Origin of the sequence: Nocardioides dongkuii (genome assembly GCF_014127485.1) — a bacterium.
GTDB classification, from domain to species: Bacteria; Actinomycetota; Actinomycetes; order Propionibacteriales; family Nocardioidaceae; genus Nocardioides; species Nocardioides dongkuii.
The window spans coordinates 1,181,475-1,294,243 of record NZ_CP059903.1 but is presented as its reverse complement, the minus strand read 5'-3'; the positions used below and the strand labels follow the sequence as shown (position 1 = coordinate 1,294,243).

Annotated in this window: 112 protein-coding genes and 2 tRNA genes (2 of these 114 cut by a window edge); 38 read left to right on the top strand and 76 right to left on the bottom strand. The window is 73.8% G+C overall.

Translation table 11 applies throughout. The annotated features are described in order from the left end of the window. The 8 genes from mutM to H4O22_RS06260 all read right to left on the bottom strand — a co-directional run. Positions 1–346 carry the beginning of a bifunctional DNA-formamidopyrimidine glycosylase/DNA-(apurinic or apyrimidinic site) lyase gene (gene mutM, locus H4O22_RS06295; protein WP_182526169.1) on the bottom strand. 581 nt of this gene lie to the left of the window's left edge, so the window shows 346 of its 927 coding nt (coding positions 1–346); its start codon is at positions 344–346; the stop codon falls past the left edge of the window. 7 nt (positions 347–353) lie between these two features. Continuing rightward, on the bottom strand, positions 354–1,208 hold the full coding sequence (rnc, locus tag H4O22_RS06290; protein ID WP_182526168.1) for a ribonuclease III: 855 nt from the start codon (positions 1,206–1,208) through the stop codon (positions 354–356). Continuing rightward, complete coding sequence (gene rpmF / locus H4O22_RS06285; protein ID WP_182526167.1) at positions 1,129–1,314, bottom strand: 50S ribosomal protein L32; 186 nt, start codon at positions 1,312–1,314, stop codon at positions 1,129–1,131. The genes rnc and rpmF overlap by 80 nt, the downstream gene beginning before the upstream one ends. A gap of 42 nt (positions 1,315–1,356) precedes the next feature. Beyond that, positions 1,357–1,878, bottom strand: coding sequence for a YceD family protein (locus H4O22_RS06280; protein ID WP_244963127.1), 522 nt, complete (start codon positions 1,876–1,878; stop codon positions 1,357–1,359). A 123-nt stretch (positions 1,879–2,001) separates the two neighbouring features. Next, the gene (gene coaD, locus H4O22_RS06275; RefSeq protein WP_182526166.1) at positions 2,002–2,502 is read right to left on the bottom strand and encodes a pantetheine-phosphate adenylyltransferase; all 501 of its coding nucleotides are present in this window, start codon (positions 2,500–2,502) and stop codon (positions 2,002–2,004) included. 5 nt (positions 2,503–2,507) lie between these two features. Continuing rightward, on the bottom strand, positions 2,508–3,098 hold the full coding sequence (rsmD, locus tag H4O22_RS06270) for a 16S rRNA (guanine(966)-N(2))-methyltransferase RsmD (protein ID WP_182526165.1): 591 nt from the start codon (positions 3,096–3,098) through the stop codon (positions 2,508–2,510). Next, positions 3,095–5,323, bottom strand: coding sequence for an ATP-dependent DNA helicase RecG (locus tag H4O22_RS06265; protein WP_182526164.1), 2,229 nt, complete (start codon positions 5,321–5,323; stop codon positions 3,095–3,097). The genes rsmD and H4O22_RS06265 overlap by 4 nt, the downstream gene beginning before the upstream one ends. Next, a complete protein-coding gene (locus tag H4O22_RS06260) occupies positions 5,320–6,987 on the bottom strand; it encodes a DAK2 domain-containing protein (RefSeq protein WP_182526163.1) in 1,668 nt (555 codons plus the stop codon). Before H4O22_RS06260 ends, H4O22_RS06265 begins: the two co-directional genes overlap by 4 nt. A 216-nt stretch (positions 6,988–7,203) precedes the next feature. Here H4O22_RS06260 and rpmB point away from each other — a divergent pair, with 216 nt between their 5' ends. Next, the gene (gene rpmB, locus H4O22_RS06255; RefSeq protein WP_011756723.1) at positions 7,204–7,389 is read left to right on the top strand and encodes a 50S ribosomal protein L28; all 186 of its coding nucleotides are present in this window, start codon (positions 7,204–7,206) and stop codon (positions 7,387–7,389) included. A 225-nt stretch (positions 7,390–7,614) separates the two neighbouring features. On the opposite strand, the gene H4O22_RS06250 is transcribed toward rpmB, so the two are convergent. Beyond that, positions 7,615–8,565, bottom strand: coding sequence for a thiamine-phosphate kinase (locus H4O22_RS06250; RefSeq protein ID WP_182526162.1), 951 nt, complete (start codon positions 8,563–8,565; stop codon positions 7,615–7,617). A gap of 149 nt (positions 8,566–8,714) precedes the next feature. Here H4O22_RS06250 and H4O22_RS06245 point away from each other — a divergent pair, with 149 nt between their 5' ends. Together H4O22_RS06245 and H4O22_RS06240 are read left to right on the top strand one after the other, a co-directional pair. Continuing rightward, a complete protein-coding gene (locus H4O22_RS06245) occupies positions 8,715–8,951 on the top strand; it encodes an Lrp/AsnC family transcriptional regulator (protein WP_090852901.1) in 237 nt (78 codons plus the stop codon). Between the two features lie 53 nt (positions 8,952–9,004). Next, positions 9,005–9,961, top strand: coding sequence for a D-alanine--D-alanine ligase family protein (locus H4O22_RS06240; protein ID WP_182526161.1), 957 nt, complete (start codon positions 9,005–9,007; stop codon positions 9,959–9,961). A 15-nt stretch (positions 9,962–9,976) separates the two neighbouring features. Here the strand turns inward: H4O22_RS06240 and H4O22_RS06235 are convergent, their stop codons facing one another. After that, entirely contained in the window at positions 9,977–11,074 is a 1,098-nt protein-coding gene (locus tag H4O22_RS06235; RefSeq protein WP_182526160.1) for a D-alanine--D-alanine ligase family protein, read from the bottom strand. Positions 11,075–11,085: 11 nt separating this feature from the next. Beyond that, on the bottom strand, positions 11,086–12,468 hold the full coding sequence (locus H4O22_RS06230; RefSeq protein ID WP_182526159.1) for a UDP-N-acetylmuramoyl-tripeptide--D-alanyl-D-alanine ligase: 1,383 nt from the start codon (positions 12,466–12,468) through the stop codon (positions 11,086–11,088). 24 nt (positions 12,469–12,492) lie between these two features. On the opposite strand from H4O22_RS06230, the gene H4O22_RS06225 reads away from it, so the two are divergent. Next, positions 12,493–13,557, top strand: a complete 1,065-nt coding sequence (locus tag H4O22_RS06225) for a trans-sulfuration enzyme family protein (protein WP_182526158.1) — start codon at positions 12,493–12,495, stop codon at positions 13,555–13,557. Between the two features lie 195 nt (positions 13,558–13,752). On the opposite strand, the gene H4O22_RS06220 is transcribed toward H4O22_RS06225, so the two are convergent. Next, on the bottom strand, positions 13,753–14,772 hold the full coding sequence (locus H4O22_RS06220) for an NAD(P)H-dependent glycerol-3-phosphate dehydrogenase (protein ID WP_220451304.1): 1,020 nt from the start codon (positions 14,770–14,772) through the stop codon (positions 13,753–13,755). Next, positions 14,769–15,539 carry a lysophospholipid acyltransferase family protein gene (locus H4O22_RS06215; protein WP_182526157.1) on the bottom strand — a complete coding sequence of 257 codons (771 nt, stop codon included), beginning with the start codon at positions 15,537–15,539 and terminating at the stop codon, positions 14,769–14,771. The genes H4O22_RS06220 and H4O22_RS06215 overlap by 4 nt, the downstream gene beginning before the upstream one ends. 99 nt (positions 15,540–15,638) lie before the next feature. Here H4O22_RS06215 and cofC point away from each other — a divergent pair, with 99 nt between their 5' ends. Continuing rightward, positions 15,639–16,271: a 2-phospho-L-lactate guanylyltransferase gene (cofC, locus tag H4O22_RS06210; protein WP_182526156.1), complete on the top strand. Its 633-nt coding sequence runs from the start codon at positions 15,639–15,641 to the stop codon at positions 16,269–16,271. A gap of 78 nt (positions 16,272–16,349) precedes the next feature. On the opposite strand, the gene H4O22_RS20860 is transcribed toward cofC, so the two are convergent. From H4O22_RS20860 to leuC, 3 genes are all read right to left on the bottom strand, one after another. After that, positions 16,350–17,102, bottom strand: coding sequence for an HU family DNA-binding protein (locus H4O22_RS20860; protein WP_182526155.1), 753 nt, complete (start codon positions 17,100–17,102; stop codon positions 16,350–16,352). A 118-nt stretch (positions 17,103–17,220) separates the two neighbouring features. Beyond that, a complete protein-coding gene (leuD, locus tag H4O22_RS06200) occupies positions 17,221–17,832 on the bottom strand; it encodes a 3-isopropylmalate dehydratase small subunit (RefSeq protein ID WP_182526154.1) in 612 nt (203 codons plus the stop codon). A 110-nt stretch (positions 17,833–17,942) separates the two neighbouring features. Then, the gene (leuC, locus tag H4O22_RS06195; RefSeq protein ID WP_182526153.1) at positions 17,943–19,352 is read right to left on the bottom strand and encodes a 3-isopropylmalate dehydratase large subunit; all 1,410 of its coding nucleotides are present in this window, start codon (positions 19,350–19,352) and stop codon (positions 17,943–17,945) included. 168 nt (positions 19,353–19,520) lie between these two features. Between leuC and H4O22_RS06190 the strand changes: the two genes are divergently transcribed. Then, on the top strand, positions 19,521–20,243 hold the full coding sequence (locus tag H4O22_RS06190) for an IclR family transcriptional regulator (protein WP_182526152.1): 723 nt from the start codon (positions 19,521–19,523) through the stop codon (positions 20,241–20,243). A gap of 118 nt (positions 20,244–20,361) precedes the next feature. On the opposite strand, the gene H4O22_RS06185 is transcribed toward H4O22_RS06190, so the two are convergent. After that, the gene (locus H4O22_RS06185) at positions 20,362–21,789 is read right to left on the bottom strand and encodes a hypothetical protein (RefSeq protein ID WP_182526151.1); all 1,428 of its coding nucleotides are present in this window, start codon (positions 21,787–21,789) and stop codon (positions 20,362–20,364) included. Positions 21,790–21,793: 4 nt separating this feature from the next. Beyond that, a complete protein-coding gene (locus H4O22_RS06180) occupies positions 21,794–22,192 on the bottom strand; it encodes a hypothetical protein (protein WP_182526150.1) in 399 nt (132 codons plus the stop codon). 50 nt (positions 22,193–22,242) lie between these two features. On the opposite strand from H4O22_RS06180, the gene H4O22_RS06175 reads away from it, so the two are divergent. After that, positions 22,243–22,899 carry a hypothetical protein gene (locus H4O22_RS06175; RefSeq protein ID WP_182526149.1) on the top strand — a complete coding sequence of 219 codons (657 nt, stop codon included), beginning with the start codon at positions 22,243–22,245 and terminating at the stop codon, positions 22,897–22,899. A gap of 19 nt (positions 22,900–22,918) precedes the next feature. Here the strand turns inward: H4O22_RS06175 and H4O22_RS06170 are convergent, their stop codons facing one another. Further along, entirely contained in the window at positions 22,919–23,398 is a 480-nt protein-coding gene (locus tag H4O22_RS06170) for a methylated-DNA--[protein]-cysteine S-methyltransferase (protein WP_182526148.1), read from the bottom strand. Between the two features lie 2 nt (positions 23,399–23,400). Continuing rightward, entirely contained in the window at positions 23,401–24,915 is a 1,515-nt protein-coding gene (locus tag H4O22_RS06165) for a DNA-3-methyladenine glycosylase 2 (RefSeq protein WP_182526147.1), read from the bottom strand. 127 nt (positions 24,916–25,042) lie between these two features. Here H4O22_RS06165 and H4O22_RS06160 point away from each other — a divergent pair, with 127 nt between their 5' ends. Both H4O22_RS06160 and H4O22_RS06155 read left to right on the top strand, forming a co-directional pair. Beyond that, positions 25,043–26,233, top strand: a complete 1,191-nt coding sequence (locus H4O22_RS06160; protein WP_182526146.1) for an LCP family protein — start codon at positions 25,043–25,045, stop codon at positions 26,231–26,233. Positions 26,234–26,643: 410 nt separating this feature from the next. Continuing rightward, entirely contained in the window at positions 26,644–26,928 is a 285-nt protein-coding gene (locus H4O22_RS06155) for a GIY-YIG nuclease family protein (protein WP_182526145.1), read from the top strand. Between the two features lie 167 nt (positions 26,929–27,095). Here H4O22_RS06155 and H4O22_RS06150 read toward each other — a convergent pair. From H4O22_RS06150 to H4O22_RS06130, 5 genes are all read right to left on the bottom strand, one after another. Next, positions 27,096–27,168: transfer RNA gene (locus H4O22_RS06150), tRNA-Glu, on the bottom strand. 93 nt (positions 27,169–27,261) lie between these two features. Further along, positions 27,262–27,333, bottom strand: a tRNA-Gln gene (locus H4O22_RS06145). 40 nt (positions 27,334–27,373) lie between these two features. Beyond that, the gene (locus H4O22_RS06140; protein ID WP_182526144.1) at positions 27,374–28,300 is read right to left on the bottom strand and encodes a CPBP family intramembrane glutamic endopeptidase; all 927 of its coding nucleotides are present in this window, start codon (positions 28,298–28,300) and stop codon (positions 27,374–27,376) included. 2 nt (positions 28,301–28,302) lie between these two features. After that, the gene (gene gltX, locus H4O22_RS06135) at positions 28,303–29,766 is read right to left on the bottom strand and encodes a glutamate--tRNA ligase (RefSeq protein WP_182526143.1); all 1,464 of its coding nucleotides are present in this window, start codon (positions 29,764–29,766) and stop codon (positions 28,303–28,305) included. Continuing rightward, a complete protein-coding gene (locus tag H4O22_RS06130) occupies positions 29,763–30,572 on the bottom strand; it encodes a fumarylacetoacetate hydrolase family protein (protein ID WP_182526142.1) in 810 nt (269 codons plus the stop codon). The genes gltX and H4O22_RS06130 overlap by 4 nt, the downstream gene beginning before the upstream one ends. A 32-nt stretch (positions 30,573–30,604) precedes the next feature. On the opposite strand from H4O22_RS06130, the gene H4O22_RS06125 reads away from it, so the two are divergent. The 5 genes from H4O22_RS06125 (at position 30,605) to H4O22_RS06105 (ending at position 34,790) form a co-directional block, all read left to right on the top strand. After that, positions 30,605–31,453, top strand: coding sequence for a 3-methyladenine DNA glycosylase (locus tag H4O22_RS06125; RefSeq protein WP_182526141.1), 849 nt, complete (start codon positions 30,605–30,607; stop codon positions 31,451–31,453). 10 nt (positions 31,454–31,463) lie between these two features. Next, complete coding sequence (locus tag H4O22_RS06120; protein ID WP_182526140.1) at positions 31,464–32,276, top strand: alpha/beta fold hydrolase; 813 nt, start codon at positions 31,464–31,466, stop codon at positions 32,274–32,276. 19 nt (positions 32,277–32,295) lie between these two features. Beyond that, entirely contained in the window at positions 32,296–33,471 is a 1,176-nt protein-coding gene (locus H4O22_RS06115; protein ID WP_220451303.1) for a PP2C family protein-serine/threonine phosphatase, read from the top strand. 162 nt (positions 33,472–33,633) lie between these two features. Continuing rightward, positions 33,634–34,191 (top strand): M23 family metallopeptidase, encoded by a 558-nt coding sequence (locus H4O22_RS06110; protein ID WP_182526139.1) that lies wholly within the window; start codon positions 33,634–33,636, stop codon positions 34,189–34,191. Next, positions 34,188–34,790 (top strand): pentapeptide repeat-containing protein, encoded by a 603-nt coding sequence (locus H4O22_RS06105; RefSeq protein WP_182526138.1) that lies wholly within the window; start codon positions 34,188–34,190, stop codon positions 34,788–34,790. The genes H4O22_RS06110 and H4O22_RS06105 overlap by 4 nt, the downstream gene beginning before the upstream one ends. Here the strand turns inward: H4O22_RS06105 and H4O22_RS06100 are convergent. Continuing rightward, positions 34,762–35,343, bottom strand: a complete 582-nt coding sequence (locus tag H4O22_RS06100) for a TetR/AcrR family transcriptional regulator C-terminal domain-containing protein (protein WP_182526137.1) — start codon at positions 35,341–35,343, stop codon at positions 34,762–34,764. The genes H4O22_RS06105 and H4O22_RS06100 overlap by 29 nt on opposite strands. A gap of 104 nt (positions 35,344–35,447) precedes the next feature. Here H4O22_RS06100 and H4O22_RS06095 point away from each other — a divergent pair, with 104 nt between their 5' ends. The 4 genes from H4O22_RS06095 to H4O22_RS06080 are packed head-to-tail and all read left to right on the top strand — an operon-like array spanning position 35,448 to position 38,009. After that, entirely contained in the window at positions 35,448–36,056 is a 609-nt protein-coding gene (locus tag H4O22_RS06095) for a biotin transporter BioY (RefSeq protein WP_182526136.1), read from the top strand. A gap of 2 nt (positions 36,057–36,058) precedes the next feature. Continuing rightward, positions 36,059–36,754, top strand: a complete 696-nt coding sequence (locus H4O22_RS06090) for an energy-coupling factor ABC transporter ATP-binding protein (RefSeq protein WP_182526135.1) — start codon at positions 36,059–36,061, stop codon at positions 36,752–36,754. Beyond that, positions 36,751–37,362 carry an energy-coupling factor transporter transmembrane component T family protein gene (locus H4O22_RS06085; protein WP_182526134.1) on the top strand — a complete coding sequence of 204 codons (612 nt, stop codon included), beginning with the start codon at positions 36,751–36,753 and terminating at the stop codon, positions 37,360–37,362. The genes H4O22_RS06090 and H4O22_RS06085 overlap by 4 nt, the downstream gene beginning before the upstream one ends. A gap of 41 nt (positions 37,363–37,403) precedes the next feature. Then, complete coding sequence (locus H4O22_RS06080; RefSeq protein WP_182526133.1) at positions 37,404–38,009, top strand: GNAT family N-acetyltransferase; 606 nt, start codon at positions 37,404–37,406, stop codon at positions 38,007–38,009. Between the two features lie 514 nt (positions 38,010–38,523). Here the strand turns inward: H4O22_RS06080 and H4O22_RS06075 are convergent. Genes H4O22_RS06075 through H4O22_RS06060 form a run of 4 tightly spaced genes read right to left on the bottom strand, consistent with a single transcriptional unit; the run spans position 38,524 to position 41,400 of the window. Next, positions 38,524–38,916, bottom strand: coding sequence for a VOC family protein (locus H4O22_RS06075; RefSeq protein ID WP_182526132.1), 393 nt, complete (start codon positions 38,914–38,916; stop codon positions 38,524–38,526). After that, entirely contained in the window at positions 38,906–39,421 is a 516-nt protein-coding gene (locus H4O22_RS06070; RefSeq protein WP_220451302.1) for a GNAT family N-acetyltransferase, read from the bottom strand. The genes H4O22_RS06075 and H4O22_RS06070 overlap by 11 nt, the downstream gene beginning before the upstream one ends. Beyond that, positions 39,415–40,815, bottom strand: coding sequence for an amidase (locus H4O22_RS06065; protein WP_182526131.1), 1,401 nt, complete (start codon positions 40,813–40,815; stop codon positions 39,415–39,417). Before H4O22_RS06065 ends, H4O22_RS06070 begins: the two co-directional genes overlap by 7 nt. 33 nt (positions 40,816–40,848) lie before the next feature. After that, positions 40,849–41,400 (bottom strand): NAD(P)H-dependent oxidoreductase, encoded by a 552-nt coding sequence (locus H4O22_RS06060; protein ID WP_182526130.1) that lies wholly within the window; start codon positions 41,398–41,400, stop codon positions 40,849–40,851. Positions 41,401–41,518: 118 nt separating this feature from the next. On the opposite strand from H4O22_RS06060, the gene H4O22_RS06055 reads away from it, so the two are divergent. Then, complete coding sequence (locus H4O22_RS06055) at positions 41,519–42,133, top strand: TetR/AcrR family transcriptional regulator (protein ID WP_182526129.1); 615 nt, start codon at positions 41,519–41,521, stop codon at positions 42,131–42,133. An 11-nt stretch (positions 42,134–42,144) separates the two neighbouring features. Here the strand turns inward: H4O22_RS06055 and cimA are convergent, their stop codons facing one another. From cimA to H4O22_RS06010, 9 genes are all read right to left on the bottom strand, one after another. Next, positions 42,145–43,737 carry a citramalate synthase gene (gene cimA / locus H4O22_RS06050; RefSeq protein WP_182526128.1) on the bottom strand — a complete coding sequence of 531 codons (1,593 nt, stop codon included), beginning with the start codon at positions 43,735–43,737 and terminating at the stop codon, positions 42,145–42,147. A 169-nt stretch (positions 43,738–43,906) separates the two neighbouring features. Further along, the gene (locus H4O22_RS06045; protein WP_182526127.1) at positions 43,907–45,517 is read right to left on the bottom strand and encodes a serine/threonine-protein kinase; all 1,611 of its coding nucleotides are present in this window, start codon (positions 45,515–45,517) and stop codon (positions 43,907–43,909) included. Between the two features lie 115 nt (positions 45,518–45,632). Beyond that, positions 45,633–46,688 carry an iron-siderophore ABC transporter substrate-binding protein gene (locus H4O22_RS06040; protein WP_182526126.1) on the bottom strand — a complete coding sequence of 352 codons (1,056 nt, stop codon included), beginning with the start codon at positions 46,686–46,688 and terminating at the stop codon, positions 45,633–45,635. Positions 46,689–46,865: 177 nt separating this feature from the next. Continuing rightward, entirely contained in the window at positions 46,866–47,738 is an 873-nt protein-coding gene (locus H4O22_RS06035) for an ABC transporter ATP-binding protein (protein WP_342356056.1), read from the bottom strand. Positions 47,739–47,763: 25 nt separating this feature from the next. Continuing rightward, positions 47,764–48,834: a FecCD family ABC transporter permease gene (locus H4O22_RS06030; RefSeq protein WP_220451301.1), complete on the bottom strand. Its 1,071-nt coding sequence runs from the start codon at positions 48,832–48,834 to the stop codon at positions 47,764–47,766. Then, a complete protein-coding gene (locus H4O22_RS06025; protein WP_244963126.1) occupies positions 48,831–49,901 on the bottom strand; it encodes a FecCD family ABC transporter permease in 1,071 nt (356 codons plus the stop codon). Before H4O22_RS06025 ends, H4O22_RS06030 begins: the two co-directional genes overlap by 4 nt. A 72-nt stretch (positions 49,902–49,973) precedes the next feature. After that, positions 49,974–51,047 carry a branched-chain amino acid aminotransferase gene (locus tag H4O22_RS06020; protein ID WP_182526125.1) on the bottom strand — a complete coding sequence of 358 codons (1,074 nt, stop codon included), beginning with the start codon at positions 51,045–51,047 and terminating at the stop codon, positions 49,974–49,976. Between the two features lie 52 nt (positions 51,048–51,099). Further along, positions 51,100–52,173 carry a 3-isopropylmalate dehydrogenase gene (locus H4O22_RS06015; protein WP_182526124.1) on the bottom strand — a complete coding sequence of 358 codons (1,074 nt, stop codon included), beginning with the start codon at positions 52,171–52,173 and terminating at the stop codon, positions 51,100–51,102. A 10-nt stretch (positions 52,174–52,183) separates the two neighbouring features. Further along, entirely contained in the window at positions 52,184–52,321 is a 138-nt protein-coding gene (locus tag H4O22_RS06010; protein ID WP_182526123.1) for a hypothetical protein, read from the bottom strand. Positions 52,322–52,701: 380 nt separating this feature from the next. Between H4O22_RS06010 and H4O22_RS06005 the strand changes: the two genes are divergently transcribed. Continuing rightward, on the top strand, positions 52,702–53,271 hold the full coding sequence (locus tag H4O22_RS06005) for an O-methyltransferase (protein WP_182526122.1): 570 nt from the start codon (positions 52,702–52,704) through the stop codon (positions 53,269–53,271). 111 nt (positions 53,272–53,382) lie between these two features. On the opposite strand, the gene H4O22_RS06000 is transcribed toward H4O22_RS06005, so the two are convergent. From H4O22_RS06000 to serA, 12 genes are all read right to left on the bottom strand, one after another. Further along, positions 53,383–54,159: a double zinc ribbon and FHA domain-containing protein gene (locus H4O22_RS06000; protein WP_244963125.1), complete on the bottom strand. Its 777-nt coding sequence runs from the start codon at positions 54,157–54,159 to the stop codon at positions 53,383–53,385. A gap of 10 nt (positions 54,160–54,169) precedes the next feature. After that, positions 54,170–55,447, bottom strand: coding sequence for a vWA domain-containing protein (locus H4O22_RS05995; RefSeq protein WP_182526121.1), 1,278 nt, complete (start codon positions 55,445–55,447; stop codon positions 54,170–54,172). Continuing rightward, positions 55,440–56,639 (bottom strand): PP2C family protein-serine/threonine phosphatase, encoded by a 1,200-nt coding sequence (locus H4O22_RS05990; RefSeq protein ID WP_182526120.1) that lies wholly within the window; start codon positions 56,637–56,639, stop codon positions 55,440–55,442. The genes H4O22_RS05995 and H4O22_RS05990 overlap by 8 nt, the downstream gene beginning before the upstream one ends. Continuing rightward, the gene (locus H4O22_RS05985) at positions 56,636–59,044 is read right to left on the bottom strand and encodes a serine/threonine-protein kinase (RefSeq protein ID WP_182526119.1); all 2,409 of its coding nucleotides are present in this window, start codon (positions 59,042–59,044) and stop codon (positions 56,636–56,638) included. The genes H4O22_RS05990 and H4O22_RS05985 overlap by 4 nt, the downstream gene beginning before the upstream one ends. Next, positions 59,041–60,156, bottom strand: coding sequence for a hypothetical protein (locus H4O22_RS05980; protein WP_182526118.1), 1,116 nt, complete (start codon positions 60,154–60,156; stop codon positions 59,041–59,043). The genes H4O22_RS05985 and H4O22_RS05980 overlap by 4 nt, the downstream gene beginning before the upstream one ends. A gap of 7 nt (positions 60,157–60,163) precedes the next feature. Then, complete coding sequence (locus H4O22_RS05975; protein WP_182526117.1) at positions 60,164–61,108, bottom strand: glutamate ABC transporter substrate-binding protein; 945 nt, start codon at positions 61,106–61,108, stop codon at positions 60,164–60,166. Then, on the bottom strand, positions 61,105–62,379 hold the full coding sequence (locus H4O22_RS05970; RefSeq protein ID WP_182526116.1) for a hypothetical protein: 1,275 nt from the start codon (positions 62,377–62,379) through the stop codon (positions 61,105–61,107). Before H4O22_RS05970 ends, H4O22_RS05975 begins: the two co-directional genes overlap by 4 nt. Next, positions 62,376–63,923: an AAA family ATPase gene (locus tag H4O22_RS05965; RefSeq protein WP_182526115.1), complete on the bottom strand. Its 1,548-nt coding sequence runs from the start codon at positions 63,921–63,923 to the stop codon at positions 62,376–62,378. Before H4O22_RS05965 ends, H4O22_RS05970 begins: the two co-directional genes overlap by 4 nt. Continuing rightward, on the bottom strand, positions 63,920–64,426 hold the full coding sequence (locus H4O22_RS05960) for a hypothetical protein (protein ID WP_182526114.1): 507 nt from the start codon (positions 64,424–64,426) through the stop codon (positions 63,920–63,922). The genes H4O22_RS05965 and H4O22_RS05960 overlap by 4 nt, the downstream gene beginning before the upstream one ends. A gap of 19 nt (positions 64,427–64,445) precedes the next feature. Beyond that, positions 64,446–65,687: a toxic anion resistance protein gene (locus tag H4O22_RS05955; protein WP_182526113.1), complete on the bottom strand. Its 1,242-nt coding sequence runs from the start codon at positions 65,685–65,687 to the stop codon at positions 64,446–64,448. A 33-nt stretch (positions 65,688–65,720) separates the two neighbouring features. Then, the gene (gene yczE, locus H4O22_RS05950; protein WP_182526112.1) at positions 65,721–66,383 is read right to left on the bottom strand and encodes a membrane protein YczE; all 663 of its coding nucleotides are present in this window, start codon (positions 66,381–66,383) and stop codon (positions 65,721–65,723) included. Between the two features lie 102 nt (positions 66,384–66,485). Then, on the bottom strand, positions 66,486–68,072 hold the full coding sequence (gene serA, locus H4O22_RS05945) for a phosphoglycerate dehydrogenase (protein WP_182526111.1): 1,587 nt from the start codon (positions 68,070–68,072) through the stop codon (positions 66,486–66,488). A gap of 744 nt (positions 68,073–68,816) precedes the next feature. On the opposite strand from serA, the gene H4O22_RS05940 reads away from it, so the two are divergent. Together H4O22_RS05940 and H4O22_RS05935 are read left to right on the top strand one after the other, a co-directional pair. Continuing rightward, complete coding sequence (locus H4O22_RS05940; RefSeq protein WP_182526110.1) at positions 68,817–69,341, top strand: GNAT family N-acetyltransferase; 525 nt, start codon at positions 68,817–68,819, stop codon at positions 69,339–69,341. Next, a complete protein-coding gene (locus tag H4O22_RS05935) occupies positions 69,338–69,685 on the top strand; it encodes a hypothetical protein (RefSeq protein ID WP_182526109.1) in 348 nt (115 codons plus the stop codon). The genes H4O22_RS05940 and H4O22_RS05935 overlap by 4 nt, the downstream gene beginning before the upstream one ends. Positions 69,686–69,701: 16 nt before the next feature. Here the strand turns inward: H4O22_RS05935 and H4O22_RS05930 are convergent, their stop codons facing one another. The 9 genes from H4O22_RS05930 to H4O22_RS05890 form a co-directional block, all read right to left on the bottom strand. Further along, positions 69,702–70,409, bottom strand: coding sequence for a DsbA family oxidoreductase (locus H4O22_RS05930; protein ID WP_182526108.1), 708 nt, complete (start codon positions 70,407–70,409; stop codon positions 69,702–69,704). A 47-nt stretch (positions 70,410–70,456) separates the two neighbouring features. Next, positions 70,457–70,933, bottom strand: a complete 477-nt coding sequence (locus tag H4O22_RS05925) for a GNAT family N-acetyltransferase (protein WP_244963124.1) — start codon at positions 70,931–70,933, stop codon at positions 70,457–70,459. A gap of 1 nt (position 70,934) precedes the next feature. Further along, a complete protein-coding gene (locus H4O22_RS05920) occupies positions 70,935–71,204 on the bottom strand; it encodes a hypothetical protein (protein WP_182526106.1) in 270 nt (89 codons plus the stop codon). Between the two features lie 84 nt (positions 71,205–71,288). Next, entirely contained in the window at positions 71,289–72,317 is a 1,029-nt protein-coding gene (ilvC, locus tag H4O22_RS05915) for a ketol-acid reductoisomerase (RefSeq protein WP_280530186.1), read from the bottom strand. A gap of 59 nt (positions 72,318–72,376) precedes the next feature. Continuing rightward, positions 72,377–72,916 (bottom strand): acetolactate synthase small subunit, encoded by a 540-nt coding sequence (ilvN, locus tag H4O22_RS05910; RefSeq protein ID WP_182526105.1) that lies wholly within the window; start codon positions 72,914–72,916, stop codon positions 72,377–72,379. Next, positions 72,913–74,685, bottom strand: coding sequence for an acetolactate synthase large subunit (locus H4O22_RS05905; protein WP_182526104.1), 1,773 nt, complete (start codon positions 74,683–74,685; stop codon positions 72,913–72,915). Before H4O22_RS05905 ends, ilvN begins: the two co-directional genes overlap by 4 nt. 223 nt (positions 74,686–74,908) lie before the next feature. After that, on the bottom strand, positions 74,909–75,607 hold the full coding sequence (locus tag H4O22_RS05900) for a VOC family protein (protein ID WP_182526103.1): 699 nt from the start codon (positions 75,605–75,607) through the stop codon (positions 74,909–74,911). Beyond that, entirely contained in the window at positions 75,604–76,020 is a 417-nt protein-coding gene (locus H4O22_RS05895; RefSeq protein WP_182526102.1) for a VOC family protein, read from the bottom strand. The genes H4O22_RS05900 and H4O22_RS05895 overlap by 4 nt, the downstream gene beginning before the upstream one ends. A 29-nt stretch (positions 76,021–76,049) precedes the next feature. Continuing rightward, positions 76,050–76,763, bottom strand: a complete 714-nt coding sequence (locus H4O22_RS05890) for a GNAT family N-acetyltransferase (protein WP_182526101.1) — start codon at positions 76,761–76,763, stop codon at positions 76,050–76,052. A gap of 38 nt (positions 76,764–76,801) precedes the next feature. Between H4O22_RS05890 and H4O22_RS05885 the strand changes: the two genes are divergently transcribed. Together H4O22_RS05885 and H4O22_RS05880 are read left to right on the top strand one after the other, a co-directional pair. Beyond that, entirely contained in the window at positions 76,802–77,404 is a 603-nt protein-coding gene (locus tag H4O22_RS05885; protein ID WP_220451299.1) for a sugar O-acetyltransferase, read from the top strand. Further along, positions 77,401–77,739, top strand: coding sequence for a UBP-type zinc finger domain-containing protein (locus tag H4O22_RS05880; RefSeq protein WP_182526100.1), 339 nt, complete (start codon positions 77,401–77,403; stop codon positions 77,737–77,739). Before H4O22_RS05885 ends, H4O22_RS05880 begins: the two co-directional genes overlap by 4 nt. A gap of 7 nt (positions 77,740–77,746) precedes the next feature. On the opposite strand, the gene H4O22_RS05875 is transcribed toward H4O22_RS05880, so the two are convergent. After that, positions 77,747–78,763: a S66 family peptidase gene (locus H4O22_RS05875; RefSeq protein ID WP_182526099.1), complete on the bottom strand. Its 1,017-nt coding sequence runs from the start codon at positions 78,761–78,763 to the stop codon at positions 77,747–77,749. Positions 78,764–78,767: 4 nt separating this feature from the next. Further along, the gene (locus tag H4O22_RS05870; protein WP_244963123.1) at positions 78,768–79,982 is read right to left on the bottom strand and encodes a kynureninase; all 1,215 of its coding nucleotides are present in this window, start codon (positions 79,980–79,982) and stop codon (positions 78,768–78,770) included. Between the two features lie 475 nt (positions 79,983–80,457). Between H4O22_RS05870 and H4O22_RS05865 the strand changes: the two genes are divergently transcribed. The 3 genes from H4O22_RS05865 to H4O22_RS05855 all read left to right on the top strand — a co-directional run bounded on the left by H4O22_RS05865 (position 80,458) and on the right by H4O22_RS05855 (position 83,003). Then, positions 80,458–81,750, top strand: a complete 1,293-nt coding sequence (locus tag H4O22_RS05865) for an HNH endonuclease (protein ID WP_182526097.1) — start codon at positions 80,458–80,460, stop codon at positions 81,748–81,750. A gap of 547 nt (positions 81,751–82,297) precedes the next feature. After that, positions 82,298–82,660 (top strand): YidH family protein, encoded by a 363-nt coding sequence (locus tag H4O22_RS05860; protein ID WP_182526096.1) that lies wholly within the window; start codon positions 82,298–82,300, stop codon positions 82,658–82,660. Between the two features lie 52 nt (positions 82,661–82,712). Beyond that, positions 82,713–83,003 (top strand): DUF202 domain-containing protein, encoded by a 291-nt coding sequence (locus H4O22_RS05855; protein ID WP_182526095.1) that lies wholly within the window; start codon positions 82,713–82,715, stop codon positions 83,001–83,003. 38 nt (positions 83,004–83,041) lie between these two features. On the opposite strand, the gene H4O22_RS05850 is transcribed toward H4O22_RS05855, so the two are convergent. The 3 genes from H4O22_RS05850 to ilvD are packed head-to-tail and all read right to left on the bottom strand — an operon-like array spanning position 83,042 to position 86,339. Beyond that, the gene (locus H4O22_RS05850) at positions 83,042–84,055 is read right to left on the bottom strand and encodes a hypothetical protein (RefSeq protein WP_182526094.1); all 1,014 of its coding nucleotides are present in this window, start codon (positions 84,053–84,055) and stop codon (positions 83,042–83,044) included. Positions 84,056–84,062: 7 nt separating this feature from the next. Continuing rightward, entirely contained in the window at positions 84,063–84,623 is a 561-nt protein-coding gene (locus tag H4O22_RS05845) for a pyridoxamine 5'-phosphate oxidase family protein (protein ID WP_182526093.1), read from the bottom strand. 15 nt (positions 84,624–84,638) lie between these two features. Then, on the bottom strand, positions 84,639–86,339 hold the full coding sequence (gene ilvD / locus H4O22_RS05840; RefSeq protein WP_182526092.1) for a dihydroxy-acid dehydratase: 1,701 nt from the start codon (positions 86,337–86,339) through the stop codon (positions 84,639–84,641). Between the two features lie 73 nt (positions 86,340–86,412). Between ilvD and H4O22_RS05835 the strand changes: the two genes are divergently transcribed. Then, positions 86,413–87,168: a beta-phosphoglucomutase family hydrolase gene (locus H4O22_RS05835; RefSeq protein WP_182526091.1), complete on the top strand. Its 756-nt coding sequence runs from the start codon at positions 86,413–86,415 to the stop codon at positions 87,166–87,168. Further along, positions 87,165–89,747: a glycoside hydrolase family 65 protein gene (locus tag H4O22_RS05830; protein ID WP_182526090.1), complete on the top strand. Its 2,583-nt coding sequence runs from the start codon at positions 87,165–87,167 to the stop codon at positions 89,745–89,747. The genes H4O22_RS05835 and H4O22_RS05830 overlap by 4 nt, the downstream gene beginning before the upstream one ends. A 28-nt stretch (positions 89,748–89,775) precedes the next feature. Here H4O22_RS05830 and H4O22_RS05825 read toward each other — a convergent pair whose 3' ends face one another. After that, positions 89,776–90,864 carry a WD40/YVTN/BNR-like repeat-containing protein gene (locus H4O22_RS05825; protein WP_182526089.1) on the bottom strand — a complete coding sequence of 363 codons (1,089 nt, stop codon included), beginning with the start codon at positions 90,862–90,864 and terminating at the stop codon, positions 89,776–89,778. A gap of 43 nt (positions 90,865–90,907) precedes the next feature. Between H4O22_RS05825 and H4O22_RS05820 the strand changes: the two genes are divergently transcribed. The 4 genes from H4O22_RS05820 (at position 90,908) to H4O22_RS05805 (ending at position 94,207) form a co-directional block, all read left to right on the top strand. After that, on the top strand, positions 90,908–91,777 hold the full coding sequence (locus H4O22_RS05820) for an EamA family transporter (RefSeq protein WP_193605139.1): 870 nt from the start codon (positions 90,908–90,910) through the stop codon (positions 91,775–91,777). 98 nt (positions 91,778–91,875) lie between these two features. Next, positions 91,876–92,097, top strand: coding sequence for a hypothetical protein (locus H4O22_RS05815; protein WP_182526088.1), 222 nt, complete (start codon positions 91,876–91,878; stop codon positions 92,095–92,097). Between the two features lie 36 nt (positions 92,098–92,133). Beyond that, entirely contained in the window at positions 92,134–93,048 is a 915-nt protein-coding gene (locus H4O22_RS20730; RefSeq protein WP_182526087.1) for an alpha/beta fold hydrolase, read from the top strand. A gap of 1 nt (position 93,049) precedes the next feature. Continuing rightward, a complete protein-coding gene (locus tag H4O22_RS05805; RefSeq protein ID WP_182526086.1) occupies positions 93,050–94,207 on the top strand; it encodes a PQQ-dependent sugar dehydrogenase in 1,158 nt (385 codons plus the stop codon). Here the strand turns inward: H4O22_RS05805 and H4O22_RS05800 are convergent. From H4O22_RS05800 to gatC, 8 genes are all read right to left on the bottom strand, one after another. Further along, complete coding sequence (locus H4O22_RS05800) at positions 94,197–95,009, bottom strand: ECF transporter S component (protein ID WP_182526085.1); 813 nt, start codon at positions 95,007–95,009, stop codon at positions 94,197–94,199. The genes H4O22_RS05805 and H4O22_RS05800 overlap by 11 nt on opposite strands. Next, positions 95,006–96,592: an ABC transporter ATP-binding protein gene (locus H4O22_RS05795; RefSeq protein WP_182526084.1), complete on the bottom strand. Its 1,587-nt coding sequence runs from the start codon at positions 96,590–96,592 to the stop codon at positions 95,006–95,008. Before H4O22_RS05795 ends, H4O22_RS05800 begins: the two co-directional genes overlap by 4 nt. Further along, complete coding sequence (locus H4O22_RS05790; protein ID WP_182526083.1) at positions 96,593–97,687, bottom strand: CbiQ family ECF transporter T component; 1,095 nt, start codon at positions 97,685–97,687, stop codon at positions 96,593–96,595. Then, positions 97,684–98,655 carry a hypothetical protein gene (locus H4O22_RS05785; protein ID WP_182526082.1) on the bottom strand — a complete coding sequence of 324 codons (972 nt, stop codon included), beginning with the start codon at positions 98,653–98,655 and terminating at the stop codon, positions 97,684–97,686. The genes H4O22_RS05790 and H4O22_RS05785 overlap by 4 nt, the downstream gene beginning before the upstream one ends. Before the next feature lie 2 nt (positions 98,656–98,657). Beyond that, entirely contained in the window at positions 98,658–100,277 is a 1,620-nt protein-coding gene (locus tag H4O22_RS05780) for a prenyltransferase/squalene oxidase repeat-containing protein (RefSeq protein WP_182526081.1), read from the bottom strand. 283 nt (positions 100,278–100,560) lie between these two features. Beyond that, entirely contained in the window at positions 100,561–102,054 is a 1,494-nt protein-coding gene (gene gatB / locus H4O22_RS05775) for an Asp-tRNA(Asn)/Glu-tRNA(Gln) amidotransferase subunit GatB (protein ID WP_182526080.1), read from the bottom strand. Next, complete coding sequence (gene gatA / locus H4O22_RS05770; protein WP_182526079.1) at positions 102,051–103,568, bottom strand: Asp-tRNA(Asn)/Glu-tRNA(Gln) amidotransferase subunit GatA; 1,518 nt, start codon at positions 103,566–103,568, stop codon at positions 102,051–102,053. Before gatA ends, gatB begins: the two co-directional genes overlap by 4 nt. Further along, complete coding sequence (gatC, locus tag H4O22_RS05765) at positions 103,565–103,909, bottom strand: Asp-tRNA(Asn)/Glu-tRNA(Gln) amidotransferase subunit GatC (protein ID WP_182526078.1); 345 nt, start codon at positions 103,907–103,909, stop codon at positions 103,565–103,567. The genes gatA and gatC overlap by 4 nt, the downstream gene beginning before the upstream one ends. Positions 103,910–104,095: 186 nt before the next feature. Between gatC and H4O22_RS05760 the strand changes: the two genes are divergently transcribed. Both H4O22_RS05760 and H4O22_RS05755 read left to right on the top strand, forming a co-directional pair. Continuing rightward, on the top strand, positions 104,096–104,614 hold the full coding sequence (locus tag H4O22_RS05760) for a SigE family RNA polymerase sigma factor (protein WP_182526077.1): 519 nt from the start codon (positions 104,096–104,098) through the stop codon (positions 104,612–104,614). Continuing rightward, positions 104,607–105,710: a PQQ-like beta-propeller repeat protein gene (locus tag H4O22_RS05755; protein ID WP_182526076.1), complete on the top strand. Its 1,104-nt coding sequence runs from the start codon at positions 104,607–104,609 to the stop codon at positions 105,708–105,710. The genes H4O22_RS05760 and H4O22_RS05755 overlap by 8 nt, the downstream gene beginning before the upstream one ends. A gap of 9 nt (positions 105,711–105,719) precedes the next feature. Here H4O22_RS05755 and ligA read toward each other — a convergent pair whose 3' ends face one another. Then, the gene (gene ligA / locus H4O22_RS05750; RefSeq protein WP_182526075.1) at positions 105,720–107,804 is read right to left on the bottom strand and encodes an NAD-dependent DNA ligase LigA; all 2,085 of its coding nucleotides are present in this window, start codon (positions 107,802–107,804) and stop codon (positions 105,720–105,722) included. A gap of 206 nt (positions 107,805–108,010) precedes the next feature. Here ligA and H4O22_RS05745 point away from each other — a divergent pair, with 206 nt between their 5' ends. The 3 genes from H4O22_RS05745 (at position 108,011) to H4O22_RS05735 (ending at position 112,005) form a co-directional block, all read left to right on the top strand. After that, entirely contained in the window at positions 108,011–109,600 is a 1,590-nt protein-coding gene (locus H4O22_RS05745; RefSeq protein ID WP_182526074.1) for an MFS transporter, read from the top strand. 165 nt (positions 109,601–109,765) lie between these two features. Continuing rightward, on the top strand, positions 109,766–110,353 hold the full coding sequence (locus H4O22_RS05740; RefSeq protein WP_182526073.1) for a TetR/AcrR family transcriptional regulator: 588 nt from the start codon (positions 109,766–109,768) through the stop codon (positions 110,351–110,353). 59 nt (positions 110,354–110,412) lie between these two features. Continuing rightward, on the top strand, positions 110,413–112,005 hold the full coding sequence (locus H4O22_RS05735) for an MFS transporter (RefSeq protein WP_182526072.1): 1,593 nt from the start codon (positions 110,413–110,415) through the stop codon (positions 112,003–112,005). 22 nt (positions 112,006–112,027) lie between these two features. Here the strand turns inward: H4O22_RS05735 and H4O22_RS05730 are convergent, their stop codons facing one another. Beyond that, a protein-coding gene (locus H4O22_RS05730) for a methionine synthase (protein WP_182526071.1) crosses the window boundary here: on the bottom strand, positions 112,028–112,769 show its 3' portion. 254 nt of this gene lie beyond the right edge of the window; only the last 742 of its 996 coding nucleotides appear in the window; its start codon lies off the right edge, out of view — the gene reads right to left on this strand; the stop codon is at positions 112,028–112,030.

Genomic DNA, 112,769 nt, shown 5'->3' with positions numbered 1-112,769 from the left:
GACGAGCCGTATCGAAGGGGCGCCCCTCGGCCGCGCCGTCGAGCGCCAGCCGGACGCGCAGGTGCCGCTCGTCGGGGGCATCGGGCGGCTGGACGAGGAACTGCCCGCTCATCCCGAGGTGCGCGAGCAGGGCGTCGCCGTTGTCGAGCGGCAGCCAGAGGTACTTGCCGCGGCGCCGGGCGCCGTCGATCCGGCGGCCGGTCAGCGCGGCCACGAAGCCGGCGGGGCCGCGCGGGTCGCGGCGTACCGGCCGCTCGTGGAGGACGTCGACGCGGGTGATCCGCGCGCCGAGGACGTGCCGCTCGAGGCCGGCGCGGACGACCTCGACCTCGGGCAGCTCGGGCATCGGCCGCTCAGTCGGTCGCGGTGGACGCCGCGGCGCCCTCGGCGGCGGCGGCCGCGGGGTCGACGGCGCCGTACGCCGCGGCGATCTCGCCGTACGCCGTCTCGGCGGCGGCCTGCTCGGCCTCCTTCTTCGACCGGCCGGCGCCGTTGCCGTAGAGCCGGTCGCCGACGCGCACCTGGGCGGCGAAGGTCTTCATGTGGTCGGGGCCGTCGTCCTCGATGACGTACTCGGGGACCCCGAGCGCGTGCTCGGCGGCCAGCTCCTGGAGGGAGGTCTTCCAGTCCAGGCCGGCACCCAGCGCCGACGCCGCCTCGATCAGCGGGTCGAAGAGCCGGTGCACGACGTCCGCCGAGGCCTCGAACCCGCCGCTGAGGTGCACGGCGCCGATCACGGCCTCGACGGTGTCGGAGAGGATCGAGGACTTCTGGCGACCACCCGTCGCCTCCTCGCCGCGCCCGAGCTTGACGTGCTCGCCGAGCCCGATCGCCCGGCCCACGCCGGCGAGCGCGCGGGCGTTGACGACCGCGGCGCGCAGCTTGGCCAGCCGTCCCTCGGAGAGGTCGGGGTGGGCGCGGTAGAGCTTCTCGGTGACGACCACGCCCAGCACCGAGTCACCCAGGAACTCCAGGCGCTCGTTGGTGGGCAGCCCGCCGTTCTCGTAGGCGTAGGACCGGTGCGTGAGGGCGCGCTCGAGCAGCTCGGCGTCCAGGACGGGATCGCCGAGCGCGCTGCGCAGCTCGGGGTAGGTGGTCAGCGGACCGGACCAGACGCTCTGCGGGTGCTCAGAGGACCTGACGACGGTCGGCGCGGGCGCCGTACTGGCCGCACGTGCTGCACGCGCGGTGCGGCAGGTGCTTGGCACCACAGGCGGGGTTCGCGCAGGTCACCAGCGTGGGGGCGACAGCCTTCCACGCCGAGCGCCGGTGACGGGTGTTGCTGCGCGACATCTTCCGCTTCGGGACAGCCACTGTTTTCTCCTTGGTCCGTGGCCGGGGGTCCGGCCTCGATCTCTAGTCGTCGTCGTTCTTCAGTGCGGCCAGTCCGGCCCACCGAGGGTCGATCGGCTCGTCGTGCGTGTGATCCGGGTCGTCCGCGAGCCGGGCCCCACACTCGGGGCACAACCCGGGACAGTCGTCCTGGCACAGCGGCTGGAACGGCAGTGCGAGCACCACCGCGTCCCGCAGCAGCGGCTCGAGGTCGAGCAGGTCGTCCTCCAGCTTGCTGACGTCGTCATCCTCCCGGTCGAGGTCCGCGTCACGTGAGTCGTCGTACACGAACAGCTCCTGGAACGTGACCTCCAACTCCTCGGAGATCGGTTCCAGGCACCGCGCGCACTCGCCCTCGAGCTCGGCTCGCGCCGTGCCCGTGACCAGGACCCCTTCCATGACCGCCTCGAGGCGCAGGTCCAGATCGACCGGCGCACCCTCGGGGACACGAAGGACCTCGATGCCCAGATCTGTCGGCGCCGGCACCGTGGGCGACACCTGGTGCTGGGACCCCGCGCGGCGGCCGAGCTCGCGGGTGTCGAGCACGAGCGGCGCTTTCGGGTCCAGGCTGGTCAGGGGTTCACTTCCGGGTCCGGGCACGAACAGATCGTCGGGAATGCTATCCGTCCGACGGACCCGCGACCAAACCAGCGGGCGGGGTACGCCGGCTCAGGCGTCCTGCGGGCGGGCCGCGACCTCGTCGAGGCGGGCCGTGAGCCGGGCCAGGACGAAGCCGGGCACGAACGCGGAGACGTCGCCGCCGAACGAGGCGACCTCCTTGACCAGGCTCGAGGCGAGGAAGGAGTACTCCGGGCTGGTCGGCACGAACACCGTCTCGACGTCGGTGAGCGAGGAGTTCATCTGCGCCATCTGCAGCTCGTAGTCGAAGTCGGAGACCGCGCGCAGGCCCTTCACGATCGCGTGGATGTCGTGCTCCTGGCAGAACGTCGTGAGCAGCCCGCTGAAGCCCGCGACCCGCACGTTCGGGAACCCGGCGCAGGCCTGCTCGAGCATGCCCATCCGCTCCTCGGCGGTGAACAGGCGGCGCTTGGAGGCGTTGACGCCGACCGCCACCACGACCTCGTCGAAGAGGTTCGCCGCGCGCTCGATGATGTCGAGGTGGCCGTGGGTGACGGGGTCGAAGGAACCGGGGCAGACGGCTCGTCGCACGTGGGTCACTCCTGGTCGTGGTCGGGGTCGTCGGGATCGGCGGCGTGACCGTACCAAAGCACCGTCTCGCCGTACTTGCGCCGTCGGTCGCCGCGCAGCCCCGGCGGCCAGGCGGGCTCCGGGCTGCGCACCGAGCGCTCGAGGACCACCAGCGCACCGGGCACCAGCCAGCCGTGGTCGACCAGGGCGCGGAGGTCGGCCTCGACCGCGGCGTCGTCGAGGGGGTACGGCGGGTCGCTGAAGACCACGTCGTACGGCGCCGCGGGCCGCCGCTGGAGCGTGCTCGCCACCGACGCCGTGACGACCTCGGCGCGGGGGAAGCCGAGCGACCGCGCGTTGGCGGTGATCAGGGCCGCGGTACGCCGGTCGGACTCGACCAGCGTCACCACCCCGGCCCCGCGCGACCAGGCCTCCAGGCCGACGGCGCCCGACCCGGCGTACAGGTCGAGGAAGCGCAGCCCGTGCAGCGAGCCGCACCACGACTCGACCGCGGAGAACAGCGCCTCGCGCACCCGGTCGCTGGTGGGACGGGTGCTCGCGCCACGCGGCGTGTCCAGGCGCCGACCGCCGGCCGTGCCGCCGATGATGCGCGTCACGACTTGTCCAGGAACTCGGAGCGCACCGACGCCTCCCAGCGGGAGACCTCGGCCTCCAGCTCGGGGAAGCCGACCAGGTCGGGGTCGGCGTCGAGGAGCCGGCCGGCCTCCTCGCGGGCGGCGACGATGGTCTTCTCGTCGCGCAGCACGCGCAGGCTCTGCAGGCTGGAGCGAAAGCCCGACTGCGACGCCCCCAGGACGTCGCCCTCGCGCCGCTGCTCGAGGTCGACCCGGCTCAGCTCGAAGCCGTCGGTCGTCGACGCGACGGCGTCGAGGCGGTCGCGGGCGGGGCTGCCGCCCTCGGCGCGGCTGACCAGCAGGCACAGGCCCGGGTGGCCGCCACGGCCCACCCGCCCGCGCAGCTGGTGGAGCTGGGAGACGCCGAACCGGTCGGCGTCGAGCAGCACCATCGCCGTGGCGTTGGCGACGTCGACGCCGACCTCGATGACGGTGGTGGAGACGAGCACGTCGATCTCCCCCGCGGCGAAGGCGCGCATGGTGCGGTCCTTCTCGTCGGGCGCCAGCCGGCCGTGCAGCACGGCGACGCGCAGGTCGGCCAGCGGACCCGTGGACAGCTCCGCCGCGACCTCCTCGACCGCGGCCAGCGGGGCCGGCCCGGTGGCGGGGGGACGCGCTGCGCCGTCCTCGTCGAGGTCGAGCTGGTCGCTCTCCCCCGCCTCCTGGACGTCGCCGCTGATCCGCGGGCACACGACGTACGCCTGGTGGCCGCGCTCGACCTCCTCGCGCACCCGCTGCCAGACCCGGCCCATCCACGAGGGGTGCTCGGCGAGCGGGACGACGTTGGTCTGGATCGGCGCGCGGCCGGCGGGGAGCTCGGTGAGGACCGAGGTCTCGAGGTCGCCGAAGACCGTCATCGCGACCGTCCGCGGGATCGGCGTCGCGGTCATCACCAGCACGTGCGGCGGCGACCCCGCCTTGTCGGTGAGCGCGGCGCGCTGCTCGACCCCGAACCGGTGCTGCTCGTCGACGACGACGAGGCCGAGGTCGGCGAACTGCACCGTGTCCTCGAGCAGGGCGTGGGTGCCGATGACGATGCCGGCCTCGCCGCTGCCGAGCCGGCTCATCGGCGCGGTGCGCTGGGTCTTGGTCATCGACCCGGTGAGCAGCTCGACGGAGGTGGCCTCGGCGGCGCCGCCGAGCATCCCGCCGCCGGCGAGGTCGCCGAGCATCGCGGTGATCGAGCGGTGGTGCTGCTGCGCGAGCACCTCGGTGGGCGCGAGCAGCGCGGCCTGCCCGCCGGAGTCGACGACCCGCAGCATCGCCCGCAGCGCCACCAGCGTCTTGCCGGACCCCACCTCGCCCTGGAGCAGCCGGTTCATCGGGTGCGGCTGCGCGAGGTCGGCCTCGATCTCGGCGCCGACCGTGCGCTGGCCCGCGGTGAGCTCGAACGGCAGCCGGGCGTCGAACGCCGCGAGCAGTCCCCCGCCGCCGGTGCGGGCGCGGGCGCCCTGGGCCTGCAGCGCGCGGCGCCGGCGGCCCAGCACCAGCTGGGTGACCAGGGCCTCCTCGAACCGGTAGCGCTTGCGCGCGGCTCCGACCTGGGCCTGGTCGTCGGGCGCGTGGATCCAGTTCAGCGCGGTCCGCGCCTCGATCAGCCCCTGCCGCTCGCGCACCTCGAGCGGGAGCAGCTCGGGGACGTCGTCGAGGACGGTGCGGGCGAAGGTCACCGCGCGCTGGAGGTCCCACGACTCCACCCCCTTGGTCAGCGGGTAGATCGGGAACAGCGCGCCCAGCCCGTCGGGGGCCTCGACGCCGTCCTCGTCGGCGCCGAAGAGGGTCATGCTGGGGTTCGTCAGCTGCCAGCTGCCCTGGAAGGAGCTGACCTGGCCGACGAAGACCCCCCGCCGACCCCGCGGGAGCCGCGAGGCGTGCCACTGCGCCGTGCCCTTGCTCTTGGCGAAGAACGACATCCGCAACGTCGGGCCGTCGGTGCTGAGCACCACGTCCAGGCGGTACGCCGTGTTCCCCGTGCGGCGGTCGCGGTAGGTGTTGAGGTCGCTCTTGACGACCTGGCCCACCACGGTCAGCAGCTGGCCGACCTCGAGGTCGTCGACCTTGGTCAGCTCGCCGGTCTCGAGGTAGCGCCGCGGGAAGTGGCGCAGCAGGTCGCCCACGGTCTCGATGCCGAGCCCCTTGACGACGAGGTCGCGCTTCTTGGTCTGGTCGCCGAAGACGGTCGCGATCGGCGAGTCGAGGGAGATCACTCGACCGAGACCAGGAGGGGGTAGCGCTCCTGGCCGCCGTCGTAGACCACGACGTCGACGGCGGGGTGGTGCCGCTCGACGTACCCGGCGACCCGGGTGGCGAGCGAGCCCTCCGCGTCGTCCGCGCCGGCCACCAGGGTGACCAGCTCGCCGCCGCCGCCCAGCAGCCGGTCGAGGACGTCGGTGGCCACGTCGTACAGGTCGGAGCCGACGACGACGAAGTCGCCCGCCAGGACCCCGAGGGCGTCGCCGGGCTCGCACGGCCCGGCCATCGTCATCGCCTGGCGGGCCGCGACGGTCACCGCACCGTGCCGGGCGTGCCGGGCGGTGGCGGTCATCTCGAGCACGTCCTGGTCGAACGCCCGGCCCGGCTCGTGGACGGCGATCGCGGCGAGGCCCTGCACCTGGGCCTGGGACGGGATCACCGCCACGCGCAGCCCGTCGTCGGCGTCGGCCTCGGCGGTGGACGCCGCGATGTGGGCGACCCGCACGGAGTCGGGGTCGTTGGGCAGCAGCACCACCTCGCAGGCGCCGCACGAGGTGATCGCCTCGAGGACCTGGCCGGTGGAGGGTCGGCGTCCGGGACCGCCCGGCACGACCACGGCGCCGGCCTCCTCGAAGAGCCGCGCGAGGCCGGGACCGGCGGAGACCGCGACGATCCGCCGACCGGAGCGGGCCTCGTCGGGCCGCGACCGGGCCTGGGCGACCTGCTCGGCGAAGTGGGTGACCCGCACCCGGTGGGGCCGGCCGGCCTCGATGCCAGCCTCGATCGCCGCCCCGACGTCGTCGACGTGCACGTGGACATTCCACAGGCCCTCGCCGCCCACGACGACGAGGGAGTCGCCCAGCGGCCCCAGCCGCTCGCGCAGCGCCGGCACCCGGTCGTCCTCGGCGTCGAGGAGGTACATCACCTCGTACGACGGCCCGTCGGGACGCAGCTCGTCGGCGCCCGCGCCCGTCGCCAGCGGCACCGGGATGGTGCGGGTGCCGATCGGGCTGGTCACCGGGACCGGGCGGCGCCCGGTGAGCACGGTCTCGGCCGCGTCGAGGACGACGCTGAACCCGCGCCCGCCGGCGTCCACGACCCCGGCGTCGGCCAGCATCCGCAGCTGCTCGGGGGTGCGTGCCAGCGCCTCCCGCGCCGCGGCCGCGGCCGCGGCGAACACGTCGCGCGCCCGGACCGAGGAGTCCTTGACGACCTCCATCGCGGCGTCGGACGCCGCCCGCGCGACGGTGAGCATCGTGCCCTCGACCGGAGTGCCGACCGCGGCGTAGCTGGCGTCGGTGGCCTGCTGCAGGGCCTCGGCCATCACCACCGCGTTGCGCTCGTCGGGCCGGGCGTGGGACAGCCGGCGGGCGATCGCGCCCAGCATCTCGCTGAGGATCACCCCGGAGTTGCCGCGTGCGCCGAGCAGCGCACCGCGGCTCAGGGCGGCCAGGGCCGCGACCAGGTCGGCGCCCGGGTCGCCGCCGCCGGTGGCGTCGCGGATCGCGTCGCGGGCCGCGGAGACGGTGAGGTACATGTTCGTGCCGGTGTCGCCGTCGGGCACCGGGTAGACGTTCAGCGCGTCGATCTCCTCGCGCGCGCCGGCCAGCGCGTCGACGGCGATGTCGACGAAGCGCAGCACGATCGGGAGCTGGACGCTCCCGCCGGGGACCTCCATCGCCGTCCTCTCCGTCGCTGTCGTCTGCTGGGGATCTGCTCGTCGCCTGCCGCCGGTCGTACCGACGTGGCAGAAGGGTAGTCTCGGCAGCCGACGTCGGGCGCCCTGCTCGATTCGCCGGGTCCCCGGACCGTCGGATACGCTGGTGCGGTTGCCCGCTGGTCGGGCCCCTCATTCCACACCAGTACACAAACCTCGATCCATCAGGAGTTCACGGTGGCTGCCGTCTGCGACATCTGCGCCAAGAAGCCGGGCTTCGGCAACAACCGGCCTTGGTCGCGCAAGATCACGAAGCGTCGCTTCGACCCCAACATCCAGCGCGTCCGCGCGACCGTCAACGGCACCCCGAAGCGCCTCAACGTGTGCACCGGCTGCCTGAAGGCGGGCAAGGTCACTCGCTGACCCCCGCGTGAGAGGAGGCCCCGACCGTCCGCGGTCGGGGCCTTCTCTTTTGTCCATCTCCGGGGACAGCGCTCGTACCTTTCGGCGATGACGACCCTCGGGCATCAGGGAGTCCGCTGACGCGTCCTCGGTCTCGGTACGCCCGTCGCGGCTTCGTTCCTCAGCCGCGGGGCTACTCGACCTGGCGCGTGGCTCCTCGTCCTCGCAGGCTCGAACGAGGCGCGCTCAGAAGTGCGTCCAGCCTGTGGGGCCGTCGTACGGCGCACCGTCGACGGTGACGCCCGCCCCCTCGGCGACGGTGCCGACCACGGCCCAGCCCTCCGGCACCGACCCGGCGTCCGGGAAGGTCGCGAGCAGGGCGTGGTCGTCGCCGCCGGTCAGCACGAACCCCAGCGGGTCCGCCCCGACCGCGGCGCCGACCGCCACCAGCGGCTCGGGGACCTCGAAGGCGTCGGTGCGCACGTCGATCGCGACGCCGGAGGCGGCCGCGAGGTGGCCCGCCTCGGACAGCAGGCCGTCGGAGACGTCGATCATCGACGTCGCGCCGGCCTCCGCAGCCACCCGCCCCGCGGCGTACGGCGGCTCCGGGCGCCGGTAGGCCTCGACGAGCACCCGCGGCGACCGGAACCCCCGGCCGAGCACGGCGAGCCCGCCGGCGGCCCAGCCCTGGCGGCCGGTGAGCGCGAGCACGTCGCCCGGCTCCGCCCCCGACCGGACGACCGGGGCCTGCGTGCACGACCCGAGGACGGTGACCGCGACCACGACCTGGTCGGCGCGGGTCAAGTCGCCGCCGACCACGCTGGCGCCGACCAGGCCGCACTCCTCCGCGAAGCCCGCGGCGAAGTCCAGCGCCCAGGCCACGGGGAGGTCCGCGGGCGCGGCGAGACCGACGGTGAGCGAGGTCGCCGTACCGCCCATGGCGTTGATGTCGGAGAGGTTCTGCGCGGCCGCCCGGTGCCCGACGTCGGCGGCCGAGGCCCAGTCCCGCCGGAAGTGCCGGCCCTCCACCATCAGGTCGGTGGAGACCACCACGTGGCCGGTGCGCACCCGCAGCACGGCCGCGTCGTCACCGGGGCCGAGGAGCACGTGCTCGCCCTGCGGGAACAGGCGGACGATCTCGTCGATCAGCGCGAACTCGCCGGCGTCGCCGAGGGTCGCGTCGGGGGGAAGGGCCATGGCCCCATCCCACCAGACGGGCGGGGGTGCGGGCACCTGCGCCGCCTATCGACAGCCGAGCCGGACCGGGTAGGTTGACTTCGCTCCGGGCTCGCCCTGGGCGGGTCCCCGTTCACCAGCCCCACCGAGCTCCACCGAGGGAGAACACGATGGTCGTCCAGGCGTACATCCTGATCCAGACCGATGTCGGCAAGGCCGCCGAGGTCGCGACCGCGATCGCCCAGGTGAAGGGCGTCACCCTCGCCGAGGACGTCACCGGCCCCTACGACGTCATCGTCCGCGCGGAGGCCCGCAACGTCGACGAGCTCGGCAAGCTGGTCGTCGCCAAGGTGCAGACCCTCGACGGCATCACCCGCACGCTGACCTGCCCCGTCGTCCACATCTGAGGTCGCTCCCGCGGGCCGTCGGCGCCGTCGGTGCCGTGTGGGACGCTCCTCCCATGACGACCGAGGAGCTCCCCGGACCGGTGGCCGTGATCGCCGGAGGCCTCAGCCACGAGCGTGACGTCTCCCTCGCCAGCGGCCGCAACCTGGTCCGCGAGCTGCAGGCGGCGGGCGTCGAGGCGCACGCCTACGACTTCGACCGCCAGTTGCTGCACGCGCTCGAGCGCGACAAGGTGGTCGCGGCCTTCCCCGTCCTGCACGGGCAGTTCGGCGAGGACGGCGAGATCCAGACGCTGCTGGAGCTGATCGACCTGCCGTACGTCGGGTCGCGCAGCCACGCCTGCCGGGTCGCGTGGGACAAGGGCACGGCCCGCGAGCTGCTGCACCGCGCCGGGATCCCGGTGCCGGCCGGGGTCGCCCTGTCGGCCACCACCTTCCGCGACATCGGGGCCACGGCGCTGATGGAGCACGTCATGCACCGGCTCGGCGCCCGCGTGGTGGTCAAGCCCGCCCGCGGCGGCAGCGCCCTCGGCGTGACCGGGGTCGACGGGCTGGGCGCCCTGCCGTCCGCCCTCGTCGAGACCTACGCCTACTGCGAGGACGCGATCGTCGAGCGGTTCCACGACGGCGTCGACGTCAGCGTCGTGTGCCTCGAGGGCCCCGACGGGCTGACCTCGCTGGCGCCGGTGGAGATCGAGTACGAGAAGGGCCACGAGTTCGACTTCAGCGCGCGCTACACCGCCGAGTTCGTCTCGCTGCTGACCCCCGACCTGCCCGACGAGCTCACGACCCGCCTCGGCGAGGTCGCCCGCGAGGCGCACCGCGTGCTGGGCCTCAGCGACCTGTCCCGCTCCGACTTCATCGTCTCCCCCGACGGCACCTTCGTGCTCCTCGAGACGGCGATCACGCCGGGCGTCACCGAGACCTCCGTGCTGCCCTACGCCTGCACCGCCAGCGGCACCTCGCTGGGCGCCGTCGGCCGCGCCCTGCTGGTGCGGGCGCTGCAGCGCTGAGCGCCCGGCCGCCGGTCAGCGCAGGCCGACGGGGCGCTCCAGGGCGAGCTGGATCAGCTCGTCGATGAGCGCGGGGTAGGACAGCCCGGAGGCCTCCCACAGCTTGGGGTACATCGAGATCGGCGTGAACCCGGGCATCGTGTTGATCTCGTTGACGACGACCTCGCCCTCGGGCGTCACGAAGACGTCGACGCGGGAGAGGCCCTCGGCGCCGATCGCCTCGAACGCCCGGACCGCCACCTCCCGCACCCGCTCCCCGACCTCGTCGGGCAGGTCGGCCGGGGCCTCGGTGCGGCTGTGGGAGCCGCTGAGGTACTTCTCGTCGAAGTCGTAGAACGCCGCGGCGTCGTGGTCGACCACGATCTCGCCGGCGACCGAAGCGCGCGGCGGCGCGCCGGCGCGCCCGCCGAGCACCGCGCACTCGATCTCCCGCCCCTCGATGCCCTGCTCCACGAGCACCTTCGGGTCGTGGAAGCGAGCCTCCTCGATGGCGTCGTCCAGCGCGCCCACGTCGTCGACCCGGGTCACGCCGAGGGAGGAGCCGGCGCGTGCCGGCTTCACGAACACCGGGAACTTCAGATCCATGACCCGGTCGACCACCTCGGCGCGGCGGTGCTCCCACTCCTGCGGCTGCACCACGACGTACGGGCCGACGGGGAGGCCGTGGGCGGCGAAGACCAGCTTCATGTACTGCTTGTCCATCCCGACCGCGGAGGCCAGCACGCCGGCGCCGACGTAGCGCATGCCGGCGAGCTCGAGCATGCCCTGGACCGTGCCGTCCTCGCCGAAGGGGCCGTGCAGCAGCGGGAAGACGACGTCGACCTCGCCCAGGTCCGTGAGACCGACGAGCTCCTTGCCGGACTCGGGGGTGACCTCGGCCAGGCCGCCGGACGTGAGCTCCCACCGGCTCGCGTCGTCCGACGCCAGCACCCACTGCCCGTCGCGGGTGATGCCGACCGGGACGACGTCGTACTTGTCCCGGTCGATGGCCTTCATCACGCCGGCCGCGGTGGCGGCGGAGACGCCGTGCTCGCCGGAGCGGCCGCCGAAGAGCAGGGCGACCCGGACCTTCCGACGCGGCGGGGTGGTCGGGTCGGGGGAAGCGTCGGCCATGATCCCCGATGCTACTGAATGGTGGCGGCGACCTCGTCGAGGCGCGCCCCTCGCGAGGCCTTGAGCAGCACGGCGTCCCCGGGACCGACGTGCTCGCGGAGCCAGTCGACCGCCGCGGCGTTGTCGGCGACGAACGTGGTCTCGGTCGTGCCGCACCCCTCGGCACCGCGCTCGATGCCGCGCGCCGGCTCGCCGACGACCAGCAGCCGGTCGACGCCCAGGCCCACGGCGTACGCCCCGATCCCGGCGTGCTCGTCCTCGCTGGTCCCGCCGAGCTCCCGCATCTCGCCGAGCACGGCGACCGTGCGGCGCACCGCGGGGTCGGCGCCGATGGCGGCGAGGGCGTCCAGCGCGGCCCGCATCGAGTCCGGGTTGGCGTTGTAGGAGTCGTTGAGGACGGTCACGCCGCTCGGCAGCTCGCGCAGCTCCATCCGCCACTGCGAGAGGGTCGTGACGCCGGAGAGCGCCTCCCCGACCTGCGCGGGGCTCATCCCGAGGACGAGGGCCGCGGCCGCCGCGGCGGCGGCGTTGAGGGCCTGGTGGGCGCCGACCAGCTGGAGGCTGACCGGGACGCGGTCCTGGGCGGTGGCGAGCACGAAGGACGGCCGGCCGAGCCGGTCCAGCCGCAGCTCCTCGACGCGGACGTCGGCCGGCTGGTCGCGGCCGAAGGTGACGACGCGTCCCGTGGCGCGCGCGGCCATGGCGGCGACCCGGGCGTCGTCGGCGTTGAGCACCGCCGTGCCGTCCTCGGCCAGCCCCTCGACCAGCTCACCCTTGGCGACGGCGATCGCGTCCTGCGAGCCGAACTCCCCCACGTGGGCCTGACCGACGTTGAGGACGACGCCGACGTCGGGCGGCACGAGCCGCGCCAGCTCGGCGATGTGGCCGCGCCCGCGGGCCCCGAGCTCGAGCACCAGGAACCGGGTGTCCGACTCGACCCCCAGCGCGGTCAGCGGCATCCCGAGCTCGTTGTTGAACGACCCGCGGGTCACCACGGTGGGACCGGCGTGGCCGAGCACGGCCCCGAGCAGGTCCTTGGTCGAGGTCTTGCCCTGGGAGCCGGTGATCCCGACCACGGACAGGTCGCCGACCCGGCGTACCTGCGCCACGACGTACGCCGCGAGCTGCTGGAGCGCGCGGCGCGGATCGTCGACCACCACGGTCGGGAGCGCCGTCGGGCGGCTGCCGAGCACCGCGACGGCGCCCTGCTCGGCGGCCTGGTCCGCATGGTCGTGCCCGTCGCTCTGCTCGCCGACGAACGCCACGAACAGGCTGCCCGGGGCGGCCTCGCGCCCGTCGATGACGACCGGTCCGGTGATGGCGACCCGGGCACCCTCGCCGGCCACCTCGCCGCTCACGACGGCGGCGACCTCCGCCAGGGTCAGGGGGATCATGGAGCCCGACCATAGTCTGTGACCATGTCCGACGCCCTCCAGCCCTCGACCGTCGCCGTCCACGCCGGCCGCCCGCCGCACCTGGCCGACGAGCCCCTGAACACCCCGATCACCATGGCCTCGACGTTCGTCGGCGGCGGCGAGCGGGAGTACGGCCGGTGGGGGAACCCGACGTGGCAGGCCTTCGAGTCCGCGCTGGGCGCGCTCGAGGGCGGCCGGGCGCTGGCCTTCTCCTCGGGGCTGGCTGCCGTCTCGGTGGTCCTCGACCTCGTCGGCAACGGCGCCAAGGTGGTGGCGCCCGCGCACTCCTACAACGGGACCATCGTGCAGCTCGGCGACCTCGAGGCCCGGGGGCGGATCACCACCGAGCTCGTCGACGTCACCGACACGGAGGCGTTCGTCGCGGCCTGCGACGACGCGGCGCTGGTCTGGCTGGAGTCGCCGACCAACCCGGCGCTCGAGGTCGCCGACGTCGAGACCATCGCGGCCGCCGCGCGGGAGGCCGGGGCGTACGTCGTGGTCGACAACACCTTCGCGACCCCGCTGCTGCAGAAGCCGCTGGAGCTCGGGGCCGACATCGTCCTGCACTCGGCGACCAAGTACCTCTCCGGTCACAGCGACGTGCTGATGGGGGCGCTGGTCACGGCGGACGACGACCTGTACGGCGTGCTGAAGGGCCGCCGCGACCTGCTCGGCGCGGTGCCCGGCACGTTCGAGGCCTGGCTCACCCTCCGCGGCATGCGCACCCTGCACCTGCGCGTGGAGCGGGCCCAGGCCAACGCGACCGAGCTCGCCGTACGCCTGGCGGACCACCCGGCGGTCGCCGAGGTCCGCTACCCCGGCTTCGGCGGCATCGTCTCGATCGTGCTCGCCGGGGGCGCCCTGGCCGCCGACCTGCTCACGCACAGCACCAGCCTGTGGGTCTACACGACCAGCCTCGGCGGCGTGGAGTCCACCTTCGAGCGCCGCCGCCGGTGGAAGTCCGAGCCGGCCACCATCCCCGACGCCCTGGTCCGCCTCTCCGTCGGCATCGAGGACGTCGAGGACCTCTGGGCCGACCTCCTCCAGGCCCTCGACGCCCTCCCCTGACCCCGCAAAGACGCCGAGTCGGCGCTTGTGTCCGGGTTCTCCCCAGACCGGCTGTGGAGAAAGCGGACACAAGCGCCGACTCGGCGTTCGGGGTCAGTCGGTCTCGACACGCTCACGCGACTTCGTACCTCAGTCGCGTCGCTCGCTCGACCTGATTGACCCCACGCGGCGGGCTCGTTCCTCGCCCGCCGGTGGTCAATCAGTCTCGGCCTTGGTGTCGCGGGCGATGAAGGCGTCCATCATCTCGTTGGCGGTGAGCCGGCCGGCGACGACGTCGTCGACGTGCTGGGCGATCGGGGCGTCGACTCCGGACTGCTCGGCGAGGGCGCGCAGCGAGGAGCAGGACTTCGCGCCCTCCGCGACCTGGCGGGTGCTCGCGAAGATGTCCTCGGTGGTCATCCCCTGGCCGAGCTTCTCGCCGAAGGTGCGGTTGCGGGAGAGCGGCGAGGAGCAGGTGGCGACCAGGTCGCCGAGGCCGGCGAGACCCATCAGGGTCAGCGGGTTGGCGCCGAGCCGCATCGCGAGCCGGGCGGTCTCCGCCAGGCCCCGGGTGATCACCGAGGCGGTCGTGTTGTCGCCGAAGCCGAGGCCGACGGCCATGCCGACCGCGAGGCCGACGACGTTCTTGTACGCCCCGCCGAGCTCGCACCCGAGCACGTCGACCGAGGTGTAGGGGCGGAACGCCGGCGAGTGGCAGCGGGCCTGGAGCATCTTCGCGACCTCCTCGTCCTCACACGCCACGACCGAGGCCGCCGGCTCGCGCCGGGCGATCTCCTTGGCCAGGTTGGGGCCGCTGATCACCGCGATCCGCTCCGGACCGGCGCCGGTGACCTCCGCGATCACCTCGCTCATCCGCTTCACCGTGCCGAGCTCGACGCCCTTCGCCAGCGAGACCATCACCGAGCTGTCGGGCAGGTACGGCGCCCACTCGGTGAGGTTGGCGCGCAGCGACTGGGACGGCACCGCGAGCACCACGACGTCCGCGCCGGCGAGCACCTTCTCGGCGTCGTGGCTAGCGCTCACGGTCGGCGGCAGCTCGACGCCGGGGAGGTACTCGACGTTCTCGTGCTGGTCGTTGATCGTCGCGCAGACCTCCTCGCGGCGGCCCCACATCACGACGTCGTTGCCGCCGTCGGCCAGCACGATCGAGAAGGCGGTCCCCCACGAGCCCGCGCCGAGGACGGCGACCTTGCCGGTGCTGGATATGGGGCTCATGCGGGGTCCTCCCCGGGCTCGTGACGATGCGGGTTGCCGATCTCTCGTGCACCGGCGCGGCGCATGTCGAAGCGCTCGGCGGGCGCGGTCGCGCCGCGGATCTCCTCGACCAGCCCGGTGACGGCATCCATGATCCGGTCGGTCGCCTGCTGCACGACCGCCGGGGTGGTCTCGACCTCCAGCAGGTCGCTGAGGTCGACGGGGTCGCCGACCTTCATCGTGATCCGCTTGCGCGGGAACAGGTCCGGCCGCTTCGCGTACGGCGCGAGCAGCTGCTGGGCACCCCACTGGCCGATCGGCACCACCGGGCACCCGGTCGCGAGCGCGATCCGCGCGGCGCCGGACTTGCCGACCATCGGCCAGCCGTCGGGGTCCCGCGTGATCGTGCCCTCGGGGTAGACCACGACGCACTCGCCGGCGCGCACCGCCGCGACCGCCGCGTCGTACGCCCCCACGGCGTTGGTGCTGCGCCGCTCGACGGGGATCTGGCCGGCCGACCTCAGGAACCAGCCCAGCACCCGGTTGCGGAACAGGCCGGACTTCGCGAGGTACCGCGGCACCCGGCCGTGGTCCCACACGATGTGCGCCGCGGTGAGCGGGTCGGCGTGGGAGACGTGGTTGAGCACCAGGACGCAGCCGCCCGTCGCCGGGATCTTCTCGCCGTCGATCCACTCGTGGGTGGTCGTGGCGAGCAGCACCGGCTTCACGAGGGGAACGGCGACGTGCCACGCCCAGCCACGTTGGTGCTGCAGCTTGCGAACCTTCACGTGCTCCCTCGTCCGTCCTGCGGCGCGCCATCGTGACGCACCCCACGTCGCCACGCAGGTTACTCGGTCGGCGCCGGGCGACCTGACAGGATCGACCCGATGTCCGCTCCCCCGCCCCCGACGCGTCGCTTCGCGATGCTCGTGCCCGTGAAGCCGCCGGCGCGCGGGAAGTCCCGCCTGGTCGGGCTGCCCGACGACGTACGCCGCGCGCTCGCCGCCGCCTTCGCCCTCGACACGGTCGCGGCGTGCCTCGCCGCGGAGCAGGTCGGCGCCGTCCTGGTCGCGACCGACGACGCGTCGTTCGCCGCCGACCTCGCGCCCCTGGGCTGCCCCGCCATCCCGGACGGCGTCGCGGGCGACCTCAACGCCAGCCTGCGGCTCGCCGCCGCGGAGGCCCGGCGCCGCTGGCCGGACCTGCGGCCGGCCGCCCTCTGCGCGGACCTCCCGGCCCTGCGCCCCGACGACCTCGACGCCGCCCTGCGCGCCGTCGGCGCGGCCCCGGCGTACGTCCCGGACGCGGCCGGCGTCGGCACCACCCTCTACACCGCCGCGTGGGAGGAGTTCGACCCGTGCTTCGGCCCCGGGTCGCGCGACGCCCACGACCTCCAGGCCCTCGAGGTCGGGCTGGACGCGGCCTCGCTGCGCCGGGACGTCGACGACGTCGCGGACCTGCGGGCGGCGCTCGCCCTCGGCGTCGGGGCCCGCACCCGCGCCCTCGCCCACCTGGTCTGAGCGCGCGGCCCGCGCCGTACCCGAACGGCGACGGGGCCGCCTCCCGGAGGAGGACGGCCCCGCCGACGGTCGCGGTGCTTAGGACTTCTTGGCCGCCGACTTCTTCGCCGGGGACTTCTTCGCCGCTGACTTCTTCGCCGGCGCCGTCGACTTCGACGCGGTCGACTTCGACGCGGTCGACTTCGATGCCGTGGACTTCGATGCCGTGGACTTCGACGTGCCCTTCTTGGCCGCGCTGCCCGAGGACGACTTCTTCGCCGCCGCCGACTTCGTGGTCGTCTTCTTCGCCGGCGTGGACTTCGCGGCCGTCTTCTTCGCCGGGGTCGACTTCGTGGCCGTCTTCTTCGCCGGCGTGGACTTCGCGGCCGTCTTCTTGGCCGCGGACGTGGACGCCGTCGACTTCGTGGCCGACTTCGCCGCCGACTTCGCTGCAGACTTCGCCGCCGACTTCGAAGGGGTCGACTTCGTCTCGGCGACGCCGGTCGCCTTCGCGGCGGCCATCGCCGGCGCGGTAGCGACCTTGGCCACCGCGACCGTCAGCTTGGGCAGCTTCTTGGCGCCGGACACGACGTTCTTGAGGTCCGCTCCCGGCTTGAACTTCGGGACGGCGGTCTTCTTGGCCTTGATCCGCTCACCGGTCTGCGGGTTGCGCACCCAGCGTGCCTCGCGGACCCGCTTCTCGAAGGAGCCGAAGCCGGTGATCGCGACCTTCTCCCCCTTGGCGACCTCGCGGGTGATGGTGTCGAGCACGGAGTCGAGCGCGTGGGACGCGGCCTTCCGGTTCCCCTCGTACCGCGCCGCCAACGCGTCGATGAGCTGAGTCTTGTTCACTGGATTCCCCTTCAGAGAACGCTGCGCCGAGCCCGTGCTCGGACATTCCCTGGGCACGCTAGGCACTCGTGGCGCGCGTCACAATCACCACGCCGCGCCCGGCGTCGGAATTCTCCGCTCAGCCGACGGGGCGGAGGGTCGTCGGCTTCCAGCGCGGGCGCTCGGCCTCGTACGCCGCGATGTCGTCGGCGTGGCCCAGGGTGATGCCGACGTCGTCGAGCCCCTCGAGCAGCCGCCACCGGGTGTAGTCGTCGATGTCGAAGGAGTCCACGATCTCGTCGGCGCCCTCACCGGCCCGCACCGTGCGCGACTCGAGGTCGACGGTCACGGCGGCACCGGGGTTCTCCTCGAGGTGGTCCCAGAGCCGCTGCACGACCTTCTCGTCGACCTGGGCGGCGAGCAGACCCGCCTTGCCGGAGTTGCCGCGGAAGATGTCGGCGAACCGGGAGGAGATGACCGCCTTGAACCCGTAGTTCTGCAGCGCCCAGACGGCGTGCTCGCGGGAGGAGCCGGTGCCGAAGTCGGGACCGGCCACCAGCACCGAGCCCGCGGCGTACACGGGGTTGTTGAGCACGAAGTCCGGGTCGTTGCGCCAGGCCGCGAACAGCCCGTCCTCGAAGCCGGTGCGGGTCACCCGCTTGAGGTAGACGGCGGGGATGATCTGGTCGGTGTCGACGTTGCTGCGTCGCAGCGGGACGCCGATGCCGGTGTGGGTGGTGAACTTGTCCATCGTGGGTGCTCCCTGTCGGATACGGCGCTAGGTCTCGACACGCGCGTCACGGCTTCGCAGGCTCAGCCGTGGCGCTGCTCGACCTCGCGCCCGGTGATCGGCTTCGTTCCTCAGCCGATCGGCGCGAGGTCGGCGGGCGAGGAGAGGGTGCCGCGGACGGCGGTCGCGGCAGCGACGGGGATCGACACCAGGTGCGTGCGCCCGCCCTTGCCCTGGCGGCCCTCGAAGTTGCGGTTGGACGTCGAGGCGCTGCGCTCGCCCGGCTGGAGGGTGTCGGGGTTCATGCCCAGGCACATCGAGCAGCCGGCGCCGCGCCACTCGGCGCCCGCCTCCTTGAAGACCAGGTCGAGACCCTCGTCCTGGGCCTGCAGGCGCACGCGCACGGACCCGGGCACGACGAGCAGGCGGGTGCCGGGGTCGACCTTGCGGCCCTTGAGGATGTCGGCGGCCAGCCGGAGGTCCTCGATCCGACCGTTGGTGCAGGAGCCGACGAACACGGTGTCGACCTTGACCTCGCGCATCGGCGTACCGGCCTCGAGGGCCATGTACTCCAGCGCCCGCTCCGCGGCGATCCGGTCGGACTCTTCTTCGTAGCTCGCGGGGTCGGGCACGCTCGCGGAGAGCGGCACGCCCTGGCCGGGGTTGGTGCCCCAGGTGACGAACGGCGCCATCTCGGAGGCGTCCAGGACGATCTCCTCGTCGAACACGGCGTCGTCGTCGGTGCGCAGGCCGGTCCAGTGCTCGACGGCGGCGTCCCAGTCGGCGCCGGTGGGCGCCTCGGGGCGGCCCTGGATGTAGTCGAAGGTCGTCTGGTCGGGGGCGATCATGCCGGCCTTGGCCCCCCACTCGATGCTCATGTTGCAGATCGTCATCCGCGCCTCCATCGAGAGCTCCTCGATGGCCTGGCCCCGGTACTCGACGATGTAGCCCTGGCCGCCGCCGGTGCCGGTGTGGGCGATCAGGTTCAGCACCAGGTCCTTGGCGGTGACGCCGGCCGGCAGGCTGCCGTTGACGGTGACCGCCATCGTCTTGGGCTTGGCCTGCATCAGCGTCTGGGTGGCGAGCACGTGCTCGACCTCGGAGGTGCCGATGCCGAACGCGATCGCGCCGAAGGCGCCGTGGGTGCTGGTGTGGCTGTCGCCGCAGACGATGGTCATGCCCGGCTGGGTCAGGCCAAGCTGCGGGCCGACGACGTGCACGATGCCCTGGTCGATGTCGCCGAGCGGGTGCAGCCGGACGCCGAACTCCTCGGCGTTGCGCCGCAGCGTCTCGACCTGGGTGCGGGAGACCGGGTCGGCGATCGGCTTGTCCCAGTCGAGGGTCGGGACGTTGTGGTCCTCGGTCGCCAGCGTGAGGTCGGGACGGCGTACGCCGCGACCCGACAGCCGGAGGCCGTCGAAGGCCTGCGGCGAGGTCACCTCGTGGATGAGGTGGAGGTCGATGTAGAGCAGGTCCGGCTCTCCCGGGCTCGACCGGACGACGTGCTCGTCCCACACCTTCTGCGACAGGGTCCTGCCCATGATCCACTCCCTCGTGACGTGCCGACGTACCACGGCAGCGTACGACGCCGGTCCCATGATCTGAGACGCGGATCCCATCATGCGAGATCGAGCGTCGGCGTGGCCGCCTGGAGTGCGGCGCGCGTCACATCGCTTGCATCCCATGATCCGAGACGGAAGTATTGGCATATGGACACCACCAGCGGCGTCGGCGTGCTCGACAAGGCAGCCCTCGTGCTCACGGCCCTCGAAGCGGGTCCGGCAACCCTGGCCGGGCTCGTGGCGGCCACCGGTCTCGCCCGGCCCACCGCCCACCGGCTCGCGGTCGCCCTCGAGCACCACCGGCTGGTCGCCCGCGACATGCAGGGCCGGTTCGTCCTCGGGCCACGGCTCGCGGAGCTCTCGGCGGCCGCCGGCGAGGACCGCCTGCTGGCGACCGCCGGGCCGGTGCTGGCCCGGCTCCGCGACATCACCGGCGAGTCCGCCCAGCTGTGGCGCCGCCAGGGCGAGCACCGCGTCTGCGTCGCGGCCGCGGAGCGGCCGAGCGGCCTGCGCGACACGATCCCGGTCGGGTCGCAGCTGACGATGCGCGCCGGCTCGGCCGCTCAGGTGCTGCTCGCGTGGGAGGACCCCGAGCGGATGCACCGCGGCCTGCAGAACGCCGCGTTCTCGGCCGCCGCACTCTCGGGCATCCGGCGCCGCGGCTGGGCGCAGTCCGTCGGCGAGCGCGAGCAGGGCGTCGCGTCGGTGTCGGCCCCGGTGCGCTCCCCCGGCGGGAAGATCATCGCCGCCGTCTCGGTCTCCGGCCCCCTCGAGCGGCTCTCCCGCCAGCCCGGCCGGATGCACGCCCCCGCGGTCCTCGCCGCCGCCGAGCGGCTCTCGGAGTCGCTCCGTCGCGCCGCGGCGGAGTGACGACCGCACCCCCTGCCTGTGGATGAGGCCGCCGAGTCGGCGCACATGTGCGCCGACTCGGCGAGTCCGTCCACAGGTGCCGCGTGGTCGCGGCCGCGTGCTGGCCGCGGAGCCTCCGTCAGGCGATGACGCCGGGCCCCTGGCCCTCGTCGTCCACCCAGTCCTGGCCGTCGTCGAAGAGGTCCTTCGCGGACTGCTGACGGTCGCGGTCCTTGCCGCCGCCACGTCCGCCGCCACCAGCAGCGGCACCGGCGCGGCCGCCGCTGCGTGTGCCGGTCGAGCCGACCGCTCCGCCGCGTCCGGCGGCACCTCGTCCGCCGGCGCTCTTCCCGGCACCGGCGCCGGCCGCGCCACCACGGCCTGCACCGCGTCCCGCGGCACCGCGCCCGCTCGAGCCCGCCGCTCCGGCCCCGCGGGCTGCGGCCGCCTGACCGCCCGCGCCCACCGGCGTACCCCGGCCGAGGACGCTGCTGCCGCCGGCCTGGCCGGCGCCGCCGATGCGTCCGCCCGAGGCGGCACTGGCGGCCGACCCGGTGGGTACGCCGAGCGGACCGCGTCCCCCCAGCCCGGCCGCGAGCCCGCCGGCCGCGGCTCCGACACCGCCCATGCCGGCACCCGCCGCCACCGCGCCGAGACCTCCGGAACCACCGCCGGCGCCACCGGCGCCGCCGCCTCCACCGGCGCCACCCGGAGGCAGGCTCCCGGGACCGCCGGCGCCCGGCGGGGTCACCTCAGGCGTGGGGGCCTGGGGCAGGCCGGGGCCACCCCCGGCACCCGGACCCGGACCCGGGATCGGGCCACCGGGACCGCCGGGGACACCAGGTCCACCGGGCACGGGCCCACCAGGTCCTCCGCCGGGACCACCGGCGCCGGGCCCGACGCCGCCGCCACCGGATCCCCCAGGGCCGCCAGCGCTGCCTCCGCCGCCGTCGCCGCCGGAGCCGTCCTTCGCCCCGCCACCGGACTCGCCCGTGTCGAGGTCCGGGTCGTCGAAATCGTCGCCGATGGTCCCGTCGGACTCGCCGTGGATCCTCTTCATCGGCTCGGCCGCGGCGAGGTAGGCCTCACGCAGCGCCGTCAGGGCGTCCTGGGCCTGCTGCTCGCGCCGCTCGTAGTCGGCCTGCGCCGCGTCGGCGTCCCTGCGCCAGGCCTTGTGCGCGTTCAGCTCGGCCTTCGACGGGTTGGCCGAGGTCGGACGGGGCTCCGGACCGACGTCCGGGCCCGACCCCAGCTGGTTGCTCGTGTCGGTGGCCAGGACCAGCGCCTCACGGGCGGCGATCAGCGCCTCGCCGGCGTCCGACATCTCCTTCGCACGGTCGGTCAGCGCGGCCGCGGAGCGATCGAAGGCGCCGATCGACGCCACGGCGGTGCGGCCGCTGAACCGCTCGTCGTTGGCGAGGTTCGCCCGGATCGTCGCCAGGTTGCGGGCTACCTCGGCCAGCAGGCGGCCGCCCTCCTTCCAGGCGGTCTCGGCGTTGGTGATGTCGAGGTCGTCGGCGGGCTTGACCGTGGAGGCGAGCCGCTGCTGCTTGGGTCCGATCGCCATCGGCTCAGCCCTCGCTCGTGCCGGGGGCGGCGCACTGGCTGGGCGCTGCGAACGACGGGGTCACCACGCACGACTCGGCCTGCGCGATCCGCTGGAGCGTCGTGACCGTGTCGTCCTCGACCTGGTAGGTGTCCTCGCGGAGCTGGAGGAGGGCACTGTGGTAGCCGGCGAGGCCCGCGACCATCTCGTCGAGCGCCACCCGGACCCGGTCGCGGGCACGCTGGGTGTGGTCGGCGAGGTCGATGCCCTCCTGGATGTCACCGAAGCTCGTCGGGGCGACTCCCCGGACCTCCCTCGCGTCCCGCACCGCCTTGGTGCTCTGGTCGAGGACCCCCGCGACCTGCTGGATCAGGGTGTCCTCGAAACCGAGGTCGGTCATCGTGCCGATGATGCTGAGCGCCATGGGCTCCTCCTGCGCGCGAAGCAGATGTCTAGACGGAGTACGAGGCGGGTATGCCCTCGCCCGTGCTGCTGAAACCCGCCGCGACCCTCTCGCTCTCGCTCGCTCTCGCCCTGGTCCTCCTCGCCGGCGCAGGATGCGGCGAGGACGAGCCCGGGGCCGACCCGTCGCCGACCGCGTCCGACACCGCGTCCCCGTCCGCGTCCCCGACGACGTCCCCGAGCCCCACCGACGCGTCGTCCCCCGCCGACCCCGAGCTCCCCTTCCCCGACTCGGAGCCGGCAGCCGGCCCCGTCACGCTGCGCGAGCGGAGCGTGGAGGTCACCGTCCCCGAGGGGTGGATCGCCACCGAGGAGGTGCTCTCGTTCGGGAGCGGCAGCAACGGTGGCCCGGGCGAGCTGATCCTGCTCTCGGACCAGGAGGCGTTCGGCCTCGACCTGGAGCCGCCGACCCTGGACCAGCAGGCGAAGATCGCCCTCGAGAGCGCACGCGCCCTCGGCGGCAGCTACCAGCGGGAGCCGGACGTCGAGCTCGGCGGCGTCCCGCTGGTGCGCATCTCCGGCACGACCGAGGCCGGCCGCCACTTCGAGCAGGTGACCGCCCACCACGAGGACAGGCTGATCTCCCTGACCTTCGAGGTCTCCCCGGCGACGCTCCGGCAGCAGCCGGACCTGGTCGAGTCGGTGCTCAACACCTGGCGCTGGCGCTGAGGCGGGGCCCCGGTTCGGCTCAGAACAGCGCGTCCTGCTCGAGCCCGAGCAGGAGCTGCTTGCGCTCCAGGCCCCCGGCGTACCCGGTGAGCGTGCCGTCCGCGCCGATCACCCGGTGGCACGGGACGACGATCGGGATCGGGTTGCGCCCGTTGGCCAGGCCGACGGCGCGCGAGGCGGCGTTGGTCATGCCGAGCCGCCGGGCGACCTGACCGTACGACGAGGTCGCGCCGTACGGGATCGCGGTCAGCTCGGCCCAGACCCGCTGCTGGAAGTCGCTGCCGCCCGGTGCGAGCGGCAGCCGGAACTCCTTGAGGTCGCGGTCGAAGTAGGCCCGGAGCTGGCGGGCCGCCTCGACGAGCACCGGGTGGGTGTCGTCGCGGTCGCCGCGGACCCGGCCGTCGGGCTCGCGGAACGGCGCGAACTCGATGGCGGTGATCGCGCCGTGGTGCTCGACGAGGCGCAGCTCGCCCACGGGCGAGTCGAGGACGGTCCACATGGTCAGGCCTCCGGGTCGATGAGCGGGTCGGGGTCGGTGATGGGGGGCATCAGCGTGTTCCAGAGGTGCATCAGCGCGTAGGAGCGCCACGGGCGCCACCGCTCGCTGGCGGCGACGACGGCCGCCGGATCGTGGCCGAGGCCGGTCAGCGCGTTGCGCACCCCGACGTCGGTCGGGAGGAAGACGTCGGGGTCGGCCAGCGCCCGCATGGCGACGTAGTCGGCGGTCCACGGCCCGATGCCCGGCAGTGCCAGCAGCTGCCGGCGTACGTCGGAGCGCTCGGGGCCGCGGTCGAGCGCGACGTCCCCGGCCGCGAGCGCGGCGCACAGGCCCACCAGCGCGCGCCCGCGCGCCCGGGGCATCGGCAGCGCCTCGGGGTCGAGGGCGGCGAGCGTCGCCGCGTCGGGGAAGAGGTGGGTCAGGCCCGGGACACCGGTCTCCACCGGCCGTCCGTGGGCGGCGACCAGACGGCCGGTGACCGTGCACGCCCCGGCCACGCTGACCTGCTGCCCGATGACCGTGCGCACCGCGATCTCGTCGCCGTCGACCTGCCCGGGCACGCGCAGCCCGGGGGCCGACCGGGCCAGCGGGCCGACCACCGGATCGCCCGCGAAGTGGTCGTCGACGGCGACCGGGTCGCAGTCGGCGTCCACGATCCGGCGCGCCCGCTCGAGCGCCGCCGAGGTGTCCCGGAGGTCGTGCAGCCGGAGGGTCGCCGTCACGAACGCGGTCTCGCCGACGGCGGGGGTGTCGCGGACGTCGAGCCGGACGGTGCCGGGTCCGTGGGGCAGGTCGAGGGTCCGGGCATACCAGCCGGTTCCGGCGGTCTCGACGCCCGGGATCAGGTGGAAGGCGAGGAAGTCGAGCAGGGCGGCGCCGGCGAACGGCGTACGGACGGCGATCCGCAGCGTGACCGACCCGGTGGCCGCCGGGTCGGTGGCCCGGCGACCGCGCAGCGCGGTCGGGCTCGCGGCGTACACCTCGCGGATGGTCTCGTTGAACTGGCGGACGCTGGAGAAGCCCGCGGCGAACGCCACCTCGGCGTGGGTCAGCGCCGTGGTCTCGATGAGCACCCGCGCGGTCTGGGCGCGGCGGGCCCGGGCGAGCGCGAGCGGGCCGGCACCGAGCTCCGCGGTGAGGATCCGACTCAGGTGGCGCGGGGTGTACCCGACCCGGCGGGCGAGCCCCTCGACGCCCTCGCGGTCGACGACGCCGTCGGCGATCAGCCGCATCGCGCGACCGGCGGCCGTGGCGGCGACGTCCCAGTCGGGGCTGCCGGGCGTGGCGTCGGGCAGGCAGCGCTTGCAGGCGCGGTAGCCGGCCGCCTGCGCGGCGGCGGCGCTCGGGTGGAAGCTGACGTTGGCGTACGCCGGGGTGCGCGCCGGGCAGCTGGGCCGGCAGTAGATGCCGGTGGTGCGGACCGCGGTGTAGAAGACGCCGTCGAAGCGGCGGTCGCGGGACTTGACCGCGCGGTAGCACGACTCCGGGTCGGGGTGCCGGGTGGCGGTCGCGTCCATGAGGCCCATCCTCCCCCACGCCGCCGACGTCTGCTCGCGGGAATCGGACATGGGGATCGCGCAGGTCAACCCGCCAATGCGGCCGATCCTGCCCGAGTTCCGACCGGCCTGCTGTCACCATGGAGTCGTGGCCGACGACGAGCAGCCGCCGGCCGCGCCGGCACCCGCGGACGAGGCGCCCGCGGGCCGCGGACGCCGACCGCGCCGTACGGTCCTCAAGGTCGTGCTGGTCACCCAGCTGGTGATGGCGATCCTCACTGCGACCACCGTCTACTTCGTGTGGAACCAGCTAGAGAACGAGCTGCCGCCCGGGCTGGCCATCCCCCGCCCCGCGGGCATGGAGAAGCCGGAGGCCGAGGGACCGCTCAACATCCTGGTGATGGGCTCCGACGACCGCAGCTGCGCCGGGTGCGGCATCGACGCCGAGGCCGGCGCCGGCGGCTCGGACACCACGATGCTGCTGCACGTCTCGGCCGACCGGGAGGAGGCGTACGGCGTGAGCCTGCCGCGCGACGCCATGGTCGACCGGCCCGCCTGCACGACGGCGGACGGGAAGCGGGTGCCGGGCGAGCGGGCCGTCATGTTCAACACGGCGTTCGCCGTCGGCGGCCCGCTGTGCACGGTGCAGATGGTCCAGGTGCTCACCGGCGTGTACGTCGACCACTTCATCGTGCTCGACTTCGCCGGCTTCCAGGACATGGTCGACGCGGTCGACGGTGTCACGGTGTGCCTCCCGAAGGAGGTCGACGACCCCGAGCACGACATCTACTTCGACGCCGGCACCCAGGAGCTCGACGGCCGGCAGTCGCTGAACTACGTCCGCGAGCGCACCGTGCTCTCGGCCACCGGCGACATCGGCCGGATGAAGCGCCAGCAGGCGTTCCTGGCCTCGATGGTCAACAAGGTGATGTCGGCGAACACGCTGAGCCAGCCGACGCGGGTGCGGGCGTTCCTCAAGGCCGTCGTCGGCTCGATCCAGGTCGACGAGGACCTGGACCGGATCCGGGACCTCGCCGACCTCGCGATGCAGTTCCGCCGTACCGGGCTGCAGGACATCAAGTTCGTCACGGTGCCGATCGAGGAGTATCCCCTCGACGCCGACCGCCTGCAGTGGACCGACGACGCCGACGCCCTCTGGAAGCGGATGATCGCCGACGAGCCCCTCGGCCGCTCGTTCAGCGACGGCAGCATCAGCGCCGCGAAGCCGCCCACCAGCGAGTCCCCGGCCCCGAGCTCCCCATCCTCGCAGTCGCCCCAGGCGACGGAGGCCGAGCAGCAGGACCGCGAGCAGGCGCTCGCCAACGGCCTCTGCGCCTAGCACCTCCTCGCTGGTCGAGCAGCCCGCGAGGCGACCCCTCGTAGGTCGAGTAGCCCGCGAGGAACGAGCGGGCGTATCGAGACCACCACACCGACGGGTCTCGATACGCTCGCTGGCGCTCGCTACTCGACCAACGAACACCTCGCCGGCCCCTCGCTGGTCGAGTAGCTCGCGAGGCGACCCCTCGCTGGTCGAGTAGCCCGCGAGGCACGAGCGGGCGTATCGAGACCACCACACCGCCGGGTCTCGATACGCTCGCTGGCGCTCGCTACTCGACCAACGAACACCTCGCCCGGCCCCTCGTAGGTCGAGTAGCCCGCGAGGCACGAGCGGGCGTATCGAGACCCCCCTCGTCCACAGGTGGGATCGCGGGGCTGGTCGCTCACCGCCGACCCGCGAAGCATGGGCACATGCCCTTCACCTACATGCTCCTGTGCGCGGACGGCTCCCTGTATGTCGGCAGCACCCGCGACCTCGGGCGGCGCCTGTACGAGCACGAGATCGGCGAGGGGGCGACGTACACCCGCCGGCGACGTCCTGTCCGGCTGGTCTGGAGCGAAGAGCACGAGAACGTCGGCCTGGCGTTCGCGCGCGAGAAGCAGGTCCAGAACTGGAGCCGCGCGAAGAGACTGGCGCTGATCGAGCAGCGGTACGACGAGCTCCCGGCGTTGGCGAAGAAGGACTTCGATCGCTGAGAGGTCTCGATACGCTCGCTGGCGCTCGCTACTCGACCACCGAAGGACGCCTACTCGGCCCACGAAGGACACCGCGGACACAAGCGCCGACTCGGCGGGGTGGGATGGGTTGGGCTGGGCATGCGAAAGGGCCCGGATCCTGGTGGATCCGGGCCCTTCGCGTGGTGTACCCCCGACCGGATTCGAACCGGCGCTACCGCCTTGAGAGGGCGGCGTGCTAGGCCGCTACACAACGGGGGCATCGCTCTCTCGAGCAACCTGCGGAACTCTAGCCAAGGGCCTTCGCTCGCACAAAATCGCGGCCATTCCGGCGTCGGAACTGCCGCGATCTCGCTGGGATACTAGGACTCGAACCTAGAATAACTGGACCAGAACCAGTCGTGTTGCCAATTACACCATATCCCACTGACGTGCCGCGGACCGTCTCCGAACCGCGTGGAAAACACTACATGCGAGGACCGGACGGCTCCAAAACGGCCGGCCGTACGGCGGTCTGGATGCCCAGCGAGCGCCCCGCCCAGACCGTCAGCCCGAGGAACGTCAGCGACTGCGTCAGGGTCACCGGGATGCTCCACCAGGTGCCTCCGGTGGGGTTCAGGACCGTGGTCATGTCCCCGAAGGCGAGCGCGATCCCGAAGGCGACGAAGTTGTTCAGCACGTGCATCGCGATGCCCGCCTCGAGACCGCCGGTGAGCACCACGAGCACCCCCGCGACGACGCCGAAGGCGAACCGGTCGAAGAAGATCGGCGGGTCCTGGGCGCCGTGCGCGAGCGCGAAGAGCAGCGCCGGCCCCAGCACGGCGAGGTACGGCGAGGAGACCAGGCCGCCGAAGGCCTGGGTGAGGTAGCCGCGGAAGACGTACTCCTCCCCCGCCGCCTGCAGCGGCGTGAGCAGCAGCACGACCAGCAGGAAGTCGCGGCTGGTGCGGGTGAAGTCGTTGACCCCGCTGGTGACCTCGGTGCCCTCGCCCTGCGTGGGCAGCAGAGCCGCCACGATCAGCGTCGTCACGAGCGCCGCGAAGGCCAGCACCAGGCACAGCCCCAGCCACCCCCAGCGGATCCGCGGCCGGACCGAGGACAGCCACCCCGGTCGCAGCCCGTGCAGGACGCGCACCAGCAGCCAGGTCACCGGGATCATCGCGGCGATGGCGACGTTGAGGTACGCCAGGCCGAGCGGCGTCACGTGGTCGGTGTCGAGCATCGCCTCGGCGGTCGTCTGCACGTCGTGGCCCGAGACGGCGACGCCGACGACGAAGATCGCGAGCACGACCGTCGGCACGACGAGCACGAACATGGCGGCCAGGAAGAGCACGCCGACGAGCGGCCGCCACCACGACCACGGCCCCAGTCGCAGCAGCCGGTGGTACTGCATCGTCAGGCCGTCGCCGACCGCAGCCGGGCGAGGCTGCGCTCGCGACCGAGCAGCTCCATCGACTCGAACAGCGGCGGCGAGACACGGCGTCCGGTGATCGCCACCCGGACCGGCCCGTAGGCGTTGCGCGGCTTCAGCCCGAGCTCGTCGACGAGCTTGGCCTGCAGGGCGTCCTGGATCGCGGCGGTGGACCACTCCTCGAGCGGCGCCACGGCGTCGTACGCCGCCTGCACGACCTGCTTGCCGTCGTCGGTGAGGAGCTTCTCGGCGTCCGCCTCGTCGCGGGTGAACGCGTCCTCGTCGACGAAGAGGAAGCCGAGCATGTCGACGGCCTCGGTGAGCTTGTTGATCCGCTCCGCGATCAGCGGCATGGCCAGGTCGAGCAGCTGGCGGTCCGGCAGCGAGGCGGGGTCGAGCACGCCGGCCTGCTCGAGGTAGGGCAGCACCCGCTCGGTGAGCTCCTCGACCGACAGCATGCGCATCTGGGCGACGTTGATCGCCTCGGCCTTCTTGAGGTCGAAGCGGGCCGGGTTGGGGTTCACGTCGCCGATCTCGAAGGCCGCCACCATCTCCTCGAGGGAGAAGACGTCGCGGTCGGCGGCGATCGCCCAGCCCAGCTGGGCCAGGTAGTTGAGCAGGCCCTCCGGGAGGAAGCCCTGGTCGCGGTACATGAAGAGGTGGGCCTGCGGGTCGCGCTTGGAGAGCTTCTTGTTGCCCTCGCCCATGATCAGCGGCAGGTGCCCGAACTGCGGGACCGCCTCGGAGACGCCGAGCTCGACCAGCGCCTCGTGGAGGGGGATCTGCCGCGGGGTGCTGGAGAGCAGGTCCTCGCCGCGCAGCACGTGGGTGATCCGCATCAGCGCGTCGTCGACCGGGTTGACCAGCGTGTAGAGCGGGTCGCCGTTGGCCCGGCACAGGGCGAAGTCGGGGACGTACTGGGTCTCGAAGGTGACCTCGCCACGGACCAGGTCGGTCCAGGTGACCGAGCCGTCGGGCATCCGGAACCGGACGACGGGCTTGCGGCCCTCGCCCTCGAACGCGGCGACCTGCTCGGCGGAGAGCTCGCAGCAGAACCCGTCGTACCCCTGCACCTTGGAGCCGCTGGCCTTGCGGCGCGCGTCGACCTCCTCGGTCGTGCAGTAGCAGTCGTAGGTGAACTTCGACGCGGCCAGCTTCGCGAGCACGTCGCGGTAGAGGTCGCCCCGCTCGCTCTGGCGGTACGGCGCGTACGGGCCGCCCTTGAGCGGGCCCTCGTCCCAGTCGAGGCCGAGCCACTGCATCGACTCGACCATCGCGTCGTAGGACTCCTGCGTGGAGCGCTCCTTGTCGGTGTCCTCGATGCGGAAGACGAAGGTGCCGCCGTGGTGCCGGGCGAAGACCCAGTTGTAGAGCGCGGCCCGGGCGAAGCCGACGTGCGGCGAGCCGGTCGGGGACGGGCAGAAACGGACGCGGACGGGGGTGCTCAACGCTGGGCCACCTTGTTCGTGAGGGATCCGAGCCCGGCGATCGAGACCTCGATCTCGTCGCCGACGCTCATCGGACCGACACCCTCGGGGGTGCCGGTGAGGATCACGTCGCCCGGGAGGAGCGTCATGATGCTGGAGACGTGGGCGACGAGCGTGGGGATGTCGAAGACCATGTCGGCGGTGCTGCCATCCTGCACCAGCTCGCCGTTGAGGTGGGTCTGGATGCGGACGCCGTCGATGAAGGACTGCGGGTCCAGGTCGGTCTCGATCCAGGGACCCAGCGGGCAGAAGGAGTCGAACCCCTTGGCGCGGGTGAAGTGGCCGTCGCGCCGCTGCAGGTCGCGGGCGGTGACGTCGTTGGCGATCGTGTAGCCGTGGATGACGTCGGTCGCGCGCTCCACGGGGACGTCGCGGCAGATCCGGCCGATGACCACGGCGAGCTCGCCCTCGTAGTGCACCTCGGTGCTCTGCGGCGGGTAGAAGATCGGGTCGCCCGGACCGACGACGCTGGTGTTGGGCTTGAGGAACATCACCGGCTCGGTCGGGACCTCGTTGCCCAGCTCGGCGGCGTGGGCGGCGTAGTTGCGGCCGATGCCCACGACCTTGCTCCGCGGCAGGACGGGGGCGAGCAGCCGCACGTCCTCGAGCCGGTGCTCCTGGTCGAGCAGCTTGACCCCGACGTACAGCGGGTCGCCGGCGAGCGCCACGATCACGCTGTCCTCGGCGGGCTGGCCGAGCTCGTCGACCTCGCCGGTGACGACGCCGTACTGGGGGTCCTCGCCTGTGGTGAACCTCGCGATGCGCACCCCTCGACCCTAGCGACCTAGGCTTGGCGGCCGTGGAGGTGCTGGACGCGGAGACCTGGCAGGCGTGCGCGACGGCACACGCCGAGCGCGTCGACGCCTTCGTCGCGCCGCACCTCGCGCGGCGGGAGACCGGCGTCAAGCACCCCGTCCACGACTTCCTCTTCACCTACTACTCCCAGCGGCCGGCGCAGCTGCGCCGCTGGCACCCCGGGTACGGCGTCCGGCTGCTCGACGCCCCGGCGTACGACGGGCTCAAGGGCTACGCGGACGGCACCGTGACCACGGCGTACGTCCGCAAGCAGCGGCCGATGGTGGAGGCGCTGCACCGGCTGCTGAGCGCGACCGCCGCCCGGCCCGCGCACTTCGGCTGCTTCGGCCTGCACGAGTGGGCGATGGTGCACCGGCTGGCCGACGACGAGACCCGGCACGCCGACTGGCCGCTGCGCCTCGGCGGCGCCGGCACCGACGCGGTCGTCGAGTCGCACCGCATCGGCTGCTCGCACTTCGACGCGTTCCGCTTCTTCACCCCGTCGGCGCGGCCGCTGAACACGCTCTCCCCCACCGCCGCCGACCGCCCGGACTTCGAGCAGCCCGCGTGCCTGCACGCCGGGATGGACCTCTACAAGCACGCGTTCCGGCTGACGCCGATGGTCTCCTCCGACCTGGTCGCCGACTGCTTCGAGCTCGCCCGCGACATCCGCGAGCTCGACATGCGCGCCTCGCCGTACGACCTCGCGGACCTCGGCTTCGAGCCCGTGCGCATCGAGACGGCCGAGGGGAAGCAGGAGTACGCCGCGGCGCAGCGCGCCTTCGCGGAGCGCGGTTCACCCCTCCGGGCGAGGCTGATCGACGAGTGTCTGCGGCTGCTCGCGGTCGGTTAGGGTCAGCCTCATGGATGCCCGGGAACGCCACCACGTCGTGGAGTCCGGGCGCCCCGACGGCCAGCCGATGGTGTTCGTGCACGGCTTCGGCTGCGACCAGAACATGTGGCGCCACGTCGCGCCCGCCTTCGAGGACGACTTCCGGGTCGTCCTGCTGGACCTCGTCGGCGCCGGCGGCTCGCGCGCGACGTACGACGCGCAGCGCTACGCGAGCCTGCAGGGGTACGCCGACGACGTGCTCGAGGTGCTGCGCGAGCTAGACCTGCGCGACGTCGTCCTGGTCGGCCACTCCGTCGCCGCCATGATCGGCGGCCTGGCCCAGGTCACCGAGCCGGACCGGTTCGCGTCGCTGGTCATGGTCGCCCCGAGCCCGCGCTACGTCGACGACCCCGCCACGGGCTACGTCGGCGGCTTCGCCGAGGAGGACATCGACGAGCTGCTGGAGTCGCTCGGCAGCAACTACCTCGGGTGGTCCTCGGCGATGGCGCCGGTGATCGTCGGCAACGCCGACCGGCCCGAGCTCGGCCAGGAGCTCACCGCCAGCTTCTGCCGGATGGACCCGGTGGTCGCCCGGGGCTTCGCGACCGCGACGTTCCGCTCCGACTCCCGCGAGGACCTGCCGCGGATCTCGGTGCCGACGCTGGTGCTGCAGTGCACCCAGGACGCGATCGCCCCCGTCGCGGTGGGCGAGTACGTCGCCGCCGCGATCCCCGACGGCAGCCTGGTGATGCTCGACGCCACCGGCCACTGCCCCAACCTCAGCGCACCCGACCAGACCGTCGCTGCCATCGCGCCGTTCGTGCGGGGTCGGCGCGCCGCCTGACGGCGCTCGGGGTCGGCTGGTGTCGCAGGAGGAGGCGGCCGACGCGTTCCAGGACGCGCTGGCGGAGGACGACCCGGTCCAGCTCTACGAGCGCGCGCCCTGCGGCTACCTCTCGACGACGCCCGACGGCCGGATCATCAAGGCCAACGAGACCTTCCTGACCTGGACCGGCTTCACGTTCGAGGAGCTGCGGAGCCGCACGTTCGCCGACCTGCTCACGGTCGGCGGGCGGATCTTCCACGAGACGCACTACGCGCCGATGCTGCGGATGCAGGGCACGGTCCGCGAGATCGCCGTCGACGTGCGCCGCCGAGACGGCAGCCGGCTGCCGGTGCTGGTCAACGCGACCCTCGACCGGTTCGAGGACGGCACGCCCCGGGTGGTCCGGATCGCCCTCTTCGACGCGACCGAGCGGCGCGGGTACGAGCGCGAGCTGGTGGCGGCCAAGGAGCGCGCGGAGAGCTCGGAGGCGCACGCCCGGACGCTGGCGCGCACCCTGCAGCAGACGCTCATCCCGCCGTTGCCGCCGCGCATCCCCGGCCTCGACGTGGCGGCGGCGTACCGCCCCGCGGGCGACGGCTCGGTGGTGGGCGGCGACTTCTACGACGTCTTCGCGCTCCCGGACGGCGAGTGGGTCGTCGTCCTCGGCGACGTGTGCGGCAAGGGCGTCGACGCGGCGGTGGTCACCGCGCTGGCGCGGTACTCCCTGCGCGCCCTCGCCCCCGCTCCGATGCCGCTGCGCGACGTCCTGAGCCACCTCAACGAGACGGTGCTCGCACACGAGACCGACCGGTTCTGCACCGTCCTGCTCGCGCGGCTGCGCCCCGACGCGGACGGCTGGCGGGTCACGCTGACCACGGGCGGACACCCGCCGGCGGTGCTGCTGCGCCCGGACGCGGCGCCGGCCCGGGTCGAGCTCGTGGGTCCGCTGGTGGGGGCGTTCGACCACGCCGTCTACCCCGAGCACGAGCTCGTGCTGCGGTCGGGCGAGGCCCTGGTGCTCTACACCGACGGCGTCACCGAGGCCAAGGGCGCCGAGTCCTGGTTCGGCGAGGACCGGCTGCTGGACACGCTCGGCGGGCTCTTCCCCGCCAGCAGCGACCACCTCGTCCCCGGCCTCGTCGAGCACGTCCTGGACTTCCAGGGCGGGGTCGCCCGCGATGACATCGCGGTGCTTGCGGTGCGGGTGCCGTGAGGCCGACCGGGGGGACGATTCACCGGTCGACCGGTGAAACTTCCCCTTGACCGACGGAGCTTCGTCGGTCAAGCGACAGGTTCTTCGGTCCAGTCGCTGCGAGCCCCGCGTCCCGACCGTTCCGCGTCACTCGCCGGAAGGCGGGTGTGTGAGGCTGGGGGCGTGCGACTGCTCTCGACCCTGCTGGTCCTGCCCCTGCTGCTCGTCCTCGCGCCGGCGGTGCCGGCCGCGGCGGAGCCGGACCCACGGTGGGAGTTCTTCACCGAGGACCGCACCCGCTACACCTCGCCCTGGTACGGCCGGGCGCACCGGATCATGATCCCCTTCGGCTGCACGAGCGCGCCGTACTACTCCCCCGACCCGCGCTGCCGGGGCGGCCGCGGCTTCCACCACGGCATCGACGTCGCCATGCCGTGCGGCACCCGGCTGTTCGCGCGGCGGGGGGTGCGGGTCGTCGACAACGGCTCGCTCGGGCCGGCGTACGGCCGCAACCCGCTGCTGCTGCGCAACCGCAAGCTCGGCTTCGACCTGGTCATCGGGCACACCCGACGCGTGTACGTCGAGCCCGGCGACCGGGTCAAGAAGGGCACGCTGATCGCCCGCGCGTCCGACGACGGCGCCCCCGACGGCTGCCACCTGCACTTCGAGCAGCGCGCGGTCGGCGGTGGCCTGTCCACCGCTGTCTGGCCGCGCAAGCTGCTCAAGCTGAGGCCGCGATGACGGTGCGCGAGCTCGACGGCGGCGAGGTCCGCAGCGAGGACTGGTACGGCGAGGACCTCGGCGCCGCGGTCTTCCGCGGGGTCACCTTCATCGACGTGGACCTCAGCGAGTGCACGACCGCGGGCGCGCTGTTCCAGGAGTGCGTCTTCGCGAGCTGCCGGCTCAACTCCTCGACCCACCGCGCGAGCGCGTTCATCGCCTGCGAGTTCCGCCGGACCAGCCTCTTCGACGTCACCCTGGACGGCTGCAAGCTCGACGGCTCGGTGCTGACCGAGTGCGCGCTGCGGGCGCTGACGGTCCGCGGCGGGCGGTGGCGCGGGGTGACGGCGCGGGGCGCGAAGCTGGCCGGGATCGACCTTGCCGACGTCGACCTCGGCGAGTCCGACCTGTCGATGGCCGACCTCAGCCGCGCGAACCTACGCGGCGCCCGGCTCTCCGGCGCGACGGTCCGCGGCACCAACCTGACCGGCGCCGACCTGCGCGGCGCCACGCTCGACGGCGTCGACCTGACCGCGGCCACCCTGCGCGACACCCGGCTCGACCTCGCCGGCGCCGTCTGGCTGGCCGAGCTCAGCGGCGCGGTCGTGGACCCGGGCTGAGCTCGCCCGCCCGCACCCGGATCCCGTCGACCACGATCCCCAGCCCCAGGGTGAAGTCGGACGTCTCCCGGGGCCCGTCGCCGATCGCGCCGGCGCTCCCCGCCTGCAGGTGCGTCTGCTCGTCGGAGACGTGGCCGAGCACGAAGTGCACCAGGGTCCGGGCCGCGACCGGCACCAGCCCGTCGTCCAGCCCGCCGTGCCGCAGGGCGGCGACCAGGTCGTCGTACGGCGCCCGCGCGCCGAGGCCGAAGGCGTGCACCGTCGCGACCAGCTCGGCGCCGTCGCGGTAGGCCAGCACCGCCTCGCGCAGGCCGCTGCAGACCGCGGCGACCCGCTCGTCCCACGTGCCCTCCGCGGGCGGGCGGGGCCCGCGGGCCAGGACCTCGTCGGCGACCGCCGCGAGGAGCAGCTGCTTGTTGGCGAAGTGGTGGTAGAGCGCGCTGGGCTGCACGCCCAGCTCGGCCCCCAGCCGGCGCATCGAGAGGTCGGCGAGGCCGTAGGCGTCGAGCACGGCCAGGGCCCGCTCGACGACGTCGGCGCGGTGATGGCGCACGGCGCACCTCCCTCGGCCGTCCCGTTGACGCCCGGTCCCCGCCAGCCTAACCTGAACGCCGTTCACCTGACCACCGTTCAGGTCCGCTCCGCGAAGGACTGCGCATGACCACCACCGAGGACGCCGCGGCGCCCGTCGACGCCCGCCGTCGCCTCAGCACCACCGACCTGGCGCTGGTCGCCGCCTTCGCCGCGCTGATCTCGGCGTGCGCGTACGTCGGGGCGATCCCGGTCGGCGGCGCCGGCGTGCCGATCACCCTGCAGACCTTCGCGGTGATGCTCAGCGGGTGCCTGCTCGGCCCGGTCCGCGGGTTCCTGGCGGTCGCTCTCTACCTCGGGCTCGGCGCGATCGGCCTGCCGGTCTTCGCCGAGCACTCCGCCGGCACCGGCGTCTTCGCCGGCCCGAGCGGCGGGTACCTGCTCTCCTTCCCCCTCGCCGCGCTGCTGGCCGGGCTGCTGGTCAAGCACCTGGCCGGCGACCGCGGCAAGACCCGCGCGCTGGTCGTCTTCGGCTGCTCCCTCGCTGCCAGCGTCCTGGTCGTCCACCCGCTCGGCGTCGCCGGGATGAAGCTGCACTTCGACGTGACCTGGTCGCAGGCGCTGACCTACGACACGCCGTTCTGGATCGGCGACCTGCTCAAGACCACGGTGGTCGCGCTCGTCGCCGCCGAGGTGCACCGGGCGTTCCCCCAGCTCCTCCGCGGCCGTCGCTGAGCGTGCCCACCATCGAGCTCGTCGACGCGGGCGTCACGGTCGCCACCCCCTCGGGCGACCGGGTCGTGCTCGCGCCGACCACCCTGACCCTCACCGAGCGCCGGATCGGCGTCGTCGGCGCCAACGGGTCCGGCAAGTCCACGCTGGCCCGGCTGCTCAACGGCCTGGTGACACCGACCAGCGGCCGGGTCCTCGTCGACGACCTGGACGTCGCCCGCCGCGGCGCCGACGTACGCCGTCGGGTGGCGTTCGTGTTCACCGACCCGGCCGCCCAGCTGGTGATGCCGACCTGCGTCGAGGACGTCGAGCTGTCCCTGCGGCGGCACGAGAAGCACGCCGGCCGGCGGCGCGAGCGGGCGCTGGCCCTGCTCGCGGCGTACGGCCTCGGCGCCCACGCGCACGACAGCGTGCACAGCCTCTCCGGCGGCCAGAAGCAGCTGCTCGCGCTCGCCGGCGTGCTCGCCACCGAGCCGTCGGTGGTCGTCGCCGACGAGCCCACGACGCTGCTCGACCTCGCCAACACCCGTCGCGTCGGCGACCTGCTCCTCGCCCTCGAGCAGCAGCTGGTCCTGGTCACCCACGACCTCGACCTGGCCCGCCGCTGCGACCGGGTGCTCGTGGTCGAGGACGGCCGGGTGCGCTTCGACGGGCCGGCGGACCGGGCCGTCGACGAGTACGTCGCGTCGGCGCTGCCGTGAGCACCGCGATCCTGGTCGGCGTCCACCAGCCCGGGGACACGCCGCTCCACCGGGCCCGCGTCGGCGTCAAGCTCGCGCTGCTCGCGGCGTACTGCCTCTGCGTCGTCGTGGTCCGCAGCGTGGAGTGGTCGTGGGTCTTCCTGGCCACCGCGCTCGCCCTCCCGCTGGTCGGCCGGGTGCGGCTGCGCACGCTCGTGCGGGCGACGCGGGTGGTGCTCTACTTCGCGGTCTTCGCGGCGGCGCTGCAGTGGTGGTGGTACGGCCGCGACAAGGCGGTCGAGACCCTCGTCGACCTGATCAGCCTCTCGCTCGCGGCGATCGTGCTCAGCGCCACCACGCCGGTCAACGCGATGCTCGACGCGCTGGTGCGGGCGATGCGGCCGCTGCGCCGGTTCGGGGTGGACCCCGACCGGGTCGCCCTGACGTTCGGGCTGGCGATCCAGGCGCTGCCGGGCACCGTCGCGCTGGCGCTGGAGACCCGGGACGCCGCCCGCGCACGCGGCCTCGGCCGGCACCCGCGGGCCCTGCTCACGCCGTTCGTCGTCCGCGTCGTCGCCCGCGCGCACGAGACCGGCGACGCGCTGCAGGCGCGCGGCATCGGCGACTGAGCGCGTCGGGATGGGCGGGGCGACTGGCAGCATGTGCGGGCATGGAAGCCGCCATCTCTGTCGTCCCCGCCAACCAGGCTCGGGCCGAGGACCTGCAGGCCGTCTTCGGGTCGCGCGGTCCGTCCTCGCGGTGCCAGTGCCAGCGGTACAAGCTCGCGGCGGGCGAGACCTTCGCGGGCGTCCCGAGCGAGGTCCGGGCGGACCGGCTCTACCGGCAGACCGACTGCGGCGACCCCGCCGCTCCGACGACCAGCGGCCTGGTCGCCTACCTGGACGCTGAGCCCGTCGGGTGGTGCGCGGTCGAGCCCCGCCCCCACTACGGCGGACTGGTCCGGGTCTACAAGGTGCCGTGGCTGGGGCGCGCCGAGGACCCGGCGGACGAGAGCGTCTGGGCCGTGACCTGCCTGCTGACCCGGGCCGAGTTCCGGAAGCGCGGCGTCAGTCGCGCGCTGGCACGCGCCGCGGTCGGCTTCGCCCGTGACCGAGGCGCCCGCGCGCTCGAGGCGTACCCCATGACGACGACCGCGGCCATCACCGAGGAGCTGCACGTCGGCAGCCTCGCGACGTACGCCGCCGCCGGCTTCCGGGAGGTGAGCCGGCCGACCCCGCGCCGAGCCGTGATGCGGATCGACTTCGGGCCGGGCTGAGCCGCTGAGCGCTCGCCGCGTCGCGCAGCAGACGGGTAGGTCCAAGCGATCCAGGAGGCGGGCCACCTCCGGGCTGGTGCGGCACGTCGGGTCGGTCCGGTAGGCAACCACGTAGGTGATGTTGCGGTACCGCCCGTCCCGGGTGTCGCTGACGTTCAGGGTCGCCGTCCCTGTCGTGAGGTCGGCACCGAAGTCGCCCTCGCCGAAGCCGCCAGCAGGGGGTACGACGTCGCTGCACCGCGTGAGGGGTGGGACATCGGGACTCGGGGGCGCCGAGGCGACGTCTGGAGTCTCGGTCGGGGCGGCGGTGCGGCTCTCGGGAACGGTGGAGCCGCTCTCGGGCGAGGCGCACGCGGAGGTCAAGGAACACGCAGCGACCAGGGCGGCCGCAAGGCCGCCACGTCGGACCGACGGAGAGGTCATCCTCAGGAGACGCCGGGTCGCACTGATGAGTTGCGAACTGCTCTGTCGGACCAGACCGCGCGTACGGCGGCCTTTCGAGGGCGACCAGCCCTCAGGGCAACGGCTGCTCGAGGAACCAGCGGTGACCGAACGGGTCGCGGAAGACGGCCACCCGCCCGGCCGGTGGGCTGTCCTCCGGGCCGCGGTCGAGCGTGGTGCCGGCCGCGACGACGCGGGCGCAGGTGGCGTCGACGTCGCCGACGGTGAGGTGGAGGCTGACGGCGCTCCCGCGCCCGGGGTCGGGCGGCGCGACGCCGGCCTCCTCGAACGGGTCCGACATCATCCAGCGGGCGCCGCCGGCGGAGAGCTCGACGTGGCCGACCCGTCCGTCGGGCATCTCGATCGGGGCCAGGTCCACCGTCGCCCCCAGCACGTCGACGTACCAGCCGACCGCGGCGTGGGCGTCGGAGACGCAGAGGTACGGCGTGAGCTCGCTACCAGACATCGCCGTCCCTCCAGTCGCAGCCGATCGGGCTGTCGAGGTCGACGCTACCGCCGAGCACGTACACCGAGCCGTCGTCCTCGGGCGTCCGCACGAGCCCGGTGGGCGTGAGCACCGACGTGGGCCCGCGCCAGCACTGCCAGCCGCGCGCCTCGTACAACGGGACGCCCGCGTCGGAGGCGCTCAGCGCCAGCAGGTCGTACGCCGGGGCGAGGGCCTCGAGGGCGGCCATCACCGCGCCGCCGTGGCCGCGGCGGCGCCGGTCGGGGCGGACCGCGACCGCCTCGACGTACCCGGTCCGCAGGGAACGGCCGCCGGCGAGCAGCCGTCGCGGCACCAGCGAGCCGTGCGCGACCAGGACGCCGTCCTCGTGGACCAGGGCGTGCCGGCCGCCGAGTGCGTGCCGCCAGTCGTCGTCGGAGAAGTCGCCGAAGGCGTCGTCGAGGAACGCGCGCACCTCGTCCAGCTGGGCGGGCACCAGCTCGGCGGTGCGGCGCAGGGTCACCACCCCGGCGGCCTCCGGTCCGACCAGGGTGCGGCGACCTCCACCTGCGCGGCGAGCCCGAGCAGCAGCTCCTCCTCGGCGGGCCGGGCGGCCAGCATCACGCCGACCGGGAGGCCGTCGGGGGTCTGGTGGAGCGGGAGCGAGACCGCGGGCATGCCGGTGACGTTCCAGGCCGAGGTGTACGGCGAGAACTCCTTCTGCCGCGCGAAGTCGGCGGCGGGGTCGGCGTCGTCGCGGATCGCGCCGACCGGCAGCGGCGGGCTGGCCAGCGTGGGCGTGAGGACGGCGTCGTACGGCGCGAGCGCGGCCAGCGCGTCCGCGGCGTACCTCCGCATCGCGCCGATCGCCAGCCCGAAGTCGGGCCCGCTGACCGCCCGGCCGCGCTCGGCGAGCCAACGGGTGAGCGGCCGGAGCAGTGACTCCCGCTCCGGCGGCACCTCGGTGAGCGCGGTCAGCACCGCCCAGCAGGTCTCGAAGACCGGCACCGCCTCCCGGGGCAGCGGCACCTCCACGTCGACCACGTCGTGCCCGAGGCGCTCCAGGAGGTGCGACGCGTCCTCCCAGGCCCGCCGGCACTCCGGGTCGAGCGGACTGTCGGCGAGCACCGGTTCACTGAAGCGCGCCACCCGCAGCCGGCGGGGCTCGCGGTCGCAGGAGGCCAGGAACGACTCGGAGGGAGGCGGCGCCCAGGAAGGATCCCCCACCCGACGACCGGCGAGCACGTCCAGCATCGCCGCCGCGTCGCGCACGGTCCGGGCGATCGGCCCGGCCGTCGCCAAACCCACCGGGTCCCCGTGCATCGGGAACCCCGAGATCCGGCCCCGGGTCGGCTTCAGCCCGACCAGCCCGCAGCAGGACGCCGGGATCCGGATCGACCCGCCCCCGTCGGAGCCCTGCGCGAAGGGCACCAGCCCGGCGGCGACCGCCGCTGCCGCTCCCCCGGACGAGCCGCCCGCCATCCGGGTGCGGTCCCACGGCGTCACCGCCGGCGGCAGGCCCTCCGGCTCGGTGTAGCAGGGCGAGCCGACCTCGGGCGTGCTGGTCTTGCCGAGACTGACCGTGCCGGCGGCCTCGAGGGCGAGCACGACGCCGTCGCTGACCTCGGGCACGAAGTCCGCGAAGGCCGCCGAGCCGAACGTCGTGCGCACCCCGGCGGTGAGGTTGAGGTCCTTCACCGCCGTCGGTACGCCGTGCAGCGGGCCGGCGTCCTCCGGGACGTCGGCCAGCGCCGCCGCCCGGGCCCGGGCGAGGTCGGGCGTCAACGTGACGAACGCGCCGACCGTGTCGAGACGGTCGGCGCGTTCGAGGTAGTGATCGACGAGCTCGAGCGGCGACACCTCGCGGCGTCGGACGAGCGCGCCCTGCTCCAGCGCGGTCAGGTCGTGGAGGTCGCTCACGACCTCGAACCTAGCCGCCGGAGGGGACCCGGGTCAGGCCGCCGAGGAGGGGGCGGGGTCGTACTCGACGAGGGAGCGCAGCGCCTCCTGCATGCGGGCCTGGACCTCGGGGTCCTCGAGGACGTCGACGTCGACGCCGGGCTGGGAGACGGTCACGTCCTCGAGCACCACGGCGCCCGCGATGTTCGCGGAGCGGTTGGCGTCGGCGTGCGCCCAGCGGCCGCCGTACGGCGTGGGGGTGGTGCCGATGACCGCGAACGGCTTGGCGGTCAGGGCGCCGGCGCCGTACGGGCGGGAGAGCCAGTCGATGGCGTTGTTGAGCGCGGCCGGCATGGTGCCGTTGTACTCGGGGGTGACCACGAGGACGCGGTCGGCGGCGGCGACCTGCGAGCGGAGCCGGGCAGCAGCCTCGGGGACCTGCTCGCCGTCGATCTCCTCGTTGTAGAACGGGAGGTCGGCGAGGCCCTCGGCGATCTCGAGGGTCACGCCCTCGGGGGCCTGGTCGCGGAGCTTCTCGGCGATCCGTCGGTTGACGGAGTCGGCGCGCAGGCTGCCGACGAGGACGATGACACGGGTGTCGGACATGGGGTTCCTCCTGGAACATGGGGCGTGGTGGTCACGGGGCAAAACGGACCGTGGTCCGGTTGTATTCCCGGTCTGGACCTCGAACCGGTGAGGCGTTGCTCTCTACAGTGGGCAGGCCATGTCCGAGCGCCGCATCCTCCCCCTGCTCGACGCCCCGCCGCTGGAGCGTCGCGATGCGGCGCGCAACCGCGAGGCGCTGCTCCGCGCGGCCGACGAGCTGGTCGAGGAGCACGGCCTGCGCGCGGTGACGATGGAGGCCGTGGCGGCGCGCGCCGGCGTCGGCAAGGGCACCGTCTTCCGCCGCTTCGAGTCTCGCGAAGGGCTGATGGCCGCGCTGCTGAACCGGTCCGAGACCGAGTGGCAGGCCGCGGTGATCTCCGGTCCCCCGCCGCTCGGACCGGGCGCCCCGCCGCTGGACCGGCTGCTCGCGTTCGGCTGCTCGCGGCTCGAGGCGACGCTGCGCCACGGCGACCTGATCCGCGAGGCCGGAGCGGCCGGCACCCGCTCGTACGCGGCGTACTCCTTCACGATGATGCACGTGCGCCACCTGCTCGCCGAGCTCGGCGTCCACGGCGACCTGCCGCTGCTCGCGACCGCGCTGCTCGCGCCGCTGGAGCTGCCGATCCTCGACCAGCAGGTGCGCGTCGAGGAGTTCCCGGTCGACCGGGTGCTCGCCGGGTGGGACGACCTGGTCTCCCGCGTCGTCGGGATCCCGGTGCCGCCCCGCTCCTGACGGCGTCGCGTCTAGACCCCCTGGCGCCGCAGCCCGAACGTCAGCCCGTCCACCAGCGCCCCCCACGACGCCTCGATCACGTTGTGGCCGACGCCGACCGTGACCCAGGACGACTCGCCGTCGGAGGTCTCGATGAGCACGCGGGTGATCGCGTCGGTGCCGTGCCCCTGGTCGAGGATCCGCACCTTGTAGTCGATCAGCTCGAACTTCGCGACCTCCGGGAACGCCTGGCCGATCGCGCTGCGCAGCGCCTGGTCCAGGGCGTTCACCGGGCCGTTGCCCTCGCCGGTGACCACGTAGCGCACGCCCGCCGACTGCAGCTTCACGGTGGCCTCGGAGACCGCCTCCTCGCCGGGCCGGGCGTGGTGCAGCGTCTCGGTGATCACCCGCCACGACTCGACCTCGAAGTACGACGGCCGTTGGCCCTCGACCTCCTCGAGGAGCAGCAGCTCGAAGGACGCGTCGGCGGCCTCGAAGGTGTGGCCCCGCGCCTCCAGCACCTTGACCCGGTCGGTGATCCGGCCGAGCAGGTCCTTGTCCCCGGACAGGTCGAAGCCGAGCTCGCGGCCCTTGAGCTCGATCGAGGCCCGGCCGGCCATGTCGGAGACCAGCAGCCGCATGTCGTTGCCGACCTGCACGGGGTCGAGGTGCTGGTAGAGGTTCGGGTCCACCTTGATCGCGCTGGCGTGCAGGCCGGCCTTGTGCGCGAACGCCGAGGTGCCGACGTACGGCTGCCGGCTCGCGGGCGGGAAGTTGGTGACCTCGGCGACCGCGTGGGCGATCCGGGTGGCGTCGCGCAGCAGCCCGGCCGGGAGCACCTGCCGGTCCAGCTTGAGCTCGAGGTTGGCCACGACGGTGACCAGGTCGGCGTTGCCGGTGCGCTCGCCGTACCCGTTGATGCAGCCCTGGACGTGCGTGGCGCCGGCGGCGACCGCGGCCAGCGAGTTCGCGACCGCGCAGCCGCTGTCGTTGTGGGCGTGGATGCCGACGCGCACCCCGGTGGTGTCGACGACGTCGTGGACCACGTCGCCGACCCAGGTGGGGAGCATGCCGCCGTTGGTGTCGCACAGGGCGACGACCTCGGCGCCCGCGTCGTACGCCGTGCGCAGCACCTCGAGGGCGTAGTCGCGGTTGGCGCGGTAGCCGTCGAAGAAGTGCTCGGCGTCGAGGAAGACCTGCTGCCCCTCGGCGCGGAGGTGGGAGACGGTGTCGCGGACCATCGCGAGGTTCTCCTCGAGCGTGGTGCGCAGCGCGAGCTCGACGTGCCGGTCGTGCGACTTCGCCACCAGCGTGACCACGCCGGCGCCGCTGTCGCGGAGCGCCGCGACCTGCGGGTCGTCGGCCGCGCGCACCCCGGCGCGGCGGGTCGCGCCGAACGCCGCGAGCCGCGCGTGCTTGAGGTCGAGCTCCTCGGACGCGCGGCGGAAGAACTCGGTGTCCTTGGGGTTCGCCCCCGGCCACCCGCCCTCGATGAACCCGACGCCGAGGTCGTCGAGCTGCCGCGCGATCGACAGCTTGTCGGCGACCGAGAGGGTCAGCCCCTCCTGCTGCGCGCCGTCGCGCAGGGTGGTGTCGTAGACGTGGAACGAGCCGTGCAGGTCCATCGGTTCTCTCTCGTCGATCTCGGGGCACAAAAAAACCTCCCGTGGGTGCGAGAGGTCGGCGCGTCGAAGGTGCTCGACGCGCTAGGGAATGCGGATGCGGTGCTGCATGTCACCCATGGTGCCACGACCCGCCCCGCGACGGGCGGGCGTCTCCCGATCCGGGCACCCCTTACCCCACCGACGACAGCGGCCGGGAGTCGGCGGGCGACCAGTCGGGGCCGCGCTCGGCGAACGCGCCCAGCCCGAGCGCGAGGACCGCGAGGACGACGACCGCGGCGACCCAGCGGCGCGGGTCGGCGGCGAGCGGGTGGACGGCGCGGGCGATCGGCGAGCGCACCCGGGAGCCGCCGGGTCCGGTCCACAGCGACGCGGCCAGCACCGTGCCGGAGACGAAGAGCGTCACCGGCGCGGTGGCCGCCGCGGCGTAGCAGACCAGGGCGCCGGCCACCGCCAGCCCCGCGCTCCACAGCACCAGCACCAGCGTGGCGGGGATCGAGCGCACCATGTGCCAGGGGGCGGCGAGCAGGAACCGCGCCCCGTCGTACCACCGCCGGCCGCGCAGCCGGCGCCGGTCGCCGGCGGCGCTGGCGGCCAGGGAGCCGCTGCGCAGCAGCCAGACGAGCACGACGAGGACGGCGATCACCCACCAGGGGTACGCCGCGGTGCCGGCGCCGACGGCCAGCGCGGCGCCGACGAGGAGGACGCCGCGCCGCGCACGCTCGCCCCAGCTCGGCGGGGGCGGGGCGAGGGGGAACGCGAGGGGGTGTTCGGCAGGGAATGCGTCCGCGCCGTCGTCCCAGGTCGGGATCGCGGTCGTGACGTGCTCGGTCTCCAGCCGCGTGGCCGGCGCCCCGAGGTCGGAGCCGGCGGGCACCCGGTCGGTGGGCGCGTCGGCCAGCGCGCTCGGCGACGCCAGCGCGAGCGGGAGCGTGAAGACGTCCTCGGTGGCCACCGGGGGCGGCGGCACCGGGCGACGCGAGCCGGCCTGCGTCGTCTGCGGGCGCAGCCAGGCGAGCAGCTGCCCCAGCGTGGGCCGGCGCAGCGGGTCCGGGTCGAGCGTGGCCTCGACCACCCGGCGCAGGTCCGGGGGCAGACCGGTCAGGTCGTGCTCGCCGCGGCGGACCCGGTCCATGATCGCCATCGACGGGCCCCGGCCGAACGGCGCGCGCCCGGTGCCGGCGTACGCCACCGTCGCGGCCCAGGAGTGCAGGTCGGAGGCGGCGGTCGCGTCCTCGCCGTACAGGATCTCGGGGGCGAGGTAGCCCGGCGTGCCGAGCAGCCACCCGGCGTGGGTGAGCTTCGGGTCGTCGGCGACCCGCGCCAGGCCGAAGTCGATGAGGATCGGCGTGCGGCCCTCCATCAGCACGTTCGACGGCTTGACGTCGCGGTGCAGGACGCCGGCGCCGTGCACGGAGGCGAGCCCCTCGGCCAGGCACCCGGCGAACCACATCAGGTCGTGGCCGGTGATCGGCCCCTCGTCGACCACGTGGTCGTGCAGGGAGAGGCCGGGGACGTAGCGGGTGGCGACGTACGGCACCGGCGCCCAGGGGTCGGCGTCGACGATCTCGGCGACCCAGCGGCTGCGGATCCGGCGCAGCGACCCGACCTCGCGGGCCAGCCGGGCGCGCGCCTCGTCGTCACCGACGATGTGGGTGCGCAGCACCTTGAGCGCGACGCGCTGCCCGTCGGGACGCCGGGCGAGGTGGACCACGCCCATCCCGCCCTCGCCGATCTTGGCGAGCAGGGTGTAGTCACCCACCACCGTCTGCGTCGTCGTCACGGACGAAATGTACTCGCGCGACCCGGCGTACCCGCTCCGGACGCACCACCGCCCCGCGACCGGGCGGGTCGCGGGGCGATGGGTCGGGGCGCGTGCGCGCGCACCGCGGCAGTGCTCAGTTGGACGCGGCGACGGCGGGCTCGAGCGCCGCGATCAGCTCGTCCATGCCCCAGGTCAGCGAGAGCGCCGTCGGCGGGGAGACCGACGAGACGAGGTCCTCGCCCACGAGGTGGGCGACCGTGCCGTCCTGGAACTGGCTCATCGCCTGGTAGGTCTTGTCCTCGGCGATCTCGGCCACCCGCTCCTCGGTCGGGACGTAGGAGAGCAGCACGTCGGAGGTCAGCTTGTCGACCTCCTCGGTGCTGATCGTGTAGTAGAACGTCGTCTCCTCGGTGTCCAGCTCGCCCACGCTCGGGGCGAGGGTGAAGCCGAGGTCCTCGAGGTACTGCACGCGCGGGTCGGCGCCGCGGTAGACGTAGAAGGCGGCCGGGTCGATCGCGACGGCCGCGATCGTCTTGCCCTCGAACTCCGGGTGCTCCTCGGCGGCCGCGGCGACCTCGGCGTCGATGTCCTCGAGCACCTGCTCGGCCTCGTCGGTCTGGCCGAGCACCTCGCCGACGGTGGTGATCACGTCGCGCCACGGGGTGGCCCAGGGCTCGTCGGGGTAGGCGACGGTCGGCGCGATCTGCGTGAGCTTCTCGTAGTCGGCCTCGGTGATCCCCGAGTAGTTGGCGATGATGACCTCGGGCGCGGCCGCGGCGATCTCCTCGAACGGCGGCGCCTCCGCCTCGGCCAGCAGCACCGGCTCCTCGGCCCCAGAGGCCTCGATCGCCTCCTGCTGCCAGGGCATGTAGCCCTCCTCGGTGGCTCCGTAGCTGTTCTTCGGCATCGCGACCGGTACGACGCCGAGCGCGATGGCGGCGTCGCTGGAGGCCCAGCCCCAGGTGGCGACGCGCTCGGGCCGCTCCTCGATCGTGGTCTCGCCGAAGGCGTGCTCGATGGTGACCGGCTCGAAGGCCTCGGCAGAGCTCTCGCCGGAGCCGGCGGTGCTCTCGTCCTCGGAGTCGTCGTCGGAGCCGCAGGCGGCGAGCGGGAGCGCGAGCAGCAGTGCGGCGAGCGGCAGGGCGCGCCGCAGCGAGCGGCGGGCACGGATGGGACGAAGGGACGTCACGTCCACTCCTCAGGGGTGCGGGGACCAGCAGGTCCAGCGGATCAAGTCAGGTAAGGCTTACCTTACATGATTCCCGCAGGCCCGGGACCTGGACCAGACCGCGCGGCCGCGGGCCGCCGTACTGGACCGACGAACCTTCCGCTGGACCGATGAAGCTCCGTCGGTCAAGCGGAAGATTCACCGGTCGACCGGTGAATCTTCCCCCCGCCGACCGTGCCGCCCCAGCGGCACCACCATCGGCGAGCCGGTGACGGGGTCGGGGACGATCCGGGCGTCGAGGCCGAAGGCCTCGCGCACGCAGTCGGCGTCGAGCACCTCCCCCGGCGCGCCCTCGCGCAGCACCCGCCCCTCGCACATGACGACGAGGTGGTCGGCGTACCGGGCGGCGAGGTTGAGCTCGTGCAGCACCATCACGACCGTGGTTCCGCGCGCCTGGTTGAGCTCGTGCAGCAGGTCGAGCACGTCGACCTGGTGGGCGATGTCGAGGTACGTCGTGGGCTCGTCGAGCAGCATGATCCGCGGGTCCTGCGCGAGCATCATCGCGATCCAGACCCGCTGCCGCTGCCCGCCGGAGAGCTCCTCGACCCGGCGGCCGGTGAGGTCGTGGAGGTCGGTGAGCGCCAGCGCCCGGACGACGGCCTCGCTGTCGGCCGCGCTCCACCGGCGGAAGGCGCCCTGGTGCGGGTGCCGGCCGCGGCCGACCAGGTCGGCGACGGTGATCCCCTCCGGCGCGAGCGGCTGCTGGGGCAGCAGGCCGAGCACGGCGGCGACGTCCTTCGGACGCATCCGGCGTACGTCGGTGCCGCCGAGCTCGACGTGACCGGCGACCGGCTTGAGCACCCGCGCCAGCCCGCGCAGCAGGGTCGACTTGCCGCAGCCGTTGGCGCCGACGATCGCGGTCACCTTGCCGGGCGGCACCTCGAGGTCGACCTCGTGCACGACCGTCCGGTCGTCGTAGCCCAGGCTCAGCCCGCACGCGGCCAGCGAGACCACCCCGGGCGCGGCCGTCCCGTCCGGCTCGGCCGTCACCGGGTCCAGGATCGTGGTCAACGCACTCCTCCTCCTCACGAGGTCGTCACGAGGTCGCCGCGGCTCGGCCGCGGGCGAGCAGCCAGATCAGGTAGGGGCCGCCGACGGCGCCGGTGATCACCCCGACCGGGACGGACATGTCGGCGGGCAGCAGGTGCTGGGCCACGATGTCGGCGCCGACCACCGTGACCACGCCGACCAGGGCCGACTGCACGAGCGCCAGCGAGCCGTCGCCGAGCAGCCGGCGGGCGACCGGGGCCGCGGTGAACGCGACGAAGGCCACGGGTCCGGCGGCCGCGGTCGCCGCGCAGGTCAGCCCGACGCCGAGCGCGATCACCGCGAGCCGGGTCAGCTCGGGCCGCAGCCCGAGGCCGCCCGCCTGCTCGTCGCCGAGCAGCAGCAGGTCCAGCCCGCGCGCGACCAGCGCGACCAGCGGCAGCAGCACGACCAGGACGATGGCGAGCACCCGCACCAGCTCGGTGGTGGCCTGCGCCAGGCTGCCGGTCATCCACACCAGCGCGCCCTGCGCCTCGTCGAGCCCGCTCCGGGTCAGCAGGTAGCCGATCAGGCTGGTGCCGAGGTAGGAGACGCCGACGCCACAGAGCACGAACCGGTGCCCGGTCACGCCCTGCCGCCACGCCACGGCGTACAGCGTGGCGCCGACGAGCACGCCGCCGGCGAGCGCGGACGCCGAGACCCACCATCCGGACAGGCCCGCCAGCAGCAGCGCCGCGACCGCGCCCGCGCTCGCGCCCTGCGAGATGCCGATGACGTCGGGGCTCGCGAGCGGGTTGCGCAGCACCGACTGGAAGAGCGCGCCGGCGAGCCCGAACGCCAGGCCGACGAGGATCCCGAGCAGCAGGCGGGGCAGCCGCAGCTCGGTGACGATGAAGTGGGCCGGCCGCGCCTCGTCGCCCGCGAGGGCGGCGAGCACCTGGCCGGCGGTGAGCCGGTAGTCCCCCAGCATCAGCGCGGCGACCGAGAGGACCGCGACGAGCACGAGCAGCGCCACCGTGACGGTGGTACGCCGGGCGGCGCGGCGCCGGCGGGTGGCCCGCAGGCCGTGCGCGGCGACGTCGTGGGCGGAGCGGGGCACCTCGAGGGCGGGGGCGCTCACGCCGAGACCCCCTTCGAGCGGCGGACGATGGCCAGCAGCACCGGCGCGCCGAGGACCGCGACCACCAGCCCGGCCTCGACCTCCGCCGGACGCGCGACGAGGCGCCCGGCGATGTCGGCCCCGAGGAGCAGGACCGGGCCGAGGAGCATGGAGAGCGGGAGGATCCAGCGGTAGTCGGGCCCCACGACCATCCGTGCCGCGTGCGGCACGGCCAGCCCGACGAAGGCGATCGGCCCGACCAGCGAGACCGCCGAGCCGCACAGCAGCACCACGGCGGTGACCACCAGGAGCCGGCCGCGGACCAGGTCCTGGCCGAGGCCGCGCGCGACGTCGTCGCCGAGCGCCAGCGCGTTCAGCACCCGGCCGGCGGCCAGCGCGAGCAGCAGGCCGACCACGAGGAACGGCAGCACCGTGCCGAGGACGTCGAGGGGGCGGTTGGCCAGCGACCCGACCTGCCAGAAGCGGTACTCCTGCAGCGTGTGCCGGTCGGTCAGCAGCACCACGGTCACCGCGGACGTCGCGGTGGCGGTGAAGGCGGCGCCGACCAGGGCCAGCTTCACCGGCGTGACGCCCTCCCAGCCGAGCGAGGCGGCGCCGTACACGACCACGGCGGCGACGGCCGCCCCGAGGAACGCGAACCAGAGGTAGCCGCCGACGGAGGCGACGCCGAAGCCGGCGATCGCCACGATCACCGCGAGCGAGGCACCGGAGTTGATGCCCAGCAGGCCGGGGTCGGCGATCGGGTTGCGGGTGACGCCCTGCATCAGCGCGCCGGACGCGCCGAGGGCGGCGCCGGCGGCCAGGCCGATCAGCGTGCGCGGCAGCCGGATGTCGCGGACGACGTGGTGGTCGTTGTCGCCGGTGACCGGGTGGAACAGCCCGTCCCAGACGGCGCCGGGCGCGATGTCGCGGGCGCCCCACATCAGGCTGGCCAGCGCGGCCAGGGCGACGAGCACCAGCAGGACGACGGTGGCCAGCAGGCCCCGCGACGCGGTCGAGCCCCGGCGTACGACGGGGGCCGGGGTCGCTGCGGCTCCGGGGGTCCCCCGGTCGAGCAGCGAGCTCACGACGTCCACCTCACCAGGTAAGGGTACCCTCACCTGTCGCGGAGGTCACACCTCCGGGCGCCCCGGAGCGGATCAGACCAGGCGCTTCATCCAGCCGAAGTCGTCGGCGGCCCGGCCGTACTGGACGTCGACCAGGGCCTGGCGCAGCCGGGACCACAGCCCGCCGCCCTCGGGCGTCGCGACCTCCCCGCCGTCCCAGCGCAGCGCGCCGACCGGGGTGACCACGGCGGCGGTGCCGCAGGCGAAGATCTCGGTGATCTCGCCGGAGGCGACGCCGTCCTTCCACTCCTGGATCGAGAACTTCCGCTCCTCGACCGGGTGGCCCAGCTTCTCGGCCAGCTCCTTGATCGAGGCGCGGGTGATGCCCTCGAGGATGGTGCCGGTCTCGGGGGTGACGATCCGGCCGTCGGCGTGCACGAAGTACATGTTCATGCCGCCGAGCTCCTCGACGTACTTCCCCTCCTGGGCGTCGAGGAAGACGACCTGGTCGCAGCCGTGGGCGGTGGCCTCCTGCTGGGCGACCAGCGAGCTGGCGTAGTTGCCGCCGGTCTTGGCCGCGCCCATGCCGCCGCGGCCGGCGCGGGTGTACTCCTCGGTGAGCCACAGGCTGACCGGGTGCACGCCGCCCTTGAAGTAGGAGCCGGCGGGGCTGGCGATCACCATGAAGGTGACGTGCTGGGCGGGCCGGACGCCCAGGAACGCCTCGGAGGCGAACATGAACGGGCGCAGGTAGAGGCTCTTCTCCCCCGCCGGGTCGGGCACCCAGCGCTCGTCGACCTCGACGAGCGCCTGCACGGCCTGGACGAAGTCGTCGACCTCCAGCACCGGCAGCGCCAGGCGCTGGCTGGAGCGCGCCATCCGGGCGGCGTTCTCCTCGGGGCGGAACGACCACACCGAGCCGTCGGCGTGGCGGTAGGCCTTCATCCCCTCGAAGGTCTCCTGCGCGTAGTGCAGCACCGCGGTCGCCGGGTCGAGGGTCAGCGGGCCGTACGGCTCGATCCGGGCGCCGTGCCACCCGGCGTCGGGGGTCCACTCCACCCGGAACATGTGGTCGGTGAAGTGGACGCCGAAGCCGGGGTCCGCCAGGACCTCGGCGAGCCGCTCGTCGCTGACGGTCTCCGTCGACCGCGTGGTGCTGATCTGCATGGACATCAAAGTACCGTTCTTCGGACCCACCCGGCTGCGCGGGTGGAGGGCGTCAGCCGGCCACGCGGGCGGCGATCGCGTCGCCGACCTCGGGAGTGCGCCGGGTGGTGCCGGGCTCGCGGGCGGCGAGGTCGGCGATGACCGCGTCCTCGACCACGGCCGCCGCCTCGGGGTGGCCGAGGTGGTCCAGCAGCAGCGACGCGGACAGGATCGCCGCGGTCGGGTCGGCCTTCTGCTGGCCGGCGATGTCGGGGGCGGAGCCGTGGACCGGCTCGAACATGCTCGGCGCCGTGCGGTCGGGGTTGATGTTCCCGGACGCCGCCAGGCCGATGCCGCCGGTGATCGCGGCGGCGAGGTCGGTGATGATGTCGCCGAAGAGGTTGTCGGTGACGATCACGTCGAAGCGAGACGGGTCGGTGGTCATGAAGATCATCGCCGCGTCGATGTGCATGTAGTCGGTGGTCACGTCGGGGTGCTCCGCGGCCACCTCCTGGAACAGCCGCCACCACACCGAGCCGGCGTTCACCAGCACGTTGGTCTTGTGGACCAGGGTGAGCTTCTTGCGCGGTCGCCGCTCGGCGCGGGCGAAGGCGTCACGGACCACCCGCTCCACGCCGTACGCCGTGTTCACCGAGACCTCGGTGGCGACCTCGGCCGGCGTACCGACCCGCAGCGCGCCGCCGTTGCCGGTGTAGGGGCCCTCGGTGCCCTCGCGGACGACCACGAAGTCGACCTCGCCCGGGGCGGCGAGCGGCGAGGTCACGCCCGGGAAGATCCGGGACGGGCGCAGGTTGACGTAGTGGTCGAGCTCGAAGCGCAGCCGGAGCAGCAGCCCCCGCTCGAGGATGCCGGGCGGCAGGTTCGGGTCGTTGGGCTTGCCGCCGACGGCCCCGAGCAGGATCGCGTCGTGGTCGCGGATCTCGGCGAGCACCGAGTCGGGGAGCACCTCGCCGGTCGCGAGGTAGCGCTCCGCGCCGAGGTCGTAGCGGGTCTGCTCGAACTTCACGCCGGCGGGAGCCGCCACCTCGAGGACCTTGAGGGCCTCGGCGGTGACCTCCTGCCCGATGCCGTCGCCGGGGATGACCGCGAGCTGCAGCGTGGTGCTGGTGGGGTTCGAGTCGCTCATGGGGTGAACGCTAGTTGTCGTCGGGACGCTGGCCGCCGCCGTCCCGCAGGTCGAGCGAGCGCTGCAGCGCGGCGTACGCGTTCTCCTGGCTGGCGGGATTCTCGGGGTGGTGGCTCGCCGGGCCCCAGTCGGGATACATGTCGTACATCGTCGTTCTCCTCGCAGGTCGGTCGTCGGGATCGGCCCGGCACACCCGGATCGAAGACGCTCCGGACAGGAGAGTCCCGGACTCGTGGATCGCACGAGGAGGAGAGGACCACGCGGTGCGGATCGCGCGACGCTGGTGGCGTCCCGCCCGGGGGCGTCTTCGATCGAGGTGTGCCGGACCGGCACGCTTCTCGAGAGGCCCGCAACGCCGAACTCCGCGGCGAGGTGGCCTCTCTGTCAGGCCCCGCCGCGGCAGTCGATGAGTACGTAGACGCTCCGCATGGTGATCCGACGGTAACCGCGCTCACCGGACGACGGCCACCGCATTCCGGAATGTGTCCGCGATGCGGGACGGCCGTCCCACGGTGAGAGACTCGCAGGATGAGTGCGCCGCCCGAGCTCCCCGACGTCGTGTCCCGGGCGTTCGCCGTCTCCCGCAAGGCGGGGTACGTCTCCTTCTGCCGCAACGAGACCGGCCGGCTGCTCGCCACCCTCGCCGCCACCCGCGGCGGGACGATGGCGGAGTTCGGCACCGGGTGCGGGGTCGGGACCGCCTGGCTGCGCTCCGGCGTACGCGGGACCGGCACCCGGATCATCACCGCCGAGCTGGACCCGAAGCTGGCCCGCGCCGCGGCCGAGATCTTCGTCGACGACCCGCAGGTCGAGGTGCTCGCCGCGGACTGGTCGACCCTGCTGACCCAGGGCCCCTTCTCGCTGCTCTTCCTCGACTCCGGCGAGCCCACCGAGGTGGGCGTCGACGCCGTCGCCGACCTCGTCGAGGAGGGCGGCATCGTCGTCCTCGACGACTTCACCCCGTGCGAGGTCTGGCCCCCCATCGCCTACGGCCGCGTCGACGTCCTCCGCGAGCAGTGGCTCACCGACGAGCGCTTCACCGCCGTCGAGGTGATGGTCGCCTCCGACGCCTCCACGATCATCGCCACCAAGCGCTGACCTGTGGAGAGATCCGCCGAGTCGGCGCACATGTGCGCCGACTCGGCGTGAGTTGCGCGTCCAGTCGGCGTGAGTTGCGGGGTTGACCCGTCAATTCACGCCGACTCGGGGTCAGATCTCGCCGGGGGTGGCGCGGCGCAGCACGATCCGGGTCCAGGCGCCGAGGTAGATCCGCTCGTCGGGGAGGACCTCCTGCTTCTGGCCGGGGGTCACGGGCGAGGTGGGAAGGGCGCCGACCGCGCCGCCGACGTACGTGCCGTTGGAGGAGCCGAGGTCCTCGACGAACCAGCGGGTGCCGTCGGTGGTGAGCTGGGCGTGCCGGCGGCTGATGCCGTTGTCCGAGGACAGGTCGATGTCGGGGGTGATCCCGCGGCTGCGCGAGGCCCGGCCGACGAGCACCGAGGTGTGCCGCAGCGCGACGACCAGCGGCAGCCCGGGCGAGGGCAGCGGGTCGGTCGACTTCTGGTCGGCGTACCAGTCGGGGTCGATCCAGACCTCCGCGACCCACTCGTCGCTCAGCGCCGGGGAGAGGTTGCCCTCCGCCGACGTAGGAGCCGGCGCCGCCGGCAGGTCGGGTACGACGGGCGCGGCGACCGTGTCGGTGTCGGCCTGCTCGGCGGGCGGAGTGGGCGGGGTGAGCGGGCGCGGCATCGACCCGGTGGTGAAGTCGTAGCCGCACGCCTCGCAGAACAGCGCGTTGGGCGGGTTGACCGAGGAGCACGCCGGGCAGATCCCGCTGTCCCCGGCGTCCCCACCGGACGCGGGGTCGGCGGCGTCGGGCGCGCCGGACGCCCCGGCGCCGGCGGGCGGGGCGGCGCCCATTGCCAACCCGCAGACGTCGCAGTAGTCGGTCGCGGTGGTGTCGTGCCCGGCGGGGCAGGTGCTCACGGTCGACGCCTCACTTCTTGATGCGGGTGGTCTTGGTGGACGCGGTGTCCAGCGCCATCTCGTCGGCCTTGTCCACGGTCCGCTTCAGCCGGACGGTGCCCTCGCGCTCGTCGGTGATGTCGACGACCTTGCGCAGCTTGGAGGTGGCCTCGCCGTTGCCGGTCTCGGCGGCGAGCTGGACCGCGCGGCCCAGCTTGGTCGTCGCGGTGGCCTCGTCGCCGGAGGCCTTCGCCGCCAGCCCCTCCTGGATCATCGCGGCCAGCTCGGTCTGCCCGGTGTAGTGGGCGACCTGCTGGTCGATGCGCGCGGTGAGGCCGGAGTCGCTGGACCAGGTCGCCTTGACCAGCCCCTGCGCCATCACCTCGTCGCCGATGACCAGCTGGACCCGCGCCGCGAGCTGCTCCTGGCCGATCGCCTTGGCCGCCACCCGCACCGCGACGTGGTAGTCGCGGGACTCGTCCGACCACGCGCCCGTCGGGTACGCGCCGGTGAGCGGGTTGACGTCGGTGCGCCGCGCGGTGAGGTCCTCGACCGCCGGGGAGACCTGCCGGACGAAGAGCACCTGCGCGCCCTGCGGCGTCCACACCCGCAGCTGGGCGTCGGCGACGCCGCGCGCCATCGAGGCGCGCATGATCTCCTCGAACTGCGCCCGCATCTGGTCGGGCCTGGCGATGATGTCGACGGTGCCGAGCAGCGCCTGGGCGATCCGCCGGATCTCCTCGACCTGCCAGTCGGTGCCCGCGCCGCGGCAGTCGCACTGGAAGTAGCCGGTGGCGCGCTTGATCGCCGCGTCGAGCAGGCCGGGCTGCTCGCGGTTCTCGCCGTCGGTCAGCAGGATCGCGTGCCGCTGGGTGACCTCGGGGACCGACGCGAAGAGCGTGCCGGCGAGGTCGAGCCAGGTGCTGATCGCGGTGCCGCCGTGCCCGTGGAACCGGTTGATCGCCGCGCTGGCGCCGGCGCGGGCCTGGGGGTCCATCCGCACCAGCCCCGGCCCGGTGGAGACCTCGGGGTAGGCCAGCATCGCGCGGTCCGAGCCGGCGACGACCGCGAAGTAGGTGCCGTCGACGATCTCGGCGAGCGCCGCCTGGGCCGCCTGCTTCGCGGCCGCCATCGTCTGCGGGCCCATCGAGCCGGACGTGTCGACGATGACGATCTCGCCGGCGGAGCCCGCACCGGTCCGCCCGGCGGTGCCGGCGCCGGTGCAGGTCACGGTGACGATCGCGTTCACGTCGGTGCCGCCGTCGGGAAGGAACTCGTTCTGGTAGACGGCGGCGGTGAACTCAGCCATGGGACTCCCCTGCGTCGGTGGAAACGGCGGTCGGTACGGCGGTCGGTACGGCGATGCTTGCCGCGATCGGTACGTCGAGCGGTACCTCGGCATTCTGCACCGCCGCGACGGGCTCGACACGGGCGATCGCGGCGGTGATGTTGTCCTGCCCGCCCTGGGCGTTGGCGAACGCCACCAGCCCGAGCGCGATCTCGGCCGGGTCGGCGGAGCCCACCGCCACCACCTGCGCGGCGAGCGCGTCCGGCTCGGAGGCGTAGTTCCACAGCCCGTCGGAGCAGACCAGCAGCCATCCGGCGGCGTCCACCTCGAGCACGCCGACGCGCGGGGCCAGGTCGGGCGCGTCGCGCCCCAGCCACCGGGTGATCGCGTGCGCCTGCGGACCCCGCTCGGCCTCCTCGCGTGGCATGCCCCCCTCGATCTGCGCCTGGGCGGCCGAGTCGTCGACGCTGAGCTGGCGGCCCGGTCCCCCGTCGGGCAGCCAGTAGATCCGCGAGTCGCCGATGTTGCCGTAGACGAGCGTGCTGCCCTCCAGCACGGCCGCGCAGTACGTCGCGGACGCCGGGTTGGTCGACGCCTCGGCGGTGTGCCCGACGATCGCGGCGTTCGCGGCGGTCACGGCGTCCGCCATCACCTTGGCGATCGCGGCCGACCGGCTCCCCGGCGTACCCATCCCCCGCGGCAGCGGCGTGCGCAGCACCTCGCGCGCGGCCCGCGCACCGGCGAGCGAGGCGAGGTGGGAGTCGTCGGTGTTGGAGACCCCGTCGAGGACGACGAGCACGGCCCGCTCCCCCGGCGCCGAGGAGGCGAGCAGCGCCATCGCGTCCTCGTTGCGGTGGTGCCGGATGCCGCGGTCGCACACCCCGGCCACCCAGGACGCCGGGTGCTCGCGGAAGTGGTCGCGCTCGCTGGGTGCCTTGGTGCCGCACACCTCGCAGTAGCCGTCGGGGCCCACCGGGCCCTGGCAGGACAGGCAGGCGCGGACCGGGGTCGGCGGCGGCGCGGCCGGCGCGCGGTGGGTCGGCGCGCTGATCGGCGCCAGGGCGTCGACCTCGGCCGCGGTGGGCGCGGCGGGCACGTCCCCGCCGAGGGCGGTCCCGCAGCCCTCGCAGAACCGCGCCTCCGGAGGTACGGCGCTCCCGCAGGTGGGGCAGGTCCCGGACCCGCCCGGGGTGGTGGCGTCGAACTCGCTCACGTCAGTGTCCAGCTCCTCACGGCGTTCGCCTGGTTGACCAGGCGGACCCGGTCCTCGAGCAACGGCGCCTCCCGGGCCAGCGCCCGGTAGGCCTTCTCCAGCCCGGCGCGCAGCCCGGTCTCGGTGGCCACGTGCTCGCCCACCGTGACGTCGTGCTGCCCGTTGCCCGGAGCGGCGGTGACCACACCGAGCGCCTCGGTGAGGATGCGCACGGTGTAGCGCTGGCGCGCCGCGGGGTCCATCGGCACCGACTCGATGCTGCGCATCGCCTGGTCGAGCACCGCGAGCCGCGGGCCGGGGCTCGCCGCGGGCGCGGCGCCGGCGTCGGAGAGCAGCACCTCCGCGCGCAGCTGGCGGCTCTCGGGGTAGCCGCGGCTGGTCGAGGGCACCATGTCCAGCGCTGCGACGGCGCCGGCGGTGTCGCCGCGGTCGGCCCGGACCCGCGCCATGCCGAACGCCGCGGGGGCGACGTACGTCGCGTCGGTCGCGGCGCAGGTGGCGTAGAGCCCCTCGGCCACCTCGGGCAGCCCGCCGCGCTCGCACGCGACCGCGAGCGCCAGCTTGGGCGCGAGCTCGCCCGGCACCTGCTGGTAGACCGCGCTGAACGCCGCCTGCGCGGCGCTCCAGTCGCGCTCCTGGAGCGCGGCGAGCCCGTCGACCCACAGCGCCCGCCAGTCCCAGGGGTCGGCGGCGAGCAGCTCCGCGGCGTGCGCGTGGGCGCGGGCGGGCTCCTCCAGCTCCAGCGCGGCGTGCGCCCGGGCCAGCAGCACCTCCGCCGAGTCCTCCGGCGCCTGGGCCAGGTTGGTGAGCCGCTCCGCGGGGTCGGTGGCGCTGACGGTCGTCAGCCAGGCGTGCTGCGGGTCGGTCGTGTCGGGACGCAGCGACGGCAGCGCCGACCAGGTCAGCACCGACGTGGCGGTGGCGGGCGACTCGAAGAGCACCGACGCGGCCGAGGTGAGGGCGGTGCCGCGGGTGCGGGCGGCGACCACCTCGCGCAGCACGCCGATCAGCTGGGCGCGCAGCTCGTCGGCCGACGCGAACCGGTCGGCCGGGTCGGCGGCGCAGCACTTCGCGACCAGCCAGTACAGCGAGTCGTGCTCGCGGAACAGCGGGGTCGTCTCGGGCGGCGGCAGCGTGTGCAGGTAGGTGCCCTGGTAGCCGCGGAACTCCATGCAGAGCACGACCAGGGTGCGGCCGATCGTGTAGATGTCCGAGGCCACGCTCGGCCCGACCTCGGCGACCTCGGGCGCCTGGTAGCCGACGGTGCCGTAGATCGCGGAGTCCTCGTCGTCGATCCGGCGCACCCCGCCGAGGTCGATCAGCTTCACCGCGTCGCCGACCTGGATCAGGTTGTCGGGCTTGAAGTCGCAGTAGACCAGGCCGAGGTCGTGGAGGTACTGGAACGCCGGCAGCACCTCGAGGACGTAGGCGAGCGCCTGGTCGACGGGCAGCGGGTCGTACTCCCCGTTGTTCTCGCCCATCCGCGCCTTGAGGATCTGCTTGAGCGACTTGCCGCCGACGTACTCCATGACGATGTAGCCCGCGCCCTCGTGGGTCACGAAGTTGTAGATCTCGACGATCAGCGGGTGCTCGACCTGGGCCAGGAACTGCTGCTCGGCGATCGCGGCCGCCAGCGCGTCGGGGTCGCCGGAGTTCAGCAGGCCCTTGAGCACGACCCAGCGGTTGGAGACGTTGCGGTCGCGGGCGAGGTAGATCCACCCGAGGCCGCCGTGGGCGATCGCGCCCGCGACCTCGTACTGGCCCGCGACCAGGTCGCCGGGATGGAGCTTGGGCGAGAACGAGAACTGCTGGCCGCACTGGGGGCAGAAGCCCTCGGTGCGCCCGGGGCGGCCGTCGACGGTGCGGCCGATCGCGGCCCCGCACTTGCTGCAGACCCGCTTGTCCTCGGGCACCTGCGGGTCGGGGTTGATCGCCTTGCTCGCGTCGACCGGCGGCGCGGGAGGTACGGCGGTCAGGCCGGCGCCGAGGCGGGCCGCGCGCATCCGCTGCGACCCGGTGCGGGTACGCCGACTCACGCTGCCGGTCGCGCGGGCCAGCCGCGACCCGATCGCCGCCGAGCGGACGCTGCTGGCCGCGGTCGCGACCGAGGCGTCGCCGCCGGAGAGCGGCTGGGTCTCCGCGGCCACGCTCGGGGCGACCGTCACCGACGCCGGCGGCGAGCCGCAGACGTCGCAGTAGCCGTCGAGGACCTTGCCCGTGCAGCCGGGCTGGGTGCACGGCGTGCCGTCGACGGCGGCGGCCACCGGCGCGGTGGTGGCCGGCGTGGGGTGGGTCGGGCCGGCGGGTGCGGTCGCCGCACTGCCGCCCGGCTCCGCGGCCATGCCGCAGACGTCGCAGTAGCCGTCGACGACGGTGCCGGTGCACCCGGGTTGCGCGCACTTCATGCGGACTCCTTGCTGAGGAGCTGGTCGAGCCAGGTCTGGTAGGTGCCGACGAGCGAGCGGCCCACGGGCACCGGCGCGGGCTCGCGGGCGAGCACCTCGCGGGCCCGCTGCTCGCTGGCGAGCAGGTCGGGCTGGTCGGCGAGGCCGTGGGCGGCCGCCTTCGCCGCCAGCACGTCGAGGAGGTCGACGAGCCCGGAGAGCTCGGCCAGCGCCGCGGCGTACCGCTCCTCGGCGAGCGCGAGGGCCTGCTCCACCCGGCCGAGCCGGGCGACGTACGCCTGGATCCGCTCGGGGGTGTTGGGGACGGGGCCGAGCGCGGAGACGTCGGGGACGGCGAGCCGCGGCGCGGGGTCGACGGCGCGCACGCAGCGGTCGGCGAGGGTGCGCAGCGCGGTCTCGCGGTGCTCGAGGTCGGCGACCCGCTCGCGGGCGTCCTCGAGCAGGCCGCGCGCCTCGCGGCGGCGGGCGTTGCCGACGATCAGGTCGCGCTCGAACGTGGCGGCGTCCTGCTCGAGCGGGCCGAGCAGGCCCCCCACGTCGGCGCCGCGCCGCGCGCGCTCGGTCACGTCGTTCTGGCGAGCCATCAGGCCGGCGAGCCGGTCGACGGCGCGGTCGCGGGTGACCGCCGGCTCCAGGCCGACCTGGTCGCGGAGCCGCTCGAGCTGGGCGCGCAGGTCCCGGACCCGGCCGGCGGTGGCCTCGGCGCCGGGCGCGAGCGCGAGCGCGGCCTTGAGCTGACCGACGAGCGCGTCGGAGAGCCGGCACGCCTCGGGCAGGGAGGTGCCGCCGCCGCTCGTGCCGACGGTGCTGTCCAGGCGCCCCCAGACCAGCGCGGTGATCCGCTGCCGCTCGGGCTCGCCGACCCGGCCGCCGTCCCAGGTGGCCCACATCAGCTGCCAGCGGTCGGCGACGGCCTTCCACAGCGACAGCGCGAGCGCCATGTCGGAGGCGACGTCGGCGCCGCGCTGCGCGGCGATCGCGGCGGCGTCGAGCTCGGCGAGCTCCGCGCGGCGGTCGCGCACCCAGGCGTCGAGGTCCTGGAGGTAGGCCTGCAGGACCGCGGGCGCCGGGGCGGAGCCGAGCGGGCCGGGGGGCGTGGGGGCGGTGCTCACCGGAGCCTCATCCCGTGCGCCCGTACTGCGGCTGCGGCTGGCTGCCGGGGCCGAGCACCGGGGCGAGCCACTCGTCGTAGGACTCCTGCCACGACCCGTCGGCGCGCATCTCCTCGAGGACGCGGTTGACGAACCGGGCCAGGTCGACGTTCTCGGCGTTGACGCCGATGCCGTACGGCTCGTCGGTGATCTTCGGCTGGTCCTTCGGGACCACGGCGTACGGGTCCTGGGCCGCGAGGCCCGCGAGCACCGTGTCGTCGCCGGTGATCGCGTCGACCTCGCCGTCCTGGAACTTCACCAGGCAGCCGGTGTGGTTGGTCGCGGCGACCGGCACCGCGTCGGGCACCCGCGTGACGATGTTGGTGATCGAGGTCGAGCCCGCGGGCGCGCAGACGCGGAGCCCGGCGAGGTCCTCCGGCTCGTCGTACGGCGTGCCCTTGGTGACCAGGACCTTCTGGCTGGCCGCGTAGTACTGCGCCGAGAACGCGATCTCCTCCCAGCGCTCGCAGTTCATCGTCATGTTCCGGGTGACGATGTCGACGGTGCCGTCCTCGAGCGTCTCGATCCGCTGCGCTGCGGTGATCACCCGCAGCTCGAGGTGCCCGGTCTCGCCGAAGATCTCCTCGGCGACCCGGGTGGCGACGTCGACGTCGAAGCCCTCGATCGGGCCGCCGGGCTTGAGCGGGTTCCGGGCGCCGAGGAGCCGGGTGTCGCCGGAGACGCCGACGACGAGCCGGCCCCTCTCCCGGATCGCCTGGAGGGAGGGACCCGTCGTGGTGCCCTGGGGCGCGTAGGACTGCAGCGCGTCCTGGCAGGTCGGCTCGGACGCGGCGGACGGGACGGCGGCCTCGGTCGAGGGGGCGGGCGGCACCTCGGTGGTGTCGTACCCGCACCCGGCCAGCAGGACGCCGGCGGCGAGGAGCGCGGCGGTGGTCGAGCGGACGCGGCTCATGCGTACTCCTTCCGGCGCTCGGCGATGCCGCGCGCCGCGGACCCCGAGGCGACGAGGCCGGCCAGCAGCGTCAGCACGGCGAGGATGATGGCGGGCACCCGGCTGGCGCGCAGGTCGTCCGTGGCGGCCGCGCCGGCCTCGTCGACGACCTCCGTGGCGGCCTCGTCGAAGGCGTCGAGCGCCTCGGTGGCCTTGGCCCCGGTGGCCAGCCGCACCGCCGCGTCCCAGTCGCCGCTGTCGTCGGCCTCGACGACCTGCCGGTGCACGTCGGCGTAGCGGCGCCAGGCGGGGAGGGTCTCCGGGGAGGCTTCCTTCTCCACCGTGGCAGCGGCCGTCGCCCAGGCGTCGTCGGCGCCCTCCCCCGAGCTGCGGGCGATCAGCCGCCGCGCCTCGGCGGCCTGGGCGGCGTTGGCCGCGGACCGGGCGTCGGCCTCGTCGAACGCGAGCTGGAAGCTGCTGTCCCGGACCTCCTCGTGCCGACCGTTGACCACGGCGCTGAACGCCGCCGCGACGAGCGTGGTGGCCAGCACGATCACCCCGGCGACCGCCAGCCCGACGTTGACGTAGCGGTGGAACCGCTGCGCGACCTGGCGGTTGAGCCACCACAGCGCGGCCAGCGCGGCCAGGCCGGTGAGCAGGATCGGCAGCGTGTTCTGGCCGTCCATCTCGTCCTCGGCGCGCTGGGTGTTGGCCTCGACCAGCGCGTCCAGCGGCCGGGTGAGGGCGCCGTCCGCCGCGAGCGCGGCCCCCGCGGTCCGCAGGTGCTCCGCGCCGACCTGGTGGCCCTGCCGGTTGGCCTCCCGCGCCTGCGTGACGTCGGCGGCGTACGCCGCGAGCGCGGTGTTGAGCTGCGCGAGCGCCTCGGTGTCGGCGGTCTGCGCCTCAGCCGCCTCGGCGACCAGCCGGACCGCCTCCCCCAGCGCCTCGTCGTACGCCGCCCGCTGCTCGGCCGACTCCAGGCCGCCCTCGAGGTACGCCGTGGCGGCGAGGGCGTCGGCGCGGAACAGCGACGAGCGCACGTCCTGGATCCGCACCAGCTGCTCGGTGTCGTCGGCGGCCCGGCCGCTGGCCTGCCACGCGAGCACCTGCCACAGCGCCGCGAGCACGCCGAAGAGCACGCACGCAGCCACCGCGGCGACCTGCCAGCGGTTCAGCAGGCGCGGGACGTCCTCGGTGCGGGCCGGCGCCGGCGTCGCGCCGGGAGCCGCCGGCGCGGTCGCCGTCGCTCCGGTGCGCCGCGCCGGTGCCGGCGCTGCCTGGGTCTGGGTCACGACTCCTCCTCGGGCTCGACGCGGGGCTCGGGGTCGGGCCCGGGCGCCGGCTCCCACTCCACGGGCTCGGCGGGACCGGTCCGCGGCTCGGTGGCCGTGCCGGTCGCCAGGTCCTCGGCGACCAGCGTGCGCAGCTGCTCGACGGTGGGCGCCTCGACCTCGCGCAGCCGCCAGGCGTGGTGGCCGATCGCCGCCTCCAGCACGTTGCGGACGTAGCGCGCGTTGCCGAACGTCGGCCCGCGCTCCACCCCCGCGAGGATCTCGCGCAGCGCGTCGAGGACGGCGTCGTCGACGTCGTACTCCGCCGAGCGCGCGAGCACCCCGAAGATGTCGGCGAGCTCGTCGTCGGTGTAGTCGGCGAAGTCGATGGTGGTGCGGAACCTGCTCTCCAGGCCCGGGTTCTGCGCGATGAAGACCTGCATCGGGACCGGGTAGCCGGCGACGATCACGACCAGGTCGTCGCGCTTGTCCTCCATCTCCTTGACCAGCGTGTCGACGGCCTCCTGGCCGTACTGGTCGCCGGCCAGCGCGTAGGCCTCGTCGATGAACAGCACGCCGCCGGTCGCCGAGGCGACCACCTCCGCGGTCTTCATCGCGGTCTGCCCCAGGTAGCCCGCGACCAGCTCGGAGCGGTCCACCTCGACCAGCTGGCCCTTCGAGAGCAGCCCGAGCGCGCGGTAGATGCCGGCCACCAGGCGCGCGACCGTGGTCTTGCCGGTGCCGGGGTTGCCGTTGAAGATCATGTGCCGCGTGATCGTCGGCGCCTTGAGCCCGGCCTGCTGGCGCAGCCCCTCGACGCGCAGCACCGCGGCCTGCCGGTGGATCTCCGCCTTCACGTCGGCCAGGCCGACGAGCTCGTCGAGCTCGGCGAGCAGCTCCTCGACCGACTTCGGCTCGGGCTCCGGCTCCGCCGGCTCCTCGGCCTCGGCCGCGGGCTCGGCGGGCGCGGCCTGCACCGGCTGGCCGGCGCCGGGCTCCGTCCCGGACGGCTCGGTGCCGGCCGGGCCGGGGACGCGCAGGCCGGAGAGGTCCAGGGTGCCGGCCAGCTTGCGCTGGATGGTGCCGAGCTGGGCGAGCAGGCTCTGGGCCACCTCGTCGCCGACACCGGGGACCGACTGCCGCTCGGCGCCGGGCAGCGGGGCGGGCCGGCTGCCGTCGCCGAGCTGGGCGGCGGCCGCGGTCGCGGCGTTGCCGACGGTGCGCGGGTTGGCCTCGCCGAGGCCGGTGGCCGCGAAGGCGACGTCCGCCAGCGCCTGGGCGTACGCCGGGGCGTGCGGCGAGCGGGTCAGCTGCAGGTGGCCCATGGTCGGCGTCGGGGCGGCGCGGTGCCGGCGACCGCGCGACGCGGCGTCCATGAACTCCTCGGCCGACGACGGGCGGCCGGTCTGCGCCGACCAGTCGACGTACGCGCCCCGGGCGGCCTCGGCGACCGTCGCGGCGAGCGCCTCGCCCTCGGCGCGCGCGGTCGCGCGGTCGACGCCGGCCGTCGTGGCGGCCGCGTCCAGCGCCGCGAGCGCCTCGGACAGGGTCGGCGAAGTCGTCATGAGGGGGACCCCAACGTCATGTCGGTGCCGCTCGGCGGCCCGAACTTGGCCTGCAGGAACATGCCGTGCGCCACCAGCGCCTGGGCGTCGGCCCGGTTGGCGGCGTCGAAGATCTTGTCCATCGTGGCGGCCAGCAGCTCGAGCTGGTCGATGAGCACCATCAGCGAGGTCTTGTAGCCGTCGACGGGGCGGGTGTCGGCCCAGTCACGAGGCAGCCGGAGGTAGCCGCCGACCGCCTCGGGCAGGTAGTCGGTCGCCGTCGCGACGACCGAGTAGCTGTCCGCCGAGCCCGCGCCCAGGTTGCGCAGCCGCGGCAGCGTGTCGTTGATGGTGCGCGCGATCCGGCGTACCCGGGAGGTCACGACCGGCGGCGCGTTGCCCTCGACGAGCATCGCGTTGACCCGGTTCAGGGCCGCGAGGATGTCCTGCTCGGTCGGCGGCGCCGGGATCACCGGCCGCTCCTCCTCGTCCTGCTGCCGCCGGAACCACGACCTCAGCCCCACGCGACGGTCCTCGGGCTGGTCACCGGGTGGGCAGCGAGGAGAGGTCGAGCGTGCCGGACGCGTTGCGGGCGTCGTGCGCCTGCACGCGGTCCAGGTACTCCTTGGACTTGTCGACCTCGGCCCCGAGCACCCCGATCGTCTGCGCCATCGAGTCGAGCGCCTTGAGCTTGAACTCGTCGATGGAGTCCATGGTGGCGTAGATGTTGGCGAACGCCGCCTGCAGCTGCTCGATGCCGATCGTCGAGGACGCCGCCTGCTCCTGGATCGCCGCGGAGTTCTCGCGCAGCATCTCCGAGGTGCGCTGGATCATCCCGGACGTCGTGGTGTTGAGCGCGGTGATCTGGTCGAGCACCAGCTTCTGGTTGCCGAGCGCCTGCGCGACGATGACCGCCGTACGCAGCGCCGAGACCGTCGTGGTGGAGGCCCGGTCGACGCCCTTGATGAGCTCGATGTTGTTCTTGATGATGATGTCGATCGCGAGGTAGCTCTGGATCGACACCGCGAGCTGGGTCAGCAGGTCCTGGTGCTTCTGGCGCACGTAGAACAGCACGTCCTGGGAGAGCGCCTTCGCGGCGTCGGGGTCGGCGAGCTCGAGCTCGGCGATCCGCGCGGAGAGCTTGGCGTCGAGCCGCTCGGCGACGTAGACGTACTGGTTGAGCCGGCCCATGGTCGCCCACAGGTTGGTCTTCTCCAGGTTGAGCGCGACGTTGTCCTTGGTGAGCTCGTCCTGGCCGTTGCGCAGGCTGTGCAGGATGCCGTTGAGCTGCGACTGGGCGGACTGGTACTTGCGGAAGTAGTCGGTGACCTTGTCACCGAACGGCAGCATGTCCATCCAGCGGCGGGTGCCGGTCGCCTGGCTGGGGTCGAGGTCCTCGACGGTGCGCCGCAGCTCGAGCAGCGTCTTGCCGACCTCCGAGCCCTGGGCGAGGCCGCCCTCCTTGAGCGCCCGCACGGGCTGGTCGAGCATCCGGTTGGAGGTCTCGGCCGCCTTGCGGATGTCGGCGTCGCCCATCGTGCGCACGCTCTCGGCCTGCGCCGCGAACTCGGGGCTGCCGGCCTGCGACGTGGCGAGCGCGGTCATGAACGAGTCGACCTTGGCGTCCAGCGTGGGCAGCGCCTCCGCGGAGACCTGCGGCGCCATCCTCGGGGCCGTCGTCGCGGCCACCGGGGCGGGTGCCTCCGGGGCGGTCAGCGTGAGGGTCGGCTCGGGCGGCGCGAGCGGTGCGACCGCGGCCTCGCCCTGCTGTCCGTCTGTGCTCATCGGTGCCTCCCGGTTCGTGGTGGCGGAAGTCTGTCATGCCTCCGTGCGGCGCGGGAGCAACGCGACCGTGCAGGACGGAAGCAGGGCCTGGGTCAGCGGCCCGATCGCGAGCGCGTAGAGGACCGTGCCCAGGCCGAGCACCCCGCCCAGCGCGAGCCCGAGCAGCACCACGGCGACCTCGAGGGAGGTGCGGACCAGGCGCAGCGACCGGCCGGTACGCCGGTGCAGGCCGGTCATCAGCCCGTCGCGCGGCCCGCGCCCGAGCTGGGAGCCGATGTAGAGCGCGGTCGCGAGCCCGTTGAGCGCCACGCCCGAGACGACCAGCGCGATCCGCACCCAGAGCGCGTCGGGCGCGTCCAGCACCGCGAGGGTCGCGTCGGCGGCGACGCCCACGACCAGCGCGTTCGAGATGGTCCCGAGGCCGGGGACCTCACGCAGCGGGATCCACAGCAGCAGCACCACGAACGAGGTCACGATCAGCACCTCGCCGAGGCTGAGCGGGAAGTACCGCGCCAGCCCGGAGTGCAGCACGTCCCACGGCGCCAGCCCCAGCTCGGAGCGCACCATCAGCGCCAGCGACACCCCGTACAGCCAGAGCCCGGCGTACAGCTGCACCAGCCGGCGGGGCATCCGTCCCGCCCGGAGCTGCTCGACCGGTCCCAGCTCGACGAGGTCCGGTCCCCCTCTCCCCGTCACGTGCGCTCTTCCTGTGGCCCTGACGGGATAGTCCGACACACTCGTGCTGCTGCGACGCCGCGAAACAGCACGGGTGTGTCGGACTACCCCGAGAAGCGGCCCTCAGACCAGGTCGATCGCGCGGACCGAGGCGGCCTCCATGGCCGACTCGATCTCGGCGAGGACCTCGGCGGGGATGGCGGAGTCGACGGAGAGAGCGACCAGCGCCTGGCCGCCCTTGGCGTCGCGGGCGACCTGCATGCCGGCGATGTTGACCTGGGCGTCGCCGAGGATCTGGCCGACGGTGCCGACCATGCCCGGGCGGTCGCTGTAGGTGAAGAACGCGAGGTGGTCGGTGGGCTCGAGGTCGACGTCGAACCCGTTGAGCTCCACGAGCCGCTCGCGCTGGTTGATGCCGACCAGCGTGCCCGAGACCGAGACCTGCGAGCCGTCGGCGAGGGTGCCGCGCAGCGTGATCAGGTTGCGGTGGTCGGGGCTCTCCACGTCGGTGACGAGGCGCACGGCGGTCCCGCGCTCGGCGGCGAGCAGCGGCGCGTTCACGTAGGAGACCTGCTCCTCGACGATGTCGCTGAAGACGCCCTTGAGCGCGGCGAGCTCGAGCACCTTGACGTCGAAGTCGGTGATCTCGCCGCGCACCTCGACGTCGAGCTGCTGGGCGACCTCGCCGGCGAGGCCGGTGAAGACGCGGCCGAGCTTCTCGGTCAGCGGGATGCCGGGGCGGACCTCCTCGGCGATCACGCCGCCCTGGACGTTGACCGCGTCGGGCACGAGCTCGCCGGAGAGCGCGAGCCGCACCGACTTCGCGACCGCGATGCCGGCCTTCTCCTGGGCCTCGTCGGTGGAGGCGCCGAGGTGGGGCGTGGCGACGACGTTCTCGAGCTCGAAGAGCGGGCTGTCGGTGCACGGCTCCTTGGCGAACACGTCGAGGCCGGCGGCGGCGATCCGGCCGGTCTTCAGCGCGTCGTACAGCGCGGCCTCGTCGACGATCCCGCCGCGTGCGGCGTTGACGAGCACCAGCGACGGCTTGGCCTTCGCCAGCTGCTCGGCGCCGATCAGCCCGAGCGTCTCGGGGGTCTTCGGCAGGTGCACCGACATGAGGTCGGCCTCGGCGAGCAGGGTGTCGAGGTCGACGAGGCGCACGCCCATCTGGGCGGCGCGGCCGGCCTGCACGTAGGGGTCGTAGGCGATGACCTTCATGCCGAACGCCGAGAGGCGCTGGGCGACCAGGACGCCGATCCGGCCGAGGCCGACGATGCCGACGGTCTTCTCGTACAGCTCGATGCCGGTGTAGCGCGACCGCTTCCACTCGCCGTTCTTCAGCGCCGCGTGGGCGGGCGAGACGTGGCGGGCGGCGGCGAGCATCAGCGCGACGGCGAGCTCGGCGGCCGAGACGATGTTGGAGGTCGGGGCGTTCACGACCATCACGCCGGACTGGGTCGCGGCCTTGACGTCGACGTTGTCGAGCCCGACGCCCGCGCGGGCGACCACCTTCAGGCGCGTCGCCGCGGCGAGCGCCTCGGCGTCGACCTTGGTGGCCGAGCGGACCAGGATCGCGTCGACGTCGGCGATCGCGGGCAGCAGCTCGGCGCGGTCGGCGCCGTTGCACTGCCGGATCTCGAAGTCCGGTCCGAGCGCCTCGACGGTGGCGGGGCTCAGCTCTTCGGCGATGAGTACGACGGGCTTGCTCACAGCGGAATTCCTCAACTCGAGTCGTTGGTGGGAGGTGTGTGGACCGGCGCGAGAGGCCGGTCGTGCACGACGCTGTGCCGTTCGCCACCGTACCCGAGACACCCCGTCGCCCCGGAATCGTGCGCGGGCCTACGGCGACCCGGCCACAGCCCCTCCCGCCCCGGTGGTCGAGCAGCGAGGAGCGCCAGCGACGAGCGGAGTCGAGACCCCCGCAGCGCCCCCGCCCACCTCAACCCAGGCCACCGGTGGTCGAGCAGCGAGGAGCGCCAGCGACGAGCGGAGTCGAGACCCCCGCAGCGCCCCCGCCCACCTCAACCCAGGCCACCGGTGGTCGAGCAGCGAGGAGCGCCAGCGACGAGCGACGTCGAGACCCCCGCAGCGTCCCCGCGACCTTGGTCGAGGCCCTGCGTCGGGTCACCGGGTTTCGACAACACTCAGGCGCAGAGCGCCTTCGCTCTCAACCACCGGCGGGGCTGAACCACCGGCAGCGCGCGGACACAAGCGCCGACTCGGCGATCCTGACGCTCGGAGCTGCTCAGGCAACGGTCGATCAGCGAGGAGCGCCAGCGACGAGCGATGTCGAGACCCCCGCAGCGTCCCCGCCCATCTCAACGCAGGCCACCGGTCAACCCACCGGGTTTCGACAACGCTCAGGCGCAGAGCGCCTTCGCTGCTCAACCACCGGTGACCGATAGTGCGCCTTCGCTGCTCAACCACCGGTGACGACAGTGAGATCCTCCGGGGGTGCACCTTGCGACCGAACGCCTGCTGATCCGCCCGTGGACCCACTATGAGGCGCCGCGGCTGCTCGACATCCTCAGCCGCGTCGAGGTCGTGAAGTGGCTCGGCGACGGCGAGCCGAAGCTGATGCGCGACCTCGACGAGGCGCACGCCCGCGTCGACACGTACGCCGAGCGCTCGGCGCCGCCGCTCGGCTACTGGGCCGTGGAGGTCATCGCGACCGGGCAGGTCGCCGGCTCGGTGCTGCTGCTGACCCTGCCGAACGCCGAGGCCGGCGAGGTCGAGATCGGCTGGCACCTGCACCCCGACTCCTGGGGCCACGGCTACGCGACCGAGGCGGCCCGCGCGGTCCTGCGGCACGGGTTCGAGGCCGGCCTGCCGGAGATCCTCGCGCTCACGCACACGACCAACGAGCCCTCGCAGGCGGTGATGCGCCGGATCGGCCTGCACCCCCGCGGCGTCGTCGAGAAGTGGTACGCCGGGGAGTCCGCGCTCTTCGGCCTCACCGCGGAGGAGTGGCGCGGGTGACGGCGTCGCTGTTCGCGACCGGTGACCCCGCCGACCGCGTCGACCCGGTGCGTACGCCGGTGCGCGTGGTCACCCTGGCCGACGGGCGGCTGGGGTTCGCGGTCACGGCCGCCGGCGAGCCCTGCCGCCGGGTCACCGACGGCGCCACCGTCACCCTCGAGCCGCCGTCGGGACCCGCGGACATGGTGACCGGCACGGCCGCGGTCGTCCGCTCGGGCCGCTGGTACGACGAGGTCCGCGGCCGGCTGCGCGCCGAGGGCACGCTGCTCGAGCGGTGGCGGCTGCGTCGGGCCGACGCGGTCGTCCTGGTGACGCCCGCGGGGGCTCAGCCGACCGGCGACTGACGACCGCCGAGGTCGGTCAGACGGGGCACCCGTCGGGGCCGCAGACCGCGCCGTCGGCGCCGACGGCCTGGAGCGAGGGGTGCGACTCGGCCCACGCCTGGTCGAGCAGGCGGGAGAAGACCTCGCTGGGCTGGGCGCCGGAGACGCCGTACCGCTGGTCGACGACGAAGAACGGGACGCCGGTGGCGCCGTACGCACGGGCCTGGGCGATGTCGGCGGCGACGGCGTCTGCGTGCTCCTCGGAGCCGAGCACGTCGGCGGCGCGGTCCGGGTCCAGCCCGGCGTCGGTCGCGGTCGCGATGAGGACGGCGTGGTCGCCGATGTCCTGGGCGCGGGTGAAGTACGCCGCGAGCAGCTCCTCCTTGAGCCGCACCTGGAGCTCCGGTCCCCCGGTCTCCAGCGCGTGGTGGAGCAGCCGGTGCGCGTCGACGGTGTTGGTGTGCACGGTGTCGAAGAGGCGCAGCGTCAGCCCCTCCGCCGCCGCGGTGTCGATGAGCTGCTGCTGCATGTCGCGCAGCTCGTCCTCGGTCCGGCCGTACTTGCGGGCGAGCACGCCGGTCGTCGGCTCGTGGCCGTGGTGCGGGGCGGTCGGGTCGAGCTCGAAGGAGCGGTAGACGACCTCGACCTCGTCGCGGTGCTCGAAGCCCGCCAGCGCCTGCTCCAGTCGGCGCTTGCCGACGTAGCACCAGGGGCAGACGACGTCGGACCAGATCTCGATGCGCATGTGGTCCCAACGCAGCGGTGGCCCCGGTCTGTTCCCGGGCCGGTCGCTCAGCCGAGCCGCAGCTCCTCGATCCGCAGCTCCGAGCCCGGCCGCAGCGGCTCCCAGGTCCCGGTCGGCACGAACCCGTGGCCGACGTACAGCCGGCGCGCGGCCTCGTTGCCCTCGGTCACGTGCAGGCGTACGGCGAGGTCGCGGGCGCGGCACCAGTCGAGGAGCTCGCGCAGCAGCCGCCCGGCGTGGCCGCACCCCCGGGCCTCGGGCGCCGTCCACATGCCCCAGATCATCGGGTCCTCCCCGTCGGGCACGAAGACGCCGCCCATCGCGACCGGCCGGTCGTCCTCGAGGACCAGCAGCGCCCGGCCGCGGGCAGCGGCGGCCCGCTCGCGCCAGACCTCGTCGGGGAGCGTCTCGGCCTCGACCAGGGTCGCGCCGAACGCGTCGGGGGCGTCCGCGAGCGCGCGGAGCCGGACCTCCCGGAACGCCCGCCAGTCCTCTGCGGCCGCCAGGATGCGGACCTCGGGCACGTCAGTCCTCGTTCTCCTCGACGGCCGACGCCAGCGCCGCCTCCTGGAGGATCGCCTCGGGCGTACGGCCGAGCTTGATCGCCGCGGCCGCGATCGCGCCCGCGGCGACGCCACCGAGGCCGAGCACCAGCTCGAAGACGTCCTCGGTGGTCTCCACGTCGGAGACGACGCGGTCGATCGCCTCGAGGAACTCGTCGTGGTCGAGCCGCTCGTCGCGGTGCTGCAGGTGGAGGGCGATCACCTCGTAGGCGACCGAGTCGGAGACGGCCATGCCCCCGACGCTAGCGCGGCCCCGGAACGCACGTCGGGGAGGATCCCCGGCACCAGGTGCCGGAGATCCTCCCCGAAGCGGTGCTCAGCGGGTGGCGGTGCCCTCGGTGTAGTCCGAGTCGTGGCTCTTGACCCACGCCATCAGCTTGCGCAGCTCGCGCCCGGTCTGCTCGATCGGGTGCGCCTCGCCCTGCTCGCGGAACTTGGTGAACTCCGGCGAGCCGTTGTCCATGTCGCCGATGAAGCGCTTGGCGAAGGTGCCGTCCTTGATGTCGGCCAGGACGGCCTTCATGTTCTCCTTGACGCTCTCGTCGATGACGCGGGGCCCGGAGACGTAGTCGCCGAACTCGGCGGTGTCGGAGACCGACCAGCGCTGCTTGGCGATGCCGCCCTCGTACATCAGGTCGACGATCAGCTTCAGCTCGTGCAGGCACTCGAAGTAGGCGACCTCCGGCTGGTAGCCGGCCTCGGTGAGCACCTCGAAGCCGTACATCACCAGCTGCGACGCGCCGCCGCAGAGCACGGCCTGCTCGCCGAACAGGTCGGTCTCGGTCTCCTCGGTGAACGTGGTCTTGATGCCGCCGGCGCGCAGGCCGCCGATCGCCTTGGCGTAGGAGAGCGCCAGCGCCCAGGCGTTGCCCGACGCGTCCTTCTCGACGGCGACGAGCACGGGGACGCCGCGGCCGTCGACGTACTCGCGGCGGACCAGGTGACCCGGGCCCTTCGGGGCGATCATCACGACGTCGACGCCCTCGGGCGGGGTGATGAAGCCGAAGCGGATGTTGAAGCCGTGGCCGAAGACCAGGGTGTCGCCCTCGGTGAGGTTCGGCGCGATCTCCTCGGCGTAGAGCTTCCGCTGGTGCTGGTCGGGGGCGAGGATGACGATCACGTCGGACTCCTCGACGGCCTCCGCCGGGGTCAGCACGCGCAGGCCCTCGGCCTCGGCCTTGGCGCGGCTCTTCGAGCCCGGCTGCAGGCCGATGCGGACGTCGACGCCCGAGTCGCGCAGCGACAGCGCGTGGGCGTGGCCCTGGCTGCCGTAGCCGATGACGGCCACGTTCTTCCCCTGGATCAGGGACAGGTCGGCGTCGTCGTCGTAGAACATCTCAGCCACGGTGGGCTTCTCCTTCAGTGGATGGCGGTGTGGGGCAGGTACGTCGGTGGCGGGCGTGGTCAGCCGGCGGCGGGCGGGGCGGGTACGGCGACCGGGCGCAGCGAGCGCTCGGAGATCGACCGGGAGCCGCGCCCGATCGCGACCATGCCGGACTGCACGAGCTCGCGGACGCCGTACGGCTCGAGCACGCGCAGGAAGTCGGCGATCTTGCCGGCGTTGCCGGTGATCTGGATGGTGACCGCGTCGGTCGCCACGTCGACGACCTTCGCGCGGAACAGCTGGACGGTGTCGAGCACCTGGCCGCGGGTCTCCGCGGTGGCGGTGACCTTGACCATCACCAGCTCGCGGTTGACCGAGGCGGTCGGGTCGAGCTCGACGATCTTGATCACCTCGACCAGCTTGTTGAGCTGCTTGGTGACCTGCTCGAGCGGCGACTCCTCGACGTTGACCACGATCGTCATCCGCGAGATCTCGGCGTGCTCGGTCGGGCCGACCGCGAGCGACTCGATGTTGAACCCGCGGCGGCTGAACAGGCCGGCGATCCGGGCCAGGACGCCGGGCTTGTCCTCGACCAGCACGGACAGCGTGTGACGGCTCACAGGGAGACCTCCCAGTCGTCGCTCACGTCGTCGTAGTCGGGCGCGAGGTCACGGGCGTACTTGATGTCGTCGTTGCTGGTGCCGGCGGCGACCATCGGCCAGACCATCGCGTCGCGGTGCACGCGGAAGTCCACGACCACCGGGACGTCGTCGATCGCCATCGCCTTCTCGATGGTGGCGTCGACGTCGTCGGGGTTGTCGCACGCCAGCCCGACGCAGCCGTAGGCGTCGGCGAGCTTGACGAAGTCGGGGATCCGCACCGGACCGCCGTGCCGCTGGAGGTTGGTGTTGGAGTAGCGCTCGTTGTAGAAGAGCGTCTGCCACTGCCGGACCATGCCGAGCGACTCGTTGTTGATGATCGCGACCTTGATCGGGATGCCCTCGATCGCGCAGGTGGCGAGCTCCTGGTTGGTCATCTGGAAGCAGCCGTCGCCGTCGATCGACCAGACGGTCGTGTCGGGCATGCCGACCTTGGCGCCCATCGCGGCCGGCACGGAGAAGCCCATCGTGCCGAGCCCGCCGGAGTTGATCCAGGTGCCGGGCTTCTCGTAGCCGATGAACTGCGCGGCCCACATCTGGTGCTGGCCGACGCCGGAGGTGTAGATCGCGTCGGGGCCGGCGATCGCGCCGAGCCGCTCGATGACGTACTGCGGCGCGAGCGAGCCGTCGCTCGGGGCGTCGTACCCGAGGGCGTAGCGGCGCTTCACGCCGGCGAGGAACTCCACCCAGCCCTCGTAGTCGCCGGTGCGGCCCGCGTCGGCCTCGGCCTTGAGCGCCACGACGAGGTCGCTGATGACCTCGCGGCAGTCGCCCACGATCGGGACGTCGGCGTGCCGGTTCTTGCCGATCTCGGCGGGGTCGATGTCGGCGTGGATCACCTTGGCGCCGGGGGCGAACGAGTCGAGGTTGCCGGTGACCCGGTCGTCGAAGCGCGCGCCCAGGCTGATGATCAGGTCGGCCTTCTGCAGGCCGGCGACCGCGGCGACGGTGCCGTGCATGCCGGGCATGCCGAGGTGCTGCGGGTGGCTGTCGGGGAACGCCCCGCGGGCCATCAGCGTGGTGACGACCGGCATGCCGGTGAGCTCGGCGAGCACCTTGAGCTCGCGGTGCGCGCCGGAGCGGATGGTGCCGCCACCGACGTAGAGCACCGGGCGCCGGGCCTCGAGCACCAGCCGGGCGGCCTCGCGGATCTGCTTGGCGTGCGGGCGGGTCACCGGGCGGTAGCCGGGCAGGTGCAGCTCGGTCGGCCAGGCGTACGTCGTCATCGCCTGGAGCGCCGACTTCGCGACGTCGACCAGCACCGGGCCGGGGCGGCCGGTCGAGGCGATGTAGAAGGCCTCCGCGACCGTGCGCGGGATGTCGGCGGGGTCGGTGACCAGGAAGTTGTGCTTGGTGATCGGCATCGTGATGCCGCGGATGTCGGCCTCCTGGAAGGCGTCGGTGCCGATCGACGCCGCACCCACCTGACCGGTGATCGCGACCATCGGGACGGAGTCCATGTGCGCGTCGGCGAGCGGGGTGACCAGGTTCGTGGCGCCCGGGCCGGAGGTGGCCATGCAGACACCGACCTTGCCGGTGGCCGCGGCGTACCCCTGCGCGGCGTGGCCGGCGCCCTGCTCGTGCCGGACGAGGATGTGTCGGATCGTGGAGTCCATCAGGGGGTCGTACGCCGGGAGGATGGCGCCTCCCGGGATGCCGAAGATGTTCTCGGCGCCCGCTGCCTCCAGCGATGTGATCAGGCTCTGTGCGCCCGTGATCTGCTCGCTCATTCCCTTGCTTTCCTCATCGTTGTGACCCGAACCCTGGCAACAAAAAACCCCTCGGCCGCGTGGGCAACGAGGGGTGACGCGCTGGCTGAGCTGGGTCAGCTGGCGCGTCGCGTGCGTACAAGAATGTCCTGGAGCATGCGACCACGGTAGCCGTCCGGGTCTCGTCGCGTCACCCACTGTGTCACCGCGTCCCAGGATACGGGACAGCAGTCTCGGAATGCGGTCAGGCGTCGCGGCCCAGCCAGGTGGTCACGCACGCCTGGTTGCCCTGGACGTCGGCAAGCACCCAGAACCTCGGCGCCACCTCGTCGCTGACCAGCGTGCCGCCCGCGGCGACGGCGTCGCGCACCCGCCGCTCGGCCACCTCGGGCGGCACCCGGACGTCCAGGTGGAAGCGCTGCTCGACGCCGTCGGGCGAGCGGCGGTCGGACTCCTGGAACCACAGCGTGGGACGCACGCCGTCGGGGTCGACCAGCTCGTGGGGCGCCTCGTCGGACACCTGGTAGCCGAGAACGGCCGCCCAGAACGGCGCGATCTCCTCGTGGTCGTGGGTGTCGAGGGCGAGCTCGGTGACCGAGACGCCCTCGGGGTCGGCGGCCACCCCCAGCCCGGCCGCCGCCTCGGAGATCGCCCGGGCCAGGCGTACGTCGCGCTGGGTGATCCCGCCGACGTCGTGGCTGCTCAGCCGGACGGTGACCAGCGGGTACGTGAGCCCGAGGTCGGGGTGGTGGTCGGCCTCCTCGGCCAGCGCGCCGATCTCGGTGACCAGCCGCAGCCCGGTGGCGAAGTCGCCGGTGCGGAAGCGCGCCTGGAGCGTGGCGAACATCGCCCGCCAGTCGGCGAGCTGCTCGGCCTCCACGGCCCGGCCGTCGAGGCGCCGACGGTCGTCGTCGCTGGGCCTCCGCGAGGGGGTGTCGGTCATGGCAGCACCTTCCGTCCGATGGGTCCTGGGTTCCACGCGACCTCCCAGCGGTAGCCGTCGGGGTCGCCGAAGTAGCCGGTGTACCCGCCCCACTCGCGGTCCACCGCGGCGTGGACCGGGTCGGCGCCGGCCGCGGCCGCGGTCGCGAGGACCGCGTCGACCTCCTCGCGGGTGGCCACGTTGTGGGACAGCGTGAACGGCGCGACGCCGGGACCGCGACCGACGGGGCCCACCTCGGCCTCGAACGCCGCCTCGGCCCAGAGCGAGAGCACCAGCCGCTCCCCCGCCTGGATCATCACGACCTCACCGGGCACGTCGAGCTCCGCGGCCCACCCGAGGCCCCGGCAGTAGAACGCCCGGCTGGCGTCGAGGTCGCGCACCGCGACGGTGAGGAAGCTGATCCGCTGCTCCATGGCCCGACCCTCCCACGGCCGACCGACAGTCAGGGGCCGGGAGTCGGGCCCGGGCGGCGGGCGAGCGGCGCCCGCTGGGTGCCGTCGGCCTCGAAGTTCGCCGGGTCCAGCCAGGCCTCGTGGGCGGCCCGCACCTCGGGCCACTCGGTGTCGGTGACCGAGAACCAGTCGGTGTCGCGGTTGCGGCCCTTGACCACCAGGTGCTGGCGGAACCGGCCCTCGTAGGTGAAGCCCAGCCGCTGCGCCGCCCGTCGGGACGGCTCGTTGAGGCTGTCGCACTTCCACTCGACGCGGCGGTAGCCGAGGTCCTCGAAGGCGTACCGCAGGAACAGGTGGATCGCCTCGGTCGCGGCGCGGGTGCGCTGCAGGGTGCGGGCGAACAGCACCCCCGCGACCTCCACCTGGCCGTGGTCGGGGTCGATCCGCATGAAGGTCGCGAGCCCCTCGGCCGACCGGCCCTCCGGCACGATCGCCCAGGTCACCGTGTCCGTGTCACCGGCGTGCGCCGCGACCAGCCGGGCCATCTCGGCGACGTCGGTGGGCGGCTCGGCGGTGCGGTAGGTCCACAGCGGTGCGTCCTCGGGCCCGCAGAGCGAGGCGTGCAGCGGCTCCGCGTGGCTGCCGCCGAGCGGCTCCAGCCGGACGTACCGGCCCTCGAGGAGCGTGGGCCGCGGGAGGTCGCGCGGGGACCAGCCGGCGACCTCGTCGCCCACCTGCTGGCCGTGGTCGTTGGTCGTCGGCATCCTGGAAGCCTAGGGGTGGTCCGTCCTAGGCTCGCGGCATGGCCCGGTCCCCCGATCCGCACGACCCGCGCTCGATGCGCGAGCGGATGATGGCCGGCGACCTCTACATCGCCGACGACCCCGAGCTCGGCGCGATGTCCGACGAGGCCGCGGACCTGTGCGCGGCGTACAACGCCACCACCACCCGGCAGCGGCCGCTGCGCCGGCAGCTGCTGGAGGCGCTGCTCGGGTCGGTGGGCGAGGACACCGCGCTCCGGCCGCCGCTCCGGGTCGACTTCGGCTCGAACATCCGCATCGGCGCACGCTGCTTCGCCAACTGGGGCCTGGTCGCCGCCGACGTCGCGGCGATCACCATCGGTGACGACGTGCAGATCGGTCCGAACGTCCAGCTGCTGACGCCCACGCACCCGATCGACCCCGAGACGCGGCGCGCCACGTGGGAGGCCGGCGAGCCGATCACGCTCGGCGACAACGTCTGGCTCGGCGGCGGCGTGATCGTGCTGCCCGGCGTCACGATCGGCGCGAACACCGTCGTCGGGGCCGGCTCGGTCGTCACCCGCGACCTCCCCGCCGACGTGGTCGCGGTCGGCAACCCCGCCCGCGTCGTCCGCGGCGTGCACGACCGGAAGGACCGCCCATGACCGCCATCGACCCCACCGCCCCTCCCAGCGGCCCCGGCTGCGTCGAGTGCGACGCCGCCGGCGGCTGGTGGGTCCACCTCCGTCGGTGCGCCCGGTGCGGGCACGTCGGGTGCTGCGACTCCTCCCCGTCCCAGCACGCCACCGCGCACTTCCGCGCGAGCGGGCATCCGGTCGTGCAGAGCTTCGAGCCGGGCGAGGACTGGTTCTGGGACTACGAGCGCGAGGTCGGCGTGCTCGGGCCGGCGTTGGCGCCGCCGACGGCGCACCCCGACGACCAGCCGGTGCCCGGCCCCGCCGGGCGGGTCCCCGACGACTGGCGCTCGCAGGTGCACTGACCCGGGATCAGCCCCAGCTCTGGGTGATCTCCGCGCCGTGGTGGTCGACCGCGACGTGCGCGAGGGCGCCGTTCACCATCGGCAGGTAGGGCCAGACGTGGCCGAAGTCGACCCCCAGGACCAGGGGTACGTCGAGCGGGCCGAGCGCGTCGAGCACCGCCTCGCGCTGGGTGTACCCCTCGGCGTCGGGCGCCGACGTACGACCGACCAGGACGGCGTTCGCCTCGTCGAACCAGCCGGCGAGGCGCATGCCGTGCAACGCCCGGCCGATCTCGAAGGCGCCGGACTCGGCGGCCTCGACGTACACGACCAGGCCGTCGTCGGCGAGCGAGCGGCCGAGCGCCGGCACGTCGCCGTACGGCGTCCCGGTGAGCGGCGCGAGCACCTCGATGCAGCCGCCGACGAGCCGTCCGGTCACGTCCAGGCCGCCCCCGCCGACGACCTCCCAGCTGCCGGGGGTGTCCAGCTCGTGCTCGCTGACGGCGGGGTCCTTCTCCCAGTCGTCGAAGGCGCCGGTGCGGTAGCGGCCCGGGGAGCGCTGGGTCACCGGCGCGGCGGCCTCGGCGACGTCGAGCCAGTGCAGGAGGCCCTCGGGCTGCGCGTACGGCGTGTCCATCAGGTTGGCGCCGTGCAGCGAGGCCCAGCCCAGCCGGGTGGCGAGCGGCAGCATCAGGGTCGTGAGGTCGCTGAACCCGACCAGCCAGGTCGGCTCGGCGGCGCCGATCGCGTCCCAGTCGAGGTGCTCGAGCACCTGGATCGCCAGCTCTCCACCCCACGGCGGGACGACCGCACGGACCTCGGGATCGACGAGCATCGCGGTGAGCTCGGCGGCGCGCTGCTCGCCGGTCCCGGTCACGCCACCCTGCGCGGCGACCACCTGCTCACCGAGGCGGACGTCGTACCCGCGGCTCCGGAGGACGTCGCAGGCGACCTCGAGCCGGGGCTGGTACGACGGCCGGATGCCGGAGGACGGGGAGGTCACGCCGATGGCGTCACCGGGACGGAGCGGGCGGGGGAAGCGCATGGCGTCAGCCTGTCAGGCCCTCCAGCACCTCGCGAACCGCTTCCAGCCCGGCGCGCACCTCGGTGAAGGACGTCGAGAGCGGCGAGAGGCCGATCCGGAGTCCGTCGGGATCGCGGTAGTCGGGGATGACGTCGCGCTCCCACAGCCGCGCCGTGGCCTCGCGCATGTGCGGGTGGTTCAGGGTCACGTGACCGCCGCGCAGGGCGCTGTCACGGGGCGAGGCGACCTCGACCCCGAGCGGCGCCAGGACCTCGTCGGCGAGCTCGACCACGAGGTCGGTGAGGTCGACGGACTTGCGCCGCACGGCGTCCATGCCGACCTCCTCGAGGAGCGTCAGCATGTCCTGCGTCGCCAGCATGCCGAGCACGGGCGGCGTGCCCGACAGCATCCGGCGCACGCCCGCGGCGGGGCGGTACGTCGGGCCCATCTCGAACGGCTCGCGCGCGCCCAGCCAGCCCTGCACCGGCTGCACGATCTCGTCGTGGAGCCGCGCCGCGACGTACACGAACGCCGGCGAGCCGGGGCCGCCGTTGAGGTACTTGTAGTTGCAGCCCACGGCCAGGTCGGCGTCCCAGGCGTCCAGCGCGACCGGGACCGAGCCCACGGAGTGCGAGAGGTCCCAGAGCACCAGCGCCCCGGCGTCGTGGGCGATCCGGGTCAGCGCCTCGCCGTCGGCGAGGTACGCGGACCGGTAGGCGACGTGGCTGAGCACGACGAGGGCCGTGCGCTCCCCGACCGCGTCCGTGAGCTGGTCGGCGGTCACGCCGGCGGCGGTGTCGACGTCGATCCAGCGGACGGTGAGGCCGCACTCGTCGGCGACCCCCTCCGCGACGTACCGGTCGGTCGGGAAGTTGTCGCGGTCCACCACGATCTCGCTGCGCCCGGGGCGCGCCGCGACCGCGGCACGCATCGCCTTGTAGAGGAGCACGGTGGTCGAGTCCCCCACCACCGTCTGGCCCGCGGCCGCGCCGAGGCAGGTGCGCCCGAGGCCGTCGCCGATCCGCTCGGGGAGCTCCATCCAGCCCTCGTCCCACCCGCGGATCAGCCGGCCGCCCCACTCCTCCTCGACGAACGCCTGCAGCCGCGGCCCGGTCACCGCCAGCGGCCGCCCGAGCGAGTTGCCGTCGAAGTAGACCAGCGGCGTCGCCGCCCCCACGAACCGCTCCCGGTACGCCGCCAGCGGATCGGCCCGGTCCAGCGCCGCAGCATCCCTCGTCACGCCGCGAGCGTAGGCGACCACCAATACGCCGAGTCGGCGCTTGTGTCCGCGCGCGCCGGCGGTGGTCGAGCAGCGAAGGCGCCTTGGCGCCCCGCCCGGTGGTTGAGCAGCGAAGGCGCCTTGGCGCCCCGCCCGGTGGTTGAGCAGCGAAGGCGCTCTGCGCCTGAGCGTTGTCGAAACCCGGTGAGGTAAGGCAGGGCCTCGACCAAGGTCGCGGGGACGCTGCGGGGGTCTCGACAACGCTCGTCGCTTGCGCTCCTCACTGCTCGACCACCGGTACGTCGAGTTCCGCCGGTGGTCGAGCAGCGAAGGCGCCCCGGCGCCCCGCCCGGTGGTTGAGCAGCGAAGGCGCTCTGGGCCTGAGCGTGTCGAGACCCGGTGACCCGAGAGGCCTCCGCCACCCCCACCGAAAAAGTCCTCCACAGATCTCATTCCAGACCTGTTGTTCGAACCTCTGTTCGAATAGAATAGAGGCATGACCACCGCCCCCGTCCTCGACACCGCAGCCGACGTGCTGTCGCGGGTGCGCGCCGAGCGGCAGGTCGAGCACCAAGCGGCGGCGAACCTCCTGACTGCCGCGGTGGCGTGGGCGGGGATCCACTCCGTCGACGAGCGCGACTCCTACCTCGCGGCGGTGGTGCCCGGCACCGAGGGCGAGCTGATGGTCGCCGGACCCGGTGCCCCGCTGGTCGCGGAGTTCTCGGTGTGCGAGTTCGCGGCCGCGATGGGCATCACGACCGACGCCGGCGCCTGCTACCTCGGGGAGGCCGTCGAGCTCGCCCACCGCCTCCGCCGGGTCTGGACCCGGGTGCAGTCCGGGGACCTCCCGGCCTGGAAGGCCCGCCGGATCGCGCAACAGACCATCTCCCTGCCCATGGATGGCGCGGCCTATGTGGACCGGCACGTCGCCCCGGTCGCGCACAAGATCGGCATCGCCGCACTCGACCGGCTGATCGAGGAAGCCCGGGTCCGGTTCGACCCCGACGAAGCGAGGGAACGCCGCCTCGCTGCCGCCGACGGACGGCACTTCGACATCGACACCCACCAGGTCTCCTACGACGGCACCATCGCCGTCGAAGGGGTCTTGGACCTGGCCGACGCGATCGACCTCGACGAAGCCGTCAAGCGCGGCGCCGCGCACCTTGCCGACCTCGGGTCGGACCTGTCGTTGGACGTGCGGCGCTCGATGGCCGCCGGCGACCTCGCCCGCCGCCAGCTCGCCCTCGAGCTGAACGTCGAAGGCACTGAGGAGACCAGCAAGAAGCGGTCCAAGCGGGCGATGCCCCGTCAGGTGGTGCTGCACACCCACCTCGCCGCCGCCGCCATCGGTGGGTCAGGGGACGAGCTGTACCTAGCGCGGATCGAGAACACCCGCTCCTTCATCGACGTCGAGCAGGTCCGCGCGTGGTGCGCGAACCCCGACACCCAGGTCGTCGTCAAGCCCGTCATCGACCTCACCGGCCACATCGCCACGACCGCCTACGAGGTCCCCGACCGGCTCCGCGAACGCCAGGTGCTGCTCCACCACACCTGCGTCTTCCCCTGGTGCACCCGACCCGGACGAAAAGCCGACTGCGACCACGTCACCGCCGCATCCAAAGGCGGCACCACCTGCTCCTGCAACACCGCGCCCCTGTGCCGACGACATCACCGGGTCAAGACCCACGGCCGCTGGACCTACACCGCCCTCGACGAGACCACCTTCCGATGGCGAAGCCCCCACGGCCTGACCTTCCTCCGCGACCACACCGGCACCCACCCCACCTGACCCACCCGCCCCGGACCCCGCCGTATCCACCACCACGGCGGGGACCCCGGCACGTCCGGAGCTCAGGACGGAGGTCTCGATACGCCCGCTCGTTCCTCGCGGCCTACTCGACCACCGAAGCACTCGCGGGGTCTCGATACGCCGGGGTCAGGGCCGTCTGTCGGGTCACCGGGTTTCGACACCGCTCGTCGCTGGCGCTCCTCGCTGCTCAACCACCGGCGGGCCGGGCGGACACGCCGGGGGCCTCGGCACGCCTAGGGGCGGTCTCGATACGCCCACTCGTTCCTCGCGGGCTACTCGACCACCGAAGCACTCGCCGAATCGGCGCTTATGCCCCAGGCCGCGAACACAAGCGCCGACTCGCGGGGTCTCGATGCGCCGGGGTCGGGGCCGTCTGTCGGGTCACCGGGTTTCGACAACGCTCAGGCGCAGAGCGCCTTCGCTGCTCAACCACCGGCGGTCACCGCCGACGCGCCTTCGCTGCTCAACCACCGGCGGGGACCTCGCTCGCCCCGGGTTGGTTTCGATACTGGGTGACACTGGATGAATGCGTGAGAGAAGCGAGCGCCGGCCGCAGTGGGTCTACGGCCAGGGTGACGACCCGGACTACAGCTCCAGCCTGGCCAACGAGCGCACCTTCTTGATCTGGGTCCGCACCGCGCTCGCCCTCCTCGCGGCCGGAGTCGCGCTCGACGTGGTCGACCTGTCGATCTCCTCGCGGGCGCAGGACGCCATCGCGATGACCCTGCTGGGCCTCGCCGTCGTGACCGCGCTGGTCTCGTGGGTCCGCTGGGGACTCGTCGAACGCTCGATGCGCCGTCGCGAGCCGATGCCGCCGATCGGCTTCGGGGCGCTGCTCATGCTGGCCGTCGGCGGCATCGCCGCCATCCTGATCATCGCGTGGCTGTGAGGACGCGGCCGTGAGCATGCCGCGGCCCGTCGACGGTCGGTCCGATCCACCGGTGCCGAGCGACGAGCGGACGACGCTGGCGTGGGAGCGCACCGCGCTCACCCTGTTCGCGGTCGTGGCCGCGACGGCGAAGCACACCTGGTCCGTGCTCGGACCCACCGCGCTCCTGCCGCTGGTCCCCCTGGCGCTGCTCTCGGTCTGGGTGGTCGTCGAGGGCTGGCGCCGCTACGACGACGACCGCTACTACCGCGTCTACCGCGCGATCGGCGGCCCGACCTTCGCCCTGGCCCTCACGGTCGCGCTGGCGGCGGGTCTCGAGGTGGTCCACCTGTTCGCCGTGTGAGGACTCCGTGTGAGGACTCCCCGTGCTCGTCGGCCAGGTCACTGGAAGCTGACGAACCGCACCCGCGGCCGGACGGCGTGCACCGCCCCGGGCCCCATCCGACGGACGTCCTCGTCGTAGAACAGCTTCAGCCCCATCGTGAACCGACCCGGCCGGGCGACCGTCTCGTAGGTCTCCATCTTCTGCCCGCGGGTGCCGAACCCGTCGACGTGCTGCACGAGAGCCAGGCCGGGACGCCGCTGCACCCGGTGCAGGTCGGGCAGCATCGAGGTCCGGAACTGGTGCAGCACGAACAGCTTCTCCGGGAGCAGGTGGCGCCGGACCAGGGCCGCCAGCCAGGCAGAGGTCCGGTTCACCTCGGCGGCGCTCGCGTGCCCGATGACCCGCCCCGGCACCTGGCCCGGCGACATCCGCCACTCCGGGTCGAGGGCGAGCCCGACGTGCGGCTGCCGCAGCGCCCACTCCCAGCGCTTCGCCACCTCGAGGAAGTCCGACGTCCCGGGCTGCAGGTCGAGCACCACCAGCGCGCCGTCCTCGCGGGCCACGTCGAGGTAGCGCCGCACGTCGCGCCGCGCGATGTCGTGGCTGTGGTCGCCGTCCCGCCCCGGATGGCGGTCGGCGATCGTCACGATCAGCTCGTAGACCGGCTGCACCGGCTGCCCCGGGCGCCGGAACGGCAGCGCCGCGCGTCGTACGGCGGCCTCCGCCCCGGCCGGCCGGGTCTCGCCCAGGACGCCGAGCGCGCCGCTGCCCGCCGTCCCGTAGTAGGCCACCAGGAACCGGTTGCCCGCGAAGACCCTCGTCCCACCGTGCGGCAGGGTCGCCCGCTTCGGCTCCGGCGCGGTCGCCGGCGTGGCCGGTGGCGCTGCAGAAGCCGAGGACTCGACCGGCGCCGCCGGAACGTGCGCCCCGCCCCGTTCCCGGGGATCGGCCGAAGGCGCGTCCGCGCCGGACCGGTAGCCCGCACCCCAGGCCACGGCCACCAGCGCCACCAGGACGAGGAGCACCAGCAGCAGGATCGGGCCGGTGGGCTCGGGTCGCTGGTCGCTCACGAGGCGGTCACGGCACCGGGTCGTCGTCGAAGGCCGGCAGCCCGTCGATGCTGGTGCGGTTCTTGGTGCGCCGGTAGGACACGACGCCGCGGGCGCCGCGGCGCTCCATGTTCGGGGTCAGCAGGTCGCGCTCGTCGTCGAGGGACATCAGCGGCAGCGCGTACCCGCACGAGTCGCTCACCCGCTCCACGTCGACCACGATCACCGCGCGGGCGGCCGGGTTCGTCGGGAAGTACGCCGACCACGCGGCGAAGTCGTCGTCGTACAGCCCGACGACGCGACCGCGGCCGTGCAGCCGGACCACGTTCGGCAACTTCCCGAACGAGCAGAACATCACCGTGATCCGGCCGTTCTGGCGCACGTGCGCGATCGTCTCGGCGCCGCTGGCGGTCAGGTCGAGGTAGGCGACGGTGTGCTCGTCGACCACGACGAAGGTGTCCGCGAGCCCCTTCGGCGAGACGTTGACGTGCCCGTCGTCACCGCTGGGCGCGGTCGCGACGAAGAAGACCGGCTGCCGCTCGACGAACGCGCGCAGCCGCCCGTCGATCGCGTCGTAGGTCTTCCCCATCCGCGACCGGCCGGCTCAGCTGGTGACGGCGCCGTGGGCCGCGGACTGCACGACCTTGGCGTACTTGCCGAGGACGCCGCGGGTGTACTTCGGGGGCCGCGGCGACCAGCCCTCGCGGCGGGCCTCGAGCTCCTCGGCCGGCACCTCGACCTCGAGCGTGCGGTTGAGGACGTCGAGCGTGATCGGGTCGCCGTCGCGCACGAACGCGATCGGCCCGCCGTCGACGGCCTCGGGCGCGACGTGGCCCACGCACAGCCCGGTGGTGCCGCCGGAGAACCGGCCGTCGGTCAGCAGCAGCACGTCCTTGCCGAGCCCGGCGCCCTTGATCGCGCCGGTGATGGCGAGCATCTCGCGCATGCCCGGCCCGCCCTTGGGACCCTCGTAGCGGATCACCACGACGTCGCCGGCGGTGATGCCGCCGTCGGCGAGCGCGTCCATCGCGGCGCGCTCGCCGTCGAAGACCCGCGCGGTGCCGCGGAAGACCGACTCGTCGAAGCCGGCGGACTTCACCACCGCGCCCTCCGGCGCCAGCGAGCCCTTGAGGATCGTCAGCCCGCCGGTGGCGTGGATCGGCCGGTCGAGCTTGCGGATCACCTCGTCGTCGAGGTCGGGCGGGGCGAGGTCGGCGAGGTTCTCGGCCATCGTCTTGCCGGTGACCGTCAGGCAGTCGCCGTGCATCAGGCCGGCGTCGAGGAGCGCCTTCATCACGACCGGGATGCCGCCGACCTTGTCGACGTCGTACATGACGTACTTGCCGAACGGCTTGAGGTCGCCCAGGTGCGGCACCTTGTCGCCGATCCGGTTGAAGTCGTCGATGGTGAGGTCGACCTCGGCCTCGCGGGCCATCGCCAGCAGGTGCAGGACGGCGTTCGTGGAGCCGCCGAGCGCCATCACGACGGTGATGGCGTTCTCGAACGCCTCCTTGGTCATGATCTGACGCGCGGTGATCCCGAGGCGCAGCAGGTTGACGACCGCCTCGCCGGAGCGGTGGGCGAACCCGTCGCGGCGGCGGTCGACCGCCGGCGGCGCGGCCGAGCCGGGCAGGCTCATGCCGATCGCCTCGGCGACCGCGGCCATCGTGTTGGCGGTGTACATGCCGCCGCACGCGCCCTCGCCCGGGCAGATCGCGCGCTCGATCCGGTCCACCTCGGCGCGGCTGATCTTGCCGGCGAGGCAGGCGCCGACCGCCTCGAAGGCGTCGATGATCGTCACGTCGTTGCCGTCGACCTGGCCGGGCATGGTCGACCCGGCGTACAGGAACACGCTGGCGAGGTCGAGGCGCGCGGCGGCCATCATCATGCCGGGCAGCGACTTGTCGCAGCCCGCGAGCAGCACGGACCCGTCGAGCCGCTCGGCCATCATCACGGTCTCGACGGAGTCGGCGATCACCTCGCGCGACACCAGGGAGAAGTGCATGCCCTCGTGACCCATCGAGATGCCGTCGGAGACCGAGATGGTCCCGAACTCGAGGGGGTAGCCGCCGGCCGCGTGCACGCCGTTCTTCACGGCCTTCGCGAGCCGGTCGAGCGAGAGGTTGCAGGGGGTGATCTCGTTCCAGCTCGACGCGACGCCGACCTGGGGCTTCTCCCAGTCGTCGTCGCCCATGCCGACCGCGCGGAGCATGCCGCGCGCAGCGGCCCGCTCCAGCCCGTCGGTGACGTCGCGTGACCGGGGCTTGAGGTCGGGGGTGGTCCGGCCAGGGTCCTGCTCGCTCATGCTCCGAGACTAGTCGCGCCGTGGGCCCCGCCGTGCGCCGGTCTCAGCGCCGTGGGGCACTAGCCTGAGCAGGGTGAACCCCGACCAGCAGCTCGCCTGGAGCGACGTCGACGCCGTCCTCTTCGACCTCGACGGGGTGGTCACGCCGACCGCCGAGGTGCACATGCGTGCCTGGGCGGAGATGTTCAACGCCTTCCTCGAGTCGTACGCCGGGGAGGGCGACCGCGCCGCGTACACCGACGCCGACTACTTCGCCCATGTCGACGGCAAGCCGAGGTACGACGGGGTCCGCGACTTCCTGGAGTCCCGCGGCATCACCCTCCCGGAGGGCACCACCGAGGACCCGCCGACCGCGGAGACGGTCCGCGGGCTGGGCAACCGCAAGAACGACGCGTTCAACGCGGTGCTCGCCCGCGACGGCGTCACGGCGTACCCCGGCTCGATCGCGCTCCTCGACCACCTGCGCGACCTCGACCTGCCGCTGGCGATCGTCTCCTCCTCGGCCAACGCGCCCGCGGTGCTCGAGGCAGCGGGCCTGCTCGACCGGTTCGCGACCGTGGTCGACGGCCGGGTCGCCACCGAGCTCGGGCTGCCGGGCAAGCCGGCGCCCGACACGTTCGTGCACGCCGCCGAGGAGCTCGGCACCACCCCCGACCGCGCCGTGGTGCTCGAGGACGCGGTCTCCGGGGTCCGGGCAGGGGCGGCCGGTGGGTTCGCGGCCGTCGTCGGCGTCGACCGCGGCGCCGGCGAGAAGGTGCTCCGCGAGGCGGGGGCCACCCTGGTCGTCCGCGACCTCGCCGAGCTGGTCCCGGGCGGGGACGCGGGATGAGCAGCCGTCGCGTCGGCCCCGACCCGATGGACCGCGGCCGCTTCCCGGTCGACCCCTGGCGGCTGGTGGAGACCAGCTACCACCCCGACGACCTCGGCGTGACCGAGACGCTGTTCACCGTCGCCAACGGCTACCTCGGGATGCGCGGCAACGCCGAGGAGGGCCGCCCCGCCTTCGAGCACGGCACCTACGTCAACGGGTTCCACGAGACCTGGCCGATCCGACACGCGGAGGCGGCCTTCGGGTTCGCCCGCACCGGCCAGACGATCGTCAACGCCCCGGACGCCAAGGTCCTCAAGATCTACGTCGACGACGAGCCGCTGACCTTCGGCACCGCCGACCTCGAGGCCTACGAGCGCACCCTGGACTTCCGCGACGGCGTGCTGCGCCGGCACATCGTCTGGCGGACGCCGTCGGGCAAGCGGGTGCGCATCGACTCCACCCGGATGGTCTCGATGACCCAGCGCCACCTGGCGTTCCTGACGCTCGAGATCACCATGCTCACCGGCGACGCCCCGGTCGTGGTCTCCTCGGAGATCCTCAACCGCCAGGACGGTCTCGACGAGGACCACGCCGCCGCCCCGACGCCGGTCGCGGGCACGGTGGTCGACCCGCGCAAGGCGTCGCGCTTCGAGGACCGGGTGCTGGTGCCGCGCCTGCACTACGCCCGCGAGGACCGGATGCTGCTCGGCTTCCAGTGCGCCACGTCCGGGATGACCATGGCGGTCGCCGCGGACCACGTGCTGGAGACCCACGACGAGCACGAGGTCGTCGTCCGCGGCGACCAGGACCTGGTCGAGACGGTGGTCCGCGTCGACGCCACCCAGGGCCGCACGATGCGGCTGACGAAGACGATCAGCTACCACACCTCGCGCCGCGCCCCGGTCCGCGAGCTCGCCGACCGGTGCGACCGCACCCTGGACCGGGCCGCGCGGTACGGCCTCGACCACTACCTCGACGAGCAGCGCGGCTGGTTCACGACGTTCTGGGAGGCGGCCGACGTCGAGATCGGCGGCGAGAGCAGCGAGCAGCTCGCCGTGCAGCAGGCGACCCGCTTCAACCTGTTCACCCTGGCCCAGGCCAGTGCCCGCACCGACGGCGTCGGCATCCCGGCCAAGGGCGTCACCGGCTCCGGCTACGAGGGCCACTACTTCTGGGACACCGAGGTCTACGTCGTCCCGTTCCTCAGCTACACGCTCCCCGAGGTGGCCCGCAACACGCTGCACTTCCGCGCGGTGCTGCTGCCCGCCGCGCGAGCCCGGTCGCGCGAGATGGCGCAGAGCGGCGCGACGTACCCCTGGCGGACGATCAACGGCGAGGAGGCCTCGGCGTACTACGCGGCGGGCTCGGCGCAGGTGCACATCAACGCCGACATCGCCTACGCCCTGGTCCGCTACGTCCGGGCGACCGGCGACCTGGGCTTCCTACGCCGCGAGGGCATCGACATCCTGGTCGAGACCGCGCGGATGTGGGCCGACCTCGGGTTCTGGCGCAGCAACGGCGAGCCGAGCTTCCACATCCACGGCGTCACCGGGCCCGACGAGTACACCACCGTCGTGAACAACAACCTGTTCACCAACGTGATGGCGCGGTTCAACCTCGAGCAGGCCGCCGACGCCGTCATGGCGGTCCGCCGCGACGACCCCGAGGAGTTCGCCCGGGTCCGGGCCCGCCTCGGGCTCGGCGAGGAGGAGGCCGAGACCTGGCGCCGGTGCGCCCACGGCATGACCATCCCGTTCGACGAGGGCCTCGGCATCCACCCGCAGGACGACTTCTTCCTCGACCGCGAGGTCTGGGACCTCTCCCGCACGCCCGCGGACCTCAGGCCGCTGATGCTGCACTACCACCCCCTGGTGATCTACCGCTTCCAGGTGCTCAAGCAGGCCGACGTGGTCCTGGCGCTCTTCCTCCAGGGCGACCGGTTCACCGAGGAGGAGAAGCGGGCGGACTTCGAGTACTACGACCCGATCACCACCGGCGACTCCACGCTCTCGGCGTGCGTGCAGGCGGTGATCGCGGCCGAGGTCGGGCACCGCAAGACGGCGCTGCGCTACTTCCACGAGGCGCTGTACGTCGACCTCCAGGACCTGCACCACAACACCGTCGACGGCATGCACGTGGCGTCCTGCGGCGGCGTGTGGAGCGCGCTGGTCTCCGGCTTCGGCGGGATGCGCGACCACGGCGGGCGGCTCGCCTTCGACCCGCGGCTCCCGGACACGTGGCCCTCGCTGCGCTACCGGCTGACCTGGCGCGGCTCGCGGCTGCTCGTCGAGATCACCCGCGACCTGCTGCGGATCACCGTCGAGGCCGAGCGCGAGCCCGGCACAGCGGTGTCCCTGGGCGTCCGCGGTCAGACGTACTCCGTCAGCGCCGGCGCCCCGCTCGAGGTGCCGCTGGCGCACCAGGGTCCGCACATCGAGGAGGTGCTCGACGCGCGCCCGGTCATCGGTGCCGTCCGCGCCGACGGCAGCACCATCACCGCCGGCGTGCCGGACCCGGTCTCCCACGAGATCGACCAGGCCGACCTCGCGCCGTCGGACCGGGCGCCCGGGATCGGGCCGCACGTGCCGCTGCCCTGACCCGTACGGCGTCGGGCCGCCGGGGCGCTCAGACCCGCGCGGCCCGCACCACCAGCACGTCGGGCAGGTTGGCGACGATGGGGCGCCAGCTCTCCCCGCTGTCGGCGGAGCCCCACACGGCGCCGTTGCGGGCGCCGACGTACACGCCGGCGGAGTCGTGGTCGTCGACGGACATGCCGTCGCGCATCACGCCCACGAAGAACCCGTCGGGCAGCCCCTTCCCGAGCTCCTCCCACGACTCCCCCGCGTCGCGGGAGCGCCAGACCCGGGCCTTGCCGTCGGTCGGGTAGCGGCCGAACCCGGCGTTGAGCGGGAAGACGTAGACCGTGTCCGGGTCGTGGGGGTGCACGACGACCGGGAACCCGAAGTCGGCCGGCAGGCCGTCGGCGATGGACACCCAGCTGGCCGCGTGGTCGTCGGAGCGGTAGACCCCGCCGTGGTTCTGCAGGAAGAGCCGCTCCGGGCGCGCCGGGTGCCGCGCGACCTTGTGGACGCACTGCCCGAACGGCGGGTACTGCTGGCCCTCGGGGAGGAACTCGGCGCGGATCCCCTGGTTGCGGGCCGTCCAGGAGGCACCGCCGTCGTCGGTCTGGTAGACCCCGCCGGTCGAGATCGCGGCGGTCACCGACCGCGGGTCGGTCGGGTGCGGCAGGACGGTGTGGAAGGCCTGGCCGCCGAAGCCGGCGCCCCACTCCGGGCGTTCCGGGTGCTCCCACAGGGCCCGCTCGAGCTCGAAGTGGGCTCCGTCGTCGGTGGAGCGCCAGACCGCCCCCGGCTCGGTGCCGGCGTACAGGACGCCGGCCTCGGGCCCCGCCACCAGCTGCCAGATCCGCTCGACCGAGGCGTCGGTGCCCTCGGGGAAGCGGATCGCGCCGTTGGGCGTCTCGGACCAGGTCGCCCCGAGGTCGTCGGAGCGGCGCACCTGCGGGCCGAGCCAGCTCGACGAGGCGCCGGCGTACAGCCGCGGGGTCGGGCCGCGCGTGTCGACCAGGCAGGAGTAGACCTCCTCCATGTCGTGGTGCGGACCGGTCAGCTCCCAGTCCTCCCGCGCGTCGTCGGACGTCGCGATCCACAGACCCTTGCGGGTCCCGATCATCAGCACCGTGCTCGCCGTCATCCCTGTCTCCTCCGTCGTGGGCACTCCTCGGTAGGTTGACCCCGTGGCCGCCTCGAACTCATCGCGGCGGGTGCCGCCGGTGGTCCTCGTCCTGATCGGGATCGCCTCGGTCCAGCTCGGCGCCGGCATCGCGAAGCGTCTCTTCGAGGAGGCCGACCCGACCGGGATCGTGTGGCTGCGGCTCGCCGCGAGCGCGCTGATCATGCTCGCCCTCGCCCGTCCGGTCCTGCGCGGCAAGACCCGCGACGACTGGCTCGTCGTGCTCGCCTTCGGCGCCAGCCTGGGGGTGATGAACTGGGCGATCTACCAGTCCTTCCAGCGGATCCCGCTGGGCCTGGCGGTCACCATCGAGTTCGTCGGGCCGCTCACCCTCGCCGTCCTCGGCTCGCGGCGGGCGCGCGACCTGGCCTGGGTCGCCCTCGCCGCCCTCGGGGTGGTGCTGCTGGGCTTCGAGCGCACCGACCTCGACCTCGTCGGCGTGCTGTACGCCGTCCTGGCCGGCGCCGGGTGGGCGACGTACATCCTGATGAGCGCGCAGACCGGACGGCGCTGGCCCGGCCTCGACGGGCTCGTGGTCGCCAGCGTGGTGGCGATGCTGCTGCTCACCCCGCTGGCGCTCGGCCGGCACGGCGACCAGCTCGGCGACACCCGGGTCGTGCTGCTCGGGGCGCTGGTCGGGCTGCTCAGCTCGGTGATCCCCTACACCTGCGAGCTGGTCGCGCTCCGGTCGATCCGGCCGGCCGTCTTCGGGATCCTGATGAGCATGGAGCCCGCGGCCGCGGCGCTGGCGGGGATGCTCGTGCTCTCGGAGTTCCTCAGCCCGCTGCAGTGGGCGGCGATCTCCTGCGTCGTCGTCGCGAGCGTGGGCGCCACCCGCACCGGGCGAGTGATCGCCGAGCCGGTGCCGGACTAGGACCGGAAGTTAACCCAGCCGTCGTCCGGGGGGCTGTCGGATGTCGCCCGACGGGCTTATGGTCGGGGACACCCACCCTCCTTTCCCCGGAGACTGCCGTGCCGGTTCCGCTTCCCACCCTCACCCCGTTCACGCCCCTGCTCCGCCTCGCCCGCCGCCGCGTCACCCCGCGCCTGGCGCAGTGGGCGGCCGCCTCCCACCACGGCGCCCGTCGCAACGCGATGGTGGGCGCCACCCGGCTCGCGCAGCAGCGGGCCGACCGCGAGGAGGTCGACGACTTCCTCGCGACCCGGGCCGACGACCGCTCCGCGCACGGCTGACCCGTTCTTGCGGGGGTCGCTGGCACAATTCCTGCCATGTCGACCTCCGCCGCCCGCGTCAGCGACTCGGGGCGCCTGGCCTTCCACGACGTGCTCTCCGACGACGGCACCCGGCTGCGCGCCTGGACCAACGACCCGGACGGCGTGCTCGGGGGCCCCACGGTCGTGCTGTGCAACGGCCTCGGCACCAGCGCGTTCGCCTGGCCGGCGCTGCTGAGCTCCGACTGCGACGTCCGCGTCGTCTCCTGGAACCACCGCGGCACCGGCGGCTCGGAGCGGCCGGTCGACCCCGACCGCGTCGACGTCGGGGCGTTCGTCGAGGACGCGCTCTCGGTGATGGACCACTTCGGCGTCGACCGGGCCGTGCTGATGGGCTGGTCGGCGGGCGTGAACACGATGTTCGAGCTGGCGACCGAGCACCCCGAGCGGGTCACCGGTCTGTTCGCGGTCGCCGGGGTGCCGGGCGACACCTTCTCCACGATGCTCGGGCCGGCCCGGCTGCCGCGCATCGCCGCCCGCGCGCTGACCGTGAACCTCTCCCGGGTCGCCAAGGTGGGCGGCCGCGCCCTGACCCCGCTCACCACCCGGATCCCCGTCGGCCGCCGGATGATCGACGTGCTCAGCCACAGCGGCTTCATGTTCCCGGTCGCCGACCCCGAGCTCGCGGCGGCCGCGGTCGGGGAGTTCCTCACCACCCCGGTCGACTGGTACGCCCACCTGGCGCTCCGCACCTCCGAGCACCCCCGGGTGCCGCTCAGCCGGATCCGGGTCCCGGTCACGTTCGTGGCCGCGACGTACGACGTGCTGGCCGGCGCGCGGCACATGCGCACCGCCGCCGAGCGGGTCGCCGGGGCTGAGTACGTCGAGCTCCGCGGCAGCCACTTCATCCAGATGGAGCAGCCCGAACGCGTGCACGAGCTGCTGCTCGCGCTGCTGGACCGGGTCGGCTGAGGTGCGTCGCGCACTCGCCGCAGTCGCGACCGCGGGCCTCCTGACCGGCCTGGGCACCGCCTGCTCGCCGGGCGGCACCGAGGTCACCTACGACGTCGAGGACGCCCCCACCGCGAGCCCGACCGCGTCGGCGCCCGCCTCCAGCGCGACCGAGGAGCCCACCACCGCCCCGAGCGAGAGCGGCGGCAAGGCAGGCCCGCCGCGCGTGGTCGAGACGATCGCCACCGGCCTCCAGGCGCCGTGGGGCCTGGACTTCTTCGCCGACGGCGACGCGATCGTGACCGAGCGCGACACCCGTCGGGTGCTGCGGATCAGCGGTCCCGACCACCGGGTCACCGAGCTCGGCACCGTCGAGGAGGCCGCGCCGGTGGGCGAGGCGGGCCTGCTCGGCGTCGCGCTCTCCCCGACCCACGAGGAGGACGGGCTGGTCTACCTCTACGTCAGCACCGCCGAGGACAACCGGGTCGTCCGCACCACGATCGAGGACGACCGGCTCGGGGAGCTCGAGCCGGTGCTGACCGGCATCCCGAACGCCCTGGTCCACGACGGCGGTCGGCTGGAGTTCGGCCCCGACGGCATGCTCTACGTCTCCACCGGCGAGATCGGCGAGCGCGAGCGCGCCCAGGACCGCGACGACCTCGGCGGCAAGATCCTCCGGATCACCCCCGACGGCGACCCGGCCCCGGGCAACCCGTTCGGCACCCCCGTCTGGTCCTGGGGGCACCGCAACGTGCAGGGCCTGGCGTTCGTCGGCGACCGGCTGTTCGCCTCGGAGTTCGGCGACAGCACCTTCGACGAGCTGAACCTGATCGAGGCCGGGGAGAACTACGGCTGGCCCGAGGTCGAGGGCACCGGCGGCACCGGCTCCGGGTACGTCGACCCGCAGGTCACCTGGGACACCGACGAGGCCTCCCCCTCGGGCCTGGCGTACGCCGACGGCCACCTGTGGCTGGCGGCGCTCCGCGGCGAGCGGCTCTGGCGCATCGACGTGCAGGGTCGCCGGGCGTCGGGGGCCACGCCGTTCTTCGTCGGCGAGCACGGCCGGATGCGCACCGTCGCCGCGGCGCCCGACGGCTCCCTGTGGCTGACCACGAGCAACCGCGACGGGCGCGGCCAGCCGGCCGAGGGCGACGACCGGATCCTGCGGATCACGCCCTGACCGGGTCGACGCGACCGACGACGGTCGCGCGCCGCGAGGCCCGGCGCAGGGTGGCGAGCACGGCCGGGCCGAGGACGACGACCGCGACCACCGTGGTCAGGGCGCGACCGGTGTCCCAGCTCCCGGTCGAGGTCAGCAGCGTGTAGACGAGGAAGGTCTGCAGGTTCTCCAGGACCGGCGCCCCGGGCACGTAGGACAGCGAGCCCGTGTGCCCCGGGAGCTGCACGCCGAGCAGGAACGGCCAGCTGGACAGGTTCATCAGGATGCCGTAGCCGTAGGCCGCGGCCACGGCGTACGCCGCCAGCATCGCGACCTCCCAGCGCCCGGTGACCCGCCGCGGCAGCAGGCCGGCGCCCATCCCGACCCAGGCGGCGACGAGCATCTGGTACGGCAGCCAGGGCCCGACCCCGGCTGTCATCAGGGCGGACGCGAACAGCGACGTGCAGCCGAGCACGAAGCCGAACCCGGCGCCCATCACCCGCCCGGCCAGGATCAGCAGGAAGAAGACGAGCTCGATGCCGGCCGTCCCGGCGGAGATGCCGCGGAGCACGGCGTTGACCGCGCTCAGCACGCCCAGCACGGCGAGCACCCGCGGGTCGAGGCCGCCCTCGCTGACCTCGGCGAGGACGACGGCGATCACCACCGGGAGCAGCGCGAGGAAGAGGAACGGCGGGTCGACGCGGGTCGTCCCCGGGTCGACGCGGACCAGCAGCGGCCAGCACAGCATCATCAGCCCCGCCAGCGAGGCGACGCCGAGGACGGCGGCCGAGCGGCGCGAGAGCGGGACGGCGGACGCGGTCATGAGACGCCTTCCCCGGCCAGCACCGCGACGACCTCGTCGACCCGCAGCCACGGAGCGCCCAGGACCTTGGTGACCTGCGGGGCGAACGCCGGCGACTCGGCGACCACGCGGCGTACCGGCCCCGACGAGACGACCTCCCCGTCGGCGAGCACCACGACGTCGTCGGCGGCTTGGGCCACGAACTCGACGTCGTGGGTGGCGACCAGCACCGCGCGGCCGTCGGCGGCGAGGTCGCGCAGGACGTCGGCCAGCACGCGCTTGGCGGCGTAGTCCAGGCCGCGGGTCGGCTCGTCGAGGAGGACGACGGCCGGCCGCGCCGCGAGCACCAGCGAGAGCCCGAGCGCGAGCCGCTGCCCCTCGGAGAGGTCGCGCGGGTGCGCGGTGTCCGGGATGCCGGGGACCAGGCGGTCGAGCAGCGCGCGGGTGCCGGGACCGCCGGCGGCGCACTCGTCGGCGACGGTCTCGAGGTAGAGCAGGTCGCCCGCGGTCTGCGGCAGCAGGCCGACCAGCGCCCGCCGCTCGGCGGGCTCCAGGCGGGCGGGGTCCGCGCCACCGACCGTGACGTCGCCCGAGCGGCGCCGGCCGCTCCCCTGCAGGGTCCAGAGCATCGAGGACTTGCCGGACCCGTTACGCCCCATCAGCGCGGTGACCCGGCCGGCGGGCACGTCGAGGTCGACCTCGCGCAGCGCGACCGTGCGGCCGTGCACGACGGTGACGCCGCGCGCCCGGAGGCCGGGCGACGACGGCGGGTCGGCCGCCGGCGCGGGTCCGGCGGCGAGCCGGTCGCCGAGCCCGCGGGCGCGGCGACGGGCGTCCCGCACGCTCAGCGGCAGCGGCGACCAGCCGGCGGCCCGCCCGAGCTCGACGATGGGGGGTACGACGGGCGAGGTGGCGAGCAGGTCGGCGGGCTCCCCCACCTCGACCCGGCCGGAGCCGGTGAGCAGGCACATCCGGTCCGCGAACGGCACCACCCGCTCGAGCCGGTGCTCGGCGAGCAGCACCGAGACCCCGAGGTCGTGCACGAGCCGGGTCAGCGTGGCCAGGACGTCCTCGGCCGCCGTCGGGTCCAGCGCGGAGGTGGGCTCGTCGAGCACCAGCAGCCGCGGGTGCATGGTCAGCACCGCGCCGATCGCCACCCGCTGCTGCTGGCCGCCCGAGAGGGTGCGCAGGTCGCGGTCGCGGAGGTCGGCGATGCCGAGCAGGTCGAGGGTCTCCTCGACCCGGCGGCGCATGGTCTCCGGGGGCAGGCCCAGCTGCTCCATCCCGTAGGCCAGCTCCTCCTCGACGGTGTCGGTCACGAAGCCGGCGGCCGGGTCCTGCCCGACGTACCCGATCGCGTGGGCGCGCTCGCGCGGCGGGGTGTGCACGATGCTGGCGCCGTCGAGGAGCACGTCGCCGGCCAGCACGCCGCCGGAGAACCGCGGCACCAGGCCGGTCACGACACCCAGCAGCGTGGACTTCCCGACGCCGGTCGGGCCGGAGACGAGGACCAGCTCGCCCTCCTCGATCGTGAGGTCGACCCGGTCGAGGACCGGGCGGTCGGCCGCCTCGTAGGAGAACGAGATCCCGCGCAGCTCGATCACTCAGCCCACCACCCGGGGCGGGGGCGCGACGACGGCGGCGAGCAGGCCCACCATCCCGGCGACCAGCGCGGTGAGGTTGACCGTGGGCACCGAGGTGAGCTCGGGGTAGGCGACCAGGAGGTCGTGGCGGCCGACCCACCAGCCCGCGGCACCGGCGGCCAGGCCCGCGAGGGCGACACCGGTCTCGGGCCAGCGCCAGCGGTCGGGGCGGTACGTCGTCCGGTCGGCGCGGCTGCCCGCGCTGCGGAGGCCGGCGGCGGCCAGCAGCAGGCCGACCGCGACCATCGGCAGCGCGAGGTAGCGCGGCGCGGTGGTGTCGAGGACGGCGTACACGCCGACGCAGAGCCCGCACAGGCCGAGCAGCATCAGTGCGCCGGTGGTACGCCGGGCACCGCGGGTCGCCGACGAGGTGCGGCCATAACCGCGGGTGTCCATCCCGGCCGCGAGCGCCAGCGAGCGCTCGAGGGCGTCCTCGAGCACCGGGACCAGGGTCCGGCGCAGCCGCCCGAGCCGGCGCTCGTCGCCGGCGCGCAGCTGCTGGGCGGCGCGCACCCGGCGCACGCTGTCGGCGAGCTGGGGCAGCACGGTCACCGCCACCACGAGTGCGGTCCCGACCTCGTAGAGCGCGGGCGGCACGGAGCGCAGCAGCCGCTTGGGGTTGGCGAGCGCGTTGGCGGCGCCGACGCAGATCACGATCGTCGCGAGCCGGAGCCCGTCGTACAGCCCGGCGAGGAGCGACTCCTGGGTGACCGGACCGAGCACGGTGACCCCGAAGACGAAGTCGGGCAGCGGCACCTCGGGCAGGTCGAGAAGCACCGTCTCGCCGTACGCGCCGCCGAGGAGCAGCCGGAACAGCACCCGCACGACGACGATCCAGACCCCGAGCCAGACGTAGAGCCGGAAGGATCGCGCCCACGGCTGCTCCGAGCGCCGGAGGTTGACCACCAGCGCGGCCACCCCCACCAGGAGCAGCAGGACCAGCGGGTTCGTCGTCGCCGAGGCGGCGGCAGCGAGCCCGATGGCCCACAGCCACCAGGCCACCGGGTGGAGGTCGCGGGGCAGGCGCCCCGCGACCTCCGCGGTCGCGACGGTCACGGCGCCGGCGGCCCGGTGGTCCGGCGGCGGTGGACGACCACGGCGCCGGTCGCGCCGAAGATGGCGACCAGCATGCCGAGCACCAGCCAGGTCGGTACGCCGTTCTCCTCGGCCGACGCGGACGCGGCGGGCTCGGTCTCCGCGTCGGTCACCGACGCCTCGGGCGACTCGGGTGACTCGGCCGGCGTCGCGGCGGTCGCCCCTGGCGGGGTCGGCGTGGTCCGCGGCTTCGCGCCGGCGGCCTTGTCCCGCGCGCCCTTCCCGCCCGTCGCGCCGCCCGGGGGCGTCGGGGTCGCCTCGGCGGACGACGGCGCGTCGGTCGGCGCAGGCGTGGCTGCCCCGGGCGACGACGGTCCACCCGTGGCGCCACCGTCGCGACCGCCGCCGGGTCCACCGGGCTGCTGACCCGGCCCGCTCGACGGCGTCGGCTTCGGGGTCGGCTTCGGGGTCGGGGACGGGGTCGGGGACGCGGCCGCTGCATGCTTGGCCGGCGTGAAGCTGGGCGGCGCCTGGTCGTCGCTCTGGTCCCAGGAGAAGGCCACGTAGCCCCCGTCGGGGATGGTGAGCGCCTGGGTGCCGAGGCTGGAGTAGGACCACTTCCCGGTCTTCCCGTCCGACCACCACAGGCCCCAGAACGCGTTGGACGGGGAGGTGTTGACGCACGGGTCGCTGGTCGGCACGCCGTTCACCCGGCACACGAACCCGGGCATCCGCGAGGCGTACTTCAGCGTGAGGCCGACGCCGGGGAAGAGCTGCGAGGCGTCCTTGCCGCCGCCGGCACCGTCGCAGGCCGAGGCGACGCCGCCGCCCAGCTCGTTGAAGTCGACGACGACGGTGACACCGCTGGCCGACGAGCACCCCGCCGCAGGCGCGGCCGCTCGAGCAGGTGTCGGCGCGCCCACCCCGACCGCCGCGGCCACGAGGGCCGCGGCGGCCAGGACCCGCCCGAGATGCGTACGGACGGTCATGGTCACCGGACCACGCGGAACGTCGCGGTGCCGGTCCGGTTGCCGAACTCGCCGACCACCGTGACCTTGGCCCGGCCGGGCTTGGTGCCGACCCGGAACCGCTTCTGGAAGACACCCGCCCGGGTCGCCTTCCCGACGGCGACGCGCTTGCCGCGCAGCTCCAGCCGGACGCTCTCACGGGGGGCGAGGCCGGTGACCCGCACCTTCTGCTTCGCGCGCTGGGCGACCTTGGCGCGGGTGAGCTTCAGCGGCAACTTCTTCGCGCCGAGCACCGAGAACGCGTACGACGCGACCCGGCCCTCGCCGTCGTGGAGGACGTAGCTGCGGGTGGCGGTGCCCTGCGGGAGGACGACCGAGCCGAGCGCCCGTCCGTTGCGGCCGGCCGTGAAGAACCCCGCGGCCTTGCCGCTCCGCGTCGCGCAGACCGTGTCGCCCGGAGCCAGGCCGGCTGCGGCGACGCGGACCGACGTACCGGCCTTGCGGTAGCCCGCGTCGGTCACGGCCACCGTGGTCCCGGCGCCGGTCGTCGGCGCGTAGGGCAGCACGCCGATCGCCTGCGCCGTGGCGTACTGCCACTGCGTGACGGTGCCCGCGGTGATGCCGCCGGTCCGCGCGGCCGCGACGGCGCTGCGGTCGAACCCGACGGCGCCGGCCTGGCCGGTGAGTCCGGTGGTGCAGGGAGCCGGGTCGTCGGCCTGCACGCCGCGCACCCACGCGGCGGCGTCCTCGGCGGCGGCCCGGTCCCCCAGCATCCCGAGGGCCTGGCCGGCCATGCCGGTGCTGTTGGCGTTGCCCGGGCTCCCGGGCTGCGAGCCCCACGACCCGTCGGCGTGCTGGACCCGGGCGAGCCAGCCCGCGCCCGCGTCGAGGGCGGCGTCGACCGACGGGTCGTCGGACTGGTTCGCCAGCATCTGGAGGGCGAGCGCCGTGGCGTCGACGCTCGGGGTCGGCGACCCGGCACCGTCACAGCCCTGGGCCGGAGCGTTCGGGGTGCTGAACCCCTCGCGGAAGAACCCGGCGTCGCACTGCTGCGCGATCAGCCACTCGGTCGCGGCGTCCGCCTCGGCGTGCCCGGCGTCGTGCAGCGCGCGAGCGGCGAACGCCTGGCCGAGGGTGTTGGCGAACTGGTCGTCCCGCTGCCCGTTCGCCGTGTCGAACAGTCGACCGTTCCTGTCGTCGACGAGGCCGGCCAGCCGGTCGACCAGGTCGACGCCGCCGTACTCTGCGCCGGCTGCGACGCCGACGAGCTGGGCGAACACCGCGGTCTTGGCGGTGGACCCGCCGACGTCACCGGTCTGGGGGTTCCCGTCGACCACGTAGCTGTAGGAGATGTAGCCCCTGACCTCGGGCGCGAAGCCCTCCCGCATCCGGTCGAGGATCGCCGGGTCGGCGCCGGCGGCGTCCAGGCCGAGCGCGGCGTCGATGTTGCGGCCGCAGTAGAACGGGCAGGCGCCGTCCAGCAGTCCGTCGGTCATCTGGTCGGTGAGCCAGGCGACGCCGGCCTGGGCCGGGCCCGGGTCGGGCTCGGCGGCGGTGGCGGGCGCCGCGGTGCCGGCGACGGCCGGCAGCACGAGCGCGGGCACGGCCAGCAGGCCGGCTGCACGGCGGAGAATGGTGAACATGGTGTCCTTCCCGCTGCGACAGCGGGAAGCGCACGCCGGCAGATGCCGGGGCGGCCACCCGCTGCTTTTCCTCGACAGCGTGTGATCAGGACGCGTCGCGGCAGGTGCTCCGGCTCGCCGGGAGGTACGTCGTACCCCTCGGCCTACGGTTGCGGGTCAGCGCCGGACTCGGACCGGCTTCCCCCACTGCGGGCGTTGTATGGATGTGTCCGGGGAGCGTACCAACGCCGGACCCCCTCGGCCGCCGGGGTCCGGCGGGCGAGGGGGTCCGGTCATCGGGCGGCTACTGCCCCAGCTTCTCCAGCACCAGCTCGCGGACCCGGCCGGCGTCGGCCTGGCCGCGCATCTCCTTCATGACCGCGCCGATGAGTGCGCCGGCGGCGGCGACCTTGCCGTCGCGGATCTTGTCGGCGACGCCGGGGTTCGCGGCGATGGCCTGGTCGACGGCGGCCGACAGCGCGCCCTCGTCGGAGACGATCGCGAGCCCGCGGGCGGCGACGATCTCCTCGGGGGTGCCCTCACCGGCGAGCAGGCCGTCGAAGACCTGGCGCGCGAGCTTGTCGTTGATCGCGCCGGAGTCGACGAGCCGCTGGACCGCGGCGACGTCGGCGGGGGTGACCCCGAGCTCGCCGATCTCGGTGCCGCTGTCGTTGGCGCGGCGGGCCAGCTCGGAGAGCCACCACTTGCGGGCGGCCTGCGGGGGCGCGCCCTCCGCGATGGTCTCCTCGACGAGGCCGAACGCCCCGGCGCCGATGGTGTCGCGCATCTCGAGGTCGGAGAAGCCCCACTCCGCCTGCAGGCGGGCGCGCTTCTGCGTCGGGTTCTCCGGCAGCGTGCCGCGGAGCTCCTCGACCCACTCCCGGCTCGGCGCGACCGGCACCAGGTCGGGCTCGGGGAAGTAGCGGTAGTCGTCGGCGTCGGACTTCTCGCGGCCGCTGGTGGTCACGCCGGTGTCCTCGTGCCAGTGCCGGGTCTCCTGGAGGATCGACCCGCCGGACTGCAGGATCGCGGCGTGGCGGCGCATCTCGTAGCGGACCGCCCGCTCGACCGAGCGGTAGGAGTTGACGTTCTTGGTCTCGGTGCGGGTGCCGAGGGTGCCGGAGCCCTTCGGCGCCAGCGAGAGGTTGACGTCGGCGCGCAGGTTGCCCTGGTCCATCCGTGCCTCGGACACGCCGAGCGCGACGATCAGCTCGCGCAGCTGCGCGACGTACGCGCGGGCGACCTCGGGGGCCTTCTCGCCGGCGCCCATGATCGGCTTGGTGACGATCTCGATGAGGGGGATGCCGGCGCGGTTGTAGTCGACGAGCGAGTACTCGGCGCCGTGGATGCGCCCGGTCGCGCCGCCGACGTGCAGCGACTTCCCGGTGTCCTCCTCCATGTGCGCGCGCTCGATCTCGACGCGGAAGGTCTCGTCACCGACCTCGACGTCCATGTAGCCCTCGAAGCAGATCGGCTCGTCGTACTGGGAGGTCTGGAAGTTCTTCGGCATGTCCGGGTAGAAGTAGTTCTTCCGCGCGAACCGGCACCACTCCGCGATCTCGCAGTTCAGCGCCAGGCCGATCCGGATCGCCGACTCCACGGCCCTGCCGTTGACGACGGGCATGCCGCCCGGGAGACCCAGGCAGGTCGGGCAGGTGTTCGTGTTGGGCTCGCCGCCGAAGGTCGCGGGGCAGCCGCAGAACATCTTGGTCGCGGTGTTCAGCTCGACGTGGACCTCGAGCCCGAGGGCCGGGTCGTACGCCGCGAGGACGTCGTCGTAGGACAGCAGCTCGCTCATCGCGCGACTCCGTTCAGCTCGGGGGGAACCAGTGGTCCGCCCCACTTCTGCTGGAGGGCGGCCTCCAGCGCGGCACCGACCCGGTAGAGCCGGTCGTCGGCCGTCGCGGGCGCCAGCACCTGGAACCCGGCGGGCAGCCCGTCCTCGTCGGCCAGGCCGCTGGGGACGGAGAGGCCGGGGACGCCGGCGAGGTTGGCGGGGATGGTCGCGAGGTCGTTGAGGTACATCGCGATCGGGTCGTCGACCTTCTCCCCCAGCTTGAACGCCGTGGTCGGCGAGGTCGGCGAGACCAGCACGTCGACCTGCTCGAACGCGGTGCTGAAGTCCTGCGAGATCAGCGTGCGCACCTTCTGGGCGGTGCCGTAGTAGGCGTCGTAGTAGCCGCTGGAGAGCGCGTAGGTGCCGAGGATGATCCGGCGCTTCACCTCGTCGCCGAAGCCGGCGTCGCGGGTGGCCCGCATGACCTCCTCGGCGCTGGGGTTGTCGACGCCCTCGGGCAGGACCCGCAGGCCGTAGCGCATCGCGTCGAACTTCGCGAGGTTGGAGGACGCCTCGCACGGCATGATCAGGTAGTACGTCGCCAGCGCGTGCACGAAGTGCGGGCAGGAGACCTCGACGACCTCGGCGCCGGCCGCGACCAGCAGGTCGACCGACTCCTGGAACCGCGCGAGCACGCCCGGCTGGTAGCCGTCGCCGGAGAGCTCGGTGATCACGCCGACCTTGAGCCCCGACAGGTCGCCGGACGCGCCCTGGCGCGCCGCGCCGACCAGGTCGGGCAGCGGCTGGTCGATGCTGGTGGAGTCGAGCGGGTCGTGCCCGCCGATCAGCTCGTGCAGCAGCGCGGAGTCGAGGACGGTGCGGGTCACCGGGCCGACCTGGTCGAGGCTGTTGGCCATCGCGACCAGGCCGAAGCGCGAGACCCCGCCGTACGTCGGCTTCACGCCGACCGTGCCGGTGACCGCGCCGGGCTGGCGGATCGACCCGCCGGTGTCGGTGCCGAGCGCGAGCGGCGCCTCGAAGGCGGCGACCGCGGCCGCGGAGCCGCCGCCGGAGCCGCCGGGGATCCGGTCGAGGTCCCACGGGTTGCGGGTGGGGCCGTACGCCGAGTGCTCGGTGGAGGAGCCCATCGCGAACTCGTCCATGTTGGTCTTGCCGAGGATCGGCAGCCCGGCGCGCTTGAGGCGCGCGACGACCGTGGCGTCGTACGGCGGGATCCAGCCCTCGAGGATCTTCGACCCGCAGGTGGTCGGGAGCCCCTCGGTGGCCAGCACGTCCTTGACCGCGATCGGCACGCCGTCGAGCGCGTGCGCGGGCGTGCCGGCGGCCCGGCGCGCGTCGGACTCGGCCGCCTGGGCGAGCGCGCCCTCGGCGTCGACGTGCAGGAAGGCGTGGACGGCGCCGTCGACCTCGGCGATCCGGTCGAGGTGGGCCTGGGTCAGCGCGACGGAGGTGGTCTCGCCGGACGCCAGGGCGTCGGCGAGCTCGGCCGCGGTGCGGCGGACGAGGTCGCTCACTGCTCGTCCCCCAGGATGCGCGGGACGGCGAAGCGCTGCTGCTCGGAGGCGGGGGCGCCGGCGAGGACGGCCTCGGGGGCCAGGCTCGGCCTGACGACGTCCTCGCGGAAGACGTTGGTCAGCGGCAGCGGGTGGGAGGTCGGCGGGACGTCGTCGCCGGCGACCCCGCTGATCGAGGCCACCGACTCGAGGATCACCGACAGCTGCGGGGCGAGGTGGTCGAGCTCGGCGTCGTCGAGGTCGATCCGGGCGAGCGTCGCGAGGTGCGCGACCTCGTCGCGCGTGATCTCGATACGTCCGCTCGTCCCTCGCGGGCTACTCGATCCAGGGATCTCAGGCATGGGTTCCATCCTAGGAGGGCGGCCGGTGTGGGACGGACGGCGGTCGGCCACCGGTCGTCACGCGGGCGAACACAAGCGCCGACTCGGCGTCGACCGGGCCGGGCCTCCGTCGAACCACCGCCACTCGCGCGCCCAACCGATCCGCGGCACGCGGCATCTGATGGGGTGAGACCGAGGAGAGTGACGATGGCCCGTTCCCCGTCCGACGCGGACTTCACCGAGCTGGTGCACGGGTCCTGGCCGGCCCTCTACCGCACGGCGTACCTGCTGCTGGGCGACCGCGCGGAGGCCGAGGACCTCGTGCAGACCGCGCTCGCCAAGACGTACGCCGCGTGGTCCAGCGTGCGGGACCTCGACGCGGCGCCCGGCTTCGCGCGCACCGTGCTCGTCAACACCGCGACCTCGTGGTTCCGCAGGAAGTCGTGGCGCAACGAGCGCCCGACGGCCACCCTCCCGGAGTCCGGCCACGACCCGGACCCCAGCGCACGGCCCGCCGTGATCGCCGCGCTCGCCCAGCTCCCGCCGCGACAGCGGGCGGTGGTGGTCCTGCGCTACTACGAGGACCTCAGCGTCGCCCAGACCGCCCAGGCCCTCGACTGCTCCGAGGGCACCGTGAAGAGCCAGACCTCGGACGCCCTCGCCCGGCTGCGCACGCTGCTCGGCGACGCGGTGGTCCCCCAGACCCTGGGAGCCCAGCATGACTGACCTACTCCGCACCCTGATGCGCGACGAGGCCGCGCACCTCGACGTGCCCCCACCCCCCGCCACCGAGATCCTCGCCGGTGGCCGCCGGAGGGTACGGCGCCGGCGCGTGGGCATCGGCGCGACCGCCCTCGCGGTGACCGCCGTCGCCGGTCTCGCGGTCGGCGCCGCGGTCACCGGGGACGGGTCCGACCGCCCGGCGGACGTGGCGGCCGACCCGGGCCCGACGTACGGCGTGGCCCTGGCCGACGGCTCCCGGGTCGCGGTCGGCCAGGGTCTGGCCACCGTGCCCGGGACCGTGCACGACCTGGTGTTCACCTCCGAGGGCGCGCTGGTCCGGAGCAACCAGAACGGCGGCGCGTCCGACGGCTCCGGTCCCGAGGCGCTGACGCTGGTCCGGCCCGACGGGTCGACCGTGGACCTCGGCACGATCCCCGAGGGCGTGGGCCCCGCGACCGACCCGTCCGAGTCGGTGTACGCGCTGGCCGAGCAGGACGGGGACGGCTTCGTGGCCGTGCTCCGCGACGTCAGCACCGGCGAGGAGGTGGACCGGGTCCCCCTGCCGGACCGGCCGCCGTCGTACTGGGACGTGCCGCCGCTGGCCCTCGACGACGACCACGTCTACGTCGGCTACCGGAAGGAGACCTGGGCGGTGGACCGGGAGACCGGGGAGGCGCGACAGGTCGTCGGCGGCTCGGGCGGCCTCCCGGATGTCGCGGGCGGCCGGATGGCCACCACCCGGGACGGGTCGGTCGCCGTCACCGAGCCCGTCACCGGCGAGGAGCTGATGGTCCAGCCGATCGACGGCTTCGGCTTCAGCGAGCTGTCCCCCGACGGGACGCACCTGGCGGTGACGACCGAGAACGAGGAGACCTTCGGCGAGAGCACCACGCTGTACGCCGTCGACACCGGCGAGTCCCTGGACCTCCCCGCCCTCGGGGCCGGCTGGGGCTGGAGCTGGACCCCGCAGGGTGACGCGCTGGCCGTCGGGAAGAAGGGGATCACCGTCTGCGACGTGGTCGACGGGTGCAGCGAGCAGCCGCTGCCGGCGGGCTTCGCCGGCGACGTCAAGCCGGGGGGCCAGCGCTTCGAGAGCTGACCCCTCGGGTCACGGCGTCGGGGGGCCCTCCTGCAGCAGGGCGGTGAACCCCGCCTCGTCGAGCACGGGGACGCCGAGCTGCTCGGCCTTGTCGGCCTTGGAGCCGGCGTTCTCGCCGACCACGACGTAGTCGGTCTTCTTCGACACCGAGCCGGACGCCTTGCCGCCGCGGGCGAGGATCGCCTCCTTGGCCTCGTCGCGGCTGTAGCCCTCGAGCGAGCCGGTCACGACGACGGTGAGGCCCTCGAGGGTGCGCTCCACCGAGGCGTCGCGCTCGTCCTCCATGGAGACGCCGGCGGCCTCCCACGCGTCGACGATCGCCACGTGCCAGTCGACCCCGAACCACTCGATGACGGCCTCGGCGATCGTCGGGCCGACGCCCTCCGCCGCCGCGAGTTGCTCCTCGGTGGCGCCGCGGATCGCGGCCATCGACCCGAACTCCTGCGCCAGCGCCCGCGCCGCGGTGGGCCCGACGTGGCGGATCGAGAGCGCGACCAGCACCCGCCACAGCGGCACCCGCCGGCGCGCGCCGAGGTGGTCGAGCAGCCGGCGCCCGTTGGCGCTGAGCTGGGGACCCTCCTCCCCCTTCCGCGGGGCGCGGGTGAACAGCGGGACCCGGACCAGCCGGTCCTCGTCGAGGTCGAAGACGTCGCCCTCGTTGTCGATGACGCCGGCCTCCAGCAGCGCGGTCGCCGCCTCGTAGCCGAGGCCCTCGATGTCGAAGGCACCGCGGCCGGCCACGTGGAAGACCCGCTCGCGCACCTGCGCCGGGCAGACCCGGTGGTTGGGGCAGCGCAGGTCGCGGTCGCCCTCCTTCTGCTGGTAGAGCGGCGTGCCGCAGGCCGGGCACTCGGTCGGCATCTCCCACTCCGGCAGCCCCTCGGGGCGCAGGTCGAGCACCGGCCCGACGATCTCGGGGATCACGTCGCCGGCCTTGCGCAGGATCACGGTGTCGCCCGGACGCACGTCCTTGCGCCGCACCTCGTGGGCGTTGTGGAGCGTCGCCTTCTCGACCGTCGACCCGGCCACCCGGGTCGGCTCCATGATCCCGAACGGCGAGACCCGGCCGGTGCGGCCGACCTGGACGTCGATCGCGAGCAGCCGGGTGTTGACCTCCTCGGGCGGGTACTTGAACGCGATCGCCCAGCGCGGCGCGCGGCTGGTCGACCCGAGCCGGCGCTGCAGGGCGACGTCGTCGACCTTCACCACCACGCCGTCGATCTCGTACGGCACGATGCTGTGCCGGTGCTCGCCGGCCTCCTCGATGTAGGCCTCGACCTCCTTGAGCGTCGACACCACCCGCACCCGGTCGCTGGTCGGCAGGCCCCAGGCCGCGAGGGCGTCGTACGCCGCGGACTGCGCGCGGGGCTCGAAGCCGTCGCGCTCGCCGATGCCGTGGCAGACCAGGCCGAGCGCGCGACTGGCGGTGACCCGGGGGTCCTTCTGGCGCAGCGACCCGGCGGCGGCGTTGCGCGGGTTGGCGAAGACCGGCTTGCCGGCGTCGGTCATCGACTCGTTGAGCCGCTCGAACGCGGCCACGGGGAGGAGCACCTCGCCGCGCACCTCGATCAGCCGCGGCACCGGGAACTCCTCGCTCGGCGTCAGCCGGTGCGGGACGGAGTCGATGGTCTTGACGTTGGGGGTGACGTCCTCGCCGGTGCGCCCGTCGCCGCGGGTCAGCGCGCGGACCAGGCGGCCGTCCTCGTAGAGCAGGTTGATCGCCAGGCCGTCGACCTTGAGCTCGCACAGGAGGTCGGGGCTCTCGACGCCGTCGCGGCCGAGGCGGGCGTACCAGGACTCGAGCTCCTCGTAGGAGAAGGCGTTGTCGAGGCTCTCCATCCGTCGCAGGTGGTCGACGGCGGTGAACTCCGTGGAGACCGCTCCCCCGACCTTCTGGGTCGGGGAGTCGGGCGTGCGGAGCTCGGGGAACTCCTCCTCCAGCGCCTCGAGCTCCCGCATCCGCCGGTCGAAGTCGGCGTCGGCGAGCGTCGGGCTGTCCAGGACGTAGTAGCGCCAGCGGGCGTCGTCGATCTCCTCGGCCAACCGGCGGTGCCGCTCGCGCGCGTCCTCGGACGCGGGGGTCGGGTCAGTCATGCGCCCATCTTGCCGCCTGCCACCGACGCTCCCCCGCCCGGCCGAGGGCGCCGCCGACGGCGCACCGGACCGCCTCCCGGCGCGGGTGGTCTGGACCAGTACGGGGCCCGAGGGAACAACGCGCGGCACGCCGACCGTTGGCGATGGAACGAAACTGTTTCGTTTCGTGTCCGCCCGCCGCCCGGAACCAGAGAAGGAAGACCCTCATGTCCGACCTCGCGACCCCCGAGGCTCCGCCCTCCGGGAAGCAGCTGCACCTGGGGTGGGCACTCGTGCTCATCTCGGTGGCGCAGCTGATGGTGGTGCTCGACGCCTCCATCGCCAACATCGCGCTGCCGTTCATCGGCAACGACCTCGGCATCGCCGACGCCAACCTCACCTGGATCGTCACCGGCTACGCCCTCGCCTTCGGCGGCCTGCTGCTCCTCGGCGGGCGCCTCGGCGACCTCTACGGACGCCGCAGGGTGTTCATGATCGGCCTCGCCGTCTTCGCGGTCGCCTCGCTCCTCGGCGGTTTCGCCCAGAACGAGGCACTCCTGCTCGCCTCGCGCGGCCTCCAGGGCCTCGGCGCGGCGCTCGCCTCCCCCGCCGCCCTCGCGCTGATCACCACGACGTTCCCGGCCGGGCCGGCGCGCAACCGCGCCTTCGCCGTGTACGCCGCGATGTCCGGCGCCGGCGCGGCCGTCGGCCTCATCCTCGGGGGCTGGCTCACCGGTCTCGACCCCGTCCTCGGCCTCGAGGGCTGGCGCTGGACGTTCCTCATCAACGTCCCGATCGGCCTGGTCGCCGCGTTCCTCGCCCCCCGCTTCCTCCCCGAGTCCGCGTCGCACGCCGGCCGGCTCGACGTGCCCGGCGCGATCACCGGCACCCTCGGCCTCCTCGGCCTGGTGTACGGCTTCAGCCGCGCCGGCGAGGAGGCCCACGGCTGGGGCGACACCTGGACCATCGCCTCGCTGGCGGCCGGCGCCGTGCTGCTCGCGGCCTTCGCGCTCGTCGAGTCCCGGGTGCAGCACCCGCTGCTCCCGGTCCGGGTCTTCGCCCACCGCACCCGCGCGACCAGCTTCCTGGTGATGATGCTCGTCCCCGCGGCGATGTTCGCGATGTTCTACTTCCTCAGCCTCTTCATCCAGCTGGTCGTGGGCTACAGCCCGCTGCGCACCGGCTTCGCGTTCCTGCCGTTCTCGGTGGGCATCGTGATCGGCGCGGGGCTCTCGTCCAACCTGGTCAACCGGGTCGACGCGCGCTTCATCGCCGGCATCGGCACGCTGATGGCCACGGTCGCCCTCCTCGGGTTCTCGCGGCTCGAGGTCCCGCACGGCACGGCCGACCTGCTCGCCGCGGCTCAGGGCGGCTTCCTGGGCGGCGACGTGAGCTACTGGGCCTCGATCTTCCCGTTCATCGTCCTGATGGCGGTCGGCATGGGCATGGTGTTCGTGCCGCTCACCCTGACCGCCGTCCACCACCTCCGGCCCGAGGACTCCGGCATCGGCTCCGGCGTGCTCAACACGATGCAGCAGGTCGGCGGCGCGCTCGGCCTGGCCATCCTCAGCACGGTCTCCCTGCAGGCCGCCGACGGCACCAAGACCGACCTGGTCCGCGACCTCACCGCTCAGGGCGTCCCGGCAGCGGACGCGGCCGGCCTGGCCTTCCTGGGCTCGTTCACCGAGGGTGCGACGGCGGCCTTCCTGGTCGGTGCGGGGCTGATCGCCCTCGGCTCGCTCGCGACCTGGCTGTTCCTCGACGTCAAGCACGAGGAGCTCGCCACCGACGGGCCCGAGGGCGTGCACGTGGGCTGAGGCGGCACGACGTACGACGGCCCGCCCGGGACCCCGGGCGGGCCGTGGTGCGTCCGCCGTAATTGCGTTGGCAGCAGGTCACCGTCCCCCTAGGCTGTGACCGACGAAACGACATCGTTTCGTCTCGACCGATGGCGCGGCCCCGCGCCGCCCCTGGAGCGACGAATGACCCCGCCCGAGCCCACCGTCCAGCGACCGCGTGTCGAGGGCGACCGTGAGCAGCAGATCCTCACGGCGACCCTCGAGGTGCTCGCCGACGTCGGGTACGACCGGCTGACGATGGACGCGGTCGCCGCGCGCGCCCGGGCCTCGAAGGCCACGCTCTACCGCCGCTGGACCAACAAGGTCAGCCTGGTGATCGAGGCGCTCCAGCACGCCAAGGGCCCGGAGACGCTGGCGGACACCGGCTCCCTCCGGGGCGACCTCGAGGCCGTGTTCTGCGGCATGGGCGGCCTGGTCGACACCCAGACCGTCGCCGCCTTCGGCGCCGTCGTCACCGCGCTGTCCCGCGACCCCGAGTTCGCGGCGGCCTTCCGGCGCGACGTCCTCGGCCCCAAGCTCGAGGTCTCCCGGCTCCTCTGGCGTCGCGCCGCCGAACGCGGCGAGCTGCGCGAGGGGCTCGACCTCGACCTCTTCGAGCCGGTGCTCGCCGGGATCGTCCTGCACCGGGTCTTCGTGCTCGGCGAGGTGCCCGACCCCGAGCTGATCTCCCGCGTGATCGACCAGATCATCGTGCCCGCCGCGATCCGCTGAGCGCGCACATCCGCCCGACCCGTCCGGAGATCCCGGGCGCCGAGAGAAGGAACTCCCCCATGACCGACACCTCACGTGCCGAGGAGCAGGCCGCGCCCGGCGCCACCCGGCACCTCGGGTGGGCCCTGGTGCTCATCTCCGTGGCGCAGCTGATGGTCGTGCTCGACGGCACGATCGTGAACATCGCCCTGCCCTACATCAAGGACGACCTGAACATCTCCGACGCCAACCTCACCTGGGTGGTGACGGGGTACGCGCTGGCGTTCGGCAGCCTGCTGCTGCTCGGCGGCCGCCTCGGCGACCTCTACGGCCGCCGCAAGGTGTTCATGGCCGGCCTGATCGTCTTCGGCATCGCCTCCCTCCTCGGCGGCCTGGCCACCAACGAGGGCCTGCTGCTGGCGGCCCGGGGCCTCCAGGGCCTCGGCGCGGCGCTCGCCTCCCCCGCCGCCCTCGCGCTGATCACCACGACGTTCCCGGCGGGCCCGCAGCGCAACCGCGCCTTCGCCGTGTACGCCGCGATGTCCGGCGCCGGCGCGGCCGTCGGCCTGCTGCTCGGCGGCTGGCTGACCGGTCTCGACGGGGCCTTCGGGCTCGACGTCGACGGCTGGCGCCTCACGCTGCTCATCAACACCCCCATCGGGATCGTCACCGCGCTGCTCGCCCCGCGCTTCCTGGCCGAGTCCGAGTCGCACCCCGGTCAGCTCGACCTCCCCGGCGCCGTGACCGGCACCCTGGGCCTGCTGGGCATCGTCTACGGCTTCAGCCGTGCGGGTGAGGACGGCTGGAGCGACGGCCTCACCGTCGCCGCCCTCGCCGTCGGCGCGGTGCTGGTCGTGGCGTTCCTGCTGATCGAGCGGCGCGTCGCGCACCCGCTGCTGCCGTCGCGGGTCTTCCTGCACCGCACCCGGGCCGCCAGCTTCCTGGCGATGTTCCTCGCGCCGGCCGCGATGTTCGCGATGTTCTACTACCTCAGCCAGTACATCCAGGTGGTCATGGGCTACAGCCCCCTGGAGGCCGGCGTCGCGTTCCTGCCGTTCTGCTTCGGCATCGTGTTCGCGGCGGGCCTGGCCTCCAGCCTGATCAACCGGGTCGACCCGCGGTACCTCGCCGGGGTCGGGACGCTGCTCGCGGCCGGCGGCCTGTTCGGGTTCTCCCGCCTGCCCTACGACACCACCTTCCCCGTGACCCGGGTGACCGGCGACTACTGGACCGACCTGCTGCCCTTCATCCTGCTGATGTCCTTCGGCATGGGGATGGTCTTCGTCCCGCTCACGCTGACCGCGGTGCACCACCTGCGCGCCGAGGACTCCGGCATCGGCTCCGGCGTGCTCAACACCATGCAGCAGGTCGGTGGCGCGCTCGGCCTGGCGCTGCTCGCGACCCTGGCGACGCAGACGTTCAGCGACCGGGAGGCCGAGCTCACGGCCGCCGCGGAGAAGGCGGCCGCCGCCGGCGGTCCCCAGCCCTCCCCGGAGCAGGTCCAGGAGATGGCCATGACCACCTTCGGCCAGGTGTTCACCGAGGGCGCGACCAACGCGTTCCTGCTCGGGTCCGCGATGATGCTGGCCGCCTCGGTCGTGGTCTGGGCGTTCCTCAACGTCAAGCACACCGAGCTGGCCACCGACGGCCCGGAGGGCGTCCACGTCGGCTGACCCTCCCGCTGTCGGGCTGGGCTCAGCCCGACAGGCTCGCGGCGCTCGTCCTCACCAGGGCGAGCGCCGTGCGCGGGTACGCCGGGCTCGCGCCGGCCAGCCCGCACGCGGGGGTGAGCACCAGGTGCGTGCCGACCTCCGCCGGGTCCAGGCCGAGCATGTCCAGCCAGCGCAGCACCTTCTCGGTGACGTGCGCGTCGCTGGCGGGCGTGGCCGGGTCGGTGCCGGGCACCACGCCGAGGGCGACGGTGACGCCCGCCTCGAGCGCCTCGGCGAGCGGGTCGTGGTCGGCGGCGGTGAGCATCGCGAGGTCGACCGACAGCCCGCGCGCGCCGGCCCGTCGTAGGACCTCGAGCGGGACGCCGGGCGCGCACGAGTGCACCCACGGCTCCGCGCCGGCCTCGGCGATCGCCGCCAGCACCCACTCGAGGGCGGCGGAGGCCTGCGGCAGGTCGACGGTGCGGTGCCGGTGGAACCCAGACGCGGTCGGCACCGCGCCGGAGAGCACCGCGGGCAGCGCCGGCTCGTCGACCTGGACGACGAGCCGCTCCACGCCCGGCAGCCGCCGGCGTACGTCGCGCACGTGGTCGCGCAGCCCCTCGGCGAGCGCCTGGGCCAGCTCGCGCCGGGCACCGACGTCGGAGAGCACCTTGTCGCCGCGCGGCTTCTCGACCGTCGCGGCGAGGGTCCAGGGACCGGCCACCTGGATCTTGAACGCCCCGGTGTGGCCCTCGGCCAGCTCCTCGAGGCCGTCGAGGTCCTGG

Coding starts and splice junctions, on each gene's coding strand:
- H4O22_RS06260 (WP_182526163.1), bottom strand. CDS start 6,987: ATGGAGGTCCCCGGCGGGAGCGTCCAGCTCCCGATCGTGCTGCGCTTC.
- H4O22_RS06250 (WP_182526162.1), bottom strand. CDS start 8,565: ATGGCCCTTCCCCCCGACGCGACCCTCGGCGACGCCGGCGAGTTCGCG.
- H4O22_RS06245 (WP_090852901.1), top strand. CDS start 8,715: ATGGTCGTCCAGGCGTACATCCTGATCCAGACCGATGTCGGCAAGGCC.
- H4O22_RS06240 (WP_182526161.1), top strand. CDS start 9,005: ATGACGACCGAGGAGCTCCCCGGACCGGTGGCCGTGATCGCCGGAGGC.
- H4O22_RS06235 (WP_182526160.1), bottom strand. CDS start 11,074: ATGGCCGACGCTTCCCCCGACCCGACCACCCCGCCGCGTCGGAAGGTC.
- H4O22_RS06230 (WP_182526159.1), bottom strand. CDS start 12,468: ATGATCCCCCTGACCCTGGCGGAGGTCGCCGCCGTCGTGAGCGGCGAG.
- H4O22_RS06225 (WP_182526158.1), top strand. CDS start 12,493: ATGTCCGACGCCCTCCAGCCCTCGACCGTCGCCGTCCACGCCGGCCGC.
- H4O22_RS06220 (WP_220451304.1), bottom strand. CDS start 14,772: ATGAGCCCCATATCCAGCACCGGCAAGGTCGCCGTCCTCGGCGCGGGC.
- cofC (WP_182526156.1), top strand. CDS start 15,639: ATGTCCGCTCCCCCGCCCCCGACGCGTCGCTTCGCGATGCTCGTGCCC.
- leuD (WP_182526154.1), bottom strand. CDS start 17,832: ATGGACAAGTTCACCACCCACACCGGCATCGGCGTCCCGCTGCGACGC.
- leuC (WP_182526153.1), bottom strand. CDS start 19,352: ATGGGCAGGACCCTGTCGCAGAAGGTGTGGGACGAGCACGTCGTCCGG.
- H4O22_RS06190 (WP_182526152.1), top strand. CDS start 19,521: ATGGACACCACCAGCGGCGTCGGCGTGCTCGACAAGGCAGCCCTCGTG.
- H4O22_RS06185 (WP_182526151.1), bottom strand. CDS start 21,789: ATGGCGATCGGACCCAAGCAGCAGCGGCTCGCCTCCACGGTCAAGCCC.
- H4O22_RS06180 (WP_182526150.1), bottom strand. CDS start 22,192: ATGGCGCTCAGCATCATCGGCACGATGACCGACCTCGGTTTCGAGGAC.
- H4O22_RS06175 (WP_182526149.1), top strand. CDS start 22,243: ATGCCCTCGCCCGTGCTGCTGAAACCCGCCGCGACCCTCTCGCTCTCG.
- H4O22_RS06170 (WP_182526148.1), bottom strand. CDS start 23,398: ATGTGGACCGTCCTCGACTCGCCCGTGGGCGAGCTGCGCCTCGTCGAG.
- H4O22_RS06165 (WP_182526147.1), bottom strand. CDS start 24,915: ATGGACGCGACCGCCACCCGGCACCCCGACCCGGAGTCGTGCTACCGC.
- H4O22_RS06155 (WP_182526145.1), top strand. CDS start 26,644: ATGCCCTTCACCTACATGCTCCTGTGCGCGGACGGCTCCCTGTATGTC.
- H4O22_RS06140 (WP_182526144.1), bottom strand. CDS start 28,300: ATGCAGTACCACCGGCTGCTGCGACTGGGGCCGTGGTCGTGGTGGCGG.
- H4O22_RS06120 (WP_182526140.1), top strand. CDS start 31,464: ATGGATGCCCGGGAACGCCACCACGTCGTGGAGTCCGGGCGCCCCGAC.
- H4O22_RS06105 (WP_182526138.1), top strand. CDS start 34,188: ATGACGGTGCGCGAGCTCGACGGCGGCGAGGTCCGCAGCGAGGACTGG.
- H4O22_RS06095 (WP_182526136.1), top strand. CDS start 35,448: ATGACCACCACCGAGGACGCCGCGGCGCCCGTCGACGCCCGCCGTCGC.
- H4O22_RS06080 (WP_182526133.1), top strand. CDS start 37,404: ATGGAAGCCGCCATCTCTGTCGTCCCCGCCAACCAGGCTCGGGCCGAG.
- H4O22_RS06075 (WP_182526132.1), bottom strand. CDS start 38,916: ATGTCTGGTAGCGAGCTCACGCCGTACCTCTGCGTCTCCGACGCCCAC.
- H4O22_RS06060 (WP_182526130.1), bottom strand. CDS start 41,400: ATGTCCGACACCCGTGTCATCGTCCTCGTCGGCAGCCTGCGCGCCGAC.
- H4O22_RS06055 (WP_182526129.1), top strand. CDS start 41,519: ATGTCCGAGCGCCGCATCCTCCCCCTGCTCGACGCCCCGCCGCTGGAG.
- cimA (WP_182526128.1), bottom strand. CDS start 43,737: ATGGACCTGCACGGCTCGTTCCACGTCTACGACACCACCCTGCGCGAC.
- H4O22_RS06020 (WP_182526125.1), bottom strand. CDS start 51,047: ATGCAGATCAGCACCACGCGGTCGACGGAGACCGTCAGCGACGAGCGG.
- H4O22_RS06015 (WP_182526124.1), bottom strand. CDS start 52,173: ATGAGCGACTCGAACCCCACCAGCACCACGCTGCAGCTCGCGGTCATC.
- H4O22_RS06010 (WP_182526123.1), bottom strand. CDS start 52,321: ATGTACGACATGTATCCCGACTGGGGCCCGGCGAGCCACCACCCCGAG.
- H4O22_RS06005 (WP_182526122.1), top strand. CDS start 52,702: ATGAGTGCGCCGCCCGAGCTCCCCGACGTCGTGTCCCGGGCGTTCGCC.
- H4O22_RS05995 (WP_182526121.1), bottom strand. CDS start 55,447: ATGGCTGAGTTCACCGCCGCCGTCTACCAGAACGAGTTCCTTCCCGAC.
- H4O22_RS05985 (WP_182526119.1), bottom strand. CDS start 59,044: ATGAAGTGCGCGCAACCCGGGTGCACCGGCACCGTCGTCGACGGCTAC.
- H4O22_RS05975 (WP_182526117.1), bottom strand. CDS start 61,108: ATGAGCCGCGTCCGCTCGACCACCGCCGCGCTCCTCGCCGCCGGCGTC.
- H4O22_RS05965 (WP_182526115.1), bottom strand. CDS start 63,923: ATGACGACTTCGCCGACCCTGTCCGAGGCGCTCGCGGCGCTGGACGCG.
- H4O22_RS05955 (WP_182526113.1), bottom strand. CDS start 65,687: ATGAGCACAGACGGACAGCAGGGCGAGGCCGCGGTCGCACCGCTCGCG.
- H4O22_RS05930 (WP_182526108.1), bottom strand. CDS start 70,409: ATGCGCATCGAGATCTGGTCCGACGTCGTCTGCCCCTGGTGCTACGTC.
- H4O22_RS05920 (WP_182526106.1), bottom strand. CDS start 71,204: ATGGCCGTCTCCGACTCGGTCGCCTACGAGGTGATCGCCCTCCACCTG.
- H4O22_RS05905 (WP_182526104.1), bottom strand. CDS start 74,685: ATGAGCGAGCAGATCACGGGCGCACAGAGCCTGATCACATCGCTGGAG.
- H4O22_RS05900 (WP_182526103.1), bottom strand. CDS start 75,607: ATGACCGACACCCCCTCGCGGAGGCCCAGCGACGACGACCGTCGGCGC.
- H4O22_RS05895 (WP_182526102.1), bottom strand. CDS start 76,020: ATGGAGCAGCGGATCAGCTTCCTCACCGTCGCGGTGCGCGACCTCGAC.
- H4O22_RS05890 (WP_182526101.1), bottom strand. CDS start 76,763: ATGCCGACGACCAACGACCACGGCCAGCAGGTGGGCGACGAGGTCGCC.
- H4O22_RS05885 (WP_220451299.1), top strand. CDS start 76,802: ATGGCCCGGTCCCCCGATCCGCACGACCCGCGCTCGATGCGCGAGCGG.
- H4O22_RS05880 (WP_182526100.1), top strand. CDS start 77,401: ATGACCGCCATCGACCCCACCGCCCCTCCCAGCGGCCCCGGCTGCGTC.
- H4O22_RS05875 (WP_182526099.1), bottom strand. CDS start 78,763: ATGCGCTTCCCCCGCCCGCTCCGTCCCGGTGACGCCATCGGCGTGACC.
- H4O22_RS05865 (WP_182526097.1), top strand. CDS start 80,458: ATGACCACCGCCCCCGTCCTCGACACCGCAGCCGACGTGCTGTCGCGG.
- H4O22_RS05860 (WP_182526096.1), top strand. CDS start 82,298: ATGCGTGAGAGAAGCGAGCGCCGGCCGCAGTGGGTCTACGGCCAGGGT.
- H4O22_RS05845 (WP_182526093.1), bottom strand. CDS start 84,623: ATGGGGAAGACCTACGACGCGATCGACGGGCGGCTGCGCGCGTTCGTC.
- ilvD (WP_182526092.1), bottom strand. CDS start 86,339: ATGAGCGAGCAGGACCCTGGCCGGACCACCCCCGACCTCAAGCCCCGG.
- H4O22_RS05830 (WP_182526090.1), top strand. CDS start 87,165: ATGAGCAGCCGTCGCGTCGGCCCCGACCCGATGGACCGCGGCCGCTTC.
- H4O22_RS05825 (WP_182526089.1), bottom strand. CDS start 90,864: ATGACGGCGAGCACGGTGCTGATGATCGGGACCCGCAAGGGTCTGTGG.
- H4O22_RS20730 (WP_182526087.1), top strand. CDS start 92,134: ATGTCGACCTCCGCCGCCCGCGTCAGCGACTCGGGGCGCCTGGCCTTC.
- H4O22_RS05800 (WP_182526085.1), bottom strand. CDS start 95,009: ATGACCGCGTCCGCCGTCCCGCTCTCGCGCCGCTCGGCCGCCGTCCTC.
- H4O22_RS05785 (WP_182526082.1), bottom strand. CDS start 98,655: ATGACCGTCCGTACGCATCTCGGGCGGGTCCTGGCCGCCGCGGCCCTC.
- H4O22_RS05780 (WP_182526081.1), bottom strand. CDS start 100,277: ATGTTCACCATTCTCCGCCGTGCAGCCGGCCTGCTGGCCGTGCCCGCG.
- gatB (WP_182526080.1), bottom strand. CDS start 102,054: ATGAGCGAGCTGCTGTCCTACGACGACGTCCTCGCGGCGTACGACCCG.
- gatC (WP_182526078.1), bottom strand. CDS start 103,909: ATGCCTGAGATCCCTGGATCGAGTAGCCCGCGAGGGACGAGCGGACGT.
- H4O22_RS05760 (WP_182526077.1), top strand. CDS start 104,096: ATGGCCCGTTCCCCGTCCGACGCGGACTTCACCGAGCTGGTGCACGGG.
- H4O22_RS05755 (WP_182526076.1), top strand. CDS start 104,607: ATGACTGACCTACTCCGCACCCTGATGCGCGACGAGGCCGCGCACCTC.
- ligA (WP_182526075.1), bottom strand. CDS start 107,804: ATGACTGACCCGACCCCCGCGTCCGAGGACGCGCGCGAGCGGCACCGC.
- H4O22_RS05745 (WP_182526074.1), top strand. CDS start 108,011: ATGTCCGACCTCGCGACCCCCGAGGCTCCGCCCTCCGGGAAGCAGCTG.
- H4O22_RS05740 (WP_182526073.1), top strand. CDS start 109,766: ATGACCCCGCCCGAGCCCACCGTCCAGCGACCGCGTGTCGAGGGCGAC.
- H4O22_RS05735 (WP_182526072.1), top strand. CDS start 110,413: ATGACCGACACCTCACGTGCCGAGGAGCAGGCCGCGCCCGGCGCCACC.